This window comes from Mycobacterium fragae (assembly GCF_002102185.1).
Taxonomy (GTDB): Bacteria; Actinomycetota; Actinomycetes; order Mycobacteriales; family Mycobacteriaceae; genus Mycobacterium; species Mycobacterium fragae.
In genome coordinates this window covers 1-112385 of record NZ_LQOW01000006.1, presented here as the reverse complement: position 1 = coordinate 112385, position 112385 = coordinate 1, and the positions used below count along the sequence as shown (strand labels likewise).

116 protein-coding genes and 1 riboswitch are annotated in these 112385 nt (G+C 65.6%); of the genes, 54 read left to right on the top strand and 62 right to left on the bottom strand.

The annotated features are described in order from the left end of the window. Positions 1 to 849 precede the first annotated feature (849 nt). The gene (locus tag AWC06_RS04550; protein ID WP_139819901.1) at positions 850 to 1959 is read right to left on the bottom strand and encodes an MBL fold metallo-hydrolase; all 1110 of its coding nucleotides are present in this window, start codon (positions 1957 to 1959) and stop codon (positions 850 to 852) included. A 4-nt stretch (positions 1960 to 1963) separates the two neighbouring features. Further along, positions 1964 to 2695 (bottom strand): enoyl-CoA hydratase, encoded by a 732-nt coding sequence (locus tag AWC06_RS04545; protein ID WP_085194814.1) that lies wholly within the window; start codon positions 2693 to 2695, stop codon positions 1964 to 1966. Positions 2696 to 2731: 36 nt separating this feature from the next. Here AWC06_RS04545 and AWC06_RS04540 point away from each other — a divergent pair, with 36 nt between their 5' ends. Beyond that, complete coding sequence (locus AWC06_RS04540; protein ID WP_085194812.1) at positions 2732 to 4204, top strand: acetyl-coenzyme A carboxylase carboxyl transferase subunits beta/alpha; 1473 nt, start codon at positions 2732 to 2734, stop codon at positions 4202 to 4204. Positions 4205 to 4209: 5 nt separating this feature from the next. Here AWC06_RS04540 and AWC06_RS04535 read toward each other — a convergent pair whose 3' ends face one another. After that, on the bottom strand, positions 4210 to 4527 hold the full coding sequence (locus tag AWC06_RS04535; protein ID WP_085195119.1) for a J domain-containing protein: 318 nt from the start codon (positions 4525 to 4527) through the stop codon (positions 4210 to 4212). Positions 4528 to 4864: 337 nt separating this feature from the next. After that, positions 4865 to 5287 (bottom strand): Hsp20/alpha crystallin family protein, encoded by a 423-nt coding sequence (locus AWC06_RS04530; RefSeq protein ID WP_085194811.1) that lies wholly within the window; start codon positions 5285 to 5287, stop codon positions 4865 to 4867. Positions 5288 to 5624: 337 nt separating this feature from the next. On the opposite strand from AWC06_RS04530, the gene AWC06_RS04525 reads away from it, so the two are divergent. After that, entirely contained in the window at positions 5625 to 6041 is a 417-nt protein-coding gene (locus AWC06_RS04525) for a MerR family transcriptional regulator (protein WP_085194809.1), read from the top strand. 4 nt (positions 6042 to 6045) lie between these two features. Further along, the gene (locus AWC06_RS04520; protein WP_372458005.1) at positions 6046 to 6192 is read left to right on the top strand and encodes a hypothetical protein; all 147 of its coding nucleotides are present in this window, start codon (positions 6046 to 6048) and stop codon (positions 6190 to 6192) included. Between the two features lie 11 nt (positions 6193 to 6203). Here the strand turns inward: AWC06_RS04520 and AWC06_RS04515 are convergent, their stop codons facing one another. The 4 genes from AWC06_RS04515 to AWC06_RS04500 all read right to left on the bottom strand — a co-directional run bounded on the left by AWC06_RS04515 (position 6204) and on the right by AWC06_RS04500 (position 12440). Further along, complete coding sequence (locus AWC06_RS04515; protein WP_085194805.1) at positions 6204 to 6530, bottom strand: hypothetical protein; 327 nt, start codon at positions 6528 to 6530, stop codon at positions 6204 to 6206. 119 nt (positions 6531 to 6649) lie between these two features. Next, positions 6650 to 8488 (bottom strand): ABC transporter ATP-binding protein, encoded by a 1839-nt coding sequence (locus tag AWC06_RS04510; protein ID WP_085194803.1) that lies wholly within the window; start codon positions 8486 to 8488, stop codon positions 6650 to 6652. 13 nt (positions 8489 to 8501) lie between these two features. After that, positions 8502 to 10400, bottom strand: a complete 1899-nt coding sequence (locus AWC06_RS04505) for an ABC transporter ATP-binding protein (protein WP_227370985.1) — start codon at positions 10398 to 10400, stop codon at positions 8502 to 8504. Between the two features lie 156 nt (positions 10401 to 10556). After that, on the bottom strand, positions 10557 to 12440 hold the full coding sequence (locus tag AWC06_RS04500) for an ABC transporter ATP-binding protein (protein ID WP_085194801.1): 1884 nt from the start codon (positions 12438 to 12440) through the stop codon (positions 10557 to 10559). A 99-nt stretch (positions 12441 to 12539) separates the two neighbouring features. On the opposite strand from AWC06_RS04500, the gene prrA reads away from it, so the two are divergent. Both prrA and AWC06_RS04490 read left to right on the top strand, forming a co-directional pair. After that, complete coding sequence (gene prrA / locus AWC06_RS04495) at positions 12540 to 13250, top strand: two-component system response regulator PrrA (RefSeq protein ID WP_085194799.1); 711 nt, start codon at positions 12540 to 12542, stop codon at positions 13248 to 13250. Positions 13251 to 13261: 11 nt separating this feature from the next. Next, positions 13262 to 14602, top strand: coding sequence for a sensor histidine kinase (locus AWC06_RS04490; protein WP_085194797.1), 1341 nt, complete (start codon positions 13262 to 13264; stop codon positions 14600 to 14602). A 107-nt stretch (positions 14603 to 14709) separates the two neighbouring features. Here AWC06_RS04490 and arfC read toward each other — a convergent pair whose 3' ends face one another. Genes arfC through arfA form a run of 3 tightly spaced genes read right to left on the bottom strand, consistent with a single transcriptional unit; the run spans position 14710 to position 16037 of the window. Then, entirely contained in the window at positions 14710 to 14859 is a 150-nt protein-coding gene (gene arfC, locus AWC06_RS23225) for a channel accessory protein ArfC (RefSeq protein WP_227370984.1), read from the bottom strand. Continuing rightward, on the bottom strand, positions 14859 to 15011 hold the full coding sequence (gene arfB / locus AWC06_RS23220; RefSeq protein WP_169715286.1) for a channel accessory protein ArfB: 153 nt from the start codon (positions 15009 to 15011) through the stop codon (positions 14859 to 14861). The genes arfC and arfB overlap by 1 nt, the downstream gene beginning before the upstream one ends. Before the next feature lie 12 nt (positions 15012 to 15023). Then, positions 15024 to 16037 (bottom strand): channel-forming protein ArfA/OmpATb, encoded by a 1014-nt coding sequence (gene arfA, locus AWC06_RS04485; protein ID WP_085194795.1) that lies wholly within the window; start codon positions 16035 to 16037, stop codon positions 15024 to 15026. Positions 16038 to 16136: 99 nt separating this feature from the next. Between arfA and AWC06_RS04480 the strand changes: the two genes are divergently transcribed. Both AWC06_RS04480 and AWC06_RS04475 read left to right on the top strand, forming a co-directional pair. Beyond that, positions 16137 to 16388, top strand: coding sequence for a DUF2630 family protein (locus tag AWC06_RS04480; protein WP_085194793.1), 252 nt, complete (start codon positions 16137 to 16139; stop codon positions 16386 to 16388). A 3-nt stretch (positions 16389 to 16391) separates the two neighbouring features. Next, positions 16392 to 17900, top strand: coding sequence for a phytoene desaturase family protein (locus tag AWC06_RS04475; RefSeq protein ID WP_085194791.1), 1509 nt, complete (start codon positions 16392 to 16394; stop codon positions 17898 to 17900). Here the strand turns inward: AWC06_RS04475 and AWC06_RS04470 are convergent. Next, positions 17897 to 19192, bottom strand: coding sequence for a citrate synthase (locus AWC06_RS04470; protein ID WP_085194789.1), 1296 nt, complete (start codon positions 19190 to 19192; stop codon positions 17897 to 17899). The two genes, AWC06_RS04475 and AWC06_RS04470, sit on opposite strands and share 4 nt — an antisense overlap. 100 nt (positions 19193 to 19292) lie before the next feature. Further along, complete coding sequence (pdxH, locus tag AWC06_RS04465; protein ID WP_085194787.1) at positions 19293 to 19952, bottom strand: pyridoxamine 5'-phosphate oxidase; 660 nt, start codon at positions 19950 to 19952, stop codon at positions 19293 to 19295. Between the two features lie 82 nt (positions 19953 to 20034). Here pdxH and AWC06_RS04460 point away from each other — a divergent pair, with 82 nt between their 5' ends. Then, positions 20035 to 21171: a citrate synthase 2 gene (locus AWC06_RS04460; RefSeq protein WP_085194785.1), complete on the top strand. Its 1137-nt coding sequence runs from the start codon at positions 20035 to 20037 to the stop codon at positions 21169 to 21171. Positions 21172 to 21228: 57 nt separating this feature from the next. Beyond that, complete coding sequence (locus AWC06_RS04455) at positions 21229 to 21681, top strand: VOC family protein (protein ID WP_085194783.1); 453 nt, start codon at positions 21229 to 21231, stop codon at positions 21679 to 21681. Here the strand turns inward: AWC06_RS04455 and AWC06_RS04450 are convergent. After that, a complete protein-coding gene (locus tag AWC06_RS04450) occupies positions 21678 to 23369 on the bottom strand; it encodes an FAD-dependent oxidoreductase (protein ID WP_085194782.1) in 1692 nt (563 codons plus the stop codon). The genes AWC06_RS04455 and AWC06_RS04450 overlap by 4 nt on opposite strands. 7 nt (positions 23370 to 23376) lie before the next feature. Beyond that, positions 23377 to 24420, bottom strand: coding sequence for an AurF N-oxygenase family protein (locus AWC06_RS04445; RefSeq protein WP_085194780.1), 1044 nt, complete (start codon positions 24418 to 24420; stop codon positions 23377 to 23379). A gap of 161 nt (positions 24421 to 24581) precedes the next feature. On the opposite strand from AWC06_RS04445, the gene serC reads away from it, so the two are divergent. Further along, positions 24582 to 25700, top strand: a complete 1119-nt coding sequence (gene serC, locus AWC06_RS04440; protein WP_085195117.1) for a phosphoserine transaminase — start codon at positions 24582 to 24584, stop codon at positions 25698 to 25700. 91 nt (positions 25701 to 25791) lie between these two features. Then, positions 25792 to 26559 carry a septation protein SepH gene (gene sepH / locus AWC06_RS04435; protein WP_085194778.1) on the top strand — a complete coding sequence of 256 codons (768 nt, stop codon included), beginning with the start codon at positions 25792 to 25794 and terminating at the stop codon, positions 26557 to 26559. Positions 26560 to 26562: 3 nt separating this feature from the next. Here the strand turns inward: sepH and AWC06_RS04430 are convergent, their stop codons facing one another. The 3 genes from AWC06_RS04430 to AWC06_RS04420 form a co-directional block, all read right to left on the bottom strand. Next, positions 26563 to 26835, bottom strand: a complete 273-nt coding sequence (locus AWC06_RS04430; RefSeq protein ID WP_085194776.1) for a DUF2537 domain-containing protein — start codon at positions 26833 to 26835, stop codon at positions 26563 to 26565. Between the two features lie 69 nt (positions 26836 to 26904). Continuing rightward, the gene (locus AWC06_RS04425; RefSeq protein WP_085194774.1) at positions 26905 to 27741 is read right to left on the bottom strand and encodes a TrmH family RNA methyltransferase; all 837 of its coding nucleotides are present in this window, start codon (positions 27739 to 27741) and stop codon (positions 26905 to 26907) included. Further along, entirely contained in the window at positions 27738 to 28121 is a 384-nt protein-coding gene (locus AWC06_RS04420; RefSeq protein ID WP_264479900.1) for a MarR family transcriptional regulator, read from the bottom strand. Before AWC06_RS04420 ends, AWC06_RS04425 begins: the two co-directional genes overlap by 4 nt. Before the next feature lie 116 nt (positions 28122 to 28237). Here AWC06_RS04420 and AWC06_RS04415 point away from each other — a divergent pair, with 116 nt between their 5' ends. Both AWC06_RS04415 and AWC06_RS04410 read left to right on the top strand, forming a co-directional pair. Next, positions 28238 to 28522 carry a DUF2530 domain-containing protein gene (locus tag AWC06_RS04415; RefSeq protein WP_085194770.1) on the top strand — a complete coding sequence of 95 codons (285 nt, stop codon included), beginning with the start codon at positions 28238 to 28240 and terminating at the stop codon, positions 28520 to 28522. Between the two features lie 13 nt (positions 28523 to 28535). After that, complete coding sequence (locus AWC06_RS04410; RefSeq protein ID WP_085194768.1) at positions 28536 to 28991, top strand: SRPBCC family protein; 456 nt, start codon at positions 28536 to 28538, stop codon at positions 28989 to 28991. Here AWC06_RS04410 and AWC06_RS04405 read toward each other — a convergent pair. Continuing rightward, on the bottom strand, positions 28988 to 29752 hold the full coding sequence (locus AWC06_RS04405; RefSeq protein WP_372458014.1) for a DUF3027 domain-containing protein: 765 nt from the start codon (positions 29750 to 29752) through the stop codon (positions 28988 to 28990). The genes AWC06_RS04410 and AWC06_RS04405 overlap by 4 nt on opposite strands. An 89-nt stretch (positions 29753 to 29841) precedes the next feature. On the opposite strand from AWC06_RS04405, the gene AWC06_RS04400 reads away from it, so the two are divergent. The 3 genes from AWC06_RS04400 (at position 29842) to AWC06_RS04390 (ending at position 32919) form a co-directional block, all read left to right on the top strand. Then, complete coding sequence (locus AWC06_RS04400) at positions 29842 to 31464, top strand: MFS transporter (RefSeq protein ID WP_085194766.1); 1623 nt, start codon at positions 29842 to 29844, stop codon at positions 31462 to 31464. Further along, the gene (locus AWC06_RS04395) at positions 31461 to 31946 is read left to right on the top strand and encodes a DUF2771 domain-containing protein (RefSeq protein ID WP_085194764.1); all 486 of its coding nucleotides are present in this window, start codon (positions 31461 to 31463) and stop codon (positions 31944 to 31946) included. The genes AWC06_RS04400 and AWC06_RS04395 overlap by 4 nt, the downstream gene beginning before the upstream one ends. Positions 31947 to 32052: 106 nt before the next feature. Beyond that, positions 32053 to 32919, top strand: coding sequence for a DUF559 domain-containing protein (locus tag AWC06_RS04390; RefSeq protein WP_085195113.1), 867 nt, complete (start codon positions 32053 to 32055; stop codon positions 32917 to 32919). Between the two features lie 101 nt (positions 32920 to 33020). Here AWC06_RS04390 and AWC06_RS04385 read toward each other — a convergent pair whose 3' ends face one another. From AWC06_RS04385 to AWC06_RS04375, 3 genes are all read right to left on the bottom strand, one after another. Beyond that, positions 33021 to 34025, bottom strand: a complete 1005-nt coding sequence (locus tag AWC06_RS04385) for a glutathione S-transferase family protein (RefSeq protein WP_085194762.1) — start codon at positions 34023 to 34025, stop codon at positions 33021 to 33023. A gap of 4 nt (positions 34026 to 34029) precedes the next feature. Continuing rightward, on the bottom strand, positions 34030 to 35967 hold the full coding sequence (locus AWC06_RS04380; RefSeq protein WP_085194760.1) for an acyl-CoA dehydrogenase family protein: 1938 nt from the start codon (positions 35965 to 35967) through the stop codon (positions 34030 to 34032). Positions 35968 to 36069: 102 nt separating this feature from the next. Continuing rightward, the gene (locus AWC06_RS04375) at positions 36070 to 36477 is read right to left on the bottom strand and encodes a cold-shock protein (RefSeq protein WP_085195111.1); all 408 of its coding nucleotides are present in this window, start codon (positions 36475 to 36477) and stop codon (positions 36070 to 36072) included. A gap of 152 nt (positions 36478 to 36629) precedes the next feature. Here AWC06_RS04375 and AWC06_RS04370 point away from each other — a divergent pair, with 152 nt between their 5' ends. From AWC06_RS04370 to AWC06_RS04355, 4 genes are all read left to right on the top strand, one after another. Further along, positions 36630 to 37043: a YccF domain-containing protein gene (locus AWC06_RS04370; RefSeq protein WP_085194758.1), complete on the top strand. Its 414-nt coding sequence runs from the start codon at positions 36630 to 36632 to the stop codon at positions 37041 to 37043. Further along, the gene (gene moaA / locus AWC06_RS04365) at positions 37040 to 38119 is read left to right on the top strand and encodes a GTP 3',8-cyclase MoaA (RefSeq protein WP_085194756.1); all 1080 of its coding nucleotides are present in this window, start codon (positions 37040 to 37042) and stop codon (positions 38117 to 38119) included. The genes AWC06_RS04370 and moaA overlap by 4 nt, the downstream gene beginning before the upstream one ends. A gap of 3 nt (positions 38120 to 38122) precedes the next feature. Next, on the top strand, positions 38123 to 38410 hold the full coding sequence (locus tag AWC06_RS04360; protein WP_085194754.1) for a MoaD/ThiS family protein: 288 nt from the start codon (positions 38123 to 38125) through the stop codon (positions 38408 to 38410). Positions 38411 to 38647: 237 nt separating this feature from the next. Further along, positions 38648 to 38841: riboswitch (cyclic di-AMP (ydaO/yuaA leader) on the top strand. A gap of 9 nt (positions 38842 to 38850) precedes the next feature. Continuing rightward, positions 38851 to 40032 carry a transglycosylase family protein gene (locus AWC06_RS04355; RefSeq protein WP_085194752.1) on the top strand — a complete coding sequence of 394 codons (1182 nt, stop codon included), beginning with the start codon at positions 38851 to 38853 and terminating at the stop codon, positions 40030 to 40032. A 13-nt stretch (positions 40033 to 40045) separates the two neighbouring features. Here the strand turns inward: AWC06_RS04355 and AWC06_RS04350 are convergent, their stop codons facing one another. Genes AWC06_RS04350 through AWC06_RS04335 form a run of 4 tightly spaced genes read right to left on the bottom strand, consistent with a single transcriptional unit; the run spans position 40046 to position 41664 of the window. Continuing rightward, positions 40046 to 40471, bottom strand: a complete 426-nt coding sequence (locus AWC06_RS04350; RefSeq protein WP_085194750.1) for a molybdenum cofactor biosynthesis protein MoaE — start codon at positions 40469 to 40471, stop codon at positions 40046 to 40048. Next, a complete protein-coding gene (locus AWC06_RS04345; RefSeq protein ID WP_085195109.1) occupies positions 40471 to 40953 on the bottom strand; it encodes a MogA/MoaB family molybdenum cofactor biosynthesis protein in 483 nt (160 codons plus the stop codon). Before AWC06_RS04345 ends, AWC06_RS04350 begins: the two co-directional genes overlap by 1 nt. Then, positions 40953 to 41438 carry a cyclic pyranopterin monophosphate synthase MoaC gene (gene moaC / locus AWC06_RS04340; protein WP_085194748.1) on the bottom strand — a complete coding sequence of 162 codons (486 nt, stop codon included), beginning with the start codon at positions 41436 to 41438 and terminating at the stop codon, positions 40953 to 40955. Before moaC ends, AWC06_RS04345 begins: the two co-directional genes overlap by 1 nt. Before the next feature lie 7 nt (positions 41439 to 41445). Continuing rightward, positions 41446 to 41664, bottom strand: coding sequence for a hypothetical protein (locus AWC06_RS04335; protein ID WP_085194746.1), 219 nt, complete (start codon positions 41662 to 41664; stop codon positions 41446 to 41448). Between the two features lie 63 nt (positions 41665 to 41727). Between AWC06_RS04335 and AWC06_RS04330 the strand changes: the two genes are divergently transcribed. Together AWC06_RS04330 and AWC06_RS04325 are read left to right on the top strand one after the other, a co-directional pair. Beyond that, complete coding sequence (locus AWC06_RS04330) at positions 41728 to 43980, top strand: helicase-associated domain-containing protein (protein WP_085194744.1); 2253 nt, start codon at positions 41728 to 41730, stop codon at positions 43978 to 43980. An 8-nt stretch (positions 43981 to 43988) separates the two neighbouring features. Next, positions 43989 to 45638 (top strand): DNA repair helicase XPB, encoded by a 1650-nt coding sequence (locus AWC06_RS04325; RefSeq protein ID WP_085194742.1) that lies wholly within the window; start codon positions 43989 to 43991, stop codon positions 45636 to 45638. Here AWC06_RS04325 and AWC06_RS04320 read toward each other — a convergent pair. Genes AWC06_RS04320 through AWC06_RS04305 form a run of 4 tightly spaced genes read right to left on the bottom strand, consistent with a single transcriptional unit; the run spans position 45635 to position 48803 of the window. Continuing rightward, positions 45635 to 46780, bottom strand: a complete 1146-nt coding sequence (locus AWC06_RS04320; RefSeq protein WP_085194740.1) for a thiolase family protein — start codon at positions 46778 to 46780, stop codon at positions 45635 to 45637. The genes AWC06_RS04325 and AWC06_RS04320 overlap by 4 nt on opposite strands. A gap of 1 nt (position 46781) precedes the next feature. Next, positions 46782 to 47207, bottom strand: a complete 426-nt coding sequence (locus AWC06_RS04315) for a Zn-ribbon domain-containing OB-fold protein (protein WP_085194738.1) — start codon at positions 47205 to 47207, stop codon at positions 46782 to 46784. A 47-nt stretch (positions 47208 to 47254) separates the two neighbouring features. Then, positions 47255 to 48244, bottom strand: a complete 990-nt coding sequence (locus AWC06_RS04310; protein WP_085194736.1) for an LLM class F420-dependent oxidoreductase — start codon at positions 48242 to 48244, stop codon at positions 47255 to 47257. 22 nt (positions 48245 to 48266) lie between these two features. Continuing rightward, a complete protein-coding gene (locus AWC06_RS04305; protein ID WP_085194734.1) occupies positions 48267 to 48803 on the bottom strand; it encodes a TetR/AcrR family transcriptional regulator in 537 nt (178 codons plus the stop codon). A gap of 76 nt (positions 48804 to 48879) precedes the next feature. Between AWC06_RS04305 and AWC06_RS04300 the strand changes: the two genes are divergently transcribed. From AWC06_RS04300 to AWC06_RS04285, 4 genes are read left to right on the top strand one after another with little or no spacing between them, the layout of a single operon-like run. Then, the gene (locus AWC06_RS04300) at positions 48880 to 50079 is read left to right on the top strand and encodes an FAD-dependent monooxygenase (RefSeq protein ID WP_085194732.1); all 1200 of its coding nucleotides are present in this window, start codon (positions 48880 to 48882) and stop codon (positions 50077 to 50079) included. A gap of 4 nt (positions 50080 to 50083) precedes the next feature. After that, a complete protein-coding gene (locus AWC06_RS04295; RefSeq protein ID WP_085194730.1) occupies positions 50084 to 50956 on the top strand; it encodes an LLM class F420-dependent oxidoreductase in 873 nt (290 codons plus the stop codon). A gap of 10 nt (positions 50957 to 50966) precedes the next feature. Further along, positions 50967 to 51392 (top strand): pyridoxamine 5'-phosphate oxidase family protein, encoded by a 426-nt coding sequence (locus AWC06_RS04290; RefSeq protein ID WP_085194728.1) that lies wholly within the window; start codon positions 50967 to 50969, stop codon positions 51390 to 51392. A gap of 30 nt (positions 51393 to 51422) precedes the next feature. Further along, positions 51423 to 52037 (top strand): class I SAM-dependent methyltransferase, encoded by a 615-nt coding sequence (locus AWC06_RS04285; RefSeq protein ID WP_085194726.1) that lies wholly within the window; start codon positions 51423 to 51425, stop codon positions 52035 to 52037. A gap of 7 nt (positions 52038 to 52044) precedes the next feature. On the opposite strand, the gene AWC06_RS04280 is transcribed toward AWC06_RS04285, so the two are convergent. Both AWC06_RS04280 and AWC06_RS04275 read right to left on the bottom strand, forming a co-directional pair. Continuing rightward, on the bottom strand, positions 52045 to 54189 hold the full coding sequence (locus AWC06_RS04280) for a 3-hydroxyacyl-CoA dehydrogenase NAD-binding domain-containing protein (protein WP_085194724.1): 2145 nt from the start codon (positions 54187 to 54189) through the stop codon (positions 52045 to 52047). A gap of 17 nt (positions 54190 to 54206) precedes the next feature. Further along, positions 54207 to 55418, bottom strand: a complete 1212-nt coding sequence (locus AWC06_RS04275; RefSeq protein WP_085195107.1) for an acetyl-CoA C-acetyltransferase — start codon at positions 55416 to 55418, stop codon at positions 54207 to 54209. Positions 55419 to 55580: 162 nt separating this feature from the next. Between AWC06_RS04275 and AWC06_RS04270 the strand changes: the two genes are divergently transcribed. Beyond that, a complete protein-coding gene (locus AWC06_RS04270; RefSeq protein ID WP_085194721.1) occupies positions 55581 to 56789 on the top strand; it encodes a pyridoxal phosphate-dependent aminotransferase in 1209 nt (402 codons plus the stop codon). Here the strand turns inward: AWC06_RS04270 and AWC06_RS04265 are convergent. The 3 genes from AWC06_RS04265 to AWC06_RS04255 are packed head-to-tail and all read right to left on the bottom strand — an operon-like array spanning position 56755 to position 58800. Next, positions 56755 to 57210 (bottom strand): SRPBCC family protein, encoded by a 456-nt coding sequence (locus AWC06_RS04265; protein WP_085194719.1) that lies wholly within the window; start codon positions 57208 to 57210, stop codon positions 56755 to 56757. The two genes, AWC06_RS04270 and AWC06_RS04265, sit on opposite strands and share 35 nt — an antisense overlap. A gap of 7 nt (positions 57211 to 57217) precedes the next feature. Continuing rightward, positions 57218 to 57673, bottom strand: a complete 456-nt coding sequence (locus AWC06_RS04260) for an SRPBCC family protein (protein WP_085195105.1) — start codon at positions 57671 to 57673, stop codon at positions 57218 to 57220. A 47-nt stretch (positions 57674 to 57720) separates the two neighbouring features. Further along, entirely contained in the window at positions 57721 to 58800 is a 1080-nt protein-coding gene (locus tag AWC06_RS04255; RefSeq protein WP_085194717.1) for a CaiB/BaiF CoA transferase family protein, read from the bottom strand. 138 nt (positions 58801 to 58938) lie between these two features. On the opposite strand from AWC06_RS04255, the gene AWC06_RS04250 reads away from it, so the two are divergent. Beyond that, a complete protein-coding gene (locus AWC06_RS04250; protein WP_227370983.1) occupies positions 58939 to 59631 on the top strand; it encodes a methyltransferase family protein in 693 nt (230 codons plus the stop codon). Here the strand turns inward: AWC06_RS04250 and AWC06_RS04245 are convergent. Next, the gene (locus AWC06_RS04245; RefSeq protein ID WP_085194713.1) at positions 59606 to 60052 is read right to left on the bottom strand and encodes an SRPBCC family protein; all 447 of its coding nucleotides are present in this window, start codon (positions 60050 to 60052) and stop codon (positions 59606 to 59608) included. The genes AWC06_RS04250 and AWC06_RS04245 overlap by 26 nt on opposite strands. A gap of 64 nt (positions 60053 to 60116) precedes the next feature. Here AWC06_RS04245 and AWC06_RS04240 point away from each other — a divergent pair, with 64 nt between their 5' ends. Continuing rightward, on the top strand, positions 60117 to 61799 hold the full coding sequence (locus AWC06_RS04240; protein WP_139819899.1) for an alpha-keto acid decarboxylase family protein: 1683 nt from the start codon (positions 60117 to 60119) through the stop codon (positions 61797 to 61799). On the opposite strand, the gene AWC06_RS04235 is transcribed toward AWC06_RS04240, so the two are convergent. From AWC06_RS04235 to AWC06_RS04215, 5 genes are read right to left on the bottom strand one after another with little or no spacing between them, the layout of a single operon-like run. Then, positions 61750 to 61941 carry a (2Fe-2S)-binding protein gene (locus AWC06_RS04235; RefSeq protein WP_085194709.1) on the bottom strand — a complete coding sequence of 64 codons (192 nt, stop codon included), beginning with the start codon at positions 61939 to 61941 and terminating at the stop codon, positions 61750 to 61752. The genes AWC06_RS04240 and AWC06_RS04235 overlap by 50 nt on opposite strands. 12 nt (positions 61942 to 61953) lie before the next feature. Continuing rightward, complete coding sequence (locus AWC06_RS04230; protein ID WP_085195103.1) at positions 61954 to 62553, bottom strand: fatty-acid--CoA ligase; 600 nt, start codon at positions 62551 to 62553, stop codon at positions 61954 to 61956. A 23-nt stretch (positions 62554 to 62576) separates the two neighbouring features. Further along, complete coding sequence (locus AWC06_RS04225) at positions 62577 to 63980, bottom strand: FadD3 family acyl-CoA ligase (protein WP_139819898.1); 1404 nt, start codon at positions 63978 to 63980, stop codon at positions 62577 to 62579. 35 nt (positions 63981 to 64015) lie between these two features. Further along, on the bottom strand, positions 64016 to 65206 hold the full coding sequence (locus AWC06_RS04220) for an amidohydrolase family protein (protein ID WP_085194705.1): 1191 nt from the start codon (positions 65204 to 65206) through the stop codon (positions 64016 to 64018). A 46-nt stretch (positions 65207 to 65252) separates the two neighbouring features. Beyond that, positions 65253 to 66779, bottom strand: coding sequence for an AMP-binding protein (locus AWC06_RS04215; protein WP_085194704.1), 1527 nt, complete (start codon positions 66777 to 66779; stop codon positions 65253 to 65255). A gap of 99 nt (positions 66780 to 66878) precedes the next feature. Between AWC06_RS04215 and AWC06_RS04210 the strand changes: the two genes are divergently transcribed. Next, on the top strand, positions 66879 to 67610 hold the full coding sequence (locus AWC06_RS04210) for an enoyl-CoA hydratase/isomerase family protein (protein WP_085194702.1): 732 nt from the start codon (positions 66879 to 66881) through the stop codon (positions 67608 to 67610). Next, positions 67607 to 68026, top strand: coding sequence for a hypothetical protein (locus AWC06_RS04205; protein ID WP_372458188.1), 420 nt, complete (start codon positions 67607 to 67609; stop codon positions 68024 to 68026). The genes AWC06_RS04210 and AWC06_RS04205 overlap by 4 nt, the downstream gene beginning before the upstream one ends. Here the strand turns inward: AWC06_RS04205 and AWC06_RS04200 are convergent. Then, the gene (locus AWC06_RS04200; protein ID WP_085194701.1) at positions 68017 to 68616 is read right to left on the bottom strand and encodes a TetR/AcrR family transcriptional regulator; all 600 of its coding nucleotides are present in this window, start codon (positions 68614 to 68616) and stop codon (positions 68017 to 68019) included. The two genes, AWC06_RS04205 and AWC06_RS04200, sit on opposite strands and share 10 nt — an antisense overlap. A gap of 188 nt (positions 68617 to 68804) precedes the next feature. Here AWC06_RS04200 and AWC06_RS04195 point away from each other — a divergent pair, with 188 nt between their 5' ends. After that, positions 68805 to 70094, top strand: a complete 1290-nt coding sequence (locus AWC06_RS04195) for a cytochrome P450 (RefSeq protein ID WP_085194699.1) — start codon at positions 68805 to 68807, stop codon at positions 70092 to 70094. 50 nt (positions 70095 to 70144) lie between these two features. Here AWC06_RS04195 and AWC06_RS04190 read toward each other — a convergent pair whose 3' ends face one another. Beyond that, positions 70145 to 71356: a cytochrome P450 gene (locus AWC06_RS04190; protein WP_085194697.1), complete on the bottom strand. Its 1212-nt coding sequence runs from the start codon at positions 71354 to 71356 to the stop codon at positions 70145 to 70147. A gap of 7 nt (positions 71357 to 71363) precedes the next feature. Further along, positions 71364 to 71999 carry a TetR/AcrR family transcriptional regulator gene (locus AWC06_RS04185; protein WP_085194695.1) on the bottom strand — a complete coding sequence of 212 codons (636 nt, stop codon included), beginning with the start codon at positions 71997 to 71999 and terminating at the stop codon, positions 71364 to 71366. Between the two features lie 173 nt (positions 72000 to 72172). Here AWC06_RS04185 and AWC06_RS04180 point away from each other — a divergent pair, with 173 nt between their 5' ends. Beyond that, the gene (locus AWC06_RS04180) at positions 72173 to 72958 is read left to right on the top strand and encodes a spirocyclase AveC family protein (protein WP_085194693.1); all 786 of its coding nucleotides are present in this window, start codon (positions 72173 to 72175) and stop codon (positions 72956 to 72958) included. A 77-nt stretch (positions 72959 to 73035) separates the two neighbouring features. On the opposite strand, the gene AWC06_RS04175 is transcribed toward AWC06_RS04180, so the two are convergent. From AWC06_RS04175 to AWC06_RS04160, 4 genes are all read right to left on the bottom strand, one after another. Further along, positions 73036 to 74232 (bottom strand): cytochrome P450, encoded by a 1197-nt coding sequence (locus AWC06_RS04175; RefSeq protein ID WP_085194692.1) that lies wholly within the window; start codon positions 74230 to 74232, stop codon positions 73036 to 73038. Further along, positions 74229 to 75224, bottom strand: a complete 996-nt coding sequence (locus AWC06_RS04170) for an LLM class flavin-dependent oxidoreductase (RefSeq protein ID WP_085194690.1) — start codon at positions 75222 to 75224, stop codon at positions 74229 to 74231. Before AWC06_RS04170 ends, AWC06_RS04175 begins: the two co-directional genes overlap by 4 nt. Before the next feature lie 67 nt (positions 75225 to 75291). Beyond that, positions 75292 to 76353: an NAD(P)H-dependent amine dehydrogenase family protein gene (locus AWC06_RS04165; protein ID WP_085194688.1), complete on the bottom strand. Its 1062-nt coding sequence runs from the start codon at positions 76351 to 76353 to the stop codon at positions 75292 to 75294. Between the two features lie 12 nt (positions 76354 to 76365). Beyond that, positions 76366 to 77340 (bottom strand): LLM class flavin-dependent oxidoreductase, encoded by a 975-nt coding sequence (locus AWC06_RS04160; RefSeq protein WP_085194686.1) that lies wholly within the window; start codon positions 77338 to 77340, stop codon positions 76366 to 76368. Positions 77341 to 77400: 60 nt separating this feature from the next. On the opposite strand from AWC06_RS04160, the gene AWC06_RS04155 reads away from it, so the two are divergent. Next, complete coding sequence (locus AWC06_RS04155) at positions 77401 to 78504, top strand: NAD(P)H-dependent amine dehydrogenase family protein (protein WP_085194684.1); 1104 nt, start codon at positions 77401 to 77403, stop codon at positions 78502 to 78504. A gap of 3 nt (positions 78505 to 78507) precedes the next feature. Here the strand turns inward: AWC06_RS04155 and AWC06_RS04150 are convergent, their stop codons facing one another. Further along, positions 78508 to 78891, bottom strand: coding sequence for a hypothetical protein (locus AWC06_RS04150; protein WP_211281893.1), 384 nt, complete (start codon positions 78889 to 78891; stop codon positions 78508 to 78510). Between the two features lie 200 nt (positions 78892 to 79091). Here AWC06_RS04150 and AWC06_RS04145 point away from each other — a divergent pair, with 200 nt between their 5' ends. The 3 genes from AWC06_RS04145 (at position 79092) to AWC06_RS04135 (ending at position 81148) form a co-directional block, all read left to right on the top strand. Beyond that, the gene (locus AWC06_RS04145) at positions 79092 to 79748 is read left to right on the top strand and encodes a hypothetical protein (RefSeq protein WP_085194682.1); all 657 of its coding nucleotides are present in this window, start codon (positions 79092 to 79094) and stop codon (positions 79746 to 79748) included. Beyond that, on the top strand, positions 79745 to 80377 hold the full coding sequence (locus tag AWC06_RS04140) for a hypothetical protein (protein ID WP_085194680.1): 633 nt from the start codon (positions 79745 to 79747) through the stop codon (positions 80375 to 80377). Before AWC06_RS04145 ends, AWC06_RS04140 begins: the two co-directional genes overlap by 4 nt. Positions 80378 to 80620: 243 nt before the next feature. Then, entirely contained in the window at positions 80621 to 81148 is a 528-nt protein-coding gene (locus AWC06_RS04135; protein ID WP_085195097.1) for an Rv2253/PknI dimerization domain-containing protein, read from the top strand. A 7-nt stretch (positions 81149 to 81155) separates the two neighbouring features. Here the strand turns inward: AWC06_RS04135 and AWC06_RS04130 are convergent, their stop codons facing one another. The 10 genes from AWC06_RS04130 to AWC06_RS04085 all read right to left on the bottom strand — a co-directional run bounded on the left by AWC06_RS04130 (position 81156) and on the right by AWC06_RS04085 (position 93592). Next, a complete protein-coding gene (locus AWC06_RS04130; protein ID WP_085194678.1) occupies positions 81156 to 82916 on the bottom strand; it encodes an MCE family protein in 1761 nt (586 codons plus the stop codon). Further along, positions 82917 to 84347: an MCE family protein gene (locus AWC06_RS04125; RefSeq protein WP_085194676.1), complete on the bottom strand. Its 1431-nt coding sequence runs from the start codon at positions 84345 to 84347 to the stop codon at positions 82917 to 82919. Continuing rightward, positions 84344 to 85765 (bottom strand): MCE family protein, encoded by a 1422-nt coding sequence (locus AWC06_RS04120; RefSeq protein ID WP_227371148.1) that lies wholly within the window; start codon positions 85763 to 85765, stop codon positions 84344 to 84346. The genes AWC06_RS04125 and AWC06_RS04120 overlap by 4 nt, the downstream gene beginning before the upstream one ends. Further along, positions 85762 to 86880: an MCE family protein gene (locus AWC06_RS04115; RefSeq protein WP_085194675.1), complete on the bottom strand. Its 1119-nt coding sequence runs from the start codon at positions 86878 to 86880 to the stop codon at positions 85762 to 85764. The genes AWC06_RS04120 and AWC06_RS04115 overlap by 4 nt, the downstream gene beginning before the upstream one ends. After that, entirely contained in the window at positions 86880 to 87908 is a 1029-nt protein-coding gene (locus AWC06_RS04110; protein ID WP_085194673.1) for an MCE family protein, read from the bottom strand. The genes AWC06_RS04115 and AWC06_RS04110 overlap by 1 nt, the downstream gene beginning before the upstream one ends. Continuing rightward, positions 87905 to 89095, bottom strand: a complete 1191-nt coding sequence (locus tag AWC06_RS04105) for an MCE family protein (protein ID WP_085194671.1) — start codon at positions 89093 to 89095, stop codon at positions 87905 to 87907. Before AWC06_RS04105 ends, AWC06_RS04110 begins: the two co-directional genes overlap by 4 nt. 12 nt (positions 89096 to 89107) lie before the next feature. After that, a complete protein-coding gene (locus AWC06_RS04100; protein WP_085194669.1) occupies positions 89108 to 89962 on the bottom strand; it encodes an MlaE family ABC transporter permease in 855 nt (284 codons plus the stop codon). Between the two features lie 13 nt (positions 89963 to 89975). Then, a complete protein-coding gene (locus tag AWC06_RS04095) occupies positions 89976 to 90785 on the bottom strand; it encodes an MlaE family ABC transporter permease (RefSeq protein ID WP_085194667.1) in 810 nt (269 codons plus the stop codon). Positions 90786 to 90953: 168 nt separating this feature from the next. Then, the gene (locus tag AWC06_RS04090) at positions 90954 to 92159 is read right to left on the bottom strand and encodes a CaiB/BaiF CoA transferase family protein (protein ID WP_085194665.1); all 1206 of its coding nucleotides are present in this window, start codon (positions 92157 to 92159) and stop codon (positions 90954 to 90956) included. Then, on the bottom strand, positions 92156 to 93592 hold the full coding sequence (locus tag AWC06_RS04085; protein WP_372458189.1) for an aldehyde dehydrogenase family protein: 1437 nt from the start codon (positions 93590 to 93592) through the stop codon (positions 92156 to 92158). The genes AWC06_RS04090 and AWC06_RS04085 overlap by 4 nt, the downstream gene beginning before the upstream one ends. Positions 93593 to 93936: 344 nt before the next feature. On the opposite strand from AWC06_RS04085, the gene AWC06_RS04080 reads away from it, so the two are divergent. From AWC06_RS04080 to AWC06_RS04065, 4 genes are read left to right on the top strand one after another with little or no spacing between them, the layout of a single operon-like run. Next, complete coding sequence (locus AWC06_RS04080) at positions 93937 to 94635, top strand: SDR family NAD(P)-dependent oxidoreductase (RefSeq protein WP_085194661.1); 699 nt, start codon at positions 93937 to 93939, stop codon at positions 94633 to 94635. Positions 94636 to 94649: 14 nt separating this feature from the next. Beyond that, positions 94650 to 95510 carry a mycofactocin-coupled SDR family oxidoreductase gene (locus AWC06_RS04075; protein ID WP_085194659.1) on the top strand — a complete coding sequence of 287 codons (861 nt, stop codon included), beginning with the start codon at positions 94650 to 94652 and terminating at the stop codon, positions 95508 to 95510. 10 nt (positions 95511 to 95520) lie between these two features. Beyond that, positions 95521 to 95724 carry a ferredoxin gene (locus AWC06_RS04070; protein WP_085194657.1) on the top strand — a complete coding sequence of 68 codons (204 nt, stop codon included), beginning with the start codon at positions 95521 to 95523 and terminating at the stop codon, positions 95722 to 95724. Beyond that, on the top strand, positions 95721 to 97079 hold the full coding sequence (locus AWC06_RS04065) for a cytochrome P450 (RefSeq protein WP_085194655.1): 1359 nt from the start codon (positions 95721 to 95723) through the stop codon (positions 97077 to 97079). The genes AWC06_RS04070 and AWC06_RS04065 overlap by 4 nt, the downstream gene beginning before the upstream one ends. 78 nt (positions 97080 to 97157) lie before the next feature. Here the strand turns inward: AWC06_RS04065 and AWC06_RS04060 are convergent, their stop codons facing one another. Both AWC06_RS04060 and AWC06_RS04055 read right to left on the bottom strand, forming a co-directional pair. Then, complete coding sequence (locus AWC06_RS04060; protein ID WP_085194653.1) at positions 97158 to 98336, bottom strand: acyl-CoA dehydrogenase family protein; 1179 nt, start codon at positions 98334 to 98336, stop codon at positions 97158 to 97160. Continuing rightward, positions 98320 to 99330: an acyl-CoA dehydrogenase family protein gene (locus tag AWC06_RS04055; protein ID WP_085194651.1), complete on the bottom strand. Its 1011-nt coding sequence runs from the start codon at positions 99328 to 99330 to the stop codon at positions 98320 to 98322. Before AWC06_RS04055 ends, AWC06_RS04060 begins: the two co-directional genes overlap by 17 nt. Positions 99331 to 99428: 98 nt before the next feature. On the opposite strand from AWC06_RS04055, the gene AWC06_RS04050 reads away from it, so the two are divergent. From AWC06_RS04050 to AWC06_RS04030, 5 genes are all read left to right on the top strand, one after another. Continuing rightward, positions 99429 to 100337 (top strand): NAD(P)-dependent oxidoreductase, encoded by a 909-nt coding sequence (locus tag AWC06_RS04050; protein ID WP_264480359.1) that lies wholly within the window; start codon positions 99429 to 99431, stop codon positions 100335 to 100337. A 184-nt stretch (positions 100338 to 100521) separates the two neighbouring features. Then, entirely contained in the window at positions 100522 to 101610 is a 1089-nt protein-coding gene (locus AWC06_RS04045; RefSeq protein ID WP_085194649.1) for an amidohydrolase family protein, read from the top strand. A gap of 22 nt (positions 101611 to 101632) precedes the next feature. Next, on the top strand, positions 101633 to 102778 hold the full coding sequence (locus AWC06_RS04040; protein ID WP_085194647.1) for an amidohydrolase family protein: 1146 nt from the start codon (positions 101633 to 101635) through the stop codon (positions 102776 to 102778). Then, positions 102779 to 103171, top strand: a complete 393-nt coding sequence (locus AWC06_RS04035) for a Rieske (2Fe-2S) protein (RefSeq protein ID WP_085194645.1) — start codon at positions 102779 to 102781, stop codon at positions 103169 to 103171. A gap of 18 nt (positions 103172 to 103189) precedes the next feature. Continuing rightward, the gene (locus AWC06_RS04030; RefSeq protein WP_085194643.1) at positions 103190 to 104056 is read left to right on the top strand and encodes an alpha/beta fold hydrolase; all 867 of its coding nucleotides are present in this window, start codon (positions 103190 to 103192) and stop codon (positions 104054 to 104056) included. A 5-nt stretch (positions 104057 to 104061) separates the two neighbouring features. Here the strand turns inward: AWC06_RS04030 and AWC06_RS04025 are convergent, their stop codons facing one another. Next, positions 104062 to 104535 (bottom strand): hypothetical protein, encoded by a 474-nt coding sequence (locus AWC06_RS04025; protein WP_085194641.1) that lies wholly within the window; start codon positions 104533 to 104535, stop codon positions 104062 to 104064. A gap of 27 nt (positions 104536 to 104562) precedes the next feature. Between AWC06_RS04025 and AWC06_RS04020 the strand changes: the two genes are divergently transcribed. The 8 genes from AWC06_RS04020 (at position 104563) to AWC06_RS03985 (ending at position 111871) form a co-directional block, all read left to right on the top strand. After that, positions 104563 to 105867, top strand: a complete 1305-nt coding sequence (locus AWC06_RS04020) for an NADH-ubiquinone oxidoreductase-F iron-sulfur binding region domain-containing protein (protein WP_085195089.1) — start codon at positions 104563 to 104565, stop codon at positions 105865 to 105867. Then, positions 105864 to 106160: a ferredoxin gene (locus AWC06_RS04015; RefSeq protein ID WP_085194639.1), complete on the top strand. Its 297-nt coding sequence runs from the start codon at positions 105864 to 105866 to the stop codon at positions 106158 to 106160. The genes AWC06_RS04020 and AWC06_RS04015 overlap by 4 nt, the downstream gene beginning before the upstream one ends. Continuing rightward, positions 106142 to 107812: a thiolase C-terminal domain-containing protein gene (locus tag AWC06_RS04010; RefSeq protein WP_227371147.1), complete on the top strand. Its 1671-nt coding sequence runs from the start codon at positions 106142 to 106144 to the stop codon at positions 107810 to 107812. The genes AWC06_RS04015 and AWC06_RS04010 overlap by 19 nt, the downstream gene beginning before the upstream one ends. Beyond that, on the top strand, positions 107809 to 108750 hold the full coding sequence (locus tag AWC06_RS04005; RefSeq protein WP_085194637.1) for an alpha/beta fold hydrolase: 942 nt from the start codon (positions 107809 to 107811) through the stop codon (positions 108748 to 108750). The genes AWC06_RS04010 and AWC06_RS04005 overlap by 4 nt, the downstream gene beginning before the upstream one ends. After that, positions 108750 to 109568, top strand: a complete 819-nt coding sequence (locus AWC06_RS04000; RefSeq protein ID WP_085194635.1) for an NAD(P)-dependent oxidoreductase — start codon at positions 108750 to 108752, stop codon at positions 109566 to 109568. Before AWC06_RS04005 ends, AWC06_RS04000 begins: the two co-directional genes overlap by 1 nt. Further along, entirely contained in the window at positions 109565 to 110353 is a 789-nt protein-coding gene (locus AWC06_RS03995; RefSeq protein WP_085194633.1) for an NAD(P)-dependent oxidoreductase, read from the top strand. The genes AWC06_RS04000 and AWC06_RS03995 overlap by 4 nt, the downstream gene beginning before the upstream one ends. A 104-nt stretch (positions 110354 to 110457) precedes the next feature. Further along, complete coding sequence (locus AWC06_RS03990; RefSeq protein WP_085194632.1) at positions 110458 to 111663, top strand: cytochrome P450; 1206 nt, start codon at positions 110458 to 110460, stop codon at positions 111661 to 111663. A gap of 10 nt (positions 111664 to 111673) precedes the next feature. Continuing rightward, positions 111674 to 111871 carry a ferredoxin gene (locus tag AWC06_RS03985; protein ID WP_085194630.1) on the top strand — a complete coding sequence of 66 codons (198 nt, stop codon included), beginning with the start codon at positions 111674 to 111676 and terminating at the stop codon, positions 111869 to 111871. The last annotated feature ends 514 nt before the right edge of the window (positions 111872 to 112385 follow it).

The following is a 112385-nucleotide window of genomic DNA, read 5'->3' as shown; positions in this document are numbered from 1 at the left end:
AACGGGGACCTTGATTCTCAGGATCCCGTTCGCATCGACACGGATGGTTTCATTACCGCCGGCTTTGCCGGACTCTCCGTCGGCGGTAACAAACATGCGTGCAGAATCCCACCGCCGCCGCCACTGCTGCTCGCTCATCGCGATTTGGTTGAGGTGACTGCGGTTGCGCCACAACCGTTTTCCGCCCACTGTGATCGACGGGCGCCCCGTGTCCAATGCTTTCTGCGCAATAACCAGCCGCTCACGGAGTATCGCTAGCCGACGGGTCTTCGCGAACCGCTCGGCCGCATCGCGATAGCCCCGTCTGACCCGCCTTGCGCCCACGGTGTCCGGTTGCGCGATGGTAGCGACCTCACCGGGGCGCAGCGCGCACCGCTCAGCCAACACATCGACGGCCGATTGCAGGTTGCCCACATGGGCGGCCAAGACGCGCATCCCCAGCTGGTACTGATCTTCAACCGCGCGCGTGATCGCCCCCGCCCACCGGCTCGACGACACCGCCGTCAACGCCCGCTTGCGCTCCGCCCGCCACCGCGCTTGGCCAGCCCCATCCAGTACGCCACAGCGGATCCGTTCTGCTAGCGCGGTCCGATATAACTCACCTAACAACGTGCCGATCTTCGTCAAGGCCGCCGCCTCATCAGCCCTGACATTGATCCGCGTACGGATCCGCACACCCGCCGGCGGCGCAGCCACCACCGGATCAGCAATCCGACGCCACACCTTGTGTTCACGCACGAACCACATCCTGCCCACCGTCACCGACAAACTGGGCTTGACGCGCGCCCGCGAGCAGCGCCACCTACGCGCCACACCACTACGCAGTCAGGACCATCGATTGTCAGCGAGTCAGAGCCGCCACCACGGGTCTAATTCCGCATTCCCTCCCGGGCCCACGCGCTCGCCCGGCTTCGGCACCGACACCTGCACCTTGGCGGAATCAGCGGCGGCCAGCAGCCGCTCGATCGGTTCGGCCCAGGGATGCGGGGCCAGCCGGAACGTGCACCAGTGAATCGGCACCAAAAACCGGCCGTTGAGATCGAGGTGAGCCTGGACCGCCTCCTCCGGATTCATGTGGATGTCAGGCCACGCCTTGTTATAAGCACCGACCGGCATCAGCGTCAGGTCGAACGGTCCGTGCTCGGAACCAATCTGCTCAAAGCTGTTGCTATAGCCGGTATCCCCTGCAAAGTACGCGCGATGGCTTGGACCGCTCAGCACCCACGACGCCCACAGCGTGGTGTTGCGGGTCAGGAAGCGCCCTGAGAAGTGTCGGGCGGGCGTACAGATCAGAGTGAGGTCGTCGACCCGCGTTCGCTCGTTCCAGTCGAGCTCGATGACCCGCTCATCGGGAACACCCCAGGATCGCAGATGCGCACCGACACCGAGCGGGACGACGAACGGTGCCCGCTGAGATCGGGTCAGCGCAATGACGGTGTCGATGTCGAGGTGGTCGTAGTGGTCATGGCTGATGACGATCGCGTCCAGCGCCGGTAACCCCTCCAATTCGATCGGCGGTGGATGCATCCGCTGCGGCCCGATCACATCCGACGGTGAGCAGCGGTCGTTCCACACCGGGTCGGTGAGCACCCGATAGCCGTCGATCTCCACCAGCGCCGTCGCGTGGCCCAGCCAGCACACCGCGAGGTCGAGGGCGCGACTACCCATCGCTTGCGGCGGTGCCACCGGGATCGCCGCGGCCGGCCGGGTGGCGGCGCGGCCACCGATAACCTCGCGCAGAATCAGCCGCTGTTGCTCGCGATCCATGCTGAAGAGCGAAGCCGGTTCGAGGTTGACGAAGACGCCGTTGCGAAAATTCGGCGAGCGGTCGGCCACCGCGCGGATGGCAGCGGGGCTTGCGCCGAGGGCAGCCGGGGCGCCGTGCAACGCCCGCAGCATCAACCCGCCGGTCGCCAGCGTGACCGTGCCGGCGGCCAGTCGCAGCGCCCCGCGCAGCATGCGATCAGGCTCCCTGGAACTTCGGTGGCCGCTTCTCCATGCGAGCCACCTGGGCTTCGATCACGTCTTGGCTGGCCCAGGCCTTGTCGAAGAGTTCCTTGTGGACCGGCGATGCCTCTTCGATAGCGCCATCGTCGTTGAGTACCCGCTTGGCGTGCTGCAGGGCCAGCGGCGCCAGGCCGGCGATTTCGGCGGCCCAGGCCTGCGCGTCGGCCAACGTCCCGATCCGGTTGGCCATTCCGGTCTGCAACGCCGTCTCGGCGGTCAATTTTTCCGCGGACAACAGCATGGCCCGGGCGCGGCCGTGACCGGCTAGCGACGACAGTCGGCGAATGCTCCAGTTGTCCAGTGCCAGGCCGTATTTCGACGTCGGAAACTGGAAAAAGGCCTCGGGCGCAACCACCCTCAGGTCGCATTGCATCGCCAGCTGCAGGCCGGCGCCGATCGCCGGTCCGTTGATCGCGCCGATCACCGGAATCGGCGTCGCGTCCATCGCTTTGTGCAGTTCGATGAGCCGATCGGGGTAGTCGGCGGCGAACGCGTCACCGCTTAGATCTGCGCCGGCGCAGAACACCGTGCCCTGACCGGTCAAGACGATCGCGCGGACGTTCTCGCCGGCAGCCTTCTCCACGGCTTCGCGCAGCTCGTCGACGAGCTGAGAATTCAGCGCGTTGCGTCGCTCGGGCCGCTGCAGCTCAATGGTCATGACGTCTTCGACGCGGGTGAGACCGATCATGCGCCCACCCTATCGAGAGCTGGCTACCCTCATGCGGTGAGCCGGATCAGCGCCGACGAATTGCGCGATGCGGTGCTCGACGCGGGATCGTTCGTCAGCTGGGACACCGAGCCCGTGGGGGTATCGATAACCGAGGCGTACGCGCGCGAGTTGGCCGCCGCCCGGGCTGCGACCGGCCTCAGCGAGTCGGTGGTCACCGGCGAAGGGCGGGTCCACGGCCGGCGGGTGGCGGTGATCGCCTGCGAGTTCGACTTCTTGGCCGGCTCGATCGGGGTGGCCGCCGCCGAGCGGATCACCACGGCGATCGAGCGAGCGACCGCGCAAGGGCTGCCGTTGCTGGCCTCACCCAGCTCCGGTGGCACCCGGATGCAGGAAGGCACCGTCGCGTTCGTGCAGATGGTCAAGATCAGCGCCGCGATCGAACTGCACAACCGAGCGAACCTGCCCTACCTCGTTTATCTGCGCCACCCGACTACCGGCGGGGTGTTCGCGTCGTGGGGGTCGCTGGGACATGTCACCATCGCCGAGCCCGGTGCCTTGATCGGCTTCCTCGGTCCCCGCGTCTACGAGCAGCTCTATGGCGAACCGTTCCCGCCGGGAATTCAGGTCGCCGAAAATCTGCAACGCCACGGCGTGATCGACGGTGTCATCCCGCTCAAATGGCTGCGCCGCACAACCGAACGAGCGCTGAAGGTGTTGGTGGATCCACCGGCGGTACCGCCTCCCGCCGTCGAAGAGAAGCCGATACCCGATGTGCCGGCATGGGATTCGGTGATGGCTTCCCGAAGGGAGCAGCGCCCGGGCATCGGCACTCTGCTGCGCCATGGCGCCACCGAGCGGGTCCTGTTGTCGGGTACCGGGCAGGGCGAGGCGGGCAGCATGCTGCTGGCATTGGCGCGCTTCGGCGGCCAGCCCGCCGTCGTGCTGGGTCAGCAGCGCCTCTTCGGCGGGACCGTCGGTCCGGCCGCCCTGCGTGAAGCCCGGCGCGGCATGGCGCTGGCCGCCGGCCTGCGGCTGCCCTTGGTGCTCATCATCGACACCGCCGGGCCCGCGCTATCCGAAGCGGCCGAGCAGGGCGGTCTTGCCGGTGAGATCGCGCGCTGTCTGGCCGAACTCATCACGCTCGACACCCCCACGGTGTCGGTGCTCCTCGGTCAGGGCAGCGGTGGTCCGGCACTGGCGATGCTGCCCGCCGACCGGGTGTTGGCCGCGCTGCATGGTTGGCTGGCTCCGCTGCCTCCCGAGGGGGCGAGTGCGATCATGTTCCGTGACACTGCGCATGCCGCCGAACTTGCTGCAGCACAAGGCATCCGGTCCAAAGACTTGCAGGCATCGGGGATCGTCGACGTCATCGTCCCGGAGTATCCCGACGCGGCCGACGAACCGATCGCATTCGCCAAACGGCTATCCCGGGCCATCGCGCGCGAAGTGCACACGCTGCGGGCCGCACGAGATGCCGAACGGATGGCTGCCCGTCTTGACCGCCACCGTCGGATCGGGTTGCCCTGAGCCGCTCAACGCTGCCAGCGGACGGGTCCGGCCCGCAGTGGCGGTTCCTCGCGGTCGCGAGAACGCGTGCGGGTTACCGGTATCCGGACGGTAGGAGTGTCCTTGCGGACCGGATGCGCGCGGTCATAATCCGCGCGACGACGCGGGTCGCGCAGCAGCGCATAGGCGGCCAGTATTTGGCGCAGCCGCTCGTCGGCTCCCGAATTCGCTTGGTCGGAGCGTCTATCGGGGTGGTAGTCCCGCAGTTGACGCCGGTAAGCGTGCGTGATTTCGGCCTGGGTCGCGCTCGGCGACACACCGAGCACGGAGTAGGGGTCAGTCATCGTCTGGCACCTGCGCCTTTCCAAGCCGTTCCAGCCCAGGCCGACAGTCGTATGCGGGGGTGGGCGCGCCGACCGGGCCAACGGCGCCCACCCCTCGTCGATGACATTCGTGCGATCCACCAAAACGGCCACAACCAGTGGCGATGCGTGCGCGATCTGCGTCAGCCGCTATCCGTAGCAATCCTTGTGGACGGCACGAGCGTCACCGCTGCGGTTTCGACTGTCGACGCATCACCTCCTCGTCGTCATCCGACAGGTTGGCCATAGGTAGGGCCGCGACCGACGCGACGCCAACGGGTCGCCGGCGTTGCGGCCCCGGGCTATCTGGCGGCGACCCTTAGGCGTTGATCGCCGTCTGATGGCCGTCGTGGCTGATTTCGATGCGACGCGGCTTGGCCTTCTCGGCCACCGGAATCGTGAGCCGCAGGACGCCGTCGTGGTAGGCGGCCTCGATCTTCTCGGTGTCGAGGTTCTCCCCGAGGAACAATTGCCGGCTGAACACGCCGCGCGGGCGCTCGGCCGAAACCATCTCCCGGTTCTGGTCCAGCTCAGGCCGCTCGGCGCGGACGGTAAGGACATTGCGCTCGACATCCAGGTCGAGTGAGTCCGCGTTCACGCCAGGCAGATCGAACTCGACGATGAACTTGTCGCCTTCTCGCCACGCATCCATCGGCATGACGGCCGGCCGTGCCGCGGTGCCCAGCACCTGCTGGGTCCACCGGTCCAGTTCGCGGAATGGGTCTGTCCGCATCAACACCATGATCTAACCTCCTGTGTCTTAGGCAGGTGACCTATGTCTGTCGACATAGCTTTGTGATAGCACTAGCGGCATACTTATGCAAGTGGTAGTCACAAGATTTTTTTGGTCCGTAGGCCTAATGAGCGGCAATGATGGCCCAACTCAGGCGAGCGCCAGCGCGCGGCGGGGTCCAGCCCCGGACGGCCCCCTTGTACGAGGTCCGAGCACTTATCCAGCGCGTCGATGGGTTCGCCACAACTTTGGATAATCTATGGTTGCTGACATAGCTTTGTCATGTCTACTATGATAGCTTTGTGCAAGCCGCAAATAGGTACGGTCGCAAGGGGATGGAGAAGCGGTGACCCACGACGCGACACCGCGCTCTGCGCGCGGCGTCTATGGCATCTCGGTGGCATCCGAGCTCTCGGGCATCGGGCCACAGACCTTGCGGCTATACGAGCGCTGGGGACTGCTGACTCCGTCCCGCACCGACGGCGGCACCAGGCGCTACAGCGATGACGACCTGCGCCGTGTGAAACGAATCAGCGAGCTGGTTGACCAGGGGATCAACCTCGCCGGCGTCGTCCAGATACTCGAGTTGGAAGACAGGAACAACCAACTAGAATCCGATAACACCGCGCTGCGGTCCGACAACGCCGAACTAAAGGCTCGCCGCACCGCGCTACCCAACAGCACATCGCGATCGGGAAGGAGGGGCTCCGACCATGACGGACGTCCGACGCATCGTGCCAGTAGACGAAACACCGGAAGCTGATGCGATGGAACAACATCGCGTCGTCGATTTCGATGATGAACCCGGCCTGGACGCCTCCTACGTCGCAGATCTCGCTGATCGCGATGCCAACCCGGCCGATCTGATCGACCAAGCCATCGTCGTCCCGATCCCCGAAGACGACCGAGCCTAGAACCTCGCGTCTTAACCGTCAGCGGCCGGAAGCTGTTCTGCCTCTGCGTCGTCGAGCGCGATGTTGCGCCCGTCAGCTCCGAACAGATGCCCCCACGTACTGAGGGCAACGGCCGCGGCCGCGTCATCGAGGTCGCTACCCCGCCTGTCCTCGGCGATGGCGACCAGCGCGTCAGCCAGGCTGACAGCGTTCACACCGTGGCGCTTGGCCGTCTGCATTATCTCGACGAATGCGTGGTCGAGGCGGCACCGGCGCAAAGCAACGAGAACACCCTCGGCGGTGTCCAGAATCCGCGCGCCAACACGACGAGCGTCACGGGGCCGACGATATTCGTTCATCTTTGTCACCTCCTTCGTGCGTGGTGCCGATCTTTAAACCCCTAAACCTGTGACGCAACACATATATTTCCTCTGTCACCCTAGGAAGATCCTGTGGACCAGAATCGCGTGGCGGCAGGTCACGCGAGCGACCGCATCCACGCCCGGTGTAGCGACGCGTATCGCCCGCCGGGGTCACGGCGGAGCTGGTCAGGTGGGCCGTCCTCGACGATGCGACCGTGTTCGAGCACCAGCACCCGGTCGGCGACCTGGACGGTGGCCAGCCGATGAGCGATGACTAATGCGGTCCGACCAGCCAGCACCGACTGCAGCGCGCGCTGGACCATCCGCTCACTGGGGATATCCAGCGCCGAAGTCGCTTCATCGACAACTAACACGGCGGGGTCGGCAAGCAAGGCCCTGGCAAGCGCGATGAGCTGACGCTGGCCGGCGGATAGCCTGCCGCCGCGGTTCGAGACGTCGGTGTGGTAGCCCTCGGGCATCGCGGCGATGAACCGGTCTGCGCCGACCATCTCGGCGGCCTGCCGGACCTCGGCGTCGGTGGCCTCGGGGCGACCGAACCGGATGTTGTCGGCGATGGTTCCGGAGAACACGAAGTTCTCCTGGGTGACCATCACGATGTGGCGGCGCAGATCGGTCAGAGCAAGCTCGCGAAGATCGATGCCGTCCAGGGTCACCGACCCCGATGTCGGGTCGTAGAACCGCGCGAGCAGTTTGGCGATGGTGCTCTTGCCCGCACCGGTCGTTCCGACCAGGGCAACGGTCTGACCCGCGGGAACACTCAACGACAAGCCGCTGACGACCGCCCGCCCGGGCACGTACCCGAAGTGGACATCGTGAAAAGCGACCGTTCCCGCTATCCGGCCTGGTTCCGGTGCCGCGCGTAGCGACGCCGGCGGGTCTTCGATCGCCGGCCGCTCGGCGAGCACACCGGCCAACTTCGCCAGCGCCGACGACGCCGACTGAAAGGCGTTGAAGAACTGCGTGAGCTCCTGCATCGGGTCGAAGAACATACGCAGATAGAGCAGAAAGGCCGCGAGTGTGCCGATCGTCATCTCAGCGTGAAGCGCCCGGTACCCGCCATAGAGCAGCACCGCGCCGGTGGTCAGGTGGCTGACCAGGTTCACGCCGGGCATGAAGATGGCGAGCAGCTTGAACGCCTTCTCGTTGATTGCCCGGTAACGGTCGGCGACGTCCTCGAAGATCTGCTGGTTACGCGGCTCACGCCGGTACGCTTGCACGGCTTTGATGCCTGCCATCGTCTCTACGAACTGCACGATGACCGTGGCGGTGCTCTCGCGCACCTCCCGATAGGTCTTCGACGATTCCGACCGAAACCATCCGGCCAGGCCCACCAGCAAGGGGCAAGCCAGCAGGCAGATCAGCCCGAGCCGCCAGTCCAGCACCACCAGCAGGACCGTCGCACCCGTCAGCGTCAAGACCGCTTTGATCAGGAAGTCGAATCCGCTGGCCAGCACGTCCTGGATGGCATCGACGTCGTTGGTCGACCGGCTCACTACCCGTCCGGTCGTATATCGGTCATGAAATTCGATATCGAGCTGCTGAAAATGGCGAAACAGCCGGCGCCGCAACTCCAGCAGCACCATCAGGCGCACTTGCCCGGATCGGTTGAGGAAGAACAGCCGACATATGGCCTGCGTGAGCACCGCACCGCACAACATGGCGACGATCAGCGTCAGCTCGTTCGCCGGCCCACCGACCAGTATCGGCGGGATACCGTGGTCGATGCCCCGTCGGACCAGCAGCGGAACCATAAGCCGCGCAACGTTTTCCACCACTACCACGACCGCCAGTAAGGTCACGGTGCGGCGAAACGGTCTCAGCAGCGACCACAGCAGCGTGTGTCCCTCGCGGTAGCGGGGCACGGTTTCGTCGGCGGGCAAGTCATCGTCGTCATGGCTAACCGCGACGCGGCCACGCCAAAGGTCCGTGGACATCGCCGGCTCTCCTCTAAGTACCTAGCGTCGCCAACTCTTCGGCGGCGCCGTCGAGAAGGCGCCCGTCCTCTTCGTCCTGCCAAGTCGGCCAGTCTTCGTCGATCGGGTCATCGGCGGCGAGCAGGTAACGGTAGGCCGGCACGCGGGCGAGCAGCTCGGTATGCGTCCCGACGTGGGTGATGGTCCCGCCGAATTCGTTCTGGCTCAGCAGCGCAACCTTGTCCGCGAGTCGCACGGTAGACGCCCGGTGTGCGATCACCAGGCCGGTGACCCCATACAGCGCCCGCTGCAGCGCATCGGTGACCTGCGCCTCGGTGTGCATGTCGAGGGCCGAAAGCGTGTCGTCGATCACGAGTATCGCTGGCACGGCGAGGATGGCCCGGGCCAGCGATATCCGCTGGCGTTGTCCCCCGGACAGGTTCATGCCCTGCTCGCCGATCCGGGTGTCAAGCCCGAACGGCAGGTCGTAGATGAAATGCGCCGCGGCGATGTCGATGGCCCGGGCCAGTTCGGCGTCGCTGGCATCCGGGCGGCCCAGCCGCAGGTTCTCGGCCACCGACATCGAGAACAACGTGGGATCCTCGAATGCCGTCGCCACGGCACGCCGTAGGGCGGGCAGGGACAGCTCGCGGATGTCCCGGCCGTCGATGAGTATCTGCCCCTCCGTCACGTCATACAGCCGAGAGAGCAGCGCCGCCAGGGCCGACTTGCCCGAACCGGTGGCACCGACGACGGCCAGGGTCTCGCCGGGCTCGACGGTGACGGTTACATGGCGCAGTATCCAGCCGTCGTTTCCGGCGGCGCCCGGCAGGCGAAAGCCGACGTCACGGAGTTCCAGGTGCCCGTGCGACGGCGAATCGCCGTGCGGCCCGTCGGTGATCTCCCTTGGGGCGTCGAAGATCTCGGCGATTCGGTTGGCCGCTGTCATTGATTCCTGGGTCATCGACAGCAAGAAGCCCAGCGACGTGATGGGCCAGACCAGCGACAGCGCCATGGTGATGAACGCGGCCAGGGTACCCAGGGTGACGAGGCCGTGGCCTGCCGCATACGCGCCGAGACCCAGCACAACGATCAGGGTCAGATTGGGAATGATCTCCAGCAGCGTCCAGAACCTTGCCGACACCGAAACCTGCCGGATCCCAACGTCATAGAGCGCGGTGGCCTGTGCGTCGAACCGGCGGTACACATATTCTTCGCGCCCGAATGACATCACCACGCGCCTGCCGGCCGCGGACTCCTCGACATGCGTTGCGACGTGGCCGGATTGGTCCTGCGACCTCCGTGATAGACGGGTGTACTGCCGCTGGAAGTGCAGCACGGTGGCCGCGATCGGGACAACTGACACCAGGACGACGACGCCTAGCGGCCAATACATCGCCAGCAGACATGCCGTCACGACTGTGATCTGCAGGGTGTTGAGCACCAGGAAGACCACTGCGAAGGAGAAGAACCGGCGAATGGTGGCCAGATCATTCATGATTCGCGACACCAATTGCCCCGATTGCCACCGCTGGTGAAACGACATCGGCAGAATCTGCAGGCGGGCGTAGAGATCCTTGCGGATATCCGCCTCGACGCCCATGGTCGCGTGCGCCACCAGCCAGCGCCGGATGAACGAGAGCACCGCCTCGCAAATGCCGATGCCGACGGCGGCCGCCCCCAATACCCACAGGCCGTGCTGGTCATGATGGTGCACCGGTCCGTCGATCACGGCCTTGGTCATCAACGGGATCGCCACAGCCGCAACGAGGCCGGTGACCGCTGTCAGGATCATCGCGATCCAGCGTGCGCGACAGGGCATCAGATACGGCAGTAAGCGTCGCAGATCCGTATTCGCGGTCCGGCGGGCCGGCGCCGCCGCGATGACCGGTGTGCACGATCTCGCATGGTGCACGCGCGTGACTTCATCCACGACGGACGTGTCTCCCTGCCTGAAATGACATAGCATGCCGACTAATTGACGATCATCGCATGACCCCCGGTCGCGAATAGTCGCTGCGGTGCGTCGAAACCGTAACTATTCAGCGAAATTCGAGATCGTTTGGTTACATCATTCGACCGCAAGCACTTACGCCGCCGCCGAGTCCCCCACGCCGAACTGGGTTTCGTACAGCTCGGCGTAACGCCCGCCGCGGGCCAACAGTTGCTGATGAGTTCCACGCTCGACGATTCGGCCGGCCTCGACGACGAGGATGAGATCGGCAGCCCGAACGGTGGAAAGCCGGTGCGCGATGACGATCGACGTCCGGCCGGTCAACGCCTCGGAAAGTGCTTGCTGCACAGCGGCTTCGGAAGATGAATCCAGCGATGCCGTCGCCTCGTCCAGGATGACCACCCGCGAGTTTCGCAATAGCAGTCGGGCGATGGTCAGTCGCTGCCGCTGACCGCCGGAAAGGCGATAACCGCGTTCGCCCACCACGGTGTCCAGACCGTCCGGCATCTCGGCGACGACCTCGGCTAGCCGCGCCCGTCGCAGCGCCTGCCACAGCTCGTCGTCGGTGGCGCCGGGTGCTGCCAACTGCAAGTTGGACCGGATGGATTCGTGGAACAGGTGACCATCCTGGGTGACCAGGCCGACGGTCTGGCGTAGCGACGCGGTGGTCAGGTCGCGCACGTCGACGCCGGATAACCGCACCACGCCAGAGTCGACGTCGTGGAGCCGCGCCAGCAGCGCCGCGATCGTGGACTTGCCTGCTCCCGACGACCCCACCAACGCGACCATCTGTCCCGGCACGGCGGTGAACGAAATCCCGTGCAGCACTTCGTCTCCGCCACGATCGTCGAGCTCCGCGACCTCTTCCAGCGAGGCCAGCGAAACCTTGTCCGCCGAGGGATAGCCGAACCGGACATGGTCGAACTGCACGGAAACCGGGCCGGCGGGCACCGGCCGAGCACCGGGGCGTTCGCCGACCAGCGGTACCAGGTCGAGCACCTCGAAGACCCGCTCGAAGCTGACCAGCGCGCTGGCGATCTCCACCCGGGCATTGACCAATGCGGTCAGCGGAGCGTACAGCCGGGTCAGCAGCATCGCCATCGAGACGATTGCGCCCGCCGGCAGATGCCCGCCGATGGCCAGCACCCCGCCCAATCCGTAGACCACGGCCAGCGCCAGCGCGGACATCAGTGTCAGCGAGTTCATGAAAACGGACTGCAGCATCGACGACTTCACGCCGATGTCGCGCACCCGAGCGGCGCGCACCGCGAACTCGCGCGACTCGCGGGCCGGATCGCCGAAAAGCTTGACCAGCGTCGCACCCGGAGCGGAAAACCGCTCGGTCATCTGGCTGTTCATCGTCGCGTTGTAGGTCGCGCTCTCGCGGCTCAGCCGCGCCATCGTGGTGCCGATGCGACGCGCGGGCACGACGAACAGCGGAACCAGCAATAGCGACAGCAAGGTGATCTGCCACGAGATGCCGGCCATTACGACCAACGTCAACGTCAGCGTGACCAGGTTGGACACCACACCGGAGAGCGTGTCGGAAAACGCGCGCTGGGCGCCTATGACGTCGTTGCTCAACCGGCTGACCAGCGCACCGGTGCGGGTGCGGGTGAAGAAGGCCACCGGCATCCGCTGAACATGGTCGAACACGGCCGTCCGCAGATCGAGGATCAGCCCCTCGCCGATGGTCGACGACAGCCAGCGGGTGATCAGCGACACGACGGCCTCGACGAGGGCGACCACGGCGATCACCGACGCCAGCAGCACGACTGCAGACGCCGACGCCCCACCGACGATCTCGTCGACCACGTGTCCGGCGAGCACCGGGGTCGCGACGGTCAGCAACGCGCTCACCACGCTGACCGCGACGAACCCGCCCAGCCTGCGGTGATGGCGGCCGGCGAAGCGCCAAATCCGGCGGAGCAGCCCACCGCCCAGCAGGGAGCGCAGGTCACCGGACCGCGCGTGCACCTGACCGTGCAGGGTGCGCCAGGCCGCCGACTCGACATTCACGCCGTCGAGGCTAAAACCTCAACAATGGATGAGGTCAAGTCGCCGCGCCGGGGCACCCGGGGTGGGTGTTCCCACAGCTAAGGCGGACAATCAGGCATCATGGGCGGCATGGACACTGGTGTGACCTCACCTCGGGTTTTGGTTGTCGACGACGACTCCGACGTGCTTGCCTCCTTGGAGCGTGGCCTGCGACTGTCCGGATTCGAGGTGTCGACTGCGGTCGACGGCGCCGAGGCGTTGCGCAGTGCCACCGAGACCCGACCCGATGCGATCGTGCTCGACATCAACATGCCCGTGCTGGACGGCGTCAGCGTGGTCACTGCGCTGCGTGCGATGGACAACGACGTCCCGGTTTGCGTGCTGTCCGCGCGCAGCTCGGTCGACGACCGGATCGCCGGCCTGGAGGCCGGCGCGGACGACTACCTGGTCAAGCCGTTCGTCCTGCAGGAGCTGGTAGCGCGGGTGCGGGCACTGCTGCGCCGCCGCGGATCAACCGCGACGTCCTCCGCGGAGACCATCACCGTGGGCCCCCTCGAGGTCGACATCCCGGGCCGGCGGGCCCGGGTCAACGGCGTCGACGTCGACCTCACCAAGCGCGAGTTCGACCTGCTCGCCGTGCTGGCCGAGCACAAGACCGCGGTGCTGTCGCGCGCGCAGTTGCTGGAATTGGTGTGGGGGTATGACTTCGCAGCCGACACCAACGTCGTCGACGTGTTCATCGGGTACCTGCGGCGCAAGCTGGAGGCCGGCGGTGGCCCCCGCCTGCTGCACACCGTGCGTGGAGTGGGATTCGTGCTGCGCATGCAGTGACAGGCCTGAGCATGAATTTGTTGTCCCGCATCTTCACCCGCACCCCGTCGCTGCGGGCGCGGGTGGTAGTGGCGACGGCCATCGGCGCGGCAATTCCCGTACTCATCGTCGGCGTCGTCGTCTGGGTGGGCATCACCAACGACCGCAAGGAACGGCTGGACCGCCGCCTCGACGAGGCAGCAGGTTTCGCGATCCCGTTCCTCCCCCGCGGCCTCGGCGAAATTCCGAAATCCCCCAACGACCAGGACGCCATCATCACCGTGCGCCGAGGCGACGACGTCACCTCCAACTCGAAGGTCACGCTGCCCCAGTTGCCGGCCGGTTACGCCGACACTTATGTCGACGGGGTCCGCTACCGGGTACGCACCGTGGATATCCCGGCGCCGCACCCGATGTTGGTGGCGGTGGGCGCCACCTATGACGCCACCATCGCCGACACCAACAATCTGCACCGCCGGGTGATCTTGATCTGTAGTTTTTCGATCGCCGCCGCCGCCGTCTTGGGCTGGTTGCTGGCCGCGTTCGCGGTGCGCCCATTCAAACGGCTGGCCCAGCAGACCAGGTCGATCGACGCCGGCGACGAACGGCCCCAAGTCGAAGTGCGCGGCGCCACCGAGGCCGTCGAAATCGCCGAGGCCATGCGCGGCATGCTGCAACGCATCTGGAACGAGCAGAACCGGACGAAGGAGGCGCTGGCATCGGCCCGGGATTTCGCGGCGGTGTCATCGCATGAGCTGCGCACCCCGCTGACCGCGATGCGCACCAACCTCGAAGTGCTGGCCACCCTCGATCTGCCCGACGACCAACGCAAAGAGGTCCTCAACGACGTGATCCGCACGCAGTCCCGCATCGAGGCCACACTGACCGCGTTGGAACGGTTGGCGCAGGGTGAGCTTTCGACCTCCGAGGACCATGTGCCGGTCGACATCACCGAGCTGCTCGACCGCGCGGCCCATGACGCCATGCGGATCTACCCCGACCTCGACGTCTCGCTGGTGCCGTCGCCGACGTGCATCATCGTCGGGCTGCCCGCAGGCTTACGGCTGGCCGTCGACAACGCCATCGCGAATGCCGTCAAGCACGGCGGCGCCACGCGGGTTCAGCTGTCCGCGGTCAGCTCGCGGGCCGGGGTGGAAATCGCCATCGACGACAACGGCAGCGGAGTGCCCGAAGAGGAGCGGCGAATGGTGTTCGAGCGGTTCTCCCGTGGTTCGACGGCGTCGCATTCCGGTTCGGGGCTGGGCCTGGCGTTGGTGGCCCAGCAAGCCCAGCTGCACGGAGGCACGGCCTCGCTGGAGAACAGCCCGCTTGGCGGAGTGCGCTTGCTGCTGCGTCTGCCCGGCCCTAGCTGACCGCCGCACAGTCAGCGCCACCGCAACTTTCAAGCGCCGAGTGTGTGGGTTATGTATGCGATTTCGCATTTTTCGCGCCATAACCCACACAGTCGGCGTGGTTTGCGTCAGCCGCTGGAATCCCCGTCGCTCTCTTTCTCGGAGTGCGACGAGCCCACCGGCACTTCGCGTTTCACGCGACGAATCATCAGCGCGAACGTCAGCAACAGCCCGAGCACGAAGGCGACGACGATCAGCCAGCTATTCGGATCGTGCATCACGGTGCTCCGATCTCACGCGAGCCGGGCATGTCCGCCAACGCCTGCTCCTCGCTGGTGCGCCTGATCGTGACGACGGTGATCACCCAGGCAACCGCCGAGCCGACCACGAACGCCAATAGATACCACAACCATTGGATAACGAAGTCCATGCCGGATTCTCCTTAGCTGACCACGATTTCGACGCGACGGTTCTTCGCCTGACCATCCGGGCTGCCGTTGTCCGCGATCGGATCGGCGGAGCCATGACCCTTCGCGGTGAGCTGATCGCGGGTAACACCTCGAGCGATCAGGAAATCGACGACGGCGTTCGCACGGTTGGTGCTCAACGGAATATTGACGGCGTCGTTGCCGGTGTTGTCGGTGTAGCCGTTGACCGTCACCTTCCTGCCCGGGCAGGCCTTGAGCTTGTCAGCGACCCGGGTCAGCGTCTGCACGTTAGCCGGGCTCAATGTGGACCCGTTGCTGACGAAGGTAATCGGCCCCAGCGCTTTGATGTCCGATGGCAGGTTGGCGCAAGCATTTCCGGCGGCGCCGGGGGCTGGTGGCGCGCTGGACGGTCCGGTCGGCATGACTGGGCCGCTGATCGCCATCGTGTCAACGATATTCAGGTTGGGCCAAGCGGCGTCGGCTGCCTGCTCGATCGCCTCTTCGATGTTTCCATTTCCGGCGGTCCCGCTCAGCGTGATGGTGTCGCCCTTGACGGCGAGACCGAAATCGGTAACTGATGCCGCGGCCTTGAAAACCGCTCCAGCCTTGGAGAAATCGAGCGAGTTGATGTTGGGGTTGATATGCACTTTGTCGATGACGTTGACATCGCGGCCGAACGACTTCACCGCGTCAAGAAGCGAAGCCTTCGCCGTGGGACTGGGAAGATCACCGGAAAGCTTGATGTCGTTGCCGCTCCGGGTGATTGACACCGGTGACAGCGACAAGGCGGGAATTGTCGGTGTACTCGGCGCGCCGGACGGGGGCTTGGGCGCGCTCAGCGTGGGCAGGGCACCGGTCTTCCCGTTCGCCTCGGATCGGTTGCGGTCCAGTTCGCCGTAGCCGATAACCCCCAGCAGCAGCGGAATCACCACCAGGCCGATCAGCCACGCCAGGCCAAGCGGCCGCCGGTAGAACTTGGCGGTTCGCTGCCACTCAGTGGTGTCGGATGCTTCGTCGGAACCCGCCATGGCTCTCCCTCATGTTGATGAACGGGACTGATCCGTGCGTGCGTTCTTGTCTGAGCGGTTTGAAGCCTATATTCGAGAAAACCAATCGGGGAAGAGGACATGAAACCGACCGACAAAGACGCGCTGGCGCGTATCCACGATCTGGTCGCCGAGGAAAGGTCGCTTCGAGAACAGCTGCAACACGGCGATATCAGCGCATCCGAGGAGCATGAACGGCTGCGCCAAGTCGAGACCGAACTCGATCAATGCTGGGACCTACTGCGGCAGCGTCGGGCGCTGCGCGAAACCGGGGGCGACCCACGGGAGGCGACGGTGCGTCCGCCCGACGAAGTCGAGGGCTACCTGGGCTGACCCATGGCTGCCGGCCCCTCGAACGTCGACGTGGTCGTCGTGGGGGGCGGGCACAACGGCCTGGTCGCGGCGGCCTACCTGGCCCGCGCGGGGCTGCGGGTGCGGCTGTTGGAACGGCTGCCGCGTGTCGGCGGCGCCGCGGTGTCGGAGCAAGTCTTCGAGGGCATTGACGTCCGCTTGTCGCGGTACGCGTACCTGGTCAGCCTGCTGCCGCCGCGCATCGTCGACGATCTGGGCGCCTCGGTGCGGTTGGCGCGCCGCCGGTATGCGTCGTACACCCCTGACCCCGCGACGGCGGGCCGGACCGGACTGTTGATCGGTCACGATGACGCCTCTGCACACACGCTCTACCGGCGCTGCCGACTGGTGACCGAACGGCTCTGGCCGACGCTGTTGGAGCCGCTTCGCACCCGCGAGCAGGCCCGCCGACACGTCGCCGATGGCGGCGATCCCGATGCCGGCGCCGCGTGGCTGGATATGGTCGAGCAGCCGATCGGCCACGCGATCGCCGAGGCCGTCGGCGACGAACTGACCCGCGGCATCATCGCCACCGACGCCTTGATCGGCACCTTCGCCCGCGTCGACGACACATCGCTGCGGCAAAACGTCTGCTTCCTCTATCACCTGCTCGGCGGCGAATGGAATGTCCCGGTCGGCGGCATGGGTTCGGTGACGGCGGCGCTGGCCGCGGCTGCGGTTGAGCACGGCGCCGAAATCACTACGGGCGCAGACGTTTTCGCTGTCGATCCGAACGGCGAGGTTCGATACCGCCACCGCGACGACGAATTCACAGTCCACGGTCGGTTCGTGCTGGCCGGCGTCACGCCTTCGGTTTTGGCCGAGCTCCTGGGTGAGCCCAAGCCCGCATCGGCTCAGGGGGCGCAGGTCAAGGTCAACATGCTGTTGCGCCGTTTGCCGCGGTTGCGCGACGACACCGTCGCACCGGAGCAGGCGTTCAGCGGAACGATGCACATCAACGAAACCTGGTCGCAGTTGGACGCGGCGTATTCGCAAGCGGCGTCCGGGGCGCTACCGGATCCGCTGCCCTGCGAAATCTACTGTCACTCGGTGACCGATCCGAGCATCTTGTCGGCCGGCCTACGCGAATCCGGTGCGCAGACGTTGACGATGTTCGGCCTGCACACGCCGCATGGTCTTGGCAGTCGCGAGGAGCTCACCTCGGCCACGTTGGCTTCACTGAATTCCGTTCTGGCCGAACCGATTCAAGATGTACTGCTGACCGACGCCAACGGCCGTCCGTGTATTGAGACCCATACCACGCTGGATCTGGAACACGAGTTGGCGATGACGGGCGGCAACATCTTCCACGGCGGGTTGTCCTGGCCGTTCGCCGACGACGACGATCCGATGGACACGCCTGCGCAGCAATGGGGCGTCGCCACCGCGCACGAGCGGATCCTGCTGTGCGGCTCGGGCGCGCGCCGCGGCGGCGCGGTCTCGGGTATCGGCGGTCACAACGCCGCGATGGCAGTGCTGGCCAGCGCTAACTAGCGCGTGTCGATCGTGGCGTAGTTCCGCTCGGTGTGGCCGGTGTAGATCTGGCGCGGACGGCCGATCTTGCTGTCGCCTTCGTCGTGCATCTCACGCCAATGGGCGATCCAGCCGGGCAGCCGACCAAGCGCGAACAGCACGGTGAACATCCGCGTCGGGAAGCCCAGCGCCCGATAGATGAGCCCGGTATAGAAGTCGACGTTCGGGTACAGCTTGCGCTCGACGAAGTAGTCGTCGGTCAGCGCGGCCTCTTCCAGTTCCTTGGCGATCTTCAGCAGGTCGTCGTCACCGCCCAGCTTGCCGAGAATCTTGTCGGCCTGCTCCTTGACGATGCGGGCCCGCGGGTCGTAATTCTTGTAAACGCGGTGACCGAAGCCCATCAGCTTGACGCCCTCTTCGCGGTTCTTGACCTTTCGGACGAACTCGCCGACGTCGTCGTCGCTTTCGCGGATCTGCTCGAGCATCTCCAGCACCGCCTGGTTGGCGCCGCCGTGCAGCGGACCCCACAATGCGTTGATGCCGCCGGAGATCGAGGTGAACAGGTTGGCCCGGGACGAACCCACCAGTCGCACCGTCGACGTCGAACAATTCTGCTCGTGGTCGGCGTGCAGGATGAACAGCATGTCCAGCGCGCGAACGATCTCGGGGTCCGCCTGGTAGGGCTCGGCGGGCAGGCCGAACGTCATCCGCAGGAAGTTCTCCACCAGGGTCAGCGTGTTGTCGGGGTAGAGGAAGGGCTGACCGACCGACTTCTTGTAGGCGTAGGCGGCAATGGTCGGCAGTTTGGCGAGTAGGCGGATCGTGGACAGTTCGACCTGGTCGTTGTCCATCGGGTCCAACGAATCCTGGTAGTAGGCCGAAAGTGCGTTGACGACGCTGGACAGCACCGGCATCGGGTGGGTGTTGCGGGGGAAACCGTCGAAGAAGCGCTTCAGGTCCTCGTGGAGCATGGTGTGCCGCTGGATTCGGCTGGTGAAGTCGGCCAGCTGCTCTTTGCTCGGCAGCTCGCCGTAGATCAGCAGATAACTGACTTCAAGGAACGTCGATTTCTCGGCGAGCTGCTCGATCGGGTAGCCGCGATAGCGCAGGATCCCGGCTTCGCCGTCGATATAGGTGATGGCGCTCTTGGTGGACGCGGTGTTGACGTAGCCAAGGTCGAAGGTGGTGTATCCGGTCTTGGCCAGCAACGAGCCGAGCGCAATGCCGTCGGCCCCCTCGCTGGCGTGGACGATATCCAGGTCCAACTCACCACCCGGGTACTTGAGAGTGGCGGTGTCGTCGGTTGCGGCCACGGGAACCCCTTTGCGATCTTCGGTTGGTGCTGGTCCTACAAGGTTGCGTATAGCTGAAGGTAGTCGTTATCGCGGCGACGTGCCTGCGCGGGGGCTTTGTTCACGGCTGCAAACGTTCGACCCGCTCGCCGATGACGCGAATCCGGTTGTGGACCCGATTCTCCCGACCTTGCCAGAACTCGACGACTTCGGGCGCGATGCGGTAGCCGCCCCAGTTCGGCGGGACCGGGATGTGTTCGACGTCGGCGAAGCGCGCGGTCACCTCGGCGAGCTGGTCGAGCAGCGCCGCGCGCGAGGCGATCGGCCGGGACTGATGTGACGCCCACGCCCCGAGCTGTGAGCCGCGTGGCCGCATCGACCAGTAGTGCTGGGTCTCCTGCGGATCGACCTTGGTCACCGGCCCTCGGATGTGAAACTGCCGGCCGAGCAGATACCACGGAAAGGTCGCCGAGGCGTACGGCGAAGCGGCGAGCTCCTCGCCCTTCGCCGAGTCGTAGTTGGTGTAGAAAGTGATTCCGGTCTCATCGACGCCCTTGCACAGCACCGATCGGCTGACCGGCCTTCCCGACTCGACGGTGGCCAGTACAAAGGCGTTGGGCTCGGCGATGCCCGCAGTTTCCGCGTCGTGAATCCACTTGCGTAACAATGCAAGCCAGCCGTCGGCGAGCCAGTCGACATCGAGGTCCGGGCTACCGTCCTTCTCGACGGAGCCGTACTCCACCCGCATAGCCGCCAGGTGCTCGTCGTCCGGTCTTGCCATCGAGCCAACGCTACTCTGAACGGCCTCATGCTGGTTACCGACCGGTAGCGAGCGGCGCGCATTGGCGTGCGAGAATTCCCCTATGACTGTCATCCCGGAGAATTTCGTCGCCGGCCTCGAGGGCGTGGTGGCGTTTACCACCGAGATCGCCGAGCCGGACAAGGACGGCGGCGCGCTGCGCTACCGCGGGGTCGACATCGAGGATCTGGTGAGCCGGCAGGTCACCTTCGGCGATGCCTGGGCGCTGCTGGTGGATGGCAAGTTCGGCCATGGGCTGCCGCCGGCCGAGCCGTTTCCGCTGCCGATTCACAGCGGCGATGTACGGGTCGACGTGCAGGCCGGGCTGGCGATGTTGGCCCCGATCTGGGGATACCAGCCGCTGCTCGACATCGACGACGCGACCGCCCGCGAGCAGCTGGCCCGGGCGTCGGTGATGGCATTGTCCTATGTTGCGCAGTCGGCGCGTGGTATCTATCAGCCCGCGGTGCCCCAGCGGATTATCGACGAATGTCCTACTGTCACAGCGCGTTTCATGACGCGGTGGCAGGGCGAACCGGATCCACGCCATATCGAAGCCGTCGATGCGTACTGGGTGTCGGCCGCCGAGCACGGGATGAACGCCTCGACGTTCACCGCGCGGGTGATCGCGTCGACGGGCGCCGATGTCGCCGCCGCGCTATCGGGAGCGATCGGGGCGATGAGCGGTCCGCTGCACGGCGGTGCGCCGGCGCGGGTGTTGCCCATGCTCGAAGAGGTCGAGCGCACCGACGACGCCCGCGGTCTGGTCAAGGGAATCCTGGATCGGGGCGACAAGCTGATGGGCTTCGGACACCGAGTGTACCGGGCCGAGGATCCTCGGGCCCGGGTATTGCGGGCGACCGCCAAGCGGTTGGGAGCGCCGCGCTACGAGGTGGCGGTCGCGGTCGAGCAGGCCGCGCTGTCCGAACTGCGGGAGCGCCGCCCGGACCGGGCGATCGAGACCAACGTCGAGTTCTGGGCCGCGGTGATCCTGGACTTCGCCCGGGTGCCGGCCAACATGATGCCGGCGATGTTCACGTGTGGGCGCACAGCGGGATGGTGCGCCCACATTCTCGAGCAGAAGAAGCTGGGCAAGCTGGTGCGCCCGTCGGCCATCTATGTCGGCCCCGAGCCGCGCAGCCCGGAGTCTGTCGAGGGCTGGGATCAGGTCCACACGGGCGTGATCGCCTCGCGGCGATGAATTTGTGTCGGCCCCGTGGTCTATACCGGTACTACACCCACGACCTAGGAGGCCAACATGGCGATCGCTGTTGAACCTGCACTGTCCCCGCACCTCGTCGTCGACAACGCCGCTGCGGCGATCGACTTCTACGTCAAGGCCTTTGGCGCGGAAGAATTGGGCCGCGTGCCCCGTCCTGACGGCAAGCTGATCCACGCCGCGCTGCGCGTCAACGGCTTTTTGCTGATGCTCAACGACGACTTCCCGGAGATGAGCGGCGGAAAGTCGATGACCCCGAAATCACTTGGCGGGACTCCAGTCACCATCCACCTGACCGTCACCGACGTCGACGCCAAGTTCCAGCGCGCGCTGGACGCCGGCGCCACCGTGGTGATGCCGCTGGAGGACCAGTTCTGGGGCGACCGTTACGGCATGGTCGAGGATCCGTTCGGCCACCGTTGGTCGCTGGGGCAGCCGGTGCGCGAGGTCAGCATGGACGAAATCGCCGCGGCGATGGCCCAGCAGTCCTAAACCAGGTGACGTAGCCGATCGGCCAGCCGGCGCCGCAGCGGCGGTGCCGGCGCGGCCGCCGCGACCGCCAGCATGTCCTCGACGGCGGTGAACTTGTCGCGGGGCCGATCGCCCGCGCTGCCCCGCGCGATCTCGGCGGCGTCGATGGCCTTCCAGCCCGCGGCGTCGACGACGTCGGGCTGGCGGGCGTGTACCAGCCTGGCCAGCGCACGCGGCCCGGCGACCGGATCGGTCAGCAGTCCGTCGTTGAAGTCGGCGACCAGCTTCTGCACGGTTTGCAGTGAGCAGGACTTGTTGGTGCCGATGAACCCGGTCGGTCCACGCTTGATCCAGCCCGCGACATAGGCGCCGGGAACTGGTCGCCCGGTGTCCGGGTCGACGACCCGGCCATGGTCATTGGGGACAACCGCGGCGGCCTCGTCGAACGGCAAGTCGGCAATCCGCTTGCCGCGGTAGCCGATTGAACTCAGCACGAGCCCTGCCTCGAGCTGACGCTTCTCTTCGGTCCCGGTGACGATGAACTCGATCCCGCTGACACGGTCTTGGCCGAGGAGGCGGTTGGGGGTCAGCCGGTAGGCCAGCCGAATGCGTGGTCGTCGCGCCGGAACCGAGGCTTGCCCGAGTTTGCTGAGGATTTCCAGCTTCTGCCGGGTCAACGCATCGGTGGCGACCGCCAGGTCGCGGCGCACCAGCTCGTGGTCTTCCGCGTCGAGCACCACGTCAGCCGCCGTGGTCAGGCCAATCAACTCGGGCAGGGTAAACGCCGAGTCTGCCGGACCCCGCCGGGCGGCGATCACCACTTCCTGCACCCGCGATGCCCGCAGCACCGCCAACGCGTGATCCGAGATGTCGGTGCGGGCCAGCTCGTCGGGGTCGGCAGTAAGCACGCGAGCCACATCGAACGCGACGTTGCCGTTGCCGATGATCACCACCCGCTCATGGCCCAGATCGACGGGCAGATCGGTGAAGTCGGGGTGTCCGTTGATCCAGGCCACCAACTCGGTGGCGGTCCCGCTGCCCGGCAGGTCCACGCCGTCGATCTCCAGCCGGCGATCGTTCGGCGCTCCGACGGCATAGATCACCGCGTGGTGATGCGCGAGCAGATCGGCGTGGCTCAGATGCTTGCCGACCTCGACGTTGAGAAAGAACTGGAAGCCATGACGGTCTGCGACCCGGTCGAAGAGCCAGGTGACCCGCTTGGTGGTTTGGTGATCGGGCGCCACCCCCGCGCGCACCAAACCGTACGGCGTCGGCAGCTTTTCGAACATGTTGACCCGCACGCCGGGCTGGGTGAGCAACTCGTCGGCGGCATACATCGCCGCCGGTCCCGAGCCGACGATCGCGACGGTCAATGGATGCCGCCGTGCATGCACCGGCGCGGCGGGGATCACGGGGGCCAGCTTCGAGGTCGGCGGCAGCTTGACGCCGGCGGGCCGCTCCGGATAGAACGACGCGTTGATCTCGACGAACGGCAACTGTTTGGCATCCAGCTTGCGGTCGGGCGCGATCGCGCCAACCGGGCAGGCGCTGACGCAGGCACCGCAGTCCACACACGCCACCGGGTCGATGTAGAGCATCTCGGACGTGGCGAAGCCCGGCTCGTCCGGCGTTGGGTGAATGCAGTTCACCGGGCAAGCGAAGACACAGGACCCGTCGTTGCAGCACGACTGGGTAATAACGTGCGGCATAGAACCTCTAGGCGACCGCGGTCAGACGCTGGCGCTGTGGTTCGCTGCGGTAGCGCGACGGCTTGCCGTTGATCTTGCAGATCCGCCAGATGATCCTTGCCACCGGATTCATCAGGCCGGTGTCGTGGCAGAGCATCCGCACGTCGCCGAACATGTCGCGCAGCATCTGCCGGGACTCGGGCGAGCCGAAGAACACTTCCTTGCGCACATCGCGCGGGATGTCGAACTCTTGCCAGAAGGCCTTCGGCGGCACCACGATGGCCGAGCAGAGAATCCGCATGGTCACCGGGACGAACAGCGAGAGCCAAAACCGCTTGCGGCGCGGCAGATTCGGAACACGCTTGCGCAGGTACTCATGCGCGAACGAGATGTGGCGAGCCTCCTCGGCCACGTGGATGGCCATCACCCGCTCCATGATCGGGTGCAGCTCCTTGCCTTCGCGCAGCACGTTTTTCTGGGTGTGGTCGATGGGCTCCTCCCCGGCCAGGATGCCGAACCAGAACGGGATCGGCAGCGGCCCGGCAACCAGCGGAATCAACGGCTGGACCCACTTCAGCAGCCGCGGCATGCCTGGCACGTCGGCACCGATGTGGTTCACCATCTCCTGAAACATCATGGTGTGGTTGCACTCTTCGACCGCCTCGTGCAGGCAGTAGCGGTATTCCGGTGAGCCGTTGGGCACCCAGAACGCGTACTCCATCAGGCCGCGGATGAGGATCGACTCGAAGTGCAGGCCGACCTTGGCCACGTTCGCCTGACGCCACATGCCGATCTTGATCTGACGTTCCTCGGACTGCGCCTGGTACCAGGGGTGGCGGCCCAGCGGATCGGTGGCCGGGAGTTTCCAGCGCGGATCGTTCTCGGTGACCGCGAACTCCGGTGACTTCCAGTCGATGTCCGTGTACGGGTTGAAATTGCGCCGCACCGACCCCTCGGACAGTGTGGTGAGCATGTCCACGTACTGCTGGTCGTCCTGGACATCCATGTTGCGGCGCCAACGCCGCACCATCTTCGTCCGAGGCTCTTTGTTGGCAGTTCCCGCCTGGGCCATTCCCGGCCTCCTGATGAGGTTTACATTTGGGCGTGTTGTGTCCAACACAGTACCGCAGGTATCGCAAACTTTCTAGAGCTGTCGAACCGCTGTGGTCCAGCCGCCGGCCGCCCGGGTTGTGTGTTCCAGGTCACACCGCGGCGGTCACTAGCCTGGTGATCATGGCTGACGCACTCACGATCCCTGACGGCATCAAACCTGGCGACGGCCGCTTCGGATCGGGGCCCTCCAAGGTTCGACATGAACAATTGCAAGCCCTCTCGACCAGCGCCGCAGCGCTTTTCGGCACGTCGCACCGCCAGGCGCCGGTCAAAGACCTGGTCGGGCGGGTGCGCAGCGGGCTGCGCGACTTCTTCTCGGTGCCCGACGGCTACGAAGTGGTGCTGGGCAACGGCGGGGCGACCGCGTTCTGGGACGCGGCGGCGTTCGGGCTGATCGACAAGCGGTCGTTGCACCTGAGCTATGGCGAGTTCAGCTCGAAGTTCGCCGCGGCCGTCACCAAGAATCCGTTCATCGGCGAGCCGATCATCATCAAGTCCGATCCCGGGAGCGCACCCGAGCCGCAGAGCGACCCGTCCGTCGACGTCATCGCCTGGGCACACAATGAGACGTCGACCGGGGTCGCGGTTCCGGTACAACGGCCCGCCGGCTCGGGCGATGCACTGATCGTCATCGACGCCACCTCCGGCGCCGGGGGACTGCCGGTCGAGATCACCGAGACCGACGCCTACTACTTCGCCCCGCAGAAGAACTTCGCCAGTGACGGCGGGCTGTGGCTGGCGATCCTGAGCCCGGCGGCGCTGGACCGGATCGAGGCCATCGCCGCATCCGGGCGCTGGGTTCCCGACTTCTTGTCGCTGCCGATCGCCGTGGAGAACAGCCTCAAGAACCAGACCTACAACACGCCGGCGATCGGAACCTTGGTGCTGTTGGCCGAACAGCTCGATTGGCTCTTGGGCAACGGCGGGCTGGACTGGGCGGTCAAGCGCACGGCGGACTCCTCGCAGCGGTTGTACGCCTGGGCAGAGTCGCGGCCGTACACGACGCCGTTCGTCGCCGACCCCCGGCTGCGCTCTCAGGTAGTGGGCACCGTCGACTTCAGCGACGACGTGGATGCCGCGGCGGTCGCCAAGGTGCTGCGCGCCAACGGCATCGTCGACACCGAGCCGTACCGCAAACTCGGACGCAACCAGTTGCGGGTCGCGATGTTCCCGGCGGTCGAACCCGACGACGTCAGCGCGCTCATCGAATGCATCGACTGGGTGGTCGAAAGGCTCTAGCTCGACCAGCGTGTCAGCGCTGTTGTGGCCGTTCGCTGCACTAGAGTGCGCACCAATCGGGTCCTGTGCAGTAGGCCCGGAGGAGGTCGGTATGCGGGAGCTCAAGGTCGTCGGACTCGACGTCGATGGCAAACACCTGATTCTCGAAACTGACGACCCGGCCGACAGGTTCAAGCTCCGTGTCGACGAACGGCTGCGGGCTGCCGTCCGCGGCGACGGGGCGAGGGTGGATCAAATCCACATTGAAACCGAGGCGCCCAGCATGCTGCGCCCCAAGGAAATTCAGGCTCGAATCCGCGCCGGCGCCTCCGTCGAGCAGGTTGCCGAGAGCGCCGGTGTGGACATCGAACGGATTCTGCGGTTCGCACACCCGGTGCTGCTGGAACGCTCACGGGCAGCCGAGCTGGCAACCGCCGCACATCCGGTCCTCGCCGACGGGCCCGCAGTGCTGACGCTGCTGGAGACCGTCACGTCCGCCCTGCTGGCGCGTGGCCTCAACCCTGACAACACGACGTGGGACGCATGGCGCAACGAGGACGGACGCTGGACGGTGCAGCTGGGCTGGAAGGCCGGGCGTTCGGACAACCTCGCGCATTTCCGCTTCGCCCCCGGGGCTCACGGTGGGACGGTCACCGCCGTCGATGACGCGGCCAGTGAGTTGATTGACCCCGACTTCGACCGCCCGCTGCGGCCGGTTGCCCCGGTTGCGCAGCTCGACTTCGACGAGCCTGAGCTTGTGCCGGCGGAAAGCACGGTGGTCGAACCTCCCCGCGAGCCGACCCGCAGCCGCCGCGGCAAGCCCCCGGTGCCAGCATGGGAGGACGTGTTGCTCGGGGTGCGCTCCGGAGGACAGCGCTAGGCGCTACGCGGATGCCGCCAGGGTGATCAGGGTCAGCCAGGCCGCCGCCACGCCGACTCCGGCGCCCAGCACTAGCCACCGCAACACCGGTGTATTCCGCCACCCCCACAACGTCGGCGCCAATCCTCCGGCAGCGACGACGTTGAGCCCGACCGCCAATAGTGGATGCACGCGGACCAGCCCGAGGCTCAGCACCACCACGGCGACACCGGTCACGGCGGCGACAAATCCAGCCACCGTCAAACCCGTTGCCCAGGGCGTGGATTCGTCGGTCATGGCGCCGCTCCTCCTCATCGCTTCGTCCCCAGCTTCGCGGGGACCCCACTGCATCGTCGCCGGCGCGGGTCACGGGCCGAGCCTAGCGCGCTCGTAGAACGCCAGCGCCGCTGCCGTGGCCACGTTGAGAGAGTCGGTGCCGCGTGACATCGGAATGCGCACCTGAAGGTCGCTCGCACGCAGCGCGGCGCGGCTCAGCCCGGGCCCCTCGGCGCCCACCAAAACCGCGACCCGTTCGTCATGCACCGCCGCCATCGCCGCGGACAGCTCTTCGGCATCGGCGCTGGGGGTCAGCGCCAACAGCCGAAACCCTCTCTGCCGCAACGTATCAAGCTCCGCCGGCCACTTCGTCGCCCGAGCAAATGGCACCAGCAACGCATGTCCCATGGAAACCCGCACCGCGCGGCGGTAAAGCGGGTCAGCGCATCCACTGCCGAACACCACCGCGTCGACGTTGAGTCCGGCGGCGTTTCGGAAGATCGCGCCGAGGTTCTCGTGGTCGTTGACCCCCTCCAACACCACCACGGTGCGAGCGTCGTCGATCACTTCCGCGACGCTGGGCTCCGGCACGCGACGGGCGGCGGCCAGCACCCCGCGGTTGAGGTGAAATCCGACCACCCGAGCCATCACCTCGGCGGACACCCGATAGTACGGGGCGGGGCAGCCGGCCAGATCTGCCTTGAGCTCGTCGAGCCTTCGGTCGGTGCCCAGGAAGGCCAATGGCGCAAACCGCGATACCAGCATCCGCTGCACCACGAGCACACCCTCGGCGATCACCAGCCCCTTGCCGGTCGGCAGGTCGGGCCGACGGTCGATGCTGTTCAGATCCCGGAAGTTGTCCAGGCGCGGGTCGTCGGGATTGCTGATATCGCAGACGACGATCCCGTCAAAGCCGTCGGTGGTCAAGGGCTTTCGTCGACGAGGGCCAACATCAGATCGGCGGCCTCACGCAGCGTGTCGCGCTCGCCGGCGCCCAGGCATTCGAGCCGCTGCGCGAGCCATTCCTGGCTGGCCCGGCGTTCGGCCTCCATCAGTTCGGCGCCGGAATCGGATACTGAAACCAGCACCTGGCGTCCGTCGTCGGGGTGAGCGACACGGTCGACAAAACCCAATTCGGCCAGCGAGGCGATGACTCGTGTCATCGACGGCGGGCGAACGCGTTCCCTGACGGCCAGCGCGCCCGGGGTCATCGGACCTTCTTTCTCCAGCGTCGCCAGTGCCGACAGCTGGGACAACGACACCGGGGACTGCGGGCGCCGAAATCGCAACTGCCGGGCCAGCCGCATCACCGCCAACGACAGATCACTGGCCAGCCGGGTATCGCCCTCGGTCACAGCGCGAACGTTACGACAGAACGTCCTGTCGTCAACGATGAATCACCGAGCACGCTATGTTGAGGTCGATGTCCGTCGAGCCTGGCAAGAGTCCCGAACCGCCGCAGCTGCCTGCGGGACTACTCGAGGTTTGGCCGGTCATTGGCGCCGGTGCAGTGGTCTGGCTGGTTGCCGCCGTGGCCGCGTTCCTGATTCCGGCCCTCGACACGTGGCGACCGGTCACCGTGGCGGGGCTGGGCGTCGGACTTCTGGGCACAGGTATCTTCCTGTGGCAGCGTGACGCAGCCCGCCGCGGCGCACGCGGCGCGCAAACCGGATTCAACTCACAACGCAATACTGATGGCTCCCGCTAGGAGGTATGGGTCGATGGCAGCGCCTCTTTTGCAAACTCAAATCGATATCAAGGCACCAGCGTCGAAGGTGTGGGCCCTGATATCTGATCTGCGGAGAATGCCGCAGTGGAGCCCGCAATGTCGGCGGATGCAGCCGCTTGGTCCGGTCCGCCAGGGCACCCGCACGCTCAATCTGAACCGCCGCAAGAATCTGTTCTGGCCGACGACATGCACCGTCACCGAGGTGATTCCGGACCAGAAGCTGGCGTTCCGCGTCAACGCCAACGGCACCGTGTGGAGTTACGAACTGCAGCCGATTCCCGAGGGCACCCGGGTGATCGAAAGTCGGCACGCCGAGAACGGCGTCAAGCCGATGTCGACCATGACGGTCAACGCGCTGTTGGGTGGCGAGGAGAGCTTCGAGCGTGAACTCCTTGACGGAATGAACGCATCGCTGGCCAAGATCAAAGCCGCCGCCGAGAACAGCTAGCCGGCGTCGGTGGGCGTCTCGCTGAGGTCGAGGACTCCATCGTCGTAGGGGTCGTACATCGGGGAGCCGCTGCCCGCAGGAGGCGGTGTGTCCGAGTGCGCACCGCAGCCGTATTCGTGGTCGACGACGTGCCCGTCGGCGGAAAGCTCGTTGCCGCACACCCCGAACATCGCGCCCAACGACCCTGCCAGCGGCAGATAGAAACCGCAGTCACGGCACACCCGTTTGGTGGACTGCGCCATGGGCGCGCCGGGACCGTAATCGCCGTCGTGCCACCGCTGGGCGGCCTGCGCGCGGCCCAACGGGCTCATCACCCGGCGCCGTCCCAGGCCGACTTCGGTGGCCGTCTCGTCGACCTGCGGGTCTCCACTGGCCATGAAGCCGGGCACCAGCCGGGGGTCGTCGGGCAGCGGCGCGAGCAGGTCCCCGGGTCCCAGGTCGCCGGGCCGCAGCCGCTGATCCCACGGCACCCATTCCGGCGCCAGCAACGCCGTCGGCCCCGGCACCAGTACCACCTCGCTGACCGTGGCGTGGTCCGCCCCCGGATAGGCGGCCACCACCACGGCCCATTGCCAGCCCTGATAACCGGGCAGATGAGCCAGGAAGCGGTGCGTGGCGGCGGTCGGATCTTCGTAGCCGACGCCGAGGTAGTCGCCGACGGTGTCCGCGCCGCTGAACTCGACGATGGCCGCCCGCGCCTGCTCGACCGCACCGGTGAGGATCGGCGCCAAGCCCTCCGCCCACTCGGTGGTACCGGTCACGTTCTCCGCTGTCTCCATATGCCTTCCATACTGCCGCAGGGCCGCGGTGACCAGCCACACCGGTCGCTTGTGCGCCCGATCAGTTCGGGATGGGTGAGAATTGGTACGTGTCTGGACGGCGGCGCGATCACCCGACCGAGCACCCCGGCATGGCCAACTATCCCGCCGACGACTCGGGTTATCGCCGGCCGCGCCGCCCCCCGCCAATGCCCAGCGCCAACCGGTACCTTCCGCCGCTGCACCACGAGCCGCAGGCCACCCGTCGCGATGAGCCGCCGCCGCGTGCCGCGGGCAATGATCGGGTCACGGTCACCCGCGCCGCAGCGCAGCGCAGCCGCGAGATGGGGTCGCGGATGTATTGGCTGGTGCAGCGAGCCGCCACCGCCGATGGCGCCGACAAGTCCGGGCTGACGGCGCTGACGTGGCCGGTGGTGGCGAATTTCGCAGTCGATGCGGCGATGGCTGTCGCACTGGCCAATACGCTGTTCTTCGCCGCGGCCACCGGGGAAAGCAAGGACAGGGTCGCGCTGTATCTGCTGATCACGATCGCGCCGTTCGCGGTGATCGCGCCGCTGATCGGTCCGGCACTGGACCGGCTGCAGCACGGCCGGCGGGTTGCGCTGGCGCTGTCGTTCATACTGCGAACCGGGTTGGCGGTGTTGCTGATTGCCAACTACGACGGCGCCAGCGGCAGCTATACGTCATGGGTGTTGTATCCGTCGGCGCTGGCCATGATGGTGCTGTCGAAATCGTTCAGCGTGCTGCGCAGCGCGGTGACACCGCGGGTGATGCCGCCGACGATCGACCTGGTTCGAGTCAACTCCCGGCTGACCATGTTCGGTCTGTTGGGCGGCACCATCGTCGGCGGCGGCATCGCGAGTGGAATCGAGTTCGTCTTCACTCACTTGTTCCAGCTGCCCGGCGCGCTGTTCGTCATCGTTGGGGTCACGGTCGCCGGTGCCGCGCTGTCGATGCGGATTCCACGCTGGGTCGAAGTGACCGCCGGCGAGGTTCCCGCCACGTTGAGCTATCGCCGGCCCAGTGACCCGCTGCGAGCGCTCCGACAACCGTTGGGCCGCAACAGCATCACCGCGCTGTGGGGCAACTGCACCATCAAGGTCATGGTCGGTTTCCTGTTCTTGTATCCGGCCTTCGTCGCCAAGGCCCATGACGCCAGTGGTTGGGTACAGCTGGGCATGCTGGGATTGATCGGCGCGGCGGCCACCATCGGCAACTTGGCCGGCAACTTCGCCAGCGCACGGCTGCGGTTGGGCAGGCCCGCGGTGCTGGTGCTGCGGTGCACCGTGGCGGTTACCGCAGCTGCGCTCGCGGCGGCGGTGGCGGGCGATCTGGTGGTGGCCGCCATCGCGACGTTGATCACCTCGGGAGCGAGTGCGATCGCCAAGGCGTCGCTGGACGCGTCGCTGCAGGACGACCTGCCCGAAGAGTCGCGCGCATCGGCGTTCGGGCGTTCGGAGTCGACCCTTCAGCTTGCCTGGGTCCTCGGCGGTGCGCTGGGCGTGCTGGTCTACACCGATCTTTGGGTTGGCTTCAGCGTGGTCTGCGCCTTGCTGATCCCGGGCCTGGCGCAGACGGTTGTCAGCTTCCGCGGTGACTCGCTGATTCCCGGCTTCGGGGGCAACCGGCCGGTGATGGTCAAGCAGGAGCGTGGGCCGGACGCCCGCGACGCCGCGGCGGTGCCGTGGGAGTGAAACCGCGAGTTGCCGCTCTGCTGGCACTCGTACTACTGGCGTCGGCCGGCGCTGGGTACGGAGCATGGCTGGTCGCCCGCCGGCATGGTCCGCGTCAACCTGAGATCAGCGCGTATTCCCACGGCCACTTGACCCGGGTAGGGCCCTACCGCTACTGCAAGGTGCTCGATCCTCGCGATTGCCAAACCCCGTTGACGCAGGGTGAGTTGCCGGTGAATGCCCGTGATCCAGTGCAGCTTTCGGTACCGACGGCGATTGGGCGGGCACCCTGGCGGCTGCTGCGGGTGTACGAAAATCCAGCCGATACCACGGTCACCGACTTTCGCCCCGGCCGTCGGCTGGCGGTCACCATCCCGACCGTCGACCCGCGGCGGGGCCAGCTGAACGGAATTGCCGTGCAGTTGATGACCCTGGTCATCGACGAGGCCGGCGAATTGCGCGATGTCCCCCACGCGGAATGGTCGATCCGCCTTATCCACTAGCGCCCACTAGCGCCGAGCGTCGAGTTGTTGGGCCGGGATCACGCATTTGTGCACAAGAAGTCGACGTTGAACCGGACGTGTCGGTGCCCGACGGCACCGTATGCGCATGGAAAGACTGGATTGGCCGTTCAGGGGAACGGAAGCGTTGGCAGCCGGAATTGTCACACCGCACCGATTGCGCACCGAGTTCGAAATCGTCCATCGCAACGTGTACGTCCCACGCGGACAGAAGCTCACGCCGGTAACCCGCGCGGTTGCCGCTTGGCTCTGGGCGGGGCGGGCCGCAACGGTTGCGGGTTTGTCCGCCGCGGCCCTTCACCGCTCGGCGTGGATCGACCAGTGGTTGCCGGCCGAGCTCAACCGGCGTAGCCGCGACAAGACCGCAGGCATCATCCTGCATAGTGACACGCTGTGGGACGACGAGGTCTGTGTGCGCGACGGTATCCGCATGACGACCGCGGCGCGGACCGCGTTCGACCTCGGTCGGCGAAAAGGGTTGATCAACGCGGTGATTCGCCTCGATGCGCTGGCGAATGCCACCGAGCTCAAGGTGGCCGACGTGGAAGTCTTGGCCGACCGCCACCGGGGTGCTCGCGGGCTGGTGCAATTGCGACGGGTGCTGCCGATGGTCGACGGCGGCGCGGAGTCGCCCTACGAGACGCGGACCCGGCTGGCCCTGGTCGCGGGCGGGCTACCGCGACCGCGGACTCAGATCGAGGTGCGCAACGAGTGGGGCGCGGTGTTGGCGCGCATCGATATGGGTTGGGATGAATGGCAGGTCGGTGTGGAATTCGACGGGGCCCAGCACTGGACCGATGCCGCACAACGGACGCGGGACATCGATCGACTGGCCGACCTCGAGGCCCGCGGCTGGACGATCGTCCGCGTCAGCGCCGACTTGCTGCGATATCGGCCCGGCGTCGTCGTCGCGCGTACCCAGCGTGCGCTGCGCGCCGCTGGTTGTCCGATCTGACCGGCCATCGAGCGTCGAGTTGTTGGGCGCAAATGCTCCCTTTTCGCACGAAAAGTCGACGTTCGACGCTGGGGGCGCTGGGGGCGCTGGGGGCGCGAAGGCTATGCGCCGTGACCGGCGGGCACCCGCTCGGCCTCCAGCGGAGGCCCGGGCGGATTGCCGTCGCCGAAGGGCCTGCCGCCCAACGCTTCTCGGCCGTGTGGTGTGAGCCAGTTGGCGAGGGTCGGGCCTTTGGGCACGATGCGAGTGGGGTTGATGTCGGCGTGCACGATGTAGTAGTGCTGCTTGATCTGGACGAAGTCGACGGTATCGCCGAAGCCCGGGGTCTGGAACAGGTCGCGGGCATAGGCCCACAGCACCGGCATCTCGGACAGCTTCGACCGGTTGCACTTGAAATGCCCGTGATAGACCGCATCGAAGCGGGCCAGCGTGGTGAACAGTCGAACGTCGGCTTCAGTGATGGTGTCCCCGACCAGATACCGCTGGTTCGCCAGGCGATCGCTGACCCAATCCAACGCGGTGAACAGCCGGTCATAGGCCGAGTCATAGGCCTGCTGCGAACCGGCGAAGCCACAGCGGTAGACGCCGTTGTTGATTTCGGTGTAGACCCGCTTACTGACCTCGTCGATCTCGGCGCGCAAGGGTTCTGGATATAACTGCGGGGCGCCGTCGCGTTGGTAGGCCGTCCATTCGGTGGACAAGTCCAGGGTTATTTGCGCGAAGTCGTTGGTCACCACCGCACCGGTGGGCACATCGACGATCGCCGGAACGGTAATGCCTTTCGGGTAATCGGGAAAGCGCTTGAAGTACGCATCCTGTAAACGAGGGATCTTGAGCACCGGGTCGAGTCCGTCCGGATCCAGATCGAAGGTCCAGCTCCGCTCGTCGTGAGTGGGCCCGCAAAAACCAATGGAAATAGCGCTTTCCAGTCCCAGCAGCCGCCGGACGATGATCGCGCGGTTGGCCCACGGGCACGCGCGGGCGACGATCAGTCGGTATCGCCCCGGCTCGACCGGATAGCCGTCACGTCCGTCGGCGGTGATGCGCGTCGCGATGTAGTTTGTGTCGCGGGTGAACTCGCCGGCCTCGGCGACATAGGACGCCACCTTTTCAGGACTCCGGTACTGTCAGGAACCGCCGAGCCATATTCTCCTCGGTCGACGGTCCCGGTTCCCAGTGGGCGATCCATGGTCCGGTGCCCTCGGACTGGTCGACGATCCCGTCCTCCAGCCAGATATAGCGTCCGCCCAATACATCTCGGGCCAGCCGAACGTCGGTGCTGTCGGTGTTGGCCCACAATGCGTGGAACAACGCCTCGACCCGCAGGGTGGCCTGCTGGCAAAACGCGTCCGCCAGCTCGTATGCCTGCTCTCCATCGGCCTGATCGGCAACGCGCTGGGCCTCGGCACGAACGCACGCCGCCGCCATCGCGAACAGCTCGGCACCGATATCCACGATGCGGCCGAGGAATCCCTGCTTTTGCTCCAGGGCAGCCTGCCAGCGCGCCATTCCATAGAACGTGTTGCGGGCCAGCTTGCGCGCCGAACGCTCGACGAATCGCAGATGTGTCGCCAGCCTGCCGAACTCGCGGTAGCTCGTCGGCAGTTGTCCTTCGCCGAAAACCAGTTGCGGCAACCACTTTGCGTAGAATCCGCTCGCACCGGCAGCGGCCTTGGCCTTCTGCCGCATGTCGGCTTTGGGGTTCGCCAAGTCGCCGGCCGCGGTCAGATGCGCGTCGACCGCCTCTCGGGCGATGAGCAGTCGCATGATCTCGCTGGATCCCTCGAAGATCCGGTTGATCCGCACGTCGCGCATCGCCTGCTCCGCCGGCACCGCACGCTCCCCCCGCGCGGCCAACGACTCCGCGGTCTCGTAGCCCCGGCCCCCGCGGATCTGCACCAGATCGTCGGCGACCACGCAGGCTATCTCGCTCGACCACAACTTGGCCAGCGCCGCCTCGATCCGGATGTCGTTGCGGCCCTCGTCGGCCATCTGCCCGGACAGTTCGACCGCGGCTTCGAGCGCGTAAGCGGTTGCGGCCATGAATGAGATCTTGCCGGCGACTGCACCATGCTCACCGACTGGCTTGCCCCACTGCACCCGTTCGCAAGACCACTCCCGGGCGATCTTCAGCGACCACTTCACGGCGCCCGTCGCCAGCGCCGGCAGGGACAGGCGTCCGGCGTTCAGCGTGGTCAGCGCGATCTTGAGGCCGTCACCTTCGCGGCCGATCAGGTTCTCGCGCGGCACTCGGACTTTATGCAGCCGGGTCACGCCGTTCTCGATGCCGCGCAACCCCATGAACTTGTTGCGCCGCTCGACGGTGATGCCGGGAGAATCGGCCTCGACCACGAAGGCGCTGATTCCGCCGCGGTGCCCGTCGCTCTTGGGTACCCGGGCCATCACCACCAGCAGATCGGCGACCACGCCGTTGGTGGTCCACAATTTCACGCCGTCGAGCTCGTACGCCGCGCCGTCGTCGACGGGGGTCGCGGTCGAGGCCATCCGCGCCGGGTCGGAACCCACGTCCGGCTCGGTGAGTAGGAACGCCGAAATGGCCCCGGCGGCGCACCGCGGCAAGAACTTCCGCTTCTGCTCCGGCGTCCCGGCCAGCTTGAGCGGCTCGGGTACCCCGATCGACTGATGCGCCGACAACAGCGCACCGAGGCTGGGATGAACAGTCCCCACCATCATCAGCGCGCGGTTGTAGGTCACCTGCGACATGCCCAGGCCGCCGTATTCGGCGGGGATCTTCATGCCGAAGCAGCCCAGTTCGGCAAATCCTTTGACGTATTCGTCGGGAATCTGGGCGTCGCGCTCGATGACGCTGCCGTCAACGGTGCCGAGAAACTCCCGCAGTTTGATCAGGAAAGCCTCGGCGCGAGCCGACTCTTCGGCGTCCGGCCGGGGAAACGGGTGGATGAGCTCTAAGGGGAAGCGGCCGAGGAAAAGTTCCTTGGCGAAAGACGGCTTATCCCAACCGCTTTCCCGTGACTCCTCGGCTACGGCTCTCGCCTGCTCCTCGGTGACCTGTACCTGCTGCGCCATCGGACACTCCCTGGATTACGACCTATGTTACGCGTCAGTAACTAGTGTTGCCCGAGGCGCACTTCCGTACACCTGCTTTTGCGGAATTGCGGACGCGACTGCCTAGGAGTCCAGCTCCCGGGCAACGGCTTTGACCACCTCGGAGACCCTCCGAGCGGTTTTGCGGTCCGGGTAGCGACCCTTGCGGAGCTCAGGCTGCACCGTGCTCTCCAGCAACGTGATCATGTCCTCGACCATGCCGTGCAGTTCATCGGGGCTGTGCTTGTGCTCGGCAGGGCCCTCTCGGCGGGGGCGGGACAGGCTGGGCGGTGGATCAATCAGTTTGAGGCTCAACGCCTGCGGCCCGCGACGACCGGTCGCGACACCGAATTCGACGCGCTGTCCCGCCTTGAGGCCCTCGACGCCCTCGGGCAACGCCGAGGAGCGGACGTAGACGTCCTCGCCGTCCTCCTGGGACAAGAAGCCGAACCCCTTCGCGGCGTCGTACCACTTCACCTTGCCAGTCGGCACCGGTCTCACCTGCTTGTCTGACGGAATTACTGGAATGGCCAACAAAATGAAGCGTCCCGCCTGCGCAGGACGCGTGACTGCTGATCCTACTCGGACGGCGGCCAGCCGAGCACCCTGTTTCTCGGTAGGCTGGCCCTACCGTGGAGGAGACAATGCGCCTGATCCTGAACATCATCTGGTTGGTCTTCGGCGGGCTTTTGCTGGCCTTGACATACTTTCTTGTGGCGCTGGTCTGCTTCCTGCTGATCGTCACAATCCCCTTCGGGTTCGCGGCGCTGCGCATCGCATCCTATGCGCTCTGGCCGTTCGGACGGACGATCGTCGACAAACCCGGCACCGGCACCGCAACCCTGGTCGGGAATGTCGTCTGGTTGGTGTTGTTCGGATTCTGGCTCGCGATCGAGCACCTGGTGACCGCGGTCGCGATGGCGATCACGATCATCGGCATTCCGCTGGCGCTGGCGAATCTCAAACTGATCCCGGTGTCGCTGATGCCGCTGGGCAAAGAAATCGTCCCCGTTGACTCGCCGGCTGCGCCCTATCGAGTCGGATCGGCGGCGGCATGACCCTGACCGCACTGGGTTTGCCCACCGTGCGTGGCGACGCCGACGCGATGGCGGCCCGCGACGCCCCCGCCTCCGGTCCGCTGGTTGACACCTACGGCCGGGTCGCCACCGACTTGCGGGTGTCGCTGACCGATCGCTGCAACCTGCGCTGCACCTATTGCATGCCCGCAGAGGGTTTGGACTGGCTGCCCAGCGAGGCGCTGCTGCGACCCGACGAGCTGGCGCGGTTGCTGCGCATCGCGGTCATCCGCCTCGGTATCACCAGCGTGCGGTTTACCGGCGGCGAGCCGTTGTTGGCCCGGCATCTCGAAGAGGTGGTGGCGGCGGCCGCAGCACTGCGACCTCGCCCGGAGATTTCGCTGACCACCAATGGCCTGGGGCTGGACCGGCGCGCGGCCGCGCTCGCTGCGGCCGGTCTGGATCGGGTGAACGTGTCGCTGGACACCGTCGACCCGGCCCATTTCGAGGCCATCACTCGACGGGACCGAATGTCCGACGTGCTGGCGGGCCTGGCCGCGGCGAAGCGGGCTGGTTTCGAGCCGGTCAAGGTCAACGCTGTGCTTGACCCTGCGACGGGACGCGAGGACGTGGTGGGACTCCTGCGGTTCTGCCTGGAGCATGGCTATCAACTGCGGATCATCGAACAGATGCCGCTTGACGCCGGGCACCAATGGCGCCGTGGCGCCGCGCTCAGCGCCGACGATGTGCTGGCGGCGCTGCGGCCACACTTCCGGCTGCGACCGGACCCGGCGCCACGAGGTTCGGCGCCGGCTGAGCTGTGGCTCGTCGACGAGGGTCCGGGTGGGCCGAGCGGGAAGGTGGGTTTGATCGCCTCGGTCTCGCACCCGTTCTGTTCGACGTGTGACCGTGTTCGGCTGACCGCTGACGGCCAGGTCCGCAACTGCCTGTTCGCCAGGCAGGAGACCGACCTTCGTGGCTTGCTGCGCAGCGGCGCCGACGACGACGCGATCGAGGCGGCGTGGCGGGCCGCGATGTGGGTCAAGGCTGCCGGGCACGGCATCAACGACCCGGGCTTCATCCAGCCGGACCGTCCGATGAGCTCGATCGGCGGCTGACCGGTGGCTCAACCGTCCGGCGAGGACGCCGGTATCCCGATCACGGTCCGCTACTTCGCGGCTGCCCGCGCGGCGGCCGGCGCCGAATCGGAAACCGTCACGGTGCGCCCCGGGTCCACGGTGGCCGAGCTGGTCGACGGTCTGGCCGGACGCGACACGCGGCTCGCGACGGTCCTGAGCCGGTGCTCCTACCTCTGCGACGGCATCGCCGTCCCAGCGGGTGCGGCGACCAGTCGGCCCCTTCGCGCCGGCGAGACGATCGACGTGTTACCGCCGTTCGCCGGCGGCTGATCGGTGTGAAATCAATCACATAACAGATGTATAACAGCGCGGCAACGGCTTGATTGCGGAGCTTTTGACCTGCGCAAACAGATGGCTTTCCTGGCATTTTTGATTTCGGTCGAAAACGAAACGCCCGATTCGTCTAGACATGACTCCGCCGCGATCACCCGCTACCGTTCTCCGCGGGCTGACCGAATCTTCCTGAGCGGCGGCCCTTCTCGCCTATAGCGCCGAGCTCCATCCGATAGGCGGGAAACGCCAACACATGGATGGAGGCGGGGGACCCAATTGGTTCGCCGAAATCGGACCGGAGCCGTGCGCGGCTCCTTGGGGTGAAGCCAACGCCGTTCCCGCGGGGCGACGTGGCCGGGCAACTCTCTCTGGTTGCACACCAGCCCGAACCCGACAGCTGACCTCGAAGGCGCATCGAGAGAGGACATCACCGGCGTATGAGCGGACGGCATCGTAAGCCCACCACCTCAAACATCAACGTCGCAAAAGTCGCCTTCACCGGGGCAGTGATCGGTGGCGGCGGTATTGCATTCGCGAGCCACGCGAGCGCGGCACCCGACACCGAATGGGATCGCGTCGCTGGCTGCGAGTCCGGCGGTAACTGGGCCATCAACACCGGCAACGGGTATCACGGCGGCCTGCAGTTCTCGCAGGGCACCTGGGCCGCCCACGGCGGCGGACAGTATGCGCCGTCGGCGAATCTGGCGACTCGGGAACAGCAGATCGCGGTAGCCGAACGGGTTCTGGCTACCCAGGGCCGCGGCGCCTGGCCGGTCTGCGGGCGCGGCCTTTCGGGCGCGACACCGCGCAACGTCGTCGCTGAGCCGGCACCGCAGGAGCCCGCACCCCCGGCCGAGCCCGCACCGCCCGCTGACCCCGCGCCCCCGGCCGAACCGGCCGCCGTCGATACGCCACCACCGGCCGAAGCACCGGCGCCGCCCCCGCCACCACAGGAAGAGCCCGCGCCGCCCGTGGAGCTTGCAGCAACCGATGCTCCGGTCGACGAGCCCGCTCCGCCCGCCGAGCCTGCGCCTCCGGCCGAGCCGGCCGCCGTCGACGCGCCACCACCGGCCGAAGAACCAGCGCCACCGCCAGCGCCGGAAGGGCCTGCACCGCCCGTCGAGCCGGCTGCTCTGGAAGCTCCGGTCGACGAGCCCGCCGCACCGGCCGAGCCTGCACCGCCCGCTGACCCGGCCGAGCCCGCACCGCCCGCCGAGCCGGCAGCGGTAGACGAGCCTGGTCCCGTCGACCAGCCACCGGCTGAGGTCCAGCAGGCGACCGCCGTGGCGCACTGGACATTCGCCAACGACCCGGCCGCTGCCAGTCCGCGCGACACGCAGTTGTGGGCGCTGCAGCCGGCGCCGCTTGCCCCCGCGCCGGGCGACCCCGCGCCGTCGCTGCCGCTCGATCCGGCCGCTGCCGGCTCAGCGATGCACGACGCCCAGGTGCCGTCGCAACTCGCGCCGCTGCTCGACCCCGCGAATATGCCGAACGGCGCGCCCAATGGACTGCCGGCCGGCCCGCCGTCGGGCGTGGACCCCGGCTATCTCAATCAGCTGTGGCAAGCCATCCAGTCACAGGGCGTGAACCCCAACTCCGCGCTGTCCGGTCTCGCCTAACGGCTGCCGGGCGTCACGCCGAGCCCACCCACTCGTCGGTTCCGTCGGCGAAGAACTGGTGCTTCCACACCGGTAACCGCTCCTTGATGGTGTTCACCAGGTGCTCGCACGCGTCGAACGCCGCGCCGCGGTGATCGGCGGCGACGGCGGCAACCAGGGCCGCCTCGCCGATCTCCAACACACCGATCCGGTGGCTGGCCGCGATCGCGCGCACCCCGTGGCACTGCTCGGCGACTTCGGCCAGCACGTCGGCCATGACCTGTTGGGCCGTCGGGTGCGCGGAGTATTCCAGCCGCAGCACCTGTCGTCCGCCGTCGTGGTCGCGGATCATGCCGACGAAGCCGACGATGGCGCCCGCGGCGTGATGGCCGACCAGCTCTTCGTGCTCGGCCAGCAGGATCGGCTGATCGGTCAGCGCCGCGCGCAGCACCTGTGTCATCAGCGCGAGTGATCTTTGCCGGCGAGTTGGTCCAGCGCGTGGTCGAGCACGTCGGCGAGCACGCCGAGCCCGTCGCGCACACCGCCCGGCGAGCCCGGCAGGTTGACGATCAGGGTTCGCCCGGCCACCCCGCACACCCCCCGGGACAGCACCGAGGTCGGCACCTTCGGCAGACCAGAGCGGCGGATGGCGTCGGCCAGCCCGGGCACCTCGTAGTCGAGCACCGCGGCCGTCTGCGCGGGTGTGTCATCGCTGGGCGAGATGCCGGTGCCGCCGGACGTGATCACCAGGTCGACGCCGTCGCCGAGGGCGTCGCGTAGGGCCTGGCCCACGGCGTCGCCGTCGGGAACCACCTGCGGGTCCACAGCCGAAAACCCGCGCTGCCCAAGCCATTCGGCGATGATCGGCCCGCATCGGTCGTCGTACACGCCAGCGGAGGCCCGGGTGGAGGCGATGATGACGCGCGCGGATCGGGCCCCCATCACCGGGTCCAGGTTCCGCTGCGTCCGCCGTCCTTGCGCAACACCCGGACGTCGTCGATGCGGGCGGCCGGGTCCACGGCCTTGATCATGTCGTAGAGCGTCAGAGCCGCCACGCTCACCGCCGTCAGCGCCTCCATCTCCACCCCGGTCCGGTCGGTGCTGTGCACGGTGGCGGTGATCTCGATATCCGACTTGCCGACGGTGAAATCGACGTCCACGCCGGTGAGCGCCAGCTGATGGCAAAGCGGGATCAGCTCGCTCGTGCGCTTGGCGGCCTGGATGCCGGCCACCCGCGCGGTGGCCAATGCGTCGCCCTTGGGCAACCCGCCGGACGAGATCAGCTCCACCACGTGCGCCGACGTGCGCAGCGAACCCGCCGCCACGGCGGTGCGCCTGGTCGCTTCCTTCTCGGTGACGTCGACCATGTGCGCCGCGCCCCGCTCATCGATGTGCGAGAGCGGACCCGGAGCCGCAGCGCCAGACATTCGTCGCCTACCGGTTGACCACCGTGACGGGGTGTACGTAGGGCAATTCGTCGGCAGGCAACGGGAACACCAGGTCGCCGTAAGGCGATAGTGCGCCCACTCGATCGGTCGCCAGTTCGCTCACCGCGTGATCGTCCGGGTTGGTCGTCGGCCAGCCCTTGTCGACGTATCGCGCCTTTGGCGTCTTCTCGGTCTTCTGCGCCTTCTTGTCAGCGTTGTCAGCCACGCGTCCATTCTGACAGGTCGCGTGGGGACGGACTGTCGAGTGGCTGCTTTACGCTGGTCAGCAATGACCGAACACACCCCGGGCATCCCGCTGGGGTCCTGGCTGGCCGACTTGCCCGACGAGCGGCTGATCCGTCTGCTGGAGCTGCGGCCCGACCTTGCCCAGCCGCCGCCGGGCAGCATCGCGGCCCTGGCCACACGCGCTCAGGCGCGTCAATCGGTCAAGGCCGCCACCGACGAGCTGGACTTCCTGCGGCTGGCGACCATCGACGCGTTGCTGGTGCTGCATGCCGACACCGCGCCGGTGCCAATCGCCAAGTTGCTCACGCTGATCGGCGATCGGGTCCCCGAAGCCGATCTGCTCGAGGCGCTCGACGACCTCAAGGAACGCGCGCTGGTGTGGGGCGACTCCGAGCTACGGGTGGCCGCCGACGCCGGTGCGGGGCTGCCGTGGCATCCCGGGCAAGTGACCCTGGAGGACATGTCGCAGACCGCGGAGCAGATCGCCGAGCTGATCGATACCCTTGGCGGCCCGCAGCAGGAGGTACTCGAGAAGCTGGTCACCGGATCACCATTGGGCCGCACCCGGGACGCCGCGCCCGGCGCCCCGACCGATCGCCCGGTGCCGCAGCTGCTGGCGATGGGACTGCTTCGCCGAGTCGACGCCGAGACGGTGATCCTTCCGCGCTTGGTCGGGCAGGTGCTGCGCGGCGAGGCGTCCGGCCCGGTGCAGCTGACGACGCCCGATCCGGTGATCGCCACCACGACGCCCGTCGACGTCGACGCCTCGGCCGCCGGGGCCGTCATCGACCTGCTGCGCGAACTCGAGGTGATGCTCGAAACGCTGGCCGCCGCACCGGTCGCCGAGCTGCGCACCGGCGGCCTGGGAGTGCGCGAGCTGCGGCGGCTGGCGAAGGTGACCGGAATCGAGGAGGCCCGGTTGGGTCTGATCCTCGAACTCGCCGCCGCGGCAGGGCTGATCGCAAGCGGCATACCCGACCCGCAACCAGTCCACGGTGAGGGGCCGTATTGGGCGCCGACGGTGGCCGCCGACCGGTTCGCCGAAGCGTCCACCGCCGACCGCTGGCACCTGCTGGCCACTACCTGGCTTGACCTGCCGGCCCGGCCGGCGTTGATCGGGTCCCACGGTCCGGACGCCAAACCGTATGGTGCGCTATCGGATTCCCTGTACTCCACGGCGGCCCCGCTGGACCGCCGGCTGCTGCTGGGCATGCTGTCCGAACTGCCGCCCGGAGCCGGGGTCGACAAGGACACGGCGTCGGCGGCTCTGATCTGGCGGCGGCCGCGGTGGGCGCAGCGGTTGCAGCCGGGTCCGATCGCCGACCTGCTGGAGGAGGCGCACCTGGTTGGCTTGGTGGGCCGCGGGGCGATCAGCACGCCGGGGCGCGCGCTGTTGACTCAGAGCGACGACACGGCCGCGGTCGTCGACGCGATGGCTCGGGCTCTGCCCGAACCGATCGACCACTTCCTGGTGCAGGCCGACCTGACCGTCGTGGTACCCGGCCCGCTGGAACGTCACCTCGCCGAGGAACTAGCGGCCGTCGCCACCGTCGAGTCGGCGGGCACGGCGATGGTGTACCGGGTCAGTGAACAGTCGATCCGCCATGCTTTGGATATCGGCAAAACCGCCGACGCCTTGCATTCGCTTTTCGAGAGGCACTCCAAAACCCCTGTGCCACAAGGTCTCACCTACCTCATTGACGACGTGGCACGCCGCCATGGGCAGCTGCGGATCGGCATGGCGGCATCGTTCGTGCGATGCGAGGACCCGGCATTGCTCGCCCAGGCGGTGGCCGCCGCCCAGGAGCTGCAACTACGTGTGCTCGCACCGACGGTCGCGATTTCCCAAGCACCGATCGCCGAAGTGCTCGCCGCTCTGCGGGACGTGGGTTTCGCGCCGGCGGCCGAGGACTCCACCGGCACCATCGTCGACATCCGGGCCCGCGGCGCCCGGGTGCCCGCCCCACAGCGCCGTCGACTGCTCCGCCCGATACCCCGGCCAAGCAGCGAAACCCTGACCGCGGTCGTCGCGGTGCTGCGCAGGGTGACCGTTGCCCCCTTCGCCGGCGGCCGCGTCGACCCTGCGGTGGCGATGTCGCTGCTGCAGCGGGCCGCGCAGCAGGGCGAGACGGTGGTGATCGGCTATGTCGATGCCGCCGGGGTGGCCACCCAGCGGGTGGTCTCCCCGGTCGCCGTGGTCGGCGGCCAGCTGGTGGCGTTCGATTCGGCGTCCGGCCGGGCGCGTGACTTCGCGATCCACCGCATCACGTCGGTCGTGTCGGCGGAGTCCGGATAATCGGGGCTATGACCGACGGGCCGTTGATCGTGCAGTCCGACAAGACGGTGCTGCTCGAGGTTGACCACGAGCTGGCGGGCGCCGCGCGCGCGGCGATCGCCCCGTTCGCCGAGCTGGAGCGTGCACCTGAGCATGTGCACACCTATCGGATCACCCCGCTCGCGCTGTGGAACGCCCGCGCCGCAGGCCATGACGCCGAGCAGGTGGTCGACGCGCTGGTCAGCTATTCCCGCTACGCGGTGCCCCAGCCGCTGCTGGTCGACATCGTCGACACCATGGCCCGCTATGGGCGGCTGCAGTTGGTCAAGAACCCCGCACACGGCCTGACACTGGTCAGCCTGGACCGCGCGGTGCTCGAAGAAGTGTTGCGGCACAAGAAGATCGCGCCGATGCTCGGCGCCCGCATCGACGACGACACGGTCGTCGTCCATCCCAGCGAGCGCGGCCGGGTCAAGCAGATGCTGCTCAAAATCGGTTGGCCGGCCGAGGATCTGGCCGGCTACGTCGACGGCGAGGCCCACCCGATCAGCTTGCGCCAGAACGGTTGGCATCTGCGCGACTACCAGGAGATGGCGGCAGACTCGTTCTGGGCCGGCGGCTCGGGGGTGGTGGTGCTGCCGTGCGGGGCGGGCAAGACGCTTGTCGGTGCCGCAGCGATGGCGAAAGCCAGTGCGACGACGCTGATTCTGGTCACCAACACCGTGGCGGCCCGGCAGTGGAAACGCGAACTGGTCGCTCGCACGTCGCTGACCGAGGACGAGATCGGCGAATACTCCGGTGAACGCAAGGAGATCCGGCCGATCACCATCTCCACGTATCAGATGATGACCCGTCGCACCAAGGGCGAGTACCGCAACCTGGAACTGTTCGAGAGCCGCGACTGGGGGCTGATCATCTACGACGAGGTGCATCTGCTGCCCGCCCCGGTGTTCCGGTTGACCGCCGACCTGCAGTCGCGGCGGCGGCTGGGGTTGACGGCCACCCTGATCCGCGAGGACGGCCGCGAGGGCGACGTGTTCAGCCTGATCGGGCCGAAACGCTACGACGCGCCGTGGAAAGACATTGAGGCGCAGGGTTGGATCGCGCCGGCGGAGTGCGTCGAGGTTCGGGTCACGCTGACCGACAGCGAGCGGATGATGTACGCCACCGCCGAGCCCGATGAACGCTACCGGGTCTGCTCGACGGCACATTCGAAGATCGCCGTGGTCCGCTCGCTGCTGAGCCGCCACCCCGGCGAGCAGACCCTGGTGATCGGCGCCTACCTCGACCAGCTCGAAGAGCTCGGTGCGGTACTCGACGCCCCGGTGATACAAGGGTCGACCAAAACCGCCGAACGCGAAGCGCTGTTCGATGCGTTTCGCCGCGGCGAGGTGAACACCTTGGTGGTGTCCAAGGTGGCCAATTTCTCCATCGACCTGCCGGAAGCCGCAGTGGCGGTGCAGGTTTCGGGGACATTCGGGTCGCGTCAGGAAGAGGCGCAGCGGCTCGGCCGGATATTGCGGCCCAAGGCCGACGGCGGAAGCGCCATCTTCTACTCGGTGGTGGCGCGCGACAGCCAAGACGCCGAATACGCCGCGCACCGGCAACGGTTTCTCGCCGAGCAGGGCTACGGCTATGTCATCCGCGACGCCGACGACCTTCTGGGCCCGGCAATTTAGAGCGAGACGATGGTCGCCGACGCCGTGCCCGGTGCGCCGTACACCTGGGCCAGGCCGACGCGCGGGTTGCCGGGCACCTGACGCTCACCGGCCTCGCCGCGCAGCTGGCGCACCAGCTCGTGCACCTGACGCAGGCCCGACGCCCCGATCGGCTCGCCGTTGGCGATCAGCCCGCCGTCGGTGTTGATCGGAAGCTGACCACCGATCTCGGTGGCGCCGTCGGCCACCAGCTTCTCTTGCTCGCCGTCGGCGCACAGGCCGGTCTCGGCCATGTGGATGACCTCGGCGCCGGCGTCGGTGTCCTGCAATTGCGCAAGGTCGATGTCCTCAGGGCCGATGCCCGCGGCCTCGTAGGCGGCCTTGGCCGCATACACCGTCGGGGAGACATCCTCGTCCAACGGGGCGAAGGTGGCGTGCACCTCGTAGGCGCCGTAGCGGCGGGTGCGAATCTCAGTGGCCCGCACGTACACCGGCTTGTCGGTGTACTTGTGCGCCATGTCGGCTCGGCACATCACGACCGCGGCGGCGCCCTCGTCGGGCGCGCAGAACATGTATTGCGTCAGCGGGTAGTTCAGCACGGTCGAGTTGAGGATCGCGTCTTCGGGAATCGCCTTGCGGCGGAACGCATTCGGATTGGCGGCGCCATTGCGGAAGTTCTTTGCGGCGACCTTGGCCAGGGTGGCCTGGGAGATGTTGTGGTCGTGGATGTACTTGTTGGCCTTCATTCCGAAAAACTTGGTGGTGACGAACTGCCCGTTCTGCGCATACCACTGCGGCAGCGCCAACTTGGCGGGGTCGTCGGTGAACGCGCCGCGTGGATGCTTGTCCAAGCCGATGGCGATGCCGATGTCGTACTTGCCCAACCGGATGGTGTCGGCCGTCTGCTGAATTGCGCTGGCCGCGGTGGCACAGGCATTGAACACGTTGGTAAACGTGATGCCGGTGAGCCCGACCAAGCGGGTGACCGCGTCGGGGTTGGACACCTCGTGGCTGCCGCCGAAGCCGAATTGGATGTCCTTCCACTCACACCCGGCGTCGGTTAGCGCGGATTGGATGGCCTCGGCGGCCATCTGCATCGCGGTCTTGTCGAATCTGCCGAATGGATGCAGGCCTACGCCGATGATGGCCACATCATTGGTCATGTCAGGCTCCTTCCCCGACCGGCTGGAAAGCGAAGGTGACCACTTCGTTGCCCTCGTCGTCGGCGGTGAACGGCACCATGGTCAGCTCGACCTCCTGCCCGAACTGCAGCTTGGCGGGGTCGTTTTCGGTGAGCCGGCCTTCGACTCGAATTACGTCACCGAGCTGGACCAGGCCCACTCCGAACGGAACGAAATCCTCGCCGGTCGGCCCGGCATACGGGGGCCCCGGCGGGAAACCCTGGGTGGTCCACGCCACCAGGGTTCCGCGGCGCGGCAGCAACACCTCGCTCATCGCACTCCCGCTACAACGCGGGCAAAGCTGCTGCACCGGGAAGGTGGTGGCGCCGCAGTCGCCGCATTGGCTGCCGATCAGCTGCGGGTTTTCGTCAGGCCAGGTCGAGATGCCGGGCGCCAGTGCCTTCTGCATAACCGAACCGTACAACAGCGTTCGGCAAAAACGGAAACCCCATTCTCCTAGCTGAGTGCGGGGATCACTTCTTGCTCGAACCGCTCGATGCTGGACCGGTCATAGGCGGCTTCCGGGAAGTAACAGATCACGTACTCGCAGCCAAGCTCGCGCAGCTTCCCGAGCCGTTCGACCACCTGTTCCGGCGTGCCGACCGCCGAATCCGGCCCGGTGGTGCCGGCGATATAGCCGTCCGCCGCCGCCTCAGGGATAGCGCCGATCAGCCGGTCGCGGATGCGCTGCAACCGGCCTTTGACGTCGGCGTCCGAAGCGCCGACGACGGCGTTGACGTTGACCGAGCGCACAACGGCGGCGAAATCGGTGCCCACGTCGTCGCAGTGCTGCGCAAGCGCTTCGGACTTGCGCGCGAACGCGGTCGGCTCGGGGGAGAAATTGGTGTATTGCGCGTATTTCGCCGCGATGCGCAGCGTCACCTTCTCCCCACCGCCGGCAATCCATAGCGGAATCCCACTGTCCTGCAGGGGCTTCGGCGCAACGATCGCACCGTCGATCTGGTAATGCTTACCGGTGAAGCTGACCTTGCCGTCGCGCCAGGCGTCGCGCATGATCTGCACACCCTCGTCCAGTCGCCCGAGCCTCACACCCGCCGAGGGGAAACCGTAACCGTAAGCCCGCCATTCGTGTTCGTACCAGCCGCCACCGATGCCCATCTGAATGCGGCCACCCGAGATGACGTCTGCGGTGGCCGCCACCTTGGCCAAGTAGACCGGGTTGCGGTAGCTCATCGCCGTACACATCTGTCCGAGCTTGATCCGCGATGTGCTCGCCGCATACGCCGACATCAGCGACCAGGCCTCGTGGGTGGCTTCGCCGGTCGGCATCGGCACGGTGTGGAAGTGGTCGTAGACCCACAATGAATCCCATGCGCTGTCGTCGGCGTAGCCGGCCAGCTCTCGCATCACCGCCCACTGCTTGTCGGGTTCAATTCCGACGAGATCAAGTCGCCAACCTTGCGGGATGAAAAGTCCGAAGCGCATAGCTTCGGACTCTAAACCCACGTCAGATTCCCAGCGCGGCCAACGCACCTTCGACCGACGCGGCGCGCAGCTTGTGGCGAGGCGTGTCGGGGAAGTGCAGACAGCAGTCCTGCAAACCGCCGAGTGCGATCACCGCGCGGGTTGCTTGGGCGAGTGTGGGTTTCGGCCCGAACACCAGCTTGCCGAGCCGGCTGTGCCAGGCAAGCACCTTTTCGACCAGAGCAAAGTCCTCGAGGATGGCGAATTCCGTGAGTATCACAACAAGGTCCCGCCGGTGCCGGTACAGGAAATCGAAATACCCCTCGAGCAATTCGCACGCCTTGATGCCGACACGGTTCTCCTGGTCGGCGACGAACTGCTCGCCGTCGTCGATCAGTGGCGCCACGATGCTGCGGACCAGCTCTTCACGCGAGGTGAAGTGGTAGTAAAGCGCCGGCTTGGTGATCCCCAGTTCGTCGGCGATGTCCTGCAGGCTGGTGCGTTGCACACCTCGCCGCGCGAACAGCTCGCGGGCGACATCTTGGATGCGCTCACGGGTGTCCGAGCGGGGCCTTTTCACCCGCCCAGCTTATCTGACTTACCGATAGGTAAGCCCGCATGTTAGGCTTACCGAACGTTAAGTAAGGAGGTGCAGGATGCGGGTCTTGATTTCGGGCGCGAGCATCGCCGGGCCTGTGCTGGCCTACTGGCTGAGCCGCGAGGGCTTAGACGTCACGGTGGTCGAACGCGCGCCGACATTACGCAAAACCGGTGGCCATGCCGTCGACCTGTTTCGGCCGTCGATGGAGATTTCCGCGCAGATGGGGGTCCTGCCGCGCATCGAGAAACTCGTCACCGGGACCAACGTGATGACGATCTATCGCGACAGCGCAAAACGACCGGTCAGCGCCGATCTCACCAAGCTCTTCACCGCCGCCTCGGACCGGCATGTGGAGATCATGCGCGACGATCTCAGCGAGATCTACTACGACGCGGGTCGCGACAATGTCGAGTACCTGTTCGGCGACTCGATCACGAGCGTATCGCCGGACGGTGACGTCACTTTCGAGCACGCCTCGCCGGGCAGGTTCGACGTGATCGTCGGCGCCGACGGACTGCACTCCAACGTTCGACAGCTCGTTTTGGGTAACGATGCGGTCGTCACCCAGTTCCTCGGGGCGTATCTGGCAGTGGCGTCAGTGCCGAAAACCCTTGCGCCCGAAGGCGAATTGCTCTGCCATGCCAGGGTGGGACGCATGGCGGCCATCTACACCGCCCAACACCTGGACGACGCGCGCGCCGTGTTCCTGTTCCGCAGCCCCGAACTTCGATACGACTACCGAGACGTGGTGCGGCAAAAGGAATTACTGCACCAGGCGTTCACCGGGATGGCTCCCGAGGTGGACACCTGGCTCGGGCAACTCGACGACACGGCGGCGTTTTATTTCGACGCAATCACCCAACTGCAGCTGGACAGCTGGTCGCGCGGGCGGGTCACCCTCGTCGGCGACGCCGGCTACTGCCCCGGGCCCGCGGTCGGCGGCAGCACCAGCCTTGCGGTGGTCGGCGCCTACGTGTTGGCCGGCGAGCTCGCCCGCGCACGGGGCGACCACGCGGCCGCGTTCGCGGCGTACGAATCCCAGATGCGCGAACCGGTGTGCCGCAGCCGGGCATTCGCTCGCGCTGCCGCCAAAACCGTCGTCCCCGGCTCCGCGGTCATGCTGTGGGCGGTAACCCGCGGCGCGCAGTTGGTGTCGGCGCTGCCCGCGCCGCTTACTCGAGCGGTGGGCAAGCTCAACACCAAGGGTGTGCGGATGCACGACTCGATGCGAGTTCCCGACTACAGCGACGTTTGACAACATGGCGCACACGGAACTTTCCGGCATCGGGGTATGGAGCAACCAACTGCACTATGGCGACCCATCGGAGGCTGCCGACGCCGCAGCGGAATTGGAGGAGCTGGGCTTCTCGGCGCTGTGGATTCCCGACGTCAGCGGGTCGGTACTCGATGCGGTGGGCCACTTACTGGCCGCCACGAAACGGACAATCATCGCCACCGGCATCCTGAATCTCTGGATGCACGAGCCGGACACCGTGGCGGACTCCTATGCGGCGCTCACCGCCGCCCACGGGGACCGCTTTCTGCTGGGGATCGGCGTCAGCCATGCACCGCTCATCGATGCCCGCCAGCCCGGGCGATACCGCCAACCGCTTGCCGCAACGACCGCATTCCTGGACGGGTTGGATGCCGCGCAGCGACCCGTGCCCGTGGATCGGCGGGTGCTGGCCGCGCTGGGTCCGAAGATGCTGGCGCTGGCCGCAAGCCGCGCCGCCGGTGCCCACCCGTATCTGGTCACACCCGAGCACACCGCTAGTGCGCGTGCGGCTTTGGGGGACGGTCCGCTGCTGCTGCCCGAACAGGCGGTGCTTCTGTGCGATAGTCGTGACGAGGCACGTGCGATCGGAACCGATTGGTTGCGGGCGTATCTGGGGTTGCCGAACTACGCCAACAACTTGTTGCGCATCGGGTTTTCGCAAGACGATCTGGCACAGGTGAGCGATCGACTCTTCGATGCGATCATCGCCTGGGGCGACGAAGCGGCAATCCTGCGCAGAGTCGCCGAGCATCAGGCGGCCGGCGCAGATCATGTCTGCATCCAGGCGCTGGTCGCCGACCACCTGAGCTTCCCCCGTGACCAGTGGCGTCGAATCGCGGCGGCCTTCCGCGGCTAACCTGGCACGCATGCCGCTATCCAAAACTGAACGAGAAGAGTTTCTGGCACAGCCGCATATCGCGGCGCTCTCGGTGTATGCCGGCGATGCCCGTGGGCCGTTGACGGTGCCGATCTGGTATCAGTACACGCCCGGCGGCGAGCCGTGGGTGCTCACCGGGGCGGGTTCGCGCAAGACACGTCTGATCGAGGCCGCCGGCTATTTCTCCCTCATGGTCGAGCGGATCGACCCGACGGTGCGTTACGTCGCGGTCGACGGTCCGGTGAGCCGCATCGAACCGAGCACCGATGACCAGCTCGTCGAGCTGACGCGCCGCTACATGCCGCCAGAACGGGTGGACGCATATCTGGACTACGCCCGCAGTGAGCTCGGCGAGAGCGTCGTCATCTATCTGCAACCGCAACACTGGCTTTCGGCAGATCTGGGGGAGCTTTAGTAAACCCGGTCCGCGGGCTACCGTGAAGCAATGGCATCTCGACACGCGCTGTTTCGGGTCTTCTACGGCATCGGGTTCACTCCGTGGGACGGTCATCCGCTTTCGGCGTCGCTTCGCGAGCTCGTCGAGGGAACCGACACCGCGCCAGGATCGGCACTTGACGTCGGATGCGGCACCGGTGACTCGTCGATCTATCTGGCCCAACACGGATGGCAAGTCACCGGAGTGGATTTCACGCCCAAGGCCCTGGACAAGGCACGCGCCAAGGCCCAAGCCGCGGACGCTGCCGTCGACTTCGTGCACGCAGACGTCACCCACTTGCGGCAGGCCGGAATCGACGGGCCTTTCCAGCTGATCGTGGACAACGGCTGCTTCCACGGCATGAGCGACGGCGATCGCGACTTGTACGTCGATGAGATGAGCGCGGTCGCCGCCCAGGGTGCACAGCTGCTGATGATCGCTTTCAAACGCAGCGGGCGTATCGGACCGCCGGGAGTCGAGCAATCCGAGATCGAACGCCGCTTCACCCCGGCATGGGCGTTACTGTCGGCTGCCGATGAACCGCGGTGGACACCTCAAGGCGGAATCGCCGGCCGATTCGCCGCCCGATTCGAGGCACGCCGCTACGTTTTGCAGCGCCAGTAGTCGCGCGCTAAGAGGTGAGCGACTCCGGCGGCAGGAACCGGTCGCCGTATTTGGCCGCCAATTCGCGAGCCCGCGCGACGAAGCCGTCCTTACCGCCCGGGTAACCGACCACGTACTGCGCGGTGCCACCGGTCCATGGCGGGAAGCCGATTCCCATGATCGACCCGATGTTGGCGTCGGCCGTCGACGTCAGCACGCCTTCGTCGAGGCACTTCTGCGTTTCCAGCGCCTCGGCGAACAGCATCCGGTCGATCATGTCCTGCAACGGCGGCTGCGACGAGCCCGACTTGAACGTCTCGCGCAGGCCCGGCCACAGGCCAGTGCGCTTGCCGTCCAAGTACTCATAGAAGCCGGCCCCTTTCAGCCGGCCAGAGCGGCCAAGGTCGAGCATTTTTTCGACGACGGCTTCGGCCGGGTGCGGCTCGTAGGTGCCGCCGGCATCCTCGACACCCTTGCGGGTGGCGACCGCGATCTTGTGCATCAACTCCAGGTTGAGCTCGTCGGAGAGCTGCAAGGGCGGCGCGGGATAGCCGGCCTGCGAGCCGGCCTGCTCGATGCTGGCCGGCTCGACACCCTCGCCGAGCATCGCCAGCGCCTCGTTGACAAACGTGCCGATGACGCGGGAGGTGTAGAAGCCGCGGCTGTCGTTGACGACGATCGGGGTCTTGCCGATCGCCAGCGTGTAGTCGAACACCCGGGCCAGCGCCTCGTCGGAAGTCTTCTCGCCCTTGATGATTTCGACCAACGGCATCTTGTCGACCGGAGAGAAGAAGTGGATCCCGATGAAGTCTTCCTGGCGCTTGACACCGGTCGCCAGACCGGTGATCGGCAGCGTCGAGGTGTTGGAACCCAGGATCGCGTCGGGTTCGACGATGTCTTCGATCTCCTGGAACACCTTGTGCTTGAGGTCCTGGTTCTCGAACACCGCCTCGATCACGAAGTCGACGCCGGCGAAGTCGGAGGCATCACCGGTCGGGGTGATGCGATCCAGCAGCGCCTTGGACTTCTCCTCGGTGGTGCGGCCCTTCTCCAGCGCCTTGGCTTCCAGCTTCTCGGAGTAGCCCTTGCCCTTCTGCGCGGCCTCCACGCTCACATCTTTGAGCACGACGTCGAAGCCGGCCTTGGCGGAGACGTACGCGATGCCGGCGCCCATCATGCCGGCACCGAGCACACCGATCTTCTTGATCGGGGTCTTGTCGATGCCGTCCGGGCGTGAGCCTCCGGAGTTGATGTGCTGCAGGTCGAAGAAGAACGCCTGAATCATGTTCTTGGCGACCTGGCCGGTGACCAGCTGGGCGAAGTAACGGCTTTCGATGCGGGTGGCGGTGTCGAAGTCGACCTGCGCACCCTCGACCGCGGCGGCCAGGATGGCCCGCGGCGCCGGCATCGGCGCACCCTTGAGTTGCTTGCGCAGATTCGACGGGAACGACGGCAGGATGGCCGCCAACCCCGGCGACGACGGCGTGCCGCCCGGCATCTTGTAGCCCTTGGCATCCCACGGCTGCACGTGCGCGTCGGGGTTGGCCTTGACCTCTTTTATCCAGGCCTTAGCCCTCGGCACCAGCTCCTCGACCATGGGCAGCAGCTCGTCGATCAGCCCGATCTCCTTGGCCTTGGCCGGCTTGAATCGGGTGCCCTGCGCCAGGATGTTCACGAACGCGTTCTGGATGCCGAACATCCGCACCGTGCGGGTCACGCCGCCGCCGCCGGGCAGCAGGCCCAGCGTCACTTCCGGCACACCGATCTGGCTGCCCTTGACGTCGGCGGCGATCCGATGGTGACAGGCCAGCGCGATCTCCAGGCCTCCGCCCAGCGCGGCGCCGTTGATCGCGGCGACGACGGGCTTGCCCAGCGTCTCCAGGGTGCGCAGCTGCTTCTTGACCGTTTCCACGGTGTCGAAGAACTGACCGGCGTCTTCCGGCCGGGCCTTGACCATGGCGGTGAGGTCACCGCCGGCGAAGAACGTCTTCTTGGCGCTGGTGATCACCACCCCGCTGATCGAATCCTTCTCGGCGACAAGGCGATCGACGGCCTTACCCATCGACTCGATGTACGCCTCGTTCATCACGTTGGCCGACCCGGACGGGTCGTCCATAGTCAGCGTGACGATGCCGTCGGCATCCTTGTCCCACTGAATGGTGTTGTCCGCCATTTCCGTTCGAAACCCTCTCAGACTCGCTCAATGATGGTTGCTACGCCCATGCCGCCGCCGATGCACAGCGTGACCAATGCGCGCCGAGCGCCCCGACGCTCCAGTTCGTCGACCATGGTGCCCAGGATCATCGCGCCGGTGGCGCCCAAAGGGTGGCCCATCGCGATGGCGCCGCCGTTGACGTTGAGCTTCTCGTCGGGGATGTTGAGGTCCTTCTGGAACTTCAGCACCACCGAGGCGAACGCCTCGTTGAGCTCGAACAGGTCGATGTCGTCGATGGTCAGCCCAGCACGGTCGAGCACCTTGCGGGTGGCCGGGGTCGGCCCGGTCAACATGATCGTCGGCTCGGCGCCGCTGGTGGCGGTGGCCACGATGCGGGCCCGCGGGGAAAGGTTGACCGCCTTTCCGGCGCTCTCACTGCCCACCAGGACCAGAGCGGCACCGTCGACAATGCCGGAGCTGTTGCCGCCGGTGTGGACGTGGTTGATCTTCTCCACCCAGTGGTACTTCTGCAGCGCCACGTCGTCGAAACCGCCCAGCGCCGCAACGGTTTCGAAGGCGGGCTTCAGTTTGGCCAGACCCTCCATCGTGGTGTCGGGCCGCATGTGCTCGTCGTGGTCGAGAATCAGCAGGCCGTTCTGGTCGCGGACGGGCACGATCGACTTGGCGAAGTAGCCGCCCGACCATGCCGCGGCGGCCTTTTGCTGGCTGCGCAGCGCATAGGCGTCGACGTCCTCGCGGGAGAAGCCCTCGATGGTGGCGATCAGGTCGGCGCCGATGCCCTGCGGGACAAAGCCGAGGTCGTAGTTGGTGGCCGGGTCAAGCGCCATGGCGCCGCCGTCGGATCCCATCGGCACCCGGCTCATCGACTCAACGCCGCCGGCCAGCACCAAATCGTCCCAGCCCGAGCGCACCTTCTGCGCAGCGGTGTTCACGGCTTCCAGTCCGGACGCACAGAACCGGTTGAGCTGCACTCCCCCCGTGGTGTCGGGCAGTCCGGCGGCTAGCACGGCGGCCCGGGCGATGTCACCGCCCTGGTCGCCCACCGGCGAGACCACACCCAGGATGACGTCGCTGATCAGGTTCTCGTCCAGATCGGGAAACCGGTTGCGCAGCTCCTCGATCAGGCCGACGACCAGGCTCAGTGGCTTGACCTCGTGCAACGATCCGTCGCGTTGCTTGCCCCGCGGCGTGCGAATGGCCTCGTAAATGAAGGCTTCTTCGGACATGGCTGATTCCTCTTCCAGGTTTCGGATCCGTACCGCCACCCTAACAGGGCGCCCGTCCAACCTGTTGGTTGGGCAACTTGGCCTGCTCGGCGGCGCCGAATGTGCGGCCAGCCGCACGCTCGACGGGAGGGCCCAGCCTCGAGGGTCTTAAGCTCGACCGTCATGACGGTGCCGCGACTGCAGCCCTACGCGACCACGGTGTTCGCCGAGATGTCGGCGCTTGCCGCGCGCATCGGCGCGGTCAACCTCGGCCAGGGCTTTCCGGACGAAGACGGACCGCCGGCCATGCTGAAGGCCGCTCAGGACGCCATCGCGGAAGGCGTCAACCAGTACCCGCCGGGAATCGGCATCGCGCCGCTGCGCCAGGCCATCGCCGCCCACCGGAAAAGGCACTTCGGCGTCGACTATGACCCGGAGACCGAGATCCTGGTGACGGTCGGGGCCACCGAGGCCATCGCGGCCGCGGTGCTCGGCCTGGTCGAGCCCGGCTCGGAAGTGATACTCATCCAGCCGTTCTACGACTCGTATTCGCCGGTGGTGGCGATGGCCGGCGCGCAGCGGGTAGTCGTGCCGCTGGTGGCCGACGGGCGCGGGTTTGCCCTCGACATCGACGCGCTGCGCCGTGCGGTGACAGCGCGCACCCGGGCGTTGATCGTGAACTCGCCGCACAACCCCACCGGCACGGTGCTCAGCGCGACCGAGCTGGCGGCCATCGCGGAGATCGCGATCCAAGGCGACCTGCTGGTCATCACCGACGAGGTCTACGAGCATCTGGTATACGACGAGCACCGCCACCTGCCGCTGGCCGGCTTCGACGGAATGGCCGAGCGGACAGTTACCATCTCCAGCGCGGCCAAGATGTTCAATTGCACCGGCTGGAAAATCGGATGGGCTTGCGGGCCAGCCGAACTCATTGTTGGCGTGCGGTCGGCAAAACAGTATCTGAGTTACGTGGGGGGCGCGCCGTTTCAACCGGCCGTCGCGCACGCGCTGAACACTGAGGACGATTGGGTGGCGGCGCTACGGGCCGCCCTGCAGGACAAGCGTGACCGGCTCGCGCGGGGACTGGCCGGGATCGGATTCGAGGTGCACGACAGCGCGGGCACCTACTTCCTGTGTGCGGACCCGCGTCCACTGGGCCATGACGACAGCACGGCGTTCTGCGCAGCGCTGCCGCAGCGGGTCGGGGTGGCCGCGATCCCGTTGGCGGCGTTCTGCGATCCCGCTGCCGAGCACTTCAAGGAGTGGAATCACTTGGTGCGCTTCACCTTCGCCAAGCGCGACGACACCCTCGACGAGGCGATCCGCCGGCTGGCGGTGCTGCGGGACGGACCGGTTATGTCGGCCGACGGGCGCTCTCGGTGCCCATGACGCGCTCGCGCAGGCCCTCGGTTGCCGTGCCCAACACGATGTTGCTGGCCCGCTTGACGATGAACTCGGGGATCGGACCGGACGGTTCGACGGTGATATCGAAGCGCACACGGGTCTTGTCGAGGCCCTCGCGCGTGAGGGTGTATTCGACGTGCTGCCCGTGCTGCTGGAACGTCGCCGCGGCATCCCAGACCACCCAGTCGGGACCCCAGTGATACTCGAGGATCTCTTTGTCGACCATCCCGAAGATCTTTATCGTGGCCCGCACGTGATGAGGCCGACCGTCGTCATAGCGGTCCAGCACTTCCATCCGTTTGTGGACCGGCGACCACGCCGTCAACGTGCTCACGTCGGCGAGCGCCTCCATGATTACTTCCGGCGACGCTTCGATGACGATTTCTCGGGATGCTTGTACGGCCACTTCGCACCTATGTCCGCCGATCCGCACCAACCGCGGCCATGACCCGCCTGCGCAGTCCCTCGGTAGCGGCATTCAAAACTTTTTTGCGGGCTCGGTTGACCAGAAACTCCGGAAGCGGCGCTGACGGCTCCAGGGTGATTTCGAAGCGCACCCGCGTCTTGTCGTCTGTCACGCGTTGCAGCGTGTATTCGACATGCTGGGCATGTTGCTGAAGGGTTTTGTCGGCATCCCATACCAGCCAGTCCGGGCCCCAGTGATATTCGAGCACTTCGGTGTCGACGATGCCGACCACCTTGACCGTGACCTTCACGTGGTGCGGGCGACCGTCGGGATAGGTGTCGAGCACTTCGGCACGCTTGTGAACCGAGGACCAGGAGGGTACCGAGCCGATATCGGCTAGCGCCTCCAGGATCGGTTCCGGCGGCGCGTCGATGACGATTTCTCGCGATGCTCGTACGGCCACTACTTCCAACGTAGCAACGTGATCCGGCTTGGACGGCAGATCCGCGATCACCAACCGATTTCGTCCAACGGCGTGGCTGCGGGCGGCGGCGCACCCACCGATCCGGCCGGAGTGCGGGAGAACCGCGGCGCGGGCGCGGCCTGATCGACACCGTTGGCGTCGATCACCGTCGCGCGTGCCCTCAGATGCGCGTCGGTGGCGGCTTCCGTCCACGTCAACACCGGGGTGACGCACGCATCGGTGCCGGCGAAGACCTCCGCCCACTCGTCGCGGGTCTTGGAGGCGAACCGCTCGGTGAAGATCTCACGCATCCGCGAATAGGACCCGATGTCGAGTTGCCCGGGCACCTCGTCGGGGGATAGCCCCAGCCCTGCAAGCAATTCAGCGAAGAACTGTGGCTCGATGGCACCCACGGCCATGTACTTGCCGTCGGCGGTCTCATAGCACCGATAAAACGGGGCGCCACCGTCGAGCAGAAACGATTCGCGTTCGTCGCGCATGGCGCCGGTCGACTTCATCGTCCACATCATCTGCGCCAGGATGCTGACGCCGTCGACCATCGCGGCGTCCACGACCTGTCCGATCCCCGACCGCTCCCGCTCGTAGAGCGCGACCGCGATGCCCAGCAGCACCAACATCGAACCGCCGCCGAAGTCGGCGACCAGGTTCAGCGGCGGCATCGGCGGCCGGTCGCGGTAGCCGAGCGCCGACAGCACCCCGGTCTGCGAGAGGTAGTTGATGTCATGGCCCGCTGTGCTGGCCCGCGGCCCGTCCTGTCCCCACCCGGTGATGCGCGCGTAGATCAGCCTCGGGTTGACCGCCGCGCAGTCGTCCGGACCGATCCCGAGTCGCTCGCAGATGCCCGGCCGGAAGCAGTCCAGCAGCACGTCGGCCTTGGCGGCCAAATCGAGCAGCGCCCGCGGCGCCGCCTTGACGTCGAGGTCCACGATCCGCTTGCCGCGGTGCAGCAGGTCGCGGTCCTCGGCCGGCATCGTCAGTCCGCCTGGGCGACGGACCCGCACCACGTCGGCACCGAGATCGGCGAGCACCATGCCGGCATGCGGCCCTGGCCCAATGCCGCCCAGTTCAATGACTTTCACCCCCGCCAGGGGTCCCTTCGCGCTCATCGCCGCAACCCTACAAGGGGTCTTCTTGAACCACGGCCGCCCGAGGTTCGTGGACATTGAATGACTCGGCAGCGACCCGCCGTCGCGATCTGTTACGGCGTCGTCTGTCATGCGAGTTTTGCGCTCGGGTTGGCAACGATGATCGCTGCGATGTTTTTCGGCATGAGCCGATCGCTGGGTGGTTTGCCCGCGCCGTGGAGCTGGATCGCCGATGCCGTGTTGCTCGCCCAGTTCCCCATCCTGCATTCGTTCCTGCTCACCCGAAGAGGACGAGCCTGGCTCGTTCGTCTCGCGCCGGTCAGCACGGGAGGCGCCCTCTCGTCGACGACCTTCGTCATCATCGCCTCCCTGCAGACCTTCGCACTGTTTGCGTTGTGGTCTGCCAGCCGGACGATCTGGTGGCAGGCACATGGAGTGGCCCTTGCGGTTCTGACGGTCCTCTACGCGGCGTCTTGGCTATTGCTGGGCAAAGCGATGTTCGACGCGGGACTTGCGCTGCAGACGGGGAGCCTGGGGTGGGTCGCCCTGCTGCGCAACTCAAAGCCGCGCTATCCGACGATGCCCGAAACCGGGCTCTTTCGACTCATCCGCCAGCCGATCTACGTCTCATTCGCTCTCACGTTGTGGACTGTCCCAACGTGGACCCCGGATCAGCTCGTCGTCGCGATCACGTTGACCACTTACTGTCTTATGGGCCCGCTGTTAAAAGAAGCGCGCTTTCGTCGCATCTACGGGTCGGCGTTCGAGCGCTACGCACAGCGCATTCCTTATTGGCTTCCGCTGCCGCGGACACGGGCCGCGAGTTCTAGCCGCGCCCTTTCCTTACGCTGAGCACTCGCTCGCGCAGTCCCTCGGTCGCGGTATCCACCTGGCCCTTGATCGTGCGTTTCAACAGAAACCCCGGCAACGGCACCAGCGGGTCGATGGTGATCTCGAACTTCACCCGGGTCTTGGCACCCTCCGGTATCAGCTTGTATGTCGCATCCTGCGCACGCTGCTGGCCCGCGCTGACCAAGGTCCAGCTCACGTTGTTCTCGCCCCACGTGTAAGCGACCACCTGCTCGTCGGTGATGCCCGCCGCCTTGACTTTCATCTTGGCGACACTGGGCCGTCCGTCGTCGCCCCGTTCGACCACCTCAGAGCTTTGGTGCGCCGAAGACCACTCGGTCAGCGACTCGAGATCAGCGATGACCTCGAGAATCTCCTCCGGGCTCGCTTCGATGACCACTTCGCGCGATTCCTTGATTGCCATGTTCGGACGATAGCGAGACGGCGTCTCGCCGGCAGTGTTTTCGGCCGGGCGTAACGTCGTTAAGGTGACTGTCCCGCTCGAATCCCCCTACACCGTCGGTGACTATCTGCTCGACCGTCTCGCAGAACTCGGCGTCGGGCACGTCTTCGGTGTTCCCGGCGACTACAACCTCGAATTCCTGGACCACGTCATCGCGCACCCCGACATCCGGTGGGTCGGTAACGCCAACGAGCTCAATGCCGGCTACGCCGCCGACGGATATGGCCGGCTACGTGGAATGTCCGCTGTGGTAACGACATTCGGAGTCGGCGAACTGTCGGTAGCCAACGCCATCGCCGGCAGCTATGCAGAGCACGTACCGGTGGTGCACATCGTCGGCGGGCCGTCCAAAGACGCACAGGGCACGCGTCGCGCCCTGCATCATTCGCTGGGCGACGGTGATTTCGAGCACTTTCTGCGGATAAGCCGGGAAATCACCTGCGCCCAAGCAAATCTCATGCCGGCCACGGCCACCAGGGAAATCGACCGGGTGCTCAGCGAGGTGCGCGAGCAGAAGCGGCCCGGGTATCTGCTGCTGTCCACCGATGTGGCGCGCTTTGAAACCGAGCGGCCTGCTGCACCGTTGCCGCGCTACACCGGCGGCACCAGCCCGCGGGCGCTTGCGCTATTTACCGAAGCCGCAACCAAACTCATCGCCGATCACCAGTTGACCGTGCTTGCCGACTTCCTGGTCCATCGTCTGCATGCAGTTTCTCACCTCGAGGCGCTGCTGGCCGCCGACGTGGTGCCGCACGCCACGCTGATGTGGGGCAAAAGCCTCGTCGACGAAAGCGCGCCGGAATTCCTGGGAATTTATTCAGGCGCCGCCAGCCCGGAACCGGTTCGTCGGGCGATCGAAGAGGCGCCGGTGCTGGTGACCGCGGGAGTGGTGTTCACGGACATGGTCAGCGGGTTTTTCAGCCAGCGCATCGATCCTGCCAGGACCATCGACGTCGGAGTGCAGCAGAGCACGGTAGGCAATCAGGTGTTCGCGCCGCTGGAGATGGAGGCAGCACTCGACGCTCTGACCACGATCCTCGCTCGTCGTGGCATCACCTCGCCGCCGGTCGTGTCCGCGTCCGACGACGGGCCCACCGAAACTCCGAGCCGCGACCATCCGGTGAGCCAAAAAGTGTTGTGGGACAGGTTTTGCGACGCACTCACGCCGGGGAATGTGGTGATCGCCGATCAGGGCACGTCGTTCTACGGCATGGCCGCTCACCGGCTTCCCCGCGGAGTTACCTTTATCGGCCAACCGTTGTGGGGTTCGATCGGGTACACGCTGCCGGCGACGTTGGGAGCCGGGCTGGCTAGTCCGGAACGCCGGCCGGTGCTGCTGATCGGCGACGGGGCCGCGCAGCTGACCGTGCAGGAGCTGGGTGTGTTCTCCCGTGAGGGGCTCTCGCCGGTCATCGTGGTGGTCAACAACGACGGTTACACGGTCGAGCGGATGATTCACGGAAAAACCGCGCCCTACAACGACATTGTGCGCTGGAGTTGGGCCGATATTCCCAACGCGCTCGGCGTGACCAATCATCTGACATTTCGGGCGCAAACCTACGGCGAGCTCGACGACGCCTTCATCGCCGCGGCCGAGCATCAGGACCGGATGGTGCTCATCGAGGCGGTGGTGCCGCGCCTCGACATCCCCGACCTGCTCACCGACCTGGTTCGGCCCACGTCAGCGGACGGTAGTGCGCGTCGATGAGCCGGCGTAGCGTTCGCCGGCAGCGCCCACAGTCGGCGCCGGCACCGCATGTCCGGGCGACCGCGTTGGTGGTCGATGCCCCCGCTGCGACGGCGTCGGCTACGACCTGGCTGGTGACGCCGTTACACAGGCACACGTACACGCCGTGGTCCGTTCATTCGTCGATCCGCATCATGTCGACGAATCGGCCGACGAACAGCGGCGGGTAGGCACCCATCCCCGCCTGCGTCATCCAGTGCGCCACGACGTCGGGATGCTCGATCCAGCGCCGCGCGCGGTTCTCGTCGTCGATCTCCTGCAGGATCAGCACTTCGTGCCCGTCGTCGAACGCCCGGAAGATCCGTGTTTGCCGGATGCCCGCAGCTTTGAATCGTTCGAGGGCACCGCGGATCTCGGAGGTCAACACGGACACGTCGTCGACCGACGCGATCGCGGCCACCACGACGCCCGGCGCATTCGGGGGCGACGGTGCGTTGGAATCGAAGCGTTCGACGATCTCGCCGGCGAAGACCGCCGGAATGTCTTCGACGCCGACCGCGTCGAACCAGTCGAAGAACACCCGAGACCGGAGCAACTCCACAATCGGCTCCCGGCTGCGCAGGCCGATCGTCACCAGGACGCGTCCATAGTCATCGGTCGACTTGTAGAGCAGCACGTGGTGGGCACCGATGTCGGCCAGTGCCGATTTACGACGCTGCAGCAGCGGCCATACCCGCTCCGGGTCCGGCACGCGATAATCCGATGCGATCACCATCGACTGCAGAGGCTCTGCGACGCTCACCGCAGTTGGTCCTTCATCACCTTGCCGGTGGCGTTCAGCGGAAGCTCGTCGAGGAACTCGATAGAGCGCGGTGCTTTGAACCCTGCCATCCGCCCGCGGCACCAGGAGATCAAATCGTCTTCGGACACCGGGCTTTTGGGCACCACGAAGGCCTTGCCCACCTGGCCGAGACGCTCGTCGGGAACACCGATCACCGCGACCTGGGCGACCGCCGGGTGTTCCAGCATGAAGCCCTCGATCTCGGCCGGGTAGGCATTGAACCCGCCGACGATGAACATGTCCTTTTTACGCCCGTCGATCCGCAGCCGACCCGCCGCGTTCAGCGTACCCATATCACCGGTGTGCAACCAGCCTTCAGCGTCGACCGCCTGCGCCGTTGCGACGGGATCGTCGAAATACCCCTGCATCACACCGTATCCGCGAACCAGTACCTCGCCGTCGTCGGCGATGCGCACCTCAACGCCCTCACAGGGCAGGCCCGCGGTGTTGGCGACGTCCTCGAAGGAATCGCCGGGCCGCGACAAGGTTACGTTGCCGGCCTCGGTGAGCCCGTAGCCGGTCATCAACGTCTGGAAGGGCAGTTCGCCATGTATGCGGCGCACCAGCTCGACCGGTATGTCTGCGGCGCCGGTCACGCCCGCCCGCAACGTCGACAGCTTGGCCTTGTCGCGCACGGAGAGCAGCGAATGGTACAGCGTCGGCGGGCCGGGCAGCATCGTGATACCTTCGCGTGCGATGAGTTCCACCACCGAGTCAAGGTCGAACACGGCGACCGGCAGCATCGTTGCGCCGCGCAAAAAGGCCGCGATGAGTCCCGCTTTCAAGCCGAAGGTGTGGAAGTACGGGTTGATCATCAAATAGCGGTCGCCCTCACGAAGGTCCGCGAGCGTGGCCCATTCTTCGTACATCCGCAGCGTCTGTTGATGATTCATCATCGCCCCCTTTGGCCGGCCAGTTGTGCCGGAGGTGAAGATGATGTCGGCGATGTCGGTGCCGCTCACCGTCCGCTGGAACGGCGAACCGCCGGAGAGGAATTCGGATTTCAGATCGATCACCGGTATACCCGCGGGTGCGGCGTAGTCCTGGCCCAGGAATTCCTTCTGCACCAGCACGGCTTTCGCTTTACTGCGTGCGATGATGTCGCCCGCTTCTTCCGTTTTGAACCGCGTGTTGACCGGAACCAGCACGCCGCCGGCGGTGAGCAGCCCGAACGCCGCGATGATCCACTCGGCGCAGTTGGGCGCCCAGATCGCTACCCGATCACCTTTGTCGACACCGTGGTCAGCGAATGCGCCAGCGGCGCAACGGATTCGCTGGACCAGCTCAGCAAAGGTGAGGCGCAGCGGACCGTCGACGACCGCCTCCGCATCACCGAAGCGGTCCGCCGCGCTCAAGACCATCTCGGGGATGGTCTGCCACGGTAAAGGAGGTTGCGTCACACCGTGACGAGCCGACCGAGGTTGCCCCCCATGATCTTTGCCTGGTCGTCGACGGACAGATGAGACAGCGCGTTGACGTAGTACGTCGGCTCCGCCAGCCCTTCCGGGTGTGGCCAGTCCGAGCCGTACAACACCTGATCCACGCCGACGAGGCTGACCAGATCGTCGATGCCGTCCTCGAAGAACGGGCTGACGTGGATGCGGTTCTTCACCATCTCGACGGGGTCGCTCGGGAACGATTCCGGGGACTTCCGGAAAACCTCGGCCAGACCGTCCAGCAGCGGGGTCATCCACTTCGAACCGGCCTCGACGATTGCGACCTTCAGCTTGGGGTGGCGGTAGAGCGCGCCGTGGATCACCCACGACGCCACCGAGTCCTGGATCGGCCGCCACTCGTTGAGGATGCTCATCGCATTGGTTTGGAACGGCAGCATCTCCTGGTCGGCACCATCCCATTCGGAGGTGTAGCGGGAGTAGCCGCTGTCGCTGGAGTGCATGCCGACCAGAACGTCGTGCTCGACGACCCGCTCCCAGAACGGGTCGAACTCCGGCAGCGCGAACGACCGGGGCCCGCGGAAACCGGGGACCGGCGCCGGGCGGACCAAAATGGCGCGCGCGCCACGCTTGACCACCCACTCCAGCTCCTCGATCGCCTTCTCGACGATCGGCAGGGTGATGACCGGGGTGGTGAAGATCCGGTTCTGGTAGTTGAAGCCCCAGACCTCGTCGAGCCACTGATTGAGCGCGTGGATCAAGACGTGGGTGGCGACCGGGTCATCGCGCAGCCGCTCCTCGATCAGGCTGGCCAGCGTCGGGAACATCAGGGTGCGGTCCAGGCCGAGCTCGTTCATCTTCTCCAGGCGTGGGCCGGGCTCAAAGAACGCCGGGATCGCGCGCATCGGTTCGCCGAACAGCTCGCGCTTGCTCTTGCCCTCAGGGTTGCCGTACTTGAAGTACTCCTCCCAGGCACCGGGCCGGGCGACGACCTCGAAGGTCGGGTTGGGAATGTAGTTGCTGATCACGCCGCGCAGCGCGATCTTGGTACGCCCGTTGATCTGCACGTACTGGACGAAGTCCTTGTATTCCTTGGGCAGGAACTTGGTCAGCGCTTCCGGCGGCTCGTAGAGATGATTGTCTGCGTCAAAGATCGGAAACGGGACGTCCTCCCGATGCGACAACTGGCCCATGGAATCCTCCTTCGCAATTTGTGAGAATACTATTCTCACCTCGACGCTACCGCAACGCCTCCCGGACCAGACGCTTCTGCACCTTGCCGCTCGCCGTGCGCGGATAGTCGCCGGCCAGGAGCAAAACCTCGGGCCACTTTTGCCGGGCCACGCCCTGTCCGGCGAAGTGCGCGCGGACGGCCTCCGTGGTGGGCATCGCGTGGCCCGGTTTGAGGCGCAACACGGCGGCGACCCGCTCGCCGAGATCGGCGTCGGGCGCGGCGACCACCACGGCTTCGGCGATTCCGGGCATTCCCAGTAACACCTCTTCGACTTCCAGCGCGCTGATGTTCTCGCCGCCGCGGATGATGAGGTCGGCCTTGCGGTCGGTGATGGTCAGGTAGCCGTCGGCGTCCAGCACGCCGATGTCTCCGGTGTGATACCAGCCGTCGTCGTCGAAGGCGGCCGCGGTCAATGCGTCGTCGGTGTACCCCAAACACAGGTCGGGGCCGCGGCTGCAGATCTCGCCGTCGGGCGCCAACCGGATCTCCACTCCCGGCATCGGGTCGCCGTCGGTGAGCAGTCGTTTGTCTTCTGGTGCGTCGAGGCTCGAACCGGTGATCGACGGGTGCTCGGTGCTGCCGTAGGACCGGAACACGATGATGCCCAGATCCGAAAGCCGCCGGGTCACCGCGGCCGGCACCGTCGACCCGCCCAGGCCCAGGCACTTGATGCGAGCCCGGTGCGCGGGCGTGCAATCGGGGTGATCGAGCAGGCTGGTGACGAAGTAGGGTGGCCCGCCGCCGAGCGTGAGGCCGTCGCGTTCCATCAACCTCAGCACTTCGCCGGGATTCCAGTCGTCGATCAGGTTCACCGGGTTGCCGTTGAGCACCGGGATGAGCAAGGCGCCCAGCATTCCGATGAAGTGGCCGACCGGTGTCGCGATCAGCTGGTTGTCGCCGATCGACCGGATCTGCCCGGCCAGTTGCCGCGACTCGCAAGCGAGGCTGCGGTGACTGTGGATCACGCCCTTGGGCGCGCTCGTCGTGCCGGAGGTGAACGCGATCAAGGCCGGGCCCGCCGGGTCGGCGACAACCGTGTGGGCCATGGGCTCGTTGGCCAGCAGATCGTCGAAGTCCCGCCCGACCAGGCCGACAACCTCGATGTCGGCACACAGATCGGGCTGATAGGTCATCCGGCCGAACTCCTCGGCGGTGATGAACACCCGTGGCTTGGTCGACGTCAGGATGTACTCCAGCTCCTTGCGGCCGTAGAAGTGCACGATCGGCACCTGCACCGCCCCCAGAAACGCCGTGGCCCAGAACGTCGCCGCGGCTTCCATCCAGTTCGGCAACTGGAATGCCACCACGTCGCCGGCGTCGACGCCTCTGGCGCGCAGGCCCGCGGCGAGCCGACGGGCAACGCGCTCGACGTCCCGGAACGTTCCTGCGAACGGCCGCACCTGCGAATACACCCGAAAGCCCGCGTGCGGGGCGGCCTGCAGGCCACGGGCCAGCACCTGCCCGATGGTCTCCCGAGTCCACCAGCCCGCTTCCTCGTATCGCGAGACCAGTTCAGCGGGAATATGGCGCATAGTGAGGCTCCGACCGGCAAAATGTTTGGGTCTTGAAAAAACAATGGCGATGCTATTCTCCGCTGAGGAGAATGCCAATATCACCGACGGAGCCCGCCCATGGTTGACCTGGAGTTCGACCAGGGTCTCGCGGTGCTCACCATCGACCGTCCGCACGCGCGCAACGCGATCGCGCTGGACACCATGGACCAGTTTGAGAAGGCCCTTGATGCGGCCGAGGGCGCCAGCGCCCTGGCGATCACCGGCGCCGGCGACCGGGCATTCGTCTCCGGCGGGGACCTCAAAGAGCTCAGTTCGATCAGAACCGAGGAAGACGCGGCGGCGATGGCCTGGCGGATGCGATCGATCTGCGACCGGCTGGCCGACTTTCCCGCGCCCGTGGTCGCCGCCCTGAACGGTCATGCTCTTGGTGGCGGCGCCGAGGTCGCGGTGGCCGCCGACATCCGGGTGGCCGCCGACGACATCAAGATCGGGTTCAATCAGGTGGCGCTGGAGATCATGCCGGCCTGGGGCGGCGCCGAGCGGCTGACCGCACTGGTCGGCAAGAGCAGGGCGCTGCTGTTGGCAGGAACCGGGGCCGTGCTCGATGCCGCCGAAGCCGAGCGCTTAGGGCTGATCGACCGGGTATTGCCGCGATCCACCTTCGAGAAAGAGTGGCGCCGGATGGCCCGGGCCCTGGCGACCCGCCCCGCCGGCGAGATCAAGCGTGTCATCGACGGGGTTTCCCCCGAGGAGGCGGTCACGGCCTTCGCGCGGCTGTGGGTTGACGACGCCCACTGGCAGGCCGCCGATAGGGTGATGAACCGCGGCAATGTCGGAGGTGGGACATGAAAACCATCGGTAAGACCATCCTTGGCCTGGTGATGGCGACGCTGCTCGCGACGGCATACCCCCCGCCGTCACGCGCCGACGACCCGGTCAAGCATGAGATCAGATACGTCATCACCGCGGCCAACCCGATCTACGCCGACATCTATTACCTGGATCAGGAGCCGGCGATCTTTGCCGACTACAGCCACAATCCGTACCAGTACACGCCCCACGTGAACGCCGATATCGCGCCGGGCCACCCCTGGGTCTCACCTGTCGTGATGCTGTCGAAGCCCGACGTGTACGCCATGGTGGTCGTCAGCACGGGTACCGAGCCGGGCACACCGCAGTTCCACTGCGCACTCATCGTCGACGGGAAGGTCGTCGTGTCCAAGGACGGCGCCAAGGGCGTGCTCTGTTCGATACGTCACTGGTGAGCCAGCTCGGGAGCGCCCTCCAGCTGGTGGAGATAGCGCTCGACGAACGCCACGGTTTCGGCATGCCCGGCGGACATGCCGAGCGCTTGTTCCATCACCAGCACCCGGGAAACGCTTGTCATCAGCACCGACCACACCAGCGGGGGGACCTGGGCGGCCTGCGTGCCGTACCGCTCGAGAACCGTCGACAGCGCCTTCCGTTGCTCTTCACGGAAACGCTCCGCGTAATAGGCGATTTCGGCTTTGAGCGCTTTGCGATGGTTGGCCAGGGCAACGAACTCCATCGTCACCGCGGTGGCCGCGGTGTCGGTGCTGAACCGCCACAGCGCCCACAGCGGTTGCGGCGACTGCAGGGCCTGGGCCTGCACCCGAAGCCCTTCCTCGGCACGACGGCGGAACGCGGCCAGGAACAGGTCGTCCATCGTGCGGAAGTAGTAGTGAACGAGCTGCGGCTTCAGCGCCGCCTTCTCGGCAACGCGTCGGGAAGTCACTGCGGCATAACCCTCTTCGAGCATCAGCTGCTCGGCAGCATCGAGCAGCACGCCGCGGTTCTTGGCGTCCGGTGCCCCGATCCTGCGCGCCGATGTCATGGCGTGGCTCCGACCTCCCGCCGATCACCTGGTGGACATGCCGATCGTAGCGTCGGTCGACGCCACGACCTTGACCACAACATTAGCCCCATGCTAAGCAGGTGCTCAGCACCTTTGTCGATCTCATACGGGCGGCGCGACGTCTTGCCGCCGACAAACAGCCCAAGCCTCGGGAGGCGCGTAACACCATGACAACTCTCGATTCAACGTTCGAGTCGATCGATTTCTTCACCGACGCGTCTCTGGTCCCCGACCCGCACCCCTACTTCGACTACTTGCGTAGCCAAAACCCGGTTGTCCGGCTCCCGCACCACAACGTCGTCGCCGTCACCGGCTGGGAGGAGGCCAACGCGGTCTACAAGGACACCGACACGTTCTCGAACTGCGTCGCGCTCGGCGGGCCGTTCCCGCCGTTGCCATTCGAAGTCGATTGTGATGACCTCAGTTCCCTGATCGACGCGCATCGCGATCAGTTCCCGATGTTCGAGCACATGGTGACCATGGATCCGCCTGACCACACGCGCGCTCGGTCGCTTTTGAGCCGGCTGTTGACCCCGAGCCGACTGAAGGAGAACGAGGACTTCATGTGGCGCCTCGCCGACCGCCAGCTCGAGGAGTTCCTCGGCGAGGGCGAATGCGAGTTCATCGCCGAATATTCCAAGCCCTTCGCCACTTTGGTGATCGCCGACCTGCTCGGTGTCCCGGAGGAAGACCACAAGCAATTCCGCACGGTCCTAGGAGCCGATCGTCCCGGCGCGCGAGTGGGGGCGCTCGACCACGAATCGGTGGGCATCAATCCGCTGCAATGGCTCGACGACAAGTTCTGCTCCTACATCGAGGACCGGCGCGGTGCTCCGCGCGACGATGTGCTGACCGCGTTGGCGACGGCCAAGTACCCGGACGGATCCACTCCCGAGGTCATCGAGGTGAGCCGCTCGGCCACTTTCCTTTTCGCCGCCGGACAGGAAACCACCGCCAAGCTGCTCTCCGCGGCGCTGCAGGTGCTCGGCGACCGGCCCGACATCCAGCAGCGGCTGCGGGATGACCGCAGCTTGATTCCGGCGTTCATCGAGGAATCCCTGCGGATGGAAAGCCCGGTCAAAAGCGACTCCCGGCTGGCCCGCCGACCCGCCACGGTGGCCGGCGTCGACATCCCCGCCGGCACCATCGTGATGGTGCTGCCGGGCGCGGTCAATCGCGATCCGCGGCGGTTCGAGAACCCGCACGAGTTCCAGTTGGACCGCAAGAACGTGCGCGAGCACATGGCGTTTGCCCGCGGTGTGCACTCCTGCCCCGGTGCACCGCTCGCCCGAGTGGAGGGCCGCGTGTCGATCGAACGCATCCTGGACCGGATGTCCGAGATCGCAATCAACGAAGCCAAACACGGACCGGCCGGCGAACGTCGCTATGCCTACGAGCCGACCTACATCCTGCGCGGGCTCAGCGAATTGCACCTCACCTTCACTGCGGCCGGTTGACGATTACTCCTCGCCGATTTTGATTGCCTCGGCGCTGCTTTCGCACGACATCATCGTCGACTCTCGGTGAAGACCGGTAACCGCGCCCACCCGCGCACGCTCGAGGTGTGCGCCCGCTCAGCGTTGTCGTAGTCGACTTCCCACTCGGGCCAGCGTTTGAGGACCTCTTCGAAGGCCACCCGAGCTTCCAAACGGGCCAGCGCCGAGCCGAGACAGAAGTGCAGGCCCTGACCGAAGCTGAGGTGGCCGCCCTGACGGTGGATGTCGTAGCGGTCCGGATCGGGGAACCGCCGCTCGTCCCGGTTGGCGGAACCGTTGAGCAGCAACATGAACGAGCCTTCCGGTACGACGTGGCCGTAGTGCTCGGCATCGCGGGCGACATAGCGAGCCTGCACCGGCGACGGGGATTCGTAGCGCAGCGTTTCCTCGACCGCGGCGGGGATCAGCGACGGGTCGGCGACGAGTTCGCGGCGTTGATCCGGGTGATCGGACAGCAGTTGGCCCATGAAGCCGATGAGCCGGGCGGTGGTCTCGTTTCCGGCGCCGGCGATCATCGCCGTGTAGGCGAGCACTTCGGTGCGGGACAGCTGGCGCCGCGTACCGTCGGGCTCCTCGATCTCGGCCTGCAGCAGCTCGGTCATCAGGTCATCCGATGGATGATTGGCGCGCCATTCGATGTACTCGGCGAACATGATGATGGTGTCCTCGAACAGATTCGGATTGACCTCACCGGGCTTGCCCCCCTTGGGCATTTCGATGAAGGCTCCATTGCGGTCCCGGATCTTCTCTTGATCCGCTTCAGGAATGCCCAGCAGATAGCCGATGGTCCGCATCGGCATCATCGCACCGAGATCAGCGATGAAATCGAAGCCGCCGACGTCGACCAACGGGTCCAGCTCCCGGACGCAGAATCCACGCACCAGGGATTCCACGGCAAGCATGCGCCGCGGCGTGAAAACCCGGGACAGCAGGCGGCGGTGCAGATCATGCAGCGGTGGATCCTCGAACAGCAGGATGCCCGGCGGCACTTCTATGTTGTTGAACAAGATGTCGGCGGTGGTCCCGCGACCGGATCGGTAGGTCTCCCAGTTCGGCAGTTCGCGCGCCACGTCGTCGTATCGACTCAGCGCATAGAAGTTGTACTTTTCGTTGTGGTACAGCGGTGCTTCTTCGCGCATGCGCTTCCACACCGGATATGGGTTGTCGTCGATCTCGATGTCGAGCGGGTCGTAATACAACTCGATCGCACTGGTATGTGTCATTGTCTCCTCACTCGTTCCGGTGCAGGAAGCCGTGCAGGATCGCTTGGACGAGTTCGTCAACGATCACTTTCCTCGAGGGCTGCCTGGCTCCGAAGTAGGTCGAACGCAACGCGGCCATGCCGGCGATCATCGCCACCGTCGAGTGCGCCGGCAGATCGGGATGATCCGAGCGCATCCCGCGTAGGTGCATGCCCTCGGCGCTGATCTGGCCGAGGACCCTGAGGGCGCGCCTGATGTCGGCAATGCCGGTGTCGGCCAGCTCCTCCTCGCTGAGCGCCTGCGATGCCATGAGCGTCAGAAGGAGGCCCTGGTGCTCGACGAAGACGTCGTAGAGCTGCCCGACGAAATGCCGCGCCAGCTCCTCCTCGCCGGTCTCCTCGGGAACGACCGATTCCCACGTCCGGCCGAATTCCTGGACGAAGCCGGTGAACGGCAGGACGAGGGCTTCGCGAAACAGCGCAGCCTTCGAGCCGAAGTGGCGGAACAGCAGGTGTTCGGTGACGCCGGCGGCCTGCGCGATTTCGCGGGTTGTGGTGCTGCGGTAGTCCTGTCGGGCGAAGAGGGCTCGGGCGGCGTCCAGCAGAAGTTTGCGCGGCTCACCACGGGGCCGTCGCGTCGCTGGAGCTGTTGCTCGCTGAACCACAACCTTTAAGATAGTATCCACTATCTATACTGTCGAGCTCTTGTCGAAAGGGGTGCCGGCGTGGGCGCCGTCATCATGCTTGGCACGCTGTTCGGGTTGATCGTCCTGATCTTCGGTATCGTGCTGCGCTTCGATCCGGAAGCGCGTCACGCACCCCGCCAAGAGCTGGACCGATGAGCGCCGAGTTGACGCCGTTGATGAAGGCGGCCATAGCCTTCGCCTACGTCGGAGGCATCACGTTTTTCGCGATCGGTGTGTACCTGAGCTATCGCCGACGCCGGCTGCATCCACTGCTGCTTCTGTGTATCTCGGCGATCTCGTTCTCGTGGATCGAGGCGCCTTACGACTGGGCGATGTACGCGCAGTTTCCGCCCGCGCTGCCCCGCATGCCGTCGTGGTGGCCATTGAACATGACGTGGGGTGGTCTGCCCTCGTCCGTGCCCGTCGGCTACATGTCCTACTTCGTGCTGCCCGCCGTTATCGGCACCGGGCTGGGGCGATGGTTGAGCGCAAAGTTTCACTGGCGCAGGCCGATTACCCTGGTGACCGTCGGCCTGGTCGTCGGCTTCTGCTGGGCCTTCGTCTTCAACGCGTTCATCGGAGCACGGCTCGGCGTCTTCTATTACGGCCGGGTGATTCCCGGGCTCGCGATATTCGAGGGGACCAAGCACCAGTACCCGGTCTACGACTCGCTCGCACTGGGCATCCAGATGATGGTCTTCACCTATCTGCTCGGACGGACTGATTCCGAAGGCCGAAATGTGATCGAGATGTGGGCTGACAAGACGTCGAGGAGCCGCCTTCAATCGTCGGTGCTGTCCATCATCGCTGTCGTCATCATCGGAAACGCGCTCTATGGCGCGGTTTTCGCGCCGCATCTCGCCACGAAGCTGGGCGGTTGGGTGACCGCAGGGCCGACGGGCCAGTTGTTCCCGGGCGTGCCGAACCAACCCCCGTAGGTCTCCCGGTCCAGCGTCGAGTTGTCGGGGCGAAAACGGCGGATTCCGCCCGACAACTCGATGTTCGGCGCAAAGAGTTAGCCGGTGACGACAGGTAGCTTCGCCCACCCGCGCACGCTGGAGGTATGCGCTTTGCGCGCGTTCGCGTAGTCGACCTCCCAGTCGGGCCAACGCTTGATGACCTCCTCCAACGCCACCCTGGCCTGCATACGCGCCAAGGCGGAGCCCAGGCAGAAGTGCAGCCCGTGGCCGAAACTCAGATGAGTGTCGCCGCGGTGGATGTCGAACTTGTCGCCTTCTGGATACCTGCGTTCGTCGCGGTTGGCCGATCCGTTGAGCAGCAACATGATCGAGCCCTCGGGAACCGTGGTGCCGTAGCACTCGACGTCACGGGCGACATAGCGCGCTTGCACCGGTGACGGCGCTTCGTAGCGCAAAACCTCTTCGATGGCCATCGGAATCAGCGACGGGTTGTCCACGATCTGTCGGCGCTGATCGGGATGTTCGGCCAGCAGCTGGCCGATGAAACCGATCAGGCGTGTCGTCGTCTCGTTGCCCGCACCGGCGATCATGCCGGTGTATTGCAACACCTCGACTCGCGTCAGCCGCCGTGTCGCGCCGTTGTCCTCGATCTCGGCGTTGAGCAGCTGGGTCATCAGGTCATCGGAGGGATGGTCCACCCGCCAATCGATATAGTCGGAAAACATCTGATAGCTCTGCTCGAAGAACTCTTTCTTGGCAGGCCTGAACGTGCCCTCCTTGAGCGTGAGCTGGCGACCGCCGTGGTCGCGGATCGACTCTTGGCCTTCTTCTGGGATGCCCAGTAGGTAGCCGATCGTGCGCATCGGGACCAGCGCGCCGAGATTCTCGATGAAGTCGAACCTGCCCGTGCCCACCAAGGGATCGAGCGCACGTATGCAGAAGTCTCGCGTCAGCGGCTCGATCGATTCCATTCGCCGCGGCGTGAAAACCCTTGACAGCAAACGGCGATGCAGATCATGAATGGGCGGATCCTCGAACAGGATGATCCCGGGCGGAACCTCGACACCACTCATGATGATGTCCATCGTTGTGCCACGACCCGACCTGAACGTGTCGAAGTTCATCAGCTCACGCGAAACATCCTCATACCGACTCAACGCATAGAAGTTGTACTTGTCGTTGTAATACAGCGGGGCTTCGTCTCGCAGCCTCTTCCAGATCGGATAGGGGTCGTCGTCGATCTCGAAATCGAATGGGTCGTAGTAAACCTCGGTGGTACCCGTCCTGGTCATAGTGACGCCTTTCTCTCCGACAGCGCCTCGGGCAACACGACCTCGCCGACGCGCTTGAGGTAGGGCCAGGCGAGTTCCGGTGGCAACCCACCGCACAACGGCGACAGGGTGAGCACCTCGCCGGCGCGAACCCGCGAGATCGCTTCCGACGTCGAGATAATCACGTGGGACTTCGATGTGTCGCGCAGCTCGGCAATGGTATTCACGTGTGAGATACCCGCGGACGTCTCGTTGCCGGGGTTCCACGCCGCGTAGCTACGCGCGTCGTGCAGCAGATACTCGCCCAGTTCCGACCAGGCCTGGTCGACGTCATCGGCGACGAACGTGGCTGAAGGGCTGTCGCGGTCGGGGAAAAATGTCGCGCCCGGCGCGTGTCCGTGCTTGCGGCAGGACTCCTCGTAAGCTTCCCGCATGCCGGGGATATTCGCGTTGGCCAACATGCCCAGGCCGTACCTGCCGGCCCTTCGGGCCGCTGCCAGACTGCCGCCGCCCCACCACATCATTCCCGGCCCACCGGCGGTCTGCGGGAGCGGTGTCACCATGATCCGCCGTCCGTTTTCAACGACCGTTTCGCCGGCCAGTAGTTGTCGCAGCAGTCCCAGCTTGTCGTCGGCCAGCCGCCCTCGGTCGCGAAGTGACAGGCCGAATATCTCGTATTCCTCGGGCCGGTATCCCAACGCCAAGATGTACGACGCCCGACCACCGCTGAGGATGTCGAGGACTGCCATGTCCTCGGCGAGACGAACGGGTTCGTAGAACGGCAGAATCAGGATCAGGCTCAAGGCCAGGCGCTGCGTTCGCGCGGCAACGGCGGAGGCAAGCAGGAAGGGGGATGGCAGGTAGCCGTCCTCGGACCCATGGTGCTCACAGAACACGGCGGCGGCGCCGCCGTGATCCTCGGCCCATGCGCACATCTCCGGCACCGCGCCGTAGAGCGCAGCCGGGGGCGCCGCCCAGCTCGGGTCCCGCATGTCGAAGCGCAGGATGTACACGACGGCTCCTAGACGACCTAATCTTTGTGCCACGTACGCTACGGAAGGCACCCAGCTGCGTCAACGCTTAGTCAAATACGTGGCGCGGCAGCGTCGTCGGGATATCCAGCGAGCAGAGCAGACCTGGCGGCGCGTCGACCACGTAGGGGATCGCGTTGACCACGCGCATGGCGGTGGACGTCATGGCGGCATGGCCTGCAGCGTGGCCCTCTGCTTGCCCGAGCGTCATCGCACAGTGGATGTCGGGATCGCCTTCGATATCGACCCGGTAGGTGGCGTCGAATTCAGAGGTCGGCCAGTCGGGTGCGACGTTGCGCGCCATCCGGATGACGTGCTCGATCACGATGGCCTCGCGGCCGTTGACCACCCCCGCGGCGCGGGTTCGCACCGCACCACAAGTGCCCGACTTGATGGTGCCGAAGGCCACCTCGATATCCCGGTGGGTCAATTCACGGTCGAGGGAACCGCGCACCTCTTCCACTTCCACATCGAGGCCGCTTGCTATCAGGGATATCGGTGCCTTCCAAGCCATTTCGATGAACCTGGGTGTTTTCAGCATCGGTTCGAAATCCAGCGGTCGGCCGAAACCCATTCCGTCCATCATCACGTCGGCCACCGGGTAGTGATCGTTCAGCGCGACCTCGCTGGCGGTGATGCTGCGGATGTTCTTCGACTGCGTTGTCATGAGCAGTGCGAGCTGATCGGAGGCGAAGCCGGGAAAGATGCCGGATGCATAGAACGACGCCCCGCCGGCCTTGGCCGCCGCCTCCAGCTGATCTCGCCAGTTCGGGGCGAAGTACGACGGCGGGTAGACCAGACTGGTCGACGACGTCGACACGACGTTGATCCCCGCCTCCAAGAAGCTCAGGTAGTCGGGCACCGCCGCGCCGTCACGCTCGGGTCCGCTCGCGGCGTAGACGATGCAATCGGGTGCGAGGCCGATGAGCTCATCGGCGTCATGGGTGGCCGTCACCCCGATCGGCTCAACACCGGCCAACTCGCCGGCATCCTTGCCGACTTTGTCGGGTGAATGTACCCATACGCCAACCAGTTCCAGATCGGGCCGACGTCGAATGGCATCGATCGCGATTGATCCGACTCCCCCGGTCGACCACACGACGGTACGCACTCGCTTGTCTCCTTACTTTTGGGCGGCGGGCGCAGCACGTTCCAGGTATGGCCAGGCAACATCGGGTGGAATGCCGCCACAGAGCGGGTGCAGCGGCAGCGGCCGCCCATTGCGCACATACTCGGTCGCCTCGTCGGAAGTGAGAATGCGGTACGGGCCGCCGTCGGCACGAAGCGCGGCCACACTGTCGGCGCGGGTGATGCTGGCGACCGAGTCGTCGTGGGGGCGATACGACGCGGCCGTGGTGGCGTCGTGCAGCAGATGCGGTCCCAACACCTGCCACGCCTCGTCGACGGCCTGCTCGTTCTCGGCGACGAAAACCGCTGTGGGAGCGCCCGGCATTGGAAACTGAACGACTCCGGGCTCGTGGCCGGCGGCGCGGCATTGCGATTCGTAGTATTCCTTCAGACCCGGCGAATCGGTCTGGGAGATCAAGCCGAGGCCGTGCGTGGCGGCACGCCTGGCTGCGGCTCTGCTGCCACCGGCGATCATCATCAATGGTCCGCCCGCGGATGCACAGGGCGGGGTGACATGGATCCGGCGACCCCGATATTCGACGGGCTCGCCGCGCACCAACGGGCCGAGTACGGCCAGCATCTCATCGGCGACCCGGCCCCGGGTCGCCATGTCCATCCCGAAGTGGTCGTATTCCTCAGCGCGATGGCCGATGCCGAGCGCATAGGACACGCGTCCGTTGCTGATGAGGTCCAAGACGCTCATCTCTTCGGCCAATCGCACCGGGTCCCACAGCGGAATCGGTACCGCGGCTAGGAGAATCGCCAACTTGGTTGTTCTGGCGGCGATTGCCGAGGCCAAGATCAGCGGGGTCGGAAGATGCCCGTCGTCGGCGCCGTGGTGTTCGGAGAGCACCGCGACGATCGCACCCCGGTTCTCCGCCCAAGCGCACATGTCGATGGCCGCGGAGTAGAGGTCGGCGGCCGGCGCGGCCCAGGCGGGAGCGCGCATGTCGAACCTGAGCGTGAACATGTGCATCGACTGTAACCTAATGTTTGTTCGCAGCGACCATCGACGCGAGGAAGCAACGTAATGGCCGACGATTCATACCGTGTGGTGGTGTGGGCGACGGGTGGCATCGGGTCGATCGCCATCCGCGCCATCCAGCGACGCCCCGACCTCGACCTGGTCGGCGTGTGGGTGCATTCCGAACAGAAAGTCGGTAAGGACGCGGGCGAGCTCGCCAACGGCGAGCCGATCGGACTTGCCGCCACCAACGACGCCGACGCGCTGATTGCACTCAAGCCCGACTGCGTGATCTATGCGGCCAGTGGCCCCGAACGTGATGCGCTGGCGATCCCGGACTACGTCAAGCTTCTCGAGGCGGGGATCAACGTCGTCACGACAAGCACCACGCGACTGGTCAACCCGCACGCCTACGAACCCGCGGAATGGCGCGACCAGCTCGTCGCCGCGGCAAAGCAGGGCCACGCCTCCCTGTACGCGTCGGGAATCGAGCCGGGCTTCGCCGCCGACTACTTGCCGCTGGTGCTGTCGACGCAGTCATCGTCGATCGAGAAGATTCACGCGTTCGAAATCGGGCTGTACGACGACTACGGAGTTCCCGACATCATGATCAACGGGCTGGGTTTCGGCCAGCCGCTCGACTACCAGCCGTGGATCAGCTATCCCGGCGCGATCGCCGGCGAATGGCAGGGCCAGATTCGGTTGATCGCCGATGCGCTCGGGGTCGAGGTCCAGGAAGTGCGCGAATCATTCGATCGCGCGGTGACGCATCGGACCTTGAACGTCGCGATGGGCACCGTCGAGGCCGGGACGTGCGGGGCACTGCGCATGCAGGCGATCGGCGTGGTCGACGGACGCGAGGCCATCGTCATCGAGCATGTCACCCGGCTCGCACACGATGTCGCGCCAGACTGGCCCACCGGCGTCGGAGATCTGTCCTACCGCGTCGTGATCACCGGCGATCCCGATATCGACTGCACGCTGGCCGCCACTTTGAAGGATCCCCACAAGGCCGGCATCGCCGGAATGACTTCGGGGGCAGGCCCAATGGTCGCCACCGCGATGCGTGTGCTGAATGCCGTGCCCTATGTTGTTGCAGCAGAACCGGGACTGCTGAGCTCGGTGGACTTGCCGTTGACGATCCCGCGCAACGCGTTTGTGACGCAATGACTTCTAGGTGTCGGCGCGCGTCCAGAAGCTATGGCCCTCCTGCGCAATGCAGACAAGGAATAGGCCGTCAGGTGCCTGCGCAACGTAATTCGTCCAGATGTGGCAGTCCGAATTCTCTTCCTTGACTCCAGCCATCGGAGGTGACCGGAACCATCTGGGCTGATATCTCCTCGGCGAGCCACAGAACATCAGCCGTCCCGGCTCTGAGGCGAACGAAACGTTATAGTCCGCGGTCCCGAACACGTAGTACGTGGTGTTGTCGCACGGCGCGCCGAGGACTTGGTGCGGCATGATGCCCGGCGTGCATGCCGGGTAGTCGCACACCGTCGGCCCGGCGGAGGCCGGCGGCGGCATCAACATTGCGGCGCCTATCAGCGCAGCAACCATCGCCACGATGAAACGCACCGACGTAGTCTTGCACAGGCGATAAGAAAATTCTCCTCTTCGGAGAAGATCGCGACTAAAGACAAGGGCATCGTCGATCGCTCTTCTCCGACGTCCGCCCGCTGACCACATCGAAGCCCACGGCGTGGCGGTGATAATGTGGTTCTCTCCTGCATGGCTGGAAGCGACCGGGAGATCACAGGGTGAGCTCAGAATCCGCTGCCGACGCGCTTGCCTCGCTAGCGGAAGCCGAAGAAGAGGCCGCTCGGGCCGAAGCGCGCGCCGAGGAGGCTCGTACCCGGGCGCTGCAGCTGCGCCAGCAAGCTGAGGGCGTACTCGAGCCAACCGCCACGAAGTCGCGCCGCCGGTGGCTGCGTCGGCCCGAACGCCAAGCGGTACGTGTCGCGGCGATCGTGGTCATCTCCGTCTCCCTCGCGGCGAGCGGTTACATGGTGTGGCAGCACCTCACGCTCGTCAACGAGCGGAAGCACGCGGCTGAGTTCACCGCAGCGGCCCGGCAAGGGGTCGAGACGATGATGTCGATTGACCCCGGCCACGCAACGGAGAACGTGCAGCGTGTCATTGACAACACGACGGGCACGCTCAAGAGCCAGCTGCAAGCGACCGCAACCACCCTGGTCAAAAATGCACAGGATGCGAAGGTCATCACGAAGGCCACCGTGGAAGACGCTGCTGTGGAGTCGATGACCGACAAGTCGGCGGTCGTCCTGGTGGTTGCGAAATCCGACACCACCAACGCCGACAAATCGAAACGGCCACCGGTCTTCTGGCGGCTCAGCGTCAATCTCGAGCGGGACGGCGGTCAGCTCAAGATGTCGAAACTCGAATTCGTCAAATGACTTCCGAGCAAGAGTCGCCGCGCGAAGATCCAGAGTCCGCAGTCGAGGACCCGGAATCGCCGACTGAGCACACGGAGGATCCGCCGCCCGCCGATGCGCGTCCGACCAGAATGGTCGCGATCAGGCGCCTGACCGACCGAGGTCTGGCGAACAGGCGTCCAATTCTCGTGGCGGCGTCGGTAATTGCTGCGGTGGGGCTTGCCGTCGGTTTGTTCTTTTTTCTATACCGCCCGGATCGACAGGTGGATGATGCCGCGGCCCAACAGGCGATTCGGGCAGCTTCAGACGGTGCTGTTGCGTCCCTCTCGTACTCGCCGGACAGCATGGCTCGTGACTTCGCCACCGCGAAGTCACATCTCACCGGGGCCTTTCTGGACTACTACAACAAGTTCACGCAGCAGTACGTCACGCCGATGGTGCAGCAAAAGCACATCATGCAGAAGGCCGCGGTGGTTCGAGCGGCCGTATCAGAACTGCACCCGGACTCAGCGGTCGTGCTGGTGTTCCTCAACGAGACCACGAGTAGTAAGGAGAAGCCACAACCGCTGGCAACCCCCAGCAGCGTGCGAATAACGCTCACGAAGGTCAACGGTTCCTGGCTGATCTCGAAGTTGGATCCGTTCGGATGACCGTGTCTGGCTCCGAGGCGACGGCGAGTAAGCGAAGCTTACGAGTAAGGAGCCGAGCAATCTGACATCCGAGGCGACGGCGAGTAAGCGAAGCTTACGAGTAAGGAGCCGAGCAATCTGACATCCGTTCAAGCCCTTACCCGGCCATACCGCCGGTGCTATTCTCATCGCACGAGAACGCCGCTACCGGTTTCGACAAAATCGCATGGGCATCGTCGGTTAATGCCCGTCGAGGAGCACACGATGCGTTCAGCTGGAACGATCACTACCGCGATACTGTTGGCTGCCAACGTATTCAGCATTTTGGGTCCGGCCTCCACGGCCCGAGCAACGACGAAGGAGGAGGTCGCGATCAACGGGACGTACCGCGTCACGTCAATCGGCAATTGGGCTAAGTACAATGATCAGTACAACGGCGAGCCGACGGTCGTCAGCACATGGACGATCAGCTCGTCATGCTCCAATTTTCAGACATGCGACGGCACGCTGACGAGCGACCAGGGATGGACGGCGCCCGTCAATATGACAGACGGACAAATCTGGTACGCCAGACGTGATGTTCCGAATTGGGAGCGGTGCCAAGACGGCACCGCGTTCACCGGACAGCAGACCTTCTACTTCTATCCAGTTAGTCCCGAGGGTAACGGTGAATTCCAAATTGGGTCACCGGTGCTCGCCGGAAAGGACAGGACGGTCGGCCCGAGCGGCGCCTGCGGGCAAAACAATTGGCTTATTATCGAGATGCCGCTCAGGCTGGACAAAATAGGCTGACCAGGTTTTACGTCGGAAGTAGGTCCTCCCATTTCTTGGGCGCCTTGGACGTCACAAGATTCGATTGTTGGTACAACTTTCCGTCTGGCGCGACGTAATGACCGGTGCGCGGATCGTAGTGGGCAACCGCGACCGTGGGGATGGGCTTAGATGCCTTGGCCCCGAATGCACTTGGGGCAGCCTGCGGCCGTGCACCGTTGACCGTGTCGGGTGGTGATGGAACGGCGGCTGGTGGCGGAGTGGCGGCGGGCGGCGGAGCGGCGGGTGGCAAGGGCGCGTCGGGTCGTGGGGGAATGTCGCCCGGCGCGGGGACGTCAAGTGGTGCTATGGCTGGAAAGTCGCGCGCCTGCGTCGACATGGTGGCCGACGACTGTGCCGGCGGAGCAGCCGCTCCGAGGGTGCCCGGCGGAGGATTTTCTCCCCGCGGGCCGGGGGGTGTTCCGCGCGGCACCGCCCCCGGTGGCAACGGTGTTCCCTCGATCGGGCCGAAGATCCTTTGGTTGGACGTGACCCGGTCATCGGGTGGTATGCCCTGCGAGAGCAGGTTTGGATCCAGGGGGTAAGGGCCGAGGACATGCTGGCGCATCGCCAGCGGCATGAACGGCTTGTCGCTCTTACAGATTTCAACGGTTGGCGCACGCTTTCCAGGCTTATCCATGCACGGGTAATTGCGGGCGCCGCGAACCCCAATCGGTGAATCCTGCGGCAGTTTGCAGTACAACCCGTCCGGCGTGTCGATGTCACTGGTGTCGTTCGGGGATCGCCACATGTTTGGTGGCAAGAAGCCGACCGTGCAAGTGGGCGGATCGTCGACGGTGAATGCGAAGTCGCCTTTGGACCAACCGTCGGGATGGTTGAACGAGGCTGCCGTTTGTATGTAGGAAACGGACGGCGGTAGCAGTACCAGCAGCTGCTCCAGCGAGGGGTGGTAGGTGACGCCGATCTGCCCGATGGTGGTCAGGTTGGCAAGCAACACCGGCAGCGTCGGTTTGATCTGCTCGAAGAGCCGCGACGCCTCGTCCGCGGCCCCGGGACCGTTTTGCAGCAGGGTGCGAAGCCGGGAATCGTCGGTGACCAGCACGTCGGAGATCCCCGCGAGGCTACGCGCCCAGGTACGAACCGAGTCGGCGGTCTTTGCCTGCGATTCCAGCAGCGGCCCCGTGTCTTCGGTCAGGGTGCGGGCGCGGTCGACAACGCTGTTGGCGTCGGCGGAGATTCGTGAGGTCGAGTCGGACAACGATCCCAGATCGAATCCGGCCCCGTTGAAGGCTTGGAACGACTCGTCGAGCAATTGGCCGATTTTGTTCTTGGGAAGGCTGTTGAGCAAGGCGCTCACCTGATCGAGCAGCGGTCCGACCGCTTGCGGGATTGTGGTGTCACGCATGGCAATAACCGACCCGTTGTGCAGATACGGCGCCGAATCGGTTCGTGGCTGCAAGTCCACATACTGCTCGCCCACCGCCGAGACGCTTAGCACCCGTGCTTGCAGGTTCGCGGGGATCTTGGGTGAGGTGCCAAGCGACAGGGTCGCTTTCGCGCCGTTCGCGGTGAGCGCCACCCCGGTGACCTTGCCGACCTGCACGCCGCGGTAAGTCACATTGGAGAACCGGTACAGGCCACCGCTGGCGGGCAGCTCGAGCGTGACGGTCATCCGACCGATGCCGAGCAGGGTCGGCGCCTGAATGTAGAAGAGCACCATCGCGATGACGCCGATGGTTCCGACGATCGTGAAAATCGCCAGCTGGATCCGGACGAAGCGCGACAGCATCTATCCGCCTCCCTGCATCGGGGGGACTGCCCCTGGCGGCAGCCCTCCGGCTGACGCAGGGCCGGGCGCTCCGGCTGGCGCAGGGCCGGGCAGCGGCGGCTGAACGGCGGGTCCCGGTAATGGAGCCGCAGGTCCCGGTAACGGAGCCGCAGGTCCCGGTAACGGAGCGGCAGGTCCCGGTGGCGGAGCCGCAGGTCCCGGTAGCGGGGCGCTGAATAGCGGTGGCGCAGCCGCGGGTGCCGGCGGCGGGCCGCCGGGTGGCGGAGCAGCTGGCGGCGGCGCACCCGGTGGCGGAGGCCCCGGTCGGGGACCAAAGCCGCCATTGAATGGATCGAGTGTGTAATTCAGGTAATACGGTTCCCCGGGCGCGGGTACCAACTGTTCCCCTAGTTGTCCCCAGTGTGTCCCAAGCAGCAGGGCCGACTTGAGCTTGGGAATAGTCAGGTCGAACGTTAAATGCAAGTTGAAGTAGTCACCTCGAACGGCCCGGTCGACGAAGTTCTGCGTGAACGGGAAGACCGTCGACGCGGCGATCGCCGAATTGAGCCCCGGTCCGACGTCGGCGAGCGCGCGGATGGTCGGCTCCAGGTTTTTCAGATCCTTGACCAAGTCGGCCTGAGTGTTGTTGATCAGCCCGGTGGCAGTGTTGCTGAACACGCGCAGGTGATCCAAAGCCGCCGTCAAGCGTGGCCGCTCCTTGATGAACACCTCGAGAGCGGGCGGTACCTTGCGCAGCGCGTCGGTGAGAACGTCCCGCTGTGCTGCGAATGTCTGGCCAAGCCGGTTCAGCGCCTGGATCGACGTAACGATGTTGTCCCGCTGCTGGTCGAGCGTTCCCACGAACGTGTCGAGCCGATTGATCAAATCGCGAACAGCGCCCGCCCGTCCGGACAGCGCGGCGCTGAAATTGTGGATGATCTCCCCGATCTGGCCCAGTCCGCCCCCGTTCACGACCAGCGACAGCGACGACAGAGTTTGCTCCGTCGAGGGATAGACCGACGAACGATCCAGCGGGATGGTGGCGCCCGGGCGCAGCCGTCCGGTACCGAGTTGGCCAAGCGGCGGATTGAGCTCCACATGCATGGAGCCCAGCAGGCTGGTCTGGCCGACGCTGGCCACCGCGTTGGCGGGAATGGTCACGTCGCGCTTCACCGAGATCTCGACGTCGGCGATCCAGCCTTTCTCCGGGTCGCGCGCGACCTTCATCGGGCCCACGCTGCCGACCACGACGTCGTCCATCATCACCGGCGAATTCGACTCCATCGTCAGGACATTCGCGAGCTCGACGTGATAGATGTCGGAGCCCGCACCGCGCCCCACCGCGCCGGGTAACGGTAGTGAGTTGAGGCCGTGGAAAGCGCATCCGGTCACAGTCAGCATGACGCAGGAGCCGATAGCGAGTACCTGGCGGAACGGCAGCCGGCGCATCATGGGTGTGTCCCTTCGGCCGGCAGCAGCGGTGGCGGGGGGGCCGGAGTCGACGCCGGCGGAGGCAGCGGCATCGCGGCGCCCGGTATCCGCGCCGGCGGCACTGCCCCCGGCGGTCCGACGGGATCGCCCGGCAGACCCGTGTATGCCGACACCGCGGGCGGCATCTCGGGCGGTCCGGGCTTCGGACCCTCGCCGCCGGGTGCGAGGCGCGGTTCACTGTAGACAACATTGGCGGGGTCCACTGACTTCTGGATGACCGCGTTGATGGGGAAGGGCACGTTGTTGAAGTTGAGCACCCGCAACCCGGGACCCATAAACAGCGCGCACAGCTTGCCCGATTCGACGGCAGTGACACTCTCGATCGTTTGCAATTGCGTGCAGCCGGGGACGGGAAGCGGAAAAAGCATGCCGGCCCACGTAGGATTGGCCTCGTTGATGAGCCCGAACCCGCCCACAATAGTTCCGGTGTCGGCGTTGTAATCGTTGAAGAAGTTGCTGAGCGCGTTCGGCGCGCCGTGCAAAATGTTTTCCAGAGCCATGTGCTGGTCGACGACAGGCTGGAGGGCATCGCCCAGTCGCTGAATCTGCTCGCTGGCCTGGTCACGGGTTTCAGCGATGAATCGCTGCACTTCGCCCACTGCCGTCGACAGGTCGGTCAGCGCCGCGTCCAGGTCGGATCTGCTGTCGTTGACCACGCTGGTGAGTGTGGCCAGCCGGTCGTTGAATTCCACGATCTGGACGTTGCTGTCGCGCAGTGCGGTGACGAAGGTCTGCAAATTCTTGACGATGTCGACGATGTTGCCGCTGCCATTGGCGATGATCCGGCCCACGCCTGACAGTTGCGCGAGTGTCTGGCGTAGCTTCTCGCCGTTACCCTGTAGTGCATTGGCCGCGCTGTCGACGAACCGGGCGATCGATGGCGTCGACACCTTGGGATTGGGACCCAAATCCGTTGCCAGCCGCATCAATTGGGTTTTGACCTCGTCCCACTCGATAGGCACGGCCGTGCGTTGCACCGGTATTACCGCCCCGTCGGCCATGACTGGGCCGCTATTCCGGTAGGCGGGAGTGAGTTGGACATAACGAGCAGCCACCAAATTCTGGGTGACGATGACCGCCTTCGCATCCGCCGGAATCGGCACGCCGTGGTCGACCTTGAGGATCATCTTGGCCTGCGTGCCCGCGGGCTGGATGGATTTGATCGTGCCGACCTTGACACCGGAGACCCGCACTTCATCGCCGGGGTAAATCGCAGTGGCACTGGTGAAGTAGGCGGTTATGGTCCGCGGACCAAAGAACACGTCACGCACAACCAATGCGGTCCCGGCAATAATGAGCCCGGCCAGGACCACCGCCGCGATGGCCGTGAGCCTGTTACGGGGGATCCGAGGGAGGCGTGAGTTCGCCGAGATAGTCACTGTCCCCCTCCGATCCGTCCGCCCAACGTACAGCCAGGGCACTCTGGAATACCGTTGTACGGGAAGGGCACCAAGGACCGCGGTACCGGTGACGGGAAGCCTGGGCCGCGCGCGGTGTCGAAGGTGCGGAATCCCCAGAGGTAATCCAGGAACGGCCCGAAGAGTTCCGGAAGAGCGGCGTTCGGGGCGAACGCTTGGTAGGCATACATGCTGGAGATCGCCTCACCGACCGTGATCTCGAATTTCGCGAGGCCGGGCAGTGCTTTGCTGATGTTGTCGCGGTTCTTTTCCAGCATCGCGGTCACCGAATTCAGCTTCTCCAGCGTGGGCGCCAACTTGCTTTCGTTCTCGTGTACCAATGCGGACAGCTGTTTGGCCACCGTCGAGGTGTTGGCCAAAAGCGAGACGATTTCTTGTCGGCGCGTCACCAAGACCTGAAGCAGGTCGTCGGAGTTGAGGATGAGCTTGTTGACCTGTTGGCTGCGTTCGGACAGGATTCCGCTGACATCGCTGGCACTTTTGAGTAGCGCGTCCAGGGATGTGTTGCGGCTGTTGAGGCTTCGCGATAACCGGGTGACGGCGTCGAAAGTGGGCCCCAACTGCGGGGCGATCTGGTTGAGCGTTGCCGACAGCGTGTCCAGGGACTTGTTCAAGGTCGCGGTGTTAGTTTCGCCGGCATACGACGTGAAGTCGCTGACCGCGTCGGTCAGCGAGTACGGCGAACCGGTACGCGACATCGGGATGACATCCATCGGATGCATCATTCCCGTGCCGGCCGACTCCAAGGTGAGCACGCGTTCGCCCAAAAGCGTGCCGGTGCGAATGTGCGCGGTGGTGTCCGTTCCGAGTGGAACGCTGCCTTTCATCGTGAAGGTGACCAGTGCATCGCCGTTGCGCAACGACATATTCGACACCGTGCCAACTTTGATTCCCGACACCGTCACGTCGTTGCCCACGGCAAGCCCGCCGGCTTCGGAAAACACTGCCTGGTACCGGACGGCCGTCGCCAACGACATAATCCGATCGGGTGACAGACCCACCAGGATGATCAGCACGATCAAGACGGCGCCGATGAAGCCCGCCTTGATCAGCCCGGTTCCGCGGTATTTCAACATCAGGGTTCCTGACACCTCTTCGCTTCGGACCTAAACCAGGGGGCCATCACCGTCTTGCCCTGTAGATCGGTGCCACGCAGTGCGAACGAGCAGATGAAGTACGGGATTGTGGCACCGTATACGCCGAGTCGGACCAGCTTGCGGTAGTTCTTTGGCGCCTTCTGAAGCGCGGCGTCGAGGCGATCTTTGTCGTTGTCGAGTAGCGGGGCCAACCGACTGAGCTGCTCGATGGTGCCCGACAGCGGCGGCCTCGCGTTGGTCAGCAGATCTGCCAACGTGGCGGTTCCGCTGCTCAACGCGTCGATAGCGGGTCCGATGGTGTTTCGGTCGTCAGACAGTCCGGTGACCAGGCGCTGGAGACGATCGATGGCGGCAGAGAACTTGCCACCGTCCTTGTCGAGAGTGGCCACCACGGTGTTGAGGTTGTCGATCAGTTGCCGAATCGTTTGGTCATTGTCGGCCAAAGCATTCGAGAACGATGTCGTCTTGTTGAACAACGACTGAAGGGTAGCGCCCTCGCCCTGGAATACCTGCAACAGCGCTGCCGAGAGCGCATTGACATCGTGCGCATTCAAGCCCTGGACAACGGGTTTCAGTCCGCCGAGCAGCAGATCGAGGTCAAGTGCCGGAGCGGTGCGGCCCACCGGAATCTGCCCCCCGGCCGGCAACTGCTTCGTCGAGCCCGGGCCGTCGACCAGATCGAGGTAGCGGTCACCGACCAGGTTGAGATAGCGAACCGCCGCCCTGGTGCCGTCGGTCAACACAACGCTACGGTCGGCGTCGAATTTGACCACCACTTTTTTGTCCGACTGCAGCGAGATTCCGTTGACGGTGCCCACCCGAATACCGGCGACCCGCACAGAATCTCCGGTCTTCAGACGCGACACATCGTTGAAGACCGCGGAATACCCCGTTGTCGCACCGGTGCGATATTGGCCGAAGATGAAGAACAAAAACGCCGTCAGCACCGCCATCACGACGGCGAAGACACCGAACTTGATGAGCGTCCCGCGCAGTGAGCCCCTCATCCGGGCATCCCGACCATAGCCGAGTTACGCGGCGGGCCGACGATGGGCCCATACAACAGCTGTTTGAGCAGATCGGAGTTGAGCAGCAATTGCTGGTTCCCATAGACCACAGGGTTGGCACCGGTATCTGTGACGACAAGCTTCGCGTTGGTGTTGAACGTATGCTTCGGAAGATCCAGGCACTGCGGGCCGCCCGTCGCGGCGACCTTGGGCAAGTTCGTCGGATACCGATAACGTTCGGCGCCCCACGTGAGACTCGCGACAATATTGATGCTCGGTTCCGACAGCGGCGGCCACTTCGCGTCTTCTGCGAGACCCGCGAAACCGCACCACAGCGCTTTGTTGTACTGGTTGGTCAGATCGGTGGTCGGCCGCAGCAGATGAATTACGTCCGTCAAACCCTTCCGGTTGGCGGACAGGACGTCGTTACCGACGTCGGCCAGACCGATCGCGCTAACCAGCAGTGCGTCGAGATTGTGTTGCTCGTCGACGAACGTCTGGCTGATCTTTGCCGCGTTGGCAACGGTTTTCACCAGGTCTGGCGACGCGTCGGCATAGGCATTGAATACCGGCGCCGAGAGAGCGATGTCGCGGCTTAGCGCAGGAAGGCTCGGATCGAACTTCGCCAGAAACGAGTCCAGATCGCTGAAAGCCTGACCAATCTTTTCGCCCCGGCCGCTGAGCGCCTGCCCGATAGCCCCGAGAGTCTCGTTGAGCTTCGTGGGGTCGAGCGTGCCCAGCACTTCTTTCAGCTGCTTGAACACCGTGTTGATCTCAACGGTGATGTTCTTGGGGTCGACGTGGAGGACCTGACGGGCCTGCAGGTGCCCCGATGGCTCAGCCGGTGGCACCAGCTCGACGAACTTGGCGCCGAATACCGTTGGCGCCGTGATGTCGACGAGCACATTGGCCGGGATCAGGTGCAGATCCGAGGGATACATCGCCAAGCCGAGGCGGGCTTGACCGTTCGGCAGGGGCTCGATCGAATCGACCTTGCCCACTTGCACGCCGCGCATCTTCACCTTCGCGTCCTTGTTCATCACCAGGCCGGCCCGCGGCGAGATGACGGTAACCGGCACGCTTTCGGTGAAGCTGCCCCGGAACAAGCCAATGGCAACGGCGACAATCGCGGCGATAATAGCTATGGTCGCCAGCCCCGTCAGTGCGCGTATCCCAGTGTGTTCCATCGGACCTTATCCCTACCCCGACAGGTTGAAGTTTCCGTTGGAGCCATAGATGGCGAGCGAGACCAGCAGCGTAACCGATACCACGACGATGAGCGAGGTACGGACCGCATTGCCCGTCGCGACCCCGACACCCTCCGGTCCGCCCGACGCAAAATATCCGTAGTACGTGTGCAGCAACAGCACGGCGAGCGCCATCAGGACAGCCTGCAAGAACGACCACAACAAGTCGATCGGATTCAGGAAGGTGTCGAAGTAGTGGTTATAGAGCCCACCCGACTGGCCGAACAGGACAACCGTGGTGAACTGGCTCGCGAGGAACGACAGAATGACGGCAATGCTGTAAAGCGGGGTGATCGCGATCATCCCCGCGACGATCCTGGTGCTGACCAGATAGGAGATCGGCCGAATCGCCATGGCTTCCAGCGCATCGATTTCTTCGCTGATCCGCATCGCACCCAATTGCGCCGTCACGCCGGCGCCGAAGGTGGCAGCCAAGCCGATCCCGGCGACCACCGGCGCCGACAGGCGCACATTGATGAATGCCGCGAGGAATCCGGTCAACGCTTCGATGCCGATGTTGCCGAGCGAGCTATACCCTTGCACGGCGAGCGTGCCGCCCGCAGCCAGCGTCAAAAATCCGACGATCACGACCGTTCCGCCGATCATCGCCAACGTCCCTGCACCCATGCTGATTTCGGCGATGAGACGCACGATTTCCCGCCCGTAACGGGTCACCGCGAAAGGTATCCCGCCAATCGCCTTGCCGTAGAACAAGGTGTGGTCGCCGATCGAGCTCAGAGTGCCGACGGGCCTGCGCCATTGGCCCAGCACCTGGAACAGGCGAGGATAGGTAGCTCTCAACGCCACGGCATCTCTCCCATCACTTGCTCGTGAATCGGATGCCGATCGCGGTAACCACGACGTTGACGACGAAGAGCGACATGAACGCGTACACCACGGTTTCGTTGACCGCGTTGCCCACTGCCTTGGCTCCCCCGCCGGACACTGTCAGCCCGCGGTAACACGCCACCAGGCCGGCGATGATGCCGAACAGCGATGCCTTGACGCACGAGATGACCACCTCAGGCACTCCGGTCAGCAACGTGATGCCCGCGGCGAACGCGCCCGGATTGACGTCCTGCACGAACACGGAAAACGCGTAGCCGCCGACGATTCCGATGATGACCACCAAGCTGTTGAGCAACAGCGCGACCAGCCCGGCCGCGAGCATCCGCGGCGTCACCAACCGCTGGACCGGGTTGATGCCCAGCACCTCCATGGCGTCGATCTCTTCGCGGATGGTGCGCGAGCCGAGGTCCGCGCACATCGCCGTCGCACCGGCACCGGCCACGATCAACACGGTCACCAGCGGACCGACCTGGGTCACCGCACCGAAGGCAGCACCCGCGCCGCTGAGATCGGCGGCGCCCAATTCGCGCAGCAGGATGTTGAGAATGAAGCTGACCAGAACCGTGAAGGGTATGGCCACCAACAACGTCGGGGCTAATGAAACACGTGCGATGAACCAGGACTGTTCCAGGAATTCTCGTGCCTGGAACGGTCTGCGGAACGTAAACCTGATCGCGTCTGCCGACATCGCGAACAGCCCTCCGACAGCCTGCATCGCCCCGGATAGGCCGCTCGGGAAACTGATGCCCGAAGACCAGCGGTCCGCACCCCTACTCGCCATCGGCCCACGCTCCTCCCAGTGGCTTCGGGACTCGCCGATGAAGAAGCAGGCTCCCCATCTTCCTCACGCGTCCCGCGATTATCACCCACGGCGTGGCCCGTTGGGGCCCGAACGGACAACCATAGTCCGGAACCTTGGACGACACGTCAGGCATCGGGATTTCCAGCCTTAGGTGACGGCGCCGGCCGTCTTGAGCTCGATGATTCGGTCCCAGTCGAACCCGAGTTCCATCAAGATTTCGTCGGTCTGCTCGGCGAACCCCGGAGCAGGACCCGGCTCGGGTGCGGCGACGTCGAACTGCACCGGGTTGGCGACCAGCTCGAGCTGGCCTGCCCGCACGACATATTCGTTTGCCCGGATCTGCGCATCGTTGGCGGCCTGCAAGGTGTCCTGCACGGGCGCCCAGGGTCCGGCCAGCGTCGCGAAGCGTTCGCTCCATTCGGCGAGGGTGCGGGTGGCGATCGCCTTGGTGAGGATCTCCACCGCCTCTGCGGTGTTGGCGGCGATCTTTTCGTCGGTGGCGAACCGCGGGTCGTCGGCGAGTTCGGGTTGGTCGATGTGGCGGCACACGTCGGCCCAGAACTTCGAGGCCTGCATCATGACCAACGAGATGTAGCGGCCGTCGGAGGTCGCATACAACCCGACCAGCGGGTTGATCGGCGAGCCGTGCACGCCGGGCGGGAACGCCTCCATGCGCTGGCCGAGGTGCACGGTCAGCGCCACCGTGTGTCCGAGCGACCACAACCCACTGCCGAGCAACGAGACGTCGACGGTCGATGGTTCACCGGTGCGCTCCCGCTTGAGCAGCGCCGCGGCAATACCGCCGGCCAGGTTGGTCCCGGAGATGGTGTCACCGTAGGCGGGTCCGGGCGGGCCGATCATGCCCTCCATGCCGGACGGCGTGATGGTCGCGGCGGTCCCGGCCCGGCACCAGAACGCGGTCATGTCGTAGCCGCCCTTCTCGGCTTCCGCGCCCCGCGGGCCCAGCGCGCTGCCACGCGCATAGATGATGTTCGGGTTGACCGCGCGAATGTCGTCGACGTCGATGGCGAACTTTTTCCGGTGCCCGGGCAGGAAGCTGGTCAGGAAGACATCCGAGCGCCGGGCCAGCTCGTAGAGCACTTCCTTGCCTTCGGGCACCGACATATCCAGGCCCAGGCTGCGTTTGCTGCGGTTGGCATGCTCGATGTTGGGGTTGGGGTCGCCCTCGACGCGCAACATGCCGGTCTGCCGCAGACCACGCTGCGGGTCGCCCGTCACCGCGTGCTCGACCTTGATCACGTCGGCGCCCCATTCGGCCAGCACCGCGCCCGCCGACGGGACGAACCCGTACATGGCGACCTCGAGAACGCGGATGCCCTCCAGCGGCCTCACGCGAGACCCTTAAAAACAGGCACAGCTAGTGTCTTGCGCTCCAGGAACTCTTCCAATCCGGCGACGCCCATCTCGCGGCCCACGCCGGACTGCTTGAAGCCGCCGAACGGACTGTCCGCGCCGAAGTAGTTGCCGCCGTTGATGGAAAACGATCCCGCCCGGATGCGGCGAGCCACCGCCAACGCCCGGTCCTGGTCGGCGCTGAACACCGCGCCGGCCAGGCCGTAAATCGAGTTGTTGGCGATGCGCACCGCATCGTCGTCATCGTCGAACCCGATGACCACCAGCACGGGGCCGAAGATCTCCTCCTGCGCGATCTCGCTGTCCGGGTCGACGTTGGTCAACAGGGTGGGCGCATAGAAGTAGCCGGGATCCAGCCGCTTGCCGCCGGTGACTAGGGTGGCGCCGGCGGCGATGGCCCGCTGCACCATGCCGTCGACCTTGTCGCGCTGACGCTCGTTGATCAGCGGGCCCATATATGTTGTGGGGTCGGCGGGGTCGCCGTGGCGCACCTTGGCGAAGTTCGCGGCGATGAGCTCGACGATCTCGTCCTGGTGCTTTTTCGGCACCAGCAATCGCGAGGTCAGCGCACAGCCCTGGCCTGCGTGGGTGACCATCGAAAACGCGGCGAACATGCTGGCCGTTGCGAAGTCGGCGTCGTCGAGCATGATCACCGCCGACTTGCCGCCCAATTCGAGGAAGACCCGCTTGACGGTTTCGCTGGCCGCCGCCATGATGCGACGGCCCGTGGCGGTGGAGCCGGTGAACGTCACCACGTCGACGTCGGGGCTGGTGGTCAGCGCTTCGCCGACTGCCGGATCCGACGAGCTCAGCACATTGACCACGCCCGGCGGGATGTCGGTGTGGTTGGCGATCAGCTCACCCAGCGCCAAGGTGATCAGCGGGGTGTCAGGCGCGCCCTTGAGCACCACCGTGCAGCCGGCCGCCAGCGCCGGGGCCAGCTTGGCCAGCGCCAGCTGGTTGGGGTAGTTGTAAGCGATAATCGCGGCAACAACGCCCGCCGCCTCTTTTTCCACCCAGCGGTGATGCCGCATCCCGCGCGATTCTTTCTCGCCGAGGTCTTCGGAGAACTCGTAGCTGCGCAGCAGGGCGGCATAAAAGCGCACGATGCCGATCGGCTCGTCGAGCTGAGCCCCCTGGGTAAGCGCGCGGGTGGCGCCCACCTCGGCGATCGTCAGCTCACGCAGCTCGTCGGCATGGTCGAGCAACGCCTGGTGCAACTGGTCGAGGCAGCGGATCCGCAGCGCGACATCGGTTGACCAACCGGTGCTGTCGAACGCGCGCCGCGCCGCCGCAATGGCCGCCTCGGCCTCTTCGACGCTCGCATCCGGAGCGTGGCCCACGATTTTCTCCGTGGCAGGATTGACCGACGCGAAGACGCGGTCGGTGGTCACGAGCCGGCCGTCGATCAGCATTCGCCGGTCGGGATGCGACGGGGGCCCTTCGTCCGTCCTCGGGCTATCGCCCGCAATGGTCGCCGCCGTCTGCTGCGGGGGCAATTCGGCCTCCTAGACACGTGGATAATTTCATTCTCATCCCGGGCGAATCTTACATTCCGGCTTCGAGAATTCAACCAATCCGCAGAAACGAGACTGCCATGCTCGCTACCGGCGCGGGCGCCGGTGATTAGTGGTGTCTTTGCAGGCCAAGCGGGGTTTTTGAGCAGCCTTGCGACATGTTGCATTGTGAGAGTAGGGTTCTCATATTCGGAAGGGAGATTCTTTGTGACTGCGACGGGCTATGCCGGAGTCCGGCCGTGACCACCACCGTCGTCACCGGAGGCAGTTCCGGAATCGGCTTGGCCGTTGCAGATCGGCTCCGCACCGACGGCTACCAGGTCGCCACCGTGGACCTCAAACCGTCCGATACGAAGTTCGCCTTCACCGCCGACGTCACCGACCGTTCGCAGGTCGATGCCGCGCTCGCAGCCATTCGCGACCAACTGGGCCCGGTCACGGTCCTCGTCAACGCCGCCGGCCTCGACGGGTTCAAGCGGTTCACCAATATCCAGTTCGACGACTGGCAGCGGCTGATCGACGTCAACCTCAACGGGGTCTTCCACATGATCCAGGCGGTGCTCCCGGACATGCTGGATGCCGGCTGGGGACGCATCGTCAACATCTCGTCGTCGAGCACACATTCCGGCGCCCCGTACATGGCGCACTATGTGGCGGCCAAGTCCGCCGTCAACGGGCTCACCAAATCCCTGGCCCTGGAGTTCGGGCCCAACGGCATCACGGTCAACGCCATACCACCGGGGTTCATCGACACCCCGATGTTGCGCAACGCCAACGAACACGGGCACATCGACATCGAGCGGACCATCGCCACCACACCGGTGCGCCGGATGGGCAGACCGGAAGACATCGCCGCGGCATGCGCCTTTCTGGTCTCGGAGGAAGCCGGCTACATCACCGGTCAGATATTGGGCGTCAACGGCGGCCGAAACACCTGAGCAAAGGAGAATGTGTGGGACGGGTAGAGGGAAAGGTCGCATTCGTCACCGGTGCGGCGCGCGGCCAGGGCCGTAGCCACGCGGTGCGGTTGGCCGAGGAAGGCGCCGACATCATCGCCGTCGATGTGTGTCATGACATCGACACCATCGGATACGCCATGGCGGCGCCGGACGACCTCGACGAGACGGCTCGACTCATCGAGAAGACCGGCCGGGGCGCGGTGATCGCGCAGGCCGACGTGCGTGAATCCGCACAACTGCGGACCGCATTGGACAGCGGGCTGGCCGAGTTCGGCACGCTCGACATCGTGGTGGCCCAGGCCGGCGTCGCCGGCATGAGGGGTCAGCCGCCACTGCAGGCGTGGTGCGACGTGATGAACACCAACCTGGTCGGCACCATAAACGCCATTCAGGTTGCGCTGCCGCACCTTCGCGAGGGTTCGTCGATCATCGCCACCGGCTCCACGGCCGCGCTGATGGACGTGTCCCAGAAGGACAATCCCGGCGCCGACCCGGGCGGCATCGCGTACCTGTATTCCAAACGCCTGCTCTCAGAGTATGTCCACGTTCTCGCCACCGAGCTTGCGCCGCTTGGGATCCGGGCCAACGTCATCCATCCGACGAACACCAACACGCCGATGCTGCAAAGCGAGCCGATGTACCGCTCGTTCCGCCCGGATCTGGAAAACCCGACCCGCGCCGACGCTGAGCCGGTTTTCGGTGTGCAGCAGGCGATGAAGGTTCCATACATCGAACCAGAGGACATCAGCAACGCCGTGCTGTGGCTGGCCTCCGACGAGGCCAGGTATGTGACCGGTATGCAGCTGCGCGTCGACGCCGGCGGATACCTCAAGTGGTACGACTACCGCAAGTAAGGGGAAAGCGGTGAAGGTTAGAGTTGACCCCGAACGTTGCCAAGGACACACGCTGTGCTCGATGATCGCGCCGGATTCGTTCGTGCTCGACGACATCGAAGGTCATTCCTCGGCAGTCTCGGAAGACGTTGCGCCCGAGCAAGAAGACGCCGTTCGTGAGGCCGCTCAGTCCTGCCCGGAACAGGCGATCTTTATCACGGAGACAACCTCGTGAGCGTCGAGGACATCGTCAGCGACGGCGAACGCAAGAAGAACCGCTACCACTTCGACCGGCACACACCGGAATACCGAATCCAGTTCGAAAAGATCACCGAGGAAATCCACGCGAAGTGTCCGATCGCGTGGACCGACACCTATGACGGCCATTGGGTCGCGGGCGGCAGCCAGGCGGTGTTCGAGCTCGCCCGCTGCCCTGCCGTCTCCAACCATCACGACCTCACCGGAGAGACTCCGTACAAGGGCATATCCATCCCCTACGCGAAGCGGGTGAGCGGCGTCCGCGGTGGAATCCTGGAAATGGACGATCCGGAGCACCGCACCTACCGCAACGTTCTCAACCCTTACCTGTCGCCTGCTGCGGTCAAACGTTGGGCGCCCTTTATCGACGAGGTCACGCGGGCGTGCCTGGACGAAAAGATCGAGGAAGGCCGAATCGACTTCGTCGACGATCTCGCCAACGTCGTGCCGGCTGTGCTGACTCTCGCGATGATGGGCATCCCGCTGAAGAAGTGGGCGATTTACAGCGAACCGACGCATGCCTCGGTGTACACGCCGGAGCACTCCCCGGACATCGAGCGTGTCGTCGAGATGCATCGGCAGATGGGGCTGGATCTGTTGAACAGTATGCTCGAGATCCGGGAGAATCCGCGGCCTGGCATAGTGAACGCGCTGCTTCAGATGCGGATCGACGGGGAGCCGGCACCCGATCTCGAGATACTGGGCAACCTCGGACTGGTGATCGGCGGAGGGTTCGACACCACCACCGCATTGACCGCCCATGCGATGGAGTGGTTGTCGCAGAATCCCCACCAGCGCGAGCTTCTCAGTCGTCAGCGCGACACCCTGCTTGATTCGGCCACCGAGGAGTTCCTGCGTTACTTCACCCCGGCACCCGGCGATGGGCGCACGTTCTCCGACGACGTGGAAGTCGAAGGAACACAATTCAAAGAGGGCGAACGGTTGTGGATCTCGTGGGCAATGGCCAACCGCGATCCGTCAACCTTCCCGGAGCCCAACAAGATAATCATGGACCGGAAAGGCAACCGGCACTTCAGCTTTGGCCTCGGGGTTCACCGCTGCATCGGCTCGAACGTGGCACGCACCGTATTCAAGTCCATGCTCACCGCCGTGCTCGACCGGATGCCCGACTACCGCTGCGACCCCGAAGGCACCGTTCACTACGAAACGATCGGCGTCATCCAGGGCATGCGACATCTGCCGGCCACCTTCACCCCGGGGCACAGACTTGGTGCCGGCCTCGACGAAACCCTCGACAAGTTGCAGCGGATCTGCGACGAGCAGGAACTGGCCCGGCCGATCACCGAACGCAAGGAAGCCGCGGTCATCTAATCCCCTTGTCGCCGAACGTGTAGTCAGGGCGGAAAATCCTTCAAAAATTCGCCACCAGTACACGCTCGGTGAGCAGGTTCAGCCGGTGGGCAATCCGAGGACACGCTGGGCGATGATGTTGCGCTGGATCTCGGAGGTGCCGCCGGCGATGGTGCCCGAGAAGCTGCGGGCGTAGCGCTCGAACCAGCTGGCGAAGTAGTGGTCGAGGTTCATCGGCGCGTACGGTCCCGTCAGTGCGGGCTGCAGCAAGCCCTCGGATCCTGCTGCGTGCAAGGCGTATTCGCACGCTTGTCGCTCGGCTTCCGAACCGAGCAGCTTGAGCACTGACAGGGCGGGTACATCTTCTTCTCCGCGGGCAGCACGCGCCAGGGCCACCGACCCGAGTAGGCGCAAAGCGGAATAGTCCATGACCGCGGTGGCGTATTGGTCACGTTCGAGTGCGTTTCCCGGATGGAAGTCGGTGAGGACATTGTCGAGCCGGTCCGCGAACCCCAGCCACATCATCGTGCGTTCGTGTCCCAGCGATCCATTGGCTACCCGCCAGCCCTGGTTGAGCTCGCCGACCAGGTTCTCCGCCGGCACGCGCACGTCGGTGAAGAACACCTCGTTGAAGTCCAGATCATCGGCCGAGCAGATGGACGGAAACGGCCGACGCACCACACCGGGCGTATCAGTGGGAATCAGTAAAGCACTGATCCCCTTGTGCTTTGGCGCGTCCGGGTTGGTGCGCACGAAGGTCAGCAGAACATCGGCGTCGTGGGCGCCCGATGTCCATACCTTCTGGCCGTTGACCACGAAATAGTCGCCGTCACGCACCGCACGGGTACGCAGCGACGCCAAATCGGAACCCGCACTCGGCTCGCTCATGCCCAGCGACGCGGTGATCTCGGCCCGCAGGATCGGCACCGCCCAGCGCTGCTTCTGCTCGTCGCTGCCGAACGAAATCAGTGACGCCGCAATAATGTTCACGCCCTGCGGATTGAAACTGTGGTAGATCCGCCGACGGCAAAGCTCTTCCAGATAGACATACTGCTGCAGTACCGTGGCGTTGCGGCCGCCGAACTCCGGCGGCTGAGTGGGCAGCAGCCAGCCGTTGTCGAACAGCAGCCGTTGCCAGCGACGCGCCCAGGCCGGCATGTGCGACACCGACTTTGGCCGCTCCAACGCCTCAGCCGCTGCGGCCGGCATGTGCTTCTCGAGGAAGGCGACAAACTCAGCGCGAAACGCCTCGACGTCCGAATCAAAGGTGAGCTGCACGGTACTCCTCGGTGATTACCGCCCGATGCTGTGCGGCACCGCCGAGCATGAGCTCGCCGGCCTTGGCCCGCTTGAGCGCGAATTGCAAGTCGTTCTCCCACGTGAAGCCCATCGCGCCGAACAGCTGCAGGCCGTGGCGGAAAACCAGCGACTGGCACTCTCCCGCAGATGCTTTCGCCATCGCGGCGGCCAGGCGGCGGCGCGGGTCGTCCTCCGCGATCGTCAACGCCGCGAAGTAGGCCAGCGCCCGGGCACGCTGCACCGCGACGTGCATATCGGCGGCCTTGTGCTGGACGGCCTGAAACGAGCCGATGGGAACCCCGAATTGATGGCGACTCCGGACGTGTTCGAGAACCAGGTCCAAGATGCGCTGGCAGGCGCCTACCATCGTCATCGCCATACCCATCAGCGCGACATGATGCGCGCGCTCGGTATCGACGCTCACCCGCGCGGTGTCGGATACTCGAACGTCAGCGAACGTCAGATCGGCGACGTGCAACACCGGGTCGAACACCGAACTGCGTCGCCGGGATAGCTGCCCCGCGACCTCGGCGCCATTGAGGATGAACACCCCGGCGTCTGTCACCACCGCCAACCGCTCGGCGCGGTCACCGTCCAGCACATGCCGGGCGGTGCCGTCCAGCACCCACCCGTCGCCATCCCGGTGGGCCGACACTCCGCTATAGACGGCGGTCCCGGATGCCTGCGGGTCAAACCGATTCGCGGCCAAGGGCGCGAACTGGCTCATCGTCGCCAAGAACGGGGTCGGGTCGGTCGCGCGGCCCAGCTCTTCCAAGACGATGGCCAGCTCGACGGCGTTCTTTGGGTCGCTCATCTCGGTCCAGCCGTGTTCCACGTAGGCCTTCCACACAGGGCTGGGGTCGACGCCGTCTTCGGCCACACTTCTGACCAGCGCAGGCGGGCACTGCTTGCCAACGGCATCACGCACGGTTTCCTGCCATAGCCGCTGATCGGCGTCGAACTCCAAAAGCATCCCGGCCAGCTCCTTAGATCAGTTAACCTGCACGAGAATAGTATTCTCTTATTAGCACAGTGACAATCTCGCCGGAAACTTCCGGCCGGCGCCCCTGGATGGTCTTGGTGGAGATCGGGTTCATCGGCTTGGGCCACATGGGTTTTCCCATCGCGCAACGCCTCATTGCTGCACATCATGACGTCGTTGCCTTCGACACCCGCGCTGAAACTATTGCGCGCGCCGTCGCGCTCGGGGCGCAGCCGGCATCGTCTGCAAAAGAGGTCGCCGACTCGGCCGAAACGGTGCTGGCCAGCCTGCCCACTCCGGATGCCTCGCTTGACGTCGCCACCGGCGTCACCGGCGTGATCGAGGGCGCTCGCGTCAAGCGCTATGTGGACCTTTCCACCGTCGGGAGCCAAACCGCCGTGGAAATCCATGACCGCCTTGCCAAACGAAACATCGTCGCGATCGACAGCCCGGTGAGCGGCGGTGTCAGTGGAGCCGAGACGGGAACGCTTGCCGTCATGGTGTCCGGTCCATGCGCCGAGTTCGACGTCGTTCGGCCGGCACTCGAGGCGATCGGGCGGCCCATATACATCGGCGAGAAGCCGGGCTCCGCACAGACGATGAAGCTGGCCAACAACGTCCTGTCGGCCACCGTCCTGATAGCAACGGCAGAAGTCGTCGTCATGGGCGTCAAGTCCGGTCTGGACCCGACGGTGATGGTCGACGCGCTGAACGCCGGCTCCGGCGGGACCAGCGCAAGCCGTGACAAGTTCCCACGGGCGATCCTGCCCCGCACGTTCGACTACGGCTTTGCCACCGGGTTGATGGTCAAGGACGTGCGGCTCTATCTCGACGAGGCCCGGGCCCTCGGCGTGCCCGTCGACGTCGCCGACGCGGTCGGGCGGCTCTGGGAAGTCGCGATGCGCAGTGAAGGTCCCGACTCCGATTTCACGTCGGCCATCAAACCGATCGAGCAAGCGGCCGGCGTGATCGTCGGGGGGCGGCCAGAGGGAGAATGATATTATCGATTACGAAGAACTCCACTACACACGCTGCCGGCAATTGCGACTGCTACCAGGTGCGATGATTAATCGAAATGCTTACCGGAAACCCCATTGATTGGCGGAGAACCGGAATGTTAGATTATCTAGCGTATCGCCAGCAGGTCCGACACCGTGGTCGAGCCGCGAAGGGTTGGTTTAGGTGATAGAGCACCCGGACGGAGCCCGGACGCCCGTCATCGACGCGAGCGTGCACATCTTCTTCGCGTCGACCGCTGAGCTTCGCGACTTTCTCCGCGAGCCCTTCAAGAGCCGCGGCTTTCCCGACTACGAGATGGACTGGTACGGCGCACCCGGCGGCGAGTACGCGGACGACACCCGCGGACCCGATCGGCAATATCCCGGCTCCGACCCGGACGTGGTGGCCAACTATTTGTTCGAGGAACAGGGTGTCGACGTCGCGGTCCTGCACCCGATGGGCCGCGGCATCATGCCCGACCGGCATCTGGGCACCGCGCTGCACGCCGCGCACAACGAGATGATGGTGTCGCGCTGGCTGGAGCACAGCCAATACGGCGATCGGTTTCGCGGCACCATCCGGGTCAACCCCGACGACATCGCCGGCGCGCTGCGCGAAATCGAGAAATGGCGTGCGCACCCGCGGGTCGTGCAGATCGGTGTCCCGCTGCAGTCGCGCGAACTCTACGGCAAACCGCAGTTCTGGCCGCTGTGGGAAGCCGCGGCGGCGGCCAACCTTCCGGTGGCGGTCCACATCGAGACCGGCGAGGGTATCGGGTTTCCGCCTACGCCGTCCGGACACACCCGGACCTACGAGCAATACGTCAGCTTCATGGCGCTGAACTACCTCTACCACCTGATGAACATGATCGCCGAAGGTGTGTTCGAGCGGTTCGACACGCTGAAGTTCGTGTGGTCCGACGGCGCCGCCGACTTCCTGACACCGTTCAGCTGGCGGATGGACACTTTCGGGCGGCCGCATCTCGAACAAACGCCGTGGGCGCCGCGGATACCCAGTGACTACCTGCCCGGACACGTCTACTTCGTCCAGGGCAGCCTGGACGGTCCGGGTGACACCGAGTTCGCCGGGCAGTGGTTCGGCTTCACCGGAAAAGAAGACATGGTGATGTTCGGCTCCAGCTATCCGCATTGGCAGCTGAACAGATTGGCGGTGCCGAGCACCTTCAGCGCCGACCAGCGCGAAAAGGTCTGTTGGCGCAACGCCGCGGAGCTTTACGGCATAGACATTCAGGCCAGCTTGGCTGCACAGTAGAAGGTAAGCAAGGGAGACCACGATGACTGTGACACAGACTCACGAGCGGGTTCCCGCCGCTGAGCGCATCGCGGTGCGATGCGTCGACTCCGACGTCCACCCGGTGCCCAAGCGCGGCGAGCTCACCCAGTACATCCCGGAGCCGTGGCGAACCAGGTTCTTCCGCGACCACAAGGTCGGCGAGCTGATCTACTACGACGCTCCGGATTACGCGCACTCCTACGCGATGCGCGTCGATACCTTCCCACCGGACGGCGAATTCCCGGGCAGTGACCCGGATATGGCCTTTCGGCAGCTGATCATGGAGGCCGGCTCGGATATCGCGATCCTGGAGCCGGGCGCTCGCACGCCCCGCCTGCCCGACGCCCATCAGGCGTTCTCGTGTGCCCTCAATGACTGGCAGAACAACCATTGGCTGGACAGCCACAACAACTGGCATGAGCGTTGGCGCGGTTCGATTTGCGTGGCGATCGAGGATCCGCAGGGCGCTGCCCGCGAAATCGAGCGGTGGGCCGGACATCCCTACATGGCGCAGATTCTGCTCAAGGCCGAGCCGCGCCCGTCGTGGGGCCACCCGATGTACGACCCGGTATGGGAAGCGGCCACCAAACACGACATCGTGGTGAGCTGCCACCTATCGCGCAGCAACTACGAGATGCTGCCCATGCCGCCGGTCGGATTCCCCAGTTACAACCACGATTTCATGGTGACGTACTCGCTGCTGGCCGCCAACCAGGTGATGAGCCTGGTCTTCGACGGCGTCTTCGACCGGTTCCCCACCCTGCGGATCGTGTTCGTCGAGCACGCATTCACCTGGATCCTGCCTTTGATGTGGCGGATGGACGCGATCTACGAAGCGCGTAAGTCCCGCGTTGACATCAAGCGCAAGCCGTCGGAGTACGTCAAGGAGCACATCAAATTCACCACCCAGCCGCTGGACTACCCCGAGGACAAGACGGAGTTGACCCGCGCGCTGGAGTGGATGGAGTGCGACAAAATCCTGCTGTACTCGTCGGACTATCCGCACTGGACCTTCGACGACCCGCGCTGGCTGGTCAAACACCTGCCCAAAGCGGCCCGCGAAGCGGTGATGTTCAAAAACGGCATCGCGACCTATCACCTCCCCGAAATGGTGCCGGTGCTCGAGGGCCAGGTGCGGGTGTTCTAAGTGCCCGAAGAAACCAAGCGGCCCCGGTTGGCGCAGGGCCGCGAGCATGTCGTGGCCACGGTTGACGAAATCCCGCCAGGCACCCACAAACTGGTGCCCATCGGCCGCCACGGTGTCGGCGTCTACAACGTCAACGGCACCTTCTACGCAATCGCCAACTACTGCCCGCACCAGGGTGGCCCGCTGTGCTCGGGCCGCGCACGCGGCCGGACCATCGTCGACGAGAGCGCGGCGGGTGACGCGGTCATGGTTCGCGACTTGGAGTACATCTACTGCCCTTGGCATCAATGGGGTTTCGAGCTCGCAACCGGAACGACCGCGGTCAAGCCGCAGTGGAGCATCCGCACCTACCCGGTCCGGGTCGTCGGTAACGACGTTCTGGTGACGGCCTGACGCTAGAGGAGTAAGGCTGTGTCTTCCATCGAGGTCAACGGCGGCAATGTCGTCTACGAAATCCTCGGCAAATCAGGTGATCTCATCGTATTGACGCCCGGCGGCCGGTTCAGCAAAGACGTGCCCGGACTGCGCCCGCTGGCGGAAGCGTTGGTCGACGGTGGGTATCGGGTGCTGTTGTGGGACCGTCCCAACTGCGGGGCGTCCGATGTGCAGTTCTACGGCCAGAGCGAATCACACATGCGCGCCGAGACGCTGCACGGCCTGCTGACCAAGCTTGGCCTCGGGCCATGCATCATCGCCGGAGGCTCTGGCGGCGCCAGGGATTCCATGCTGACGACGATGCTCTACCCGGAGCTGGTCAAAAAGCTCGTGGTGTGGAACATCGTCGGCGGCATTTACGGCACCTTCGTGCTGGGCTCCTACTACGTCGTGCCAAGCATTCTCGCTGCGCGCGGCACCGGTATGGAGGGCGTGCTCAAGGTGCCCGAGTGGCGCGAGCGTGTCGAGGAGAACCCGAACAACAAGCAGCGGTTCCTTGATTTCGACCGCGATGAGTTCCTCAAGGTGATGCTGCGTTGGCTCAACGCTTTCGTGTCCAAGCCGGGACAGACCATCCCGGGTGTCGACGACGAAATGTTCGACCGCATCCGGGTTCCCACCATGATCATCCGCGGCGGCGAGAACGACTGGGACCATCCCAAGCGGACGTCGCTGGAAGTCAGCTGCTTGATCAAAGGGTCGAAGCTGATCGATCCGCCCTGGCCGGAGGATGCCTGGGAGCGTGCATCCGAAGACCGCGCGGCGGGCAGGGTGAAGCACTTCAACATGTTCGACACCTGGGTGCAGGCTGCGCCCGCGATCCTGGATTTCCTGGAGTCCTGATGCGTTTACTCGGTGAGGATGTGGACCTCGCAGTTCAGCGACGCTTCCAGAGCCGTATGGATGCGGCTTTCCGGGATGCGCTCCAGATCCGCCTGACGCAAGGTCACATAGACGATGTCGAACCCGTCCTCGCCGGGCACTCGCCTGATCTCGCCGGTGAGCCCGAATCCGGACAGCACGCCCTGGGCATCGTCGTCGGTTCCCCTGCTGACGTAGGTGACCACGCCGGCGACCGGCGCGGTCCCGAAAGCTTTGGCGCACAAGTCCACTGCGACCTGCTTGACGGCGTCGGAATCGCTGCCCGCGATGAGCAGCTGCACCTCGCGGCGGTCGGCCGGCAGCGCCGCGAGGGGGGCATGCACAACTTCAGCGCCGGCTTCGTCGGCGAGACCGAGGAGCGTAGTCATGCCCTGGTCTAGCTGCGCCGGTGCGAGCAGACCCGACGGGTCGACTCGGACTCGCACCACCGCTGTTCGCATGTGCGCAACTGTAGCGACGGAGTGCTGATGGAAACCACTGCCGCATCGAGCATCACGATCGCCGCATATCCCGGCTGCCCGCCGCGGCTGCTGCGCACCCATCCGGGCCGAGAGGACTACGCGGCCTACCGCGACTCCGGCGGGTATCGCTCGCTTACAGCCGCCGACGAACTGCTTGACGATGTCGAACGCAGCGGATTGCTCGGCCGCGGCGGTGCGGCCTTCCCAATGGCGGTGAAGTTACGCGCGGTGCGCGACAACGGAAGACGCACCGACTCCGGCACCGTCGTGATCGCGAACGGCGAAGAGGGAGAACCAGCCTCGATCAAGGACCGATGGTTGCTGCGCAACAGGCCACACCTGGTGCTCGACGGGTTGCGGTTAGCGGCGGCGATCGTCGAAGCCGACCGTGCGTACGTCTACGTGTCCGACCTGGAATCTGCCCGCAGCGTCGAAACCGCGTTGAGCGAACTCGACGCCGGCGCCCTCGGCGCCATCACAGTGGCCGTATGGACGGTGAACCCCGGTTATATAGCCGGCGAGGAGACCGCCGCCGTCCGCGCGCTCAACGGCGGCCCGGTCAAGCCGACGGACAAACCGCCCCGCCCGTTCCAATCGGGCGTCGACGGGCGGCCCACCCTGGTGAGCAATGTCGAGACCCTTGCGGGCCTGCCCTACATCCAGCAGCATGGCTCGACGGCGTTCAGCAGCCAGGGCACACCGCAATCGCCGGGCACCTTGCTGGTGACCGTCACCGGTGCCGACCGACCGCCGGGCCTCTACGAGGTTCCGCACGGCTTGCCGATGGCCGAACTGCTTGCGCTGCATGGTGTTTCGTCCGATCAGGTCCGCGGCGCGCTGCTGGGCGGCTACTTCGCCGGCCTCCTCAATCGCGACGTGCTCGACGCCACGGTGGATCACGAAACTTTTCGGCGGCTCGGCAGTGGCCTGGGTTGCGGCGCGATTTCGCTGATCACCGACGACTGCCCGGTCGCGGTGGCGGCCTCGGTTCTGGCGTACTTCGACCGCGAGAACGCCGGGCAGTGCGGCTCCTGTTTCAACGGCACCGCGGCGATGGCCGCCGTCGGCGGCGCATTGCGCGACGGCGTCGCCACCGAGGAGGACCTGACCCGGCTGCGCCGATGGTCGGTGGTGCTGCGTGGTCGCGGTGCGTGCGCGACGCTGGACGCCGCGACCAACGTGGCGGCCAGTCTGCTCGACCAGTTTCCGCAGTCAGTGCAGCATCACCTCGACGATGCTTGCCGCACATGCCAACTCGGCGCATTCCGCGCGGACCGTCCCTACGCGGTGGAAGAGGTGGGGCAGCCATGAAGATCCGTCTCGACCGCACCGTCTGCGACGGCTTCGGGATCTGTGCCAAGCACGCACCCGGCTACTTCTCGCTCGACGACTGGGGATACGCGTCGGTGGTCGGGGATGGCACCGTGGCCGACGAGGACCGCGGCGCCGTCATGAACGCACTGTTGGACTGCCCGGTGCACGCCATCACCGAGCTGGGCGACCGCAGACCGAACGGCACCCCTCCACCGTCGAGCAGCGCGGAAGATCCCAGCGCGCACCTCAAAACCGAAGAGAACGAAGCGGAGTGGGGTTTCACGCGTTGAACCAGGACAACACCGGGCGCCCGCTGCCGCTGGTCACCGACGAGAACGAATTCTTTTGGACCTCAGGCAAAGACGGCACACTGCGGCTGCAGGAATGCGCTGACTGCGCCGCGCTCATCCACCCGCCCGCGCCGGTATGCCGCTATTGCCGCTCGCAGAACATGGGGGTGCGGGCGGTGTCGGGCCGCGCGATTCTGGCCGGGTTCACCGTCAATCACCGGTTCAGCCTGCCCGGCTTGCCGGCGCCGTATGTCGTCGCTCAGGTTGCGATCGCCGAAGATCCGAGAGTCCGGCTGACCACCAACATCGTGGACTGCGATCCCGAGCAATTGGAGCTCGGCCAGCCGGTCGAGGTGGTCTTCGAACAGGTCGAGGACGTGTGGCTGCCGCTATTCCGTCCGGTGGCCGGCGCCAAGGCCCCGCTACCGGTCGACGAGATCGCCGCGGAGCGCTTCGGTGAACACGTCCGCCCGATGCTGACCCCGGAAAAATTCGAGGACAAGGCGGCGCTCACCGGGATCGGCATGTCGAAGATCGGCCGGCGGTTGATGGTGCCGCCGCTGTCGCTGACGGTGCAGGCCTGTGAGGCGGCGATCGCCGATGCCGGGCTGACGTTCGAGGACATCGACGGCCTGTCCACCTACCCGGGTGGGGGCAACCTCGGTGGGTTCGGCGAGGGCGGGGTCACCGCGCTGGAGGCCGCGCTGGGCATCCGGCCGACATGGCACAACGGCGGCATCGAAACTTTCGGCCCCGGTGGCTCGGTGATCGCCGCGATGCTCGCCGTCGCCGGCGGGCTGGCCCGGCATGTGCTGTGTTTCCGGACGCTCTGGGAAGCCACCTACAACGAGCTCATGAAACAAGGCAAGATCACGCCGTCCATGGGCCGCACGGCGAGTTGGCAGTTTCCGTTCGGCGCCACCTCGGCGGCGCACACATTGGCGCTGAATGCTCAGCGCCACTTCCATCGCTATGGGACGACGAAAGAGACGCTGGGCTGGATCGCGTTGAACCAGCGCGCCAACGCCGAGCTCAATCCGACCGCGGTGTACCGGTCCCCGATGACGATGGACGACTACCTGAACGCCCGTCCGATCACGACACCATTCGGCCTTTACGACTGCGACGTGCCGTGCGACGGGGCGATCGCCGTCATCGTCTCGGCCGTCGACGCCGCTCACGACTTGGCCAAGCCGCCGGTATTGGTCGAGGCGGTGGGCACCCAGATCATCGAGCGGATCGATTGGGACCAAAGCACTTTGACCCACGAGCCGCAGGTGCTCGGGCAATCGGCGCACCTGTGGTCGCGCACCTCGCTGCGGCCCGACGACGTCGACGTCGCCGAGCTGTACGACGGATTCACCATGAACTGCCTGTCGTGGATCGAAGCGCTCGGGTTCTGCGGGATCGGTGAGGCCAAGGATTTCCTGGACGGCGGCAAGAACATCGCCCGCGACGGACAGCTGCCGCTCAACACCCACGGCGGGCAGCTCTCGCACGGCCGCACGCATGGCATGGGTCTGCTGCATGAAGCCGTGAGCCAGCTGCGCGGTGAGGCCGGTGAGCGGCAGGTCGCCGATGCCCGTGTCGGCGTGGTCAGCAGCGGCGGGCTTACACCCAGCGGCGTATTGCTCCTGCGGGCCGACACATGAGCGCGCCGCGCCCGCGGGTGGTGATCGTCGACGGCGTGCCGATGTCCGCGCTGGTCGCCGAGGCGCCGAAGCCACGGGCCGTCATCGTGGCCATCCACGGCGGCGGCACCACCGCAGTGTATTTCGACTGTCCGGGCCATCCCGCGTTGTCGTTGCTGCGGGCGGGCGCAGAGCGCGGATTCACCGTGGTGGCGCTCGACCGGCCCGGCTATGGCAGCTCGGCGCCTTACCCGGAGGCGATGATTCGCCCCGAGCAGCGCGTCCAGCTCGCATACGCGGCGGTGGATCGCATCCTTGGTGACCGGCCGCGCGGCGCCGGGTTGTTCCTGATGGGCCATTCCGGCGGGTGCGAACTGGCGCTGCGGATGGCGGCCGACAACCCCGAACTGCTCGGCATCGAGTTGGCGGGCACCGGCCAGCGCTATCACCCCGCCGCCCGAGAGGTACTGAAAGTGGCGACTCGGGACCACCGCCCGGCCGGGCTGCGTGAGCTGCTCTGGGATCCGCCCGAGCTGTATCCCGCTGATGTCCGCACGGGGATCACCAATTCTTCGGCGGCCCCGGCCTATGAGGACGAGGTGGTGACAAACTGGGCGCGCCAAGACTTTCCGGCGCTTGCCCCAGCGGTGCGAGTCCCGGTGCAGTTCAGCGTCGCCGAGCACGAGAAGGTGTGGGAGTCCGACCCCGCAGCGATAGCCGAGATCGCCGCCCTGTTCACCGGCTCGCCGCGGTTCACGATCAACGAAGAACGCGAGGCCGGACACAATCTCAGCCTCGGGCACACCGCCGCGGACTACCACCGCAGGGTCTTCGCCTTCGTCGACGAATGTGTCGTCGCCGCGACATCCTCGAATGTGCAGCCAGCCGCACGCTCGGCGCCCAACGTGCACCCAGCCGCACATTCGGCAGATGACGAAAGCGATTTGGAGGCCGGTTGATGCACATCGGATTCATCGGACTGGGCAGTCAGGGCGGCCCGATGGCCCGGCGGATCGTCGACGCCGGCTATCCGACGACGCTGTGGGCCCGCAGACCCGCAACACTCGAGCCGTTCGGCGGAACCGCGGCCAAGGTCGCCGGCTCACCGGCGGAGCTGGGCGCGGCCAGCGATCTCGTCTGCCTGTGTGTCGTCGGTGATGCCGACGTCGAGGAGGTTGCCTGCGGCGACGACGGTGTGCTGGCCGGCCTCAAGCCGGGCGGCGTGATCGCCGTGCACAGCACTGTGCACCCCAAGACGTGTCATGACCTGGCGAAGAAGGCTGGAGCACAGGGTGTCTCGATCATTGACGCGCCGGTGAGTGGTGGCGGCGGGGCGGCCGCGGAAGGTCGTCTGCTGGTGATGGTCGGTGGCGAGACGGACGTCGTCGAGCGCTGCCGTCCGGTCTTCGAGACCTACGCCGACCCAGTGGTACACCTGGGTGATCTCGGCTCCGGACAAACCACCAAGCTGCTGAACAATCTGCTGTTCACTGCCAACCTGGGGACCGCGGCGGCCACCCTGACCCTTGGCAAAGCGCTCGGCGTGTTGCCGGAGCGGCTCACCGAAGTCGTCTCGCGCGGCAGCGGAAACAGCTTCGCGCTCAACGTTCTTGACGGCGACACCGCTGGCCTGGAACGGCTGGGCGGCTTGGCCGGAGCGCTGCTGCAGAAGGACGCCCGGCTGGTGGTCGACGTTGCCGAGGCAGCCGGCGCCCCGCTCGGCGCGGTGCTCGATGCGGCAGATGCCGCGCTGAGATCGATGGAACACCCGCGATGACGGTCGGATTCATCGGCGCGGGTCGGATGGGCCGTCCCATGGTGGGTCGTCTCGTCGATGCCGGCCATGACGTCCGGGTGCTGGGCCGATCCGCCGAGACACGCTCGGCCATCACCCAATTGGGCGCGCAGGCGGTGGCCGACCCGGCCGAGGTGACCGCGACGGCGGACGTGGTCGTGATCTGTGTGCTCACCGACGAGCAGCTGCTGCAGGTTTGTCTGGACGGCGGCCTGCTCTCCACCATGACCCCCGGCTCGGCCCTGGTGGTGCACACCACGGCCAGCCCCCGCACGATCGAGACCATCGCGGCGTCAGCCGACATTGAGCTGGTGGATGCTCCGGTCAGCGGGGGGCCCCACAACGCGGCGGCCGGTGCGCTGACGCTCTTCGTGGGCGGCGCGGACGAGGCGGTGGCGCGGGTGCGGCCGGTGTTGAGCTGTTACGGCGACCCCGTGATGCACGTCGGCCCACTGGGCGCCGGCCAGAAGGTGAAGCTCGTCAACAACGCGCTGTTCGCGGCGCACATCGGATTGCTCTCCGGCGCTGTCGGGCTGGGCGCGCGGCTCGGCGTGCCGGAGTCGACGCTGCTCGCCGCCCTTCCGCATGGCAGCGCGGCGAGTCGGGTGCTGGATATGGTCGCGTCTGGCGGCTCGGTCAGCTCCTTCGTCGAAACCGCGGGCGAATTCGTCGGCAAGGACATTGCCGTGGTCAGGAGTATCGCCGCCGACCTCGGCGACGACCTGGGCGTCCTCGACGTGGTCATCGACGCTGCGGTGAAGGTGTGAGATGGGGTCTTTTCGGCGCGCCATGAAACTATTACCGTTAGCGTTACAGTCAAGCGTTCTATCGTAAAGGTATGAGCCGCTCACTCGGCGCTGAGGAGGGTGCAATGACCAAACCGAAGGTGGTCTTCGATCCGGTCTCCGAGGAGTACTTCACCAACCCATTCGAGATTTATCGACGAATGCGTGAGGATGCCCCGCTCTATTACGACGAGAAAGAGGACTTTTACGCGCTGACCCGTCACGAGGACGTGGCTGCCGCGCTCAAGGATTACGAGACTTTCTCGTCCTCGCGCGGCTGCGACCTGGCGATGGTTCGCAAGGGCATATCCCCCGACCAGCGGTCCATCATTTTCATGGACCCGCCGGAGCATCGCCACATGCGGAGCCTGCTCAACAAGGCGTTCACGCCACGAGCCATCCAATCGCAGCACGACACGGTCGTGGAAGTGGTCGAAAAGTACTTGGGTGCGGTCGATCCCGATCACTTCGACGTCGTGCAGGACTTCTCCGGGCCGTTCCCGGTCGAAGTGATCACCACGATGGCCGGAGTGCCGCCGGAGTACCGCCAACAGGTGCGGCACTGGATTGACACCAGCCTGCACCGGGAGCCGGGGCAAATCGAACTCAGCGAAGAGGGCGTGCAGGCCAACATCGACACCGCGATGTACTACTACAGCTTGGTGCAGGAGCGCCGCGCCGAGCCGCAGGACGACATGATCAGCCGGCTGATCGCCGCCGAGATTCCCTGCGATGACGGCACAGTGCGCCGCCTCGACGACATCGAAATCTGCGGTTTTGCGACGCTGCTGGGCGGCGCGGGCGCGGAGACAGTCACCAAGTTGATCGGCAGCGCGGTGGTGCTATTCGCCCGTCACCCTGACCAGTGGGAGAAGCTGCTGGCGGACCGTAGCAAGGTCCCCGGTGCCGTCGAAGAATTGCTGCGCTACGAGGGGCCGGTGCAGTACAACGTCCGCTACACCTTGAAAGAGGCACACGTTAGCGGCGGCACGATTCCCGCCGGCAAGCCCGTGTTCCTGATGAAAGCGGCGGCGAACCGAGACCCCGATGCCTTCACGGACGCAGACACATTCGACATCGAACGTGACCAGACCGAAGCGCAGCACCTCGGCCTCGGATACGGGATTCACAGCTGCCTGGGTGCCGCGTTGGCCCGGATGGAAAGCAGGATCGCCCTGGAGCACCTGCTCGACTTCATGCCCCGCTACGAGGTGGAATGGGACGGCTGCAAACGGGTCACCATGCAGAACGTCGCGGGCTGGCTGAACGTACCGGTGAAGGTATTGCGATGAGGTGGATTGAGTGACGAAGAAGATCGAAGTCGATTGGGGCCTTTGCGAAAGCAATGGGGTGTGCATGGGCATCATCCCGGAAGTCTTCCAGCTCGAGGATGACGACACACTGACCGTGCTGCAGGACGAAGTCACGCCGGAGAACGAGGAGCAGGTGCGCGACGCGGTCCGCCAGTGCCCTCGGCAGGCCATCTCTATCAAGGAGTAGGCCCGGCAGTGGTCGGTCGCACTGACCAGCCCGGAGTGGACGACCGACATGTTGGACAAGGTATCCGCGTAGTTGGCGGAAAACAAAGGCGTCCTTGCTGTTTCGCACTCACACGCGAAGCCGGCATGCGACCATCTGCGGTGATGCATCGATGGTAGACGCCGGCCTGGCTCGTTTGGGTCCGCGGATAAGGAGCGAGGATGAGTTGGGCGATGGCTTCACGTGCTTGCAACGCGATGACGAGAACAGCTGTGGCGGCGGCATTTATCGGAATGGCCGCGACAGGTGCGAGCGTTCCGGCGAACGCAGACGATGGCATCCCCACCAACCCGGACGATCCCCGATGCGCGCAGATGCCGTTCTTGGCGCAGTGCCAGGGCGGCCCATACGCTCCCGGACCCCCGGCACCTGCTGCCGGTCCCACGGGACCCGCGGACCTGCAATGCATCAGCATGCCTGCCGACCCGGTGTGCGCAGGGGGCCCATTCGCTCCCCCGCCTCCGCCGCCCCCGCC

Excerpts from the sequence above, each read along its gene's own strand:
- AWC06_RS04550 (WP_139819901.1), bottom strand. The coding sequence starts at position 1,959 with ATGCTGCGCGGGGCGCTGCGACTGGCCGCCGGCACGGTCACGCTGGCG.
- AWC06_RS04545 (WP_085194814.1), bottom strand. The coding sequence starts at position 2,695 with ATGATCGGTCTCACCCGCGTCGAAGACGTCATGACCATTGAGCTGCAG.
- AWC06_RS04535 (WP_085195119.1), bottom strand. The coding sequence starts at position 4,527 with ATGACTGACCCCTACTCCGTGCTCGGTGTGTCGCCGAGCGCGACCCAG.
- AWC06_RS04530 (WP_085194811.1), bottom strand. The coding sequence starts at position 5,287 with ATGGTGTTGATGCGGACAGACCCATTCCGCGAACTGGACCGGTGGACC.
- AWC06_RS04520 (WP_372458005.1), top strand. The coding sequence starts at position 6,046 with ATGGAACAACATCGCGTCGTCGATTTCGATGATGAACCCGGCCTGGAC.
- AWC06_RS04515 (WP_085194805.1), bottom strand. The coding sequence starts at position 6,530 with ATGAACGAATATCGTCGGCCCCGTGACGCTCGTCGTGTTGGCGCGCGG.
- AWC06_RS04510 (WP_085194803.1), bottom strand. The coding sequence starts at position 8,488 with ATGTCCACGGACCTTTGGCGTGGCCGCGTCGCGGTTAGCCATGACGAC.
- prrA (WP_085194799.1), top strand. The coding sequence starts at position 12,540 with ATGGGCGGCATGGACACTGGTGTGACCTCACCTCGGGTTTTGGTTGTC.
- AWC06_RS04490 (WP_085194797.1), top strand. The coding sequence starts at position 13,262 with ATGAATTTGTTGTCCCGCATCTTCACCCGCACCCCGTCGCTGCGGGCG.
- arfC (WP_227370984.1), bottom strand. The coding sequence starts at position 14,859 with ATGCACGATCCGAATAGCTGGCTGATCGTCGTCGCCTTCGTGCTCGGG.
- arfB (WP_169715286.1), bottom strand. The coding sequence starts at position 15,011 with ATGGACTTCGTTATCCAATGGTTGTGGTATCTATTGGCGTTCGTGGTC.
- arfA (WP_085194795.1), bottom strand. The coding sequence starts at position 16,037 with ATGGCGGGTTCCGACGAAGCATCCGACACCACTGAGTGGCAGCGAACC.
- AWC06_RS04480 (WP_085194793.1), top strand. The coding sequence starts at position 16,137 with ATGAAACCGACCGACAAAGACGCGCTGGCGCGTATCCACGATCTGGTC.
- AWC06_RS04475 (WP_085194791.1), top strand. The coding sequence starts at position 16,392 with ATGGCTGCCGGCCCCTCGAACGTCGACGTGGTCGTCGTGGGGGGCGGG.
- pdxH (WP_085194787.1), bottom strand. The coding sequence starts at position 19,952 with ATGGCAAGACCGGACGACGAGCACCTGGCGGCTATGCGGGTGGAGTAC.
- AWC06_RS04460 (WP_085194785.1), top strand. The coding sequence starts at position 20,035 with ATGACTGTCATCCCGGAGAATTTCGTCGCCGGCCTCGAGGGCGTGGTG.
- AWC06_RS04455 (WP_085194783.1), top strand. The coding sequence starts at position 21,229 with ATGGCGATCGCTGTTGAACCTGCACTGTCCCCGCACCTCGTCGTCGAC.
- AWC06_RS04450 (WP_085194782.1), bottom strand. The coding sequence starts at position 23,369 with ATGCCGCACGTTATTACCCAGTCGTGCTGCAACGACGGGTCCTGTGTC.
- AWC06_RS04445 (WP_085194780.1), bottom strand. The coding sequence starts at position 24,420 with ATGGCCCAGGCGGGAACTGCCAACAAAGAGCCTCGGACGAAGATGGTG.
- serC (WP_085195117.1), top strand. The coding sequence starts at position 24,582 with ATGGCTGACGCACTCACGATCCCTGACGGCATCAAACCTGGCGACGGC.
- sepH (WP_085194778.1), top strand. The coding sequence starts at position 25,792 with ATGCGGGAGCTCAAGGTCGTCGGACTCGACGTCGATGGCAAACACCTG.
- AWC06_RS04430 (WP_085194776.1), bottom strand. The coding sequence starts at position 26,835 with ATGACCGACGAATCCACGCCCTGGGCAACGGGTTTGACGGTGGCTGGA.
- AWC06_RS04420 (WP_264479900.1), bottom strand. The coding sequence starts at position 28,121 with ATGCGGCTGGCCCGGCAGTTGCGATTTCGGCGCCCGCAGTCCCCGGTG.
- AWC06_RS04415 (WP_085194770.1), top strand. The coding sequence starts at position 28,238 with ATGTCCGTCGAGCCTGGCAAGAGTCCCGAACCGCCGCAGCTGCCTGCG.
- AWC06_RS04410 (WP_085194768.1), top strand. The coding sequence starts at position 28,536 with ATGGCAGCGCCTCTTTTGCAAACTCAAATCGATATCAAGGCACCAGCG.
- AWC06_RS04400 (WP_085194766.1), top strand. The coding sequence starts at position 29,842 with ATGGGTGAGAATTGGTACGTGTCTGGACGGCGGCGCGATCACCCGACC.
- AWC06_RS04390 (WP_085195113.1), top strand. The coding sequence starts at position 32,053 with ATGGAAAGACTGGATTGGCCGTTCAGGGGAACGGAAGCGTTGGCAGCC.
- AWC06_RS04380 (WP_085194760.1), bottom strand. The coding sequence starts at position 35,967 with ATGGCGCAGCAGGTACAGGTCACCGAGGAGCAGGCGAGAGCCGTAGCC.
- AWC06_RS04370 (WP_085194758.1), top strand. The coding sequence starts at position 36,630 with ATGCGCCTGATCCTGAACATCATCTGGTTGGTCTTCGGCGGGCTTTTG.
- moaA (WP_085194756.1), top strand. The coding sequence starts at position 37,040 with ATGACCCTGACCGCACTGGGTTTGCCCACCGTGCGTGGCGACGCCGAC.
- AWC06_RS04355 (WP_085194752.1), top strand. The coding sequence starts at position 38,851 with ATGAGCGGACGGCATCGTAAGCCCACCACCTCAAACATCAACGTCGCA.
- AWC06_RS04350 (WP_085194750.1), bottom strand. The coding sequence starts at position 40,471 with ATGACACAGGTGCTGCGCGCGGCGCTGACCGATCAGCCGATCCTGCTG.
- AWC06_RS04345 (WP_085195109.1), bottom strand. The coding sequence starts at position 40,953 with ATGGGGGCCCGATCCGCGCGCGTCATCATCGCCTCCACCCGGGCCTCC.
- moaC (WP_085194748.1), bottom strand. The coding sequence starts at position 41,438 with ATGTCTGGCGCTGCGGCTCCGGGTCCGCTCTCGCACATCGATGAGCGG.
- AWC06_RS04330 (WP_085194744.1), top strand. The coding sequence starts at position 41,728 with ATGACCGAACACACCCCGGGCATCCCGCTGGGGTCCTGGCTGGCCGAC.
- AWC06_RS04325 (WP_085194742.1), top strand. The coding sequence starts at position 43,989 with ATGACCGACGGGCCGTTGATCGTGCAGTCCGACAAGACGGTGCTGCTC.
- AWC06_RS04320 (WP_085194740.1), bottom strand. The coding sequence starts at position 46,780 with ATGACCAATGATGTGGCCATCATCGGCGTAGGCCTGCATCCATTCGGC.
- AWC06_RS04315 (WP_085194738.1), bottom strand. The coding sequence starts at position 47,207 with ATGCAGAAGGCACTGGCGCCCGGCATCTCGACCTGGCCTGACGAAAAC.
- AWC06_RS04310 (WP_085194736.1), bottom strand. The coding sequence starts at position 48,244 with ATGCGCTTCGGACTTTTCATCCCGCAAGGTTGGCGACTTGATCTCGTC.
- AWC06_RS04300 (WP_085194732.1), top strand. The coding sequence starts at position 48,880 with ATGCGGGTCTTGATTTCGGGCGCGAGCATCGCCGGGCCTGTGCTGGCC.
- AWC06_RS04295 (WP_085194730.1), top strand. The coding sequence starts at position 50,084 with ATGGCGCACACGGAACTTTCCGGCATCGGGGTATGGAGCAACCAACTG.
- AWC06_RS04290 (WP_085194728.1), top strand. The coding sequence starts at position 50,967 with ATGCCGCTATCCAAAACTGAACGAGAAGAGTTTCTGGCACAGCCGCAT.
- AWC06_RS04285 (WP_085194726.1), top strand. The coding sequence starts at position 51,423 with ATGGCATCTCGACACGCGCTGTTTCGGGTCTTCTACGGCATCGGGTTC.
- AWC06_RS04280 (WP_085194724.1), bottom strand. The coding sequence starts at position 54,189 with ATGGCGGACAACACCATTCAGTGGGACAAGGATGCCGACGGCATCGTC.
- AWC06_RS04275 (WP_085195107.1), bottom strand. The coding sequence starts at position 55,418 with ATGTCCGAAGAAGCCTTCATTTACGAGGCCATTCGCACGCCGCGGGGC.
- AWC06_RS04270 (WP_085194721.1), top strand. The coding sequence starts at position 55,581 with ATGACGGTGCCGCGACTGCAGCCCTACGCGACCACGGTGTTCGCCGAG.
- AWC06_RS04255 (WP_085194717.1), bottom strand. The coding sequence starts at position 58,800 with ATGAGCGCGAAGGGACCCCTGGCGGGGGTGAAAGTCATTGAACTGGGC.
- AWC06_RS04250 (WP_227370983.1), top strand. The coding sequence starts at position 58,939 with ATGATCGCTGCGATGTTTTTCGGCATGAGCCGATCGCTGGGTGGTTTG.
- AWC06_RS04245 (WP_085194713.1), bottom strand. The coding sequence starts at position 60,052 with ATGGCAATCAAGGAATCGCGCGAAGTGGTCATCGAAGCGAGCCCGGAG.
- AWC06_RS04230 (WP_085195103.1), bottom strand. The coding sequence starts at position 62,553 with ATGGTGATCGCATCGGATTATCGCGTGCCGGACCCGGAGCGGGTATGG.
- AWC06_RS04225 (WP_139819898.1), bottom strand. The coding sequence starts at position 63,980 with ATGGTCTTGAGCGCGGCGGACCGCTTCGGTGATGCGGAGGCGGTCGTC.
- AWC06_RS04220 (WP_085194705.1), bottom strand. The coding sequence starts at position 65,206 with ATGGGCCAGTTGTCGCATCGGGAGGACGTCCCGTTTCCGATCTTTGAC.
- AWC06_RS04215 (WP_085194704.1), bottom strand. The coding sequence starts at position 66,779 with ATGCGCCATATTCCCGCTGAACTGGTCTCGCGATACGAGGAAGCGGGC.
- AWC06_RS04210 (WP_085194702.1), top strand. The coding sequence starts at position 66,879 with ATGGTTGACCTGGAGTTCGACCAGGGTCTCGCGGTGCTCACCATCGAC.
- AWC06_RS04205 (WP_372458188.1), top strand. The coding sequence starts at position 67,607 with ATGAAAACCATCGGTAAGACCATCCTTGGCCTGGTGATGGCGACGCTG.
- AWC06_RS04200 (WP_085194701.1), bottom strand. The coding sequence starts at position 68,616 with ATGACATCGGCGCGCAGGATCGGGGCACCGGACGCCAAGAACCGCGGC.
- AWC06_RS04195 (WP_085194699.1), top strand. The coding sequence starts at position 68,805 with ATGACAACTCTCGATTCAACGTTCGAGTCGATCGATTTCTTCACCGAC.
- AWC06_RS04190 (WP_085194697.1), bottom strand. The coding sequence starts at position 71,356 with ATGACACATACCAGTGCGATCGAGTTGTATTACGACCCGCTCGACATC.
- AWC06_RS04180 (WP_085194693.1), top strand. The coding sequence starts at position 72,173 with ATGAGCGCCGAGTTGACGCCGTTGATGAAGGCGGCCATAGCCTTCGCC.
- AWC06_RS04175 (WP_085194692.1), bottom strand. The coding sequence starts at position 74,232 with ATGACCAGGACGGGTACCACCGAGGTTTACTACGACCCATTCGATTTC.
- AWC06_RS04160 (WP_085194686.1), bottom strand. The coding sequence starts at position 77,340 with ATGTTCACGCTCAGGTTCGACATGCGCGCTCCCGCCTGGGCCGCGCCG.
- AWC06_RS04155 (WP_085194684.1), top strand. The coding sequence starts at position 77,401 with ATGGCCGACGATTCATACCGTGTGGTGGTGTGGGCGACGGGTGGCATC.
- AWC06_RS04150 (WP_211281893.1), bottom strand. The coding sequence starts at position 78,891 with ATGGTTGCTGCGCTGATAGGCGCCGCAATGTTGATGCCGCCGCCGGCC.
- AWC06_RS04140 (WP_085194680.1), top strand. The coding sequence starts at position 79,745 with ATGACTTCCGAGCAAGAGTCGCCGCGCGAAGATCCAGAGTCCGCAGTC.
- AWC06_RS04135 (WP_085195097.1), top strand. The coding sequence starts at position 80,621 with ATGCGTTCAGCTGGAACGATCACTACCGCGATACTGTTGGCTGCCAAC.
- AWC06_RS04130 (WP_085194678.1), bottom strand. The coding sequence starts at position 82,916 with ATGCTGTCGCGCTTCGTCCGGATCCAGCTGGCGATTTTCACGATCGTC.
- AWC06_RS04125 (WP_085194676.1), bottom strand. The coding sequence starts at position 84,347 with ATGATGCGCCGGCTGCCGTTCCGCCAGGTACTCGCTATCGGCTCCTGC.
- AWC06_RS04115 (WP_085194675.1), bottom strand. The coding sequence starts at position 86,880 with ATGTTGAAATACCGCGGAACCGGGCTGATCAAGGCGGGCTTCATCGGC.
- AWC06_RS04110 (WP_085194673.1), bottom strand. The coding sequence starts at position 87,908 with ATGAGGGGCTCACTGCGCGGGACGCTCATCAAGTTCGGTGTCTTCGCC.
- AWC06_RS04105 (WP_085194671.1), bottom strand. The coding sequence starts at position 89,095 with ATGGAACACACTGGGATACGCGCACTGACGGGGCTGGCGACCATAGCT.
- AWC06_RS04095 (WP_085194667.1), bottom strand. The coding sequence starts at position 90,785 with ATGGCGAGTAGGGGTGCGGACCGCTGGTCTTCGGGCATCAGTTTCCCG.
- AWC06_RS04055 (WP_085194651.1), bottom strand. The coding sequence starts at position 99,330 with ATGCTTTTGGAGTTCGACGCCGATCAGCGGCTATGGCAGGAAACCGTG.
- AWC06_RS04050 (WP_264480359.1), top strand. The coding sequence starts at position 99,429 with ATGGTCTTGGTGGAGATCGGGTTCATCGGCTTGGGCCACATGGGTTTT.
- AWC06_RS04040 (WP_085194647.1), top strand. The coding sequence starts at position 101,633 with ATGACTGTGACACAGACTCACGAGCGGGTTCCCGCCGCTGAGCGCATC.
- AWC06_RS04025 (WP_085194641.1), bottom strand. The coding sequence starts at position 104,535 with ATGCGAACAGCGGTGGTGCGAGTCCGAGTCGACCCGTCGGGTCTGCTC.
- AWC06_RS04020 (WP_085195089.1), top strand. The coding sequence starts at position 104,563 with ATGGAAACCACTGCCGCATCGAGCATCACGATCGCCGCATATCCCGGC.
- AWC06_RS04015 (WP_085194639.1), top strand. The coding sequence starts at position 105,864 with ATGAAGATCCGTCTCGACCGCACCGTCTGCGACGGCTTCGGGATCTGT.
- AWC06_RS04005 (WP_085194637.1), top strand. The coding sequence starts at position 107,809 with ATGAGCGCGCCGCGCCCGCGGGTGGTGATCGTCGACGGCGTGCCGATG.
- AWC06_RS04000 (WP_085194635.1), top strand. The coding sequence starts at position 108,750 with ATGCACATCGGATTCATCGGACTGGGCAGTCAGGGCGGCCCGATGGCC.
- AWC06_RS03995 (WP_085194633.1), top strand. The coding sequence starts at position 109,565 with ATGACGGTCGGATTCATCGGCGCGGGTCGGATGGGCCGTCCCATGGTG.
- AWC06_RS03990 (WP_085194632.1), top strand. The coding sequence starts at position 110,458 with ATGACCAAACCGAAGGTGGTCTTCGATCCGGTCTCCGAGGAGTACTTC.